The following is a 115,343-nucleotide window of genomic DNA, read 5'->3' as shown; positions in this document are numbered from 1 at the left end:
TGCTAAGCATTTTTTAAAACGCCATAACATTCCAACTGCTTTTTACGATGTATTTACTGAAGTTGATGCAGCGAAAGCTTACGTTGAAAAAAATGGTGCACCAATCGTTATTAAAGCTGACGGCCTTGCTGCTGGTAAAGGTGTAATCGTTGCAATGACCAACGAAGAAGCTTTTGCAGCGATTGATGACATGCTTGCAGGTAACAAATTTGGTGATGCTGGTTCACGCGTTGTAATTGAACAGTTCCTTGCTGGTGAAGAAGCTTCTTTCATTTGTATGATTGATGGTAAAAATATTTTACCGATGGCAACTTCACAAGATCACAAACGTATTTTTGAAGGTGATCAAGGTCCAAACACTGGTGGTATGGGTGCTTACTCTCCTGCTCCAGTTGTAACTCCAGATGTTTTTGAACGTGTAATGACTGAAATTATGCGTCCAACTGTTGAGGGTATGGCTGCTGACGGACATGTTTACACTGGATTCTTATATGCGGGTTTAATGATTGATGAACAAGGTCAACCACGCGTAATTGAATTTAACTGCCGTTTTGGTGACCCTGAAACTCAACCAATCATGATGCGCTTAAAGTCATCTCTTGTTGATTTGGTTGAAGCAGGTATTGCAGGTAATTTACCTAAAGAAGCTGAGTGGGATGAGCGTAAGTCAATCGGTGTTGTACTTGCAGCAGAAGGATACCCAGATAGCGTACGTAAAGGTGATGTGATTTCTGGTATCGGCCAATCACCTGAAGATACTAAAATCTTCCACGCAGGTACTGCAACTCGTGAAGATGGTCACATTGTGACTTCTGGTGGACGTGTGCTTTGCGTAACTGCTTTAGGTGACAGCGTTCTTGAAGCACAAATTAATGCTTTAGAAGTATGCGGCCAAGTAACTTTCACAGGTATGCAATACCGTAGTGACATCGGTTATCGCGCGATTGCTCGTGAAAAAGCTGAATAAAAGTTAGCAAAAAAAGCTTCCTATTTAGGGAGCTTTTTTTATTTTGTGCACCAATAGAAGAAAATGATAGAAATTTTTATAAGATTTATTAAGATATCAACAAATAGAAAAAAGCCCTCTATATCAACTACATTTTTATTGCTATCATTAGTACATAGTTGTAACTGTCATCAGACACTGCTGTTTTAATAATTTCCATAAAGACTTGCTCTACAAATTATGCCTGTAGAGAGTTTTTTAATATTCTAAATTTATGAATGCTCGTTTGGCTACTGTTGGGGATGAACTGTTTGGGGAAACAGTTTTTGTTTATTAAACAATTACCCTCTGTTATAGCCAAAATATGCAAGCAAATTATGGAACCCCAGAAAAAGATCACAGAGTTTAGACTAGTTGTAATTCCAACTCCTCTCTTTTCATATTGATATAGATCAATCGTTATTGTTCTATATCTTAATCAGGACTTTTTTAAATGAAAAAGCTGATCAGCCTTTTTTTAAGCATGTCAGTAGTATTATTGACAGCATGTAGCAAACAAGAAAATGCTCAACAAGCCGAACAAAACAATGATAGTTCCAAAGTACAAAAGGTAGTAATTGCCTCTACAGGTTCGGATGCTGACATTTGGCGTTATATTGCATCTTTACCTGAAACCCAAGCTGCTGGACTGAAGTTAGAAGTAAAAAACTTCTCAGACTCCGTTTCAATGAATACAGCAGTTGCAAATAAAGAAGTAGATTTGAACGCATTCCAAGCTTATTCTTATCTTACGGTATTTAATAATTCAAACCCGGATAAGATTGCAGCGGTTTCTACCACTTATATTGAGCCAATGGGGATTTATTCAAGTAAATACAAAAAAATTGAAGAACTTCCTGAAGGTGCAATTATTTCAATCCCGGATGATGCTGCCAGCGAATCTCGTGCGCTACTCTTGTTACAAACTGCTGGCTTAATCAAGCTTAAAGCTGACTATAATCCTATTCAGGGCAGTCCAATTGATGTTATCGAAAATCCTAAAAAGATCAACATCAAACCAATCAAAATGGAAACTGCATTACGTCTTAAAAATGAATTTGATGCAGTTGTATTAAATAATACCATAGCACTCGAGGGAGGTTTGAACGTACTCAAAGATTCTATGTTCTATGAACCTATTGATCAAATCTCAAAAATTAGTGTAAACGTTCTAGCAACTGCTGAATCACGTAAAAATGATCCTGTCTTGCAAAAAGTTGGTAAGCTTTACCACACTGCAGCTGTTAAAAAATACATTGAAGAACACTTTGGTGGAACAAAAGTTGACGTAGACAAACCAATCAGCTATCTCTCAGAAGCTAAATAGTAATATAATAGCCCAAACGTGAAACAGGCAAATTATCTTTGCCTGTTTTTTCTTTCAAGCATAGTTTCTGACGATATGATTCAATTTAAAAACATTTCAAAGCACTATCAGCTCAAAAGCCAAACCATACGCGCACTCGATCAAATCAATTTAGAGATTCCAGAGGGCAGTATTTTCGGCATTATTGGCTATAGTGGTGCAGGTAAAAGTACTTTAATTCGCCTGATTAATTTACTTGAACGACCAAATGAAGGTCAGGTTATCATTAATCAAAAGGACTTCACTGCTTTAGATGCACGTTCATTACGTCAGGAGCGTGCAAATATTGGTATGATTTTTCAGCATTTCAATTTGCTTCAAACCAAAACAGTTGCTGAAAATATCGAAATGCCAATGCGTCTGCTAAATTATAAAAAAGCAGAACGTGAAAAGCGTTTAAATGAATTATTAGAGTTTATTGATCTTAAGCATAAAAAAGATGCCTATCCAGATGAACTCTCTGGCGGTCAAAAGCAACGTGTTGGTATTGCTCGTGCTTTGGCAAATCATCCTAAAATTTTATTATGCGATGAAGCCACATCTGCACTAGATCCACAAACTACTCAATCAGTTCTAGAGCTTTTAAAGAAAATCAATCAAGAACAGAAAATTACTATCGTCATGGTTACTCATGAAATGGATGTCATTGAATCTATTTGTGACCATGTTGCAGTTATGGAAGCTGGTAAAGTGATTGAGCAAGGCTCAACTATTGATATTTTTAGTAATCCTCAGCATCCAACAACTAAAAACTTTATACAAACTGTTTTACATCAACAGTTGCCAGTTAACATTCTAAATCAATTAGAAAATCAACATCACCACAGCATTTATTGCCTACAATTCTTAGGACGTTCAGCTCAAGAACCTGTGATTCAGTCACTTATTAAACAATATGATATTAGTTTAAATATCTTATTTGCCAATATGACTGAAATTAATGGCACAGTGATTGGTCAAATGTTTGTACAGCTTTTAGGTGACCCGCAGTTGATCAGTCAAGCGATTGAGTTTTTAGAGAAAAATGAAGTGAGCGTAGTTCAATCAGGAGATCAAGTATGAGAGATTTCATCGTACAATGGTTAACTGAACTTACTCAGCCTTTCTGGCACAGTTCCCTTTCTATGGACCAGTTTGTAACTGCGTTACAAGAAACCTTTAATATGGTGTTCTTTGCGCTTATATTTGGTGGTATTTGGGGCTTCATCCAAGGCATTATTCTGCTTGTAACTCGCCCAGAAGGGATTTTGCCAAATAAATTCATTTACCATTTACTCAACCCAATTGTAAATGCTCTGCGTTCTCTCCCATTTATTATTTTGCTTATTGCAGTTATTCCTCTCACCAAGTTCTTGGTAGGCACTTCAATTGGTACATGGGCGGCAATCGTTCCTTTAACGATTTATGTTGGACCATATATGGGCCGACTTATTGAAACTTCCCTACTTGAAGTAAATGAAGGAATTATCGAATCTGCTCAAGCAATGGGTGCAACGCCTTGGCAGATTATTTCACGCTTTATTTTACCTGAAGCTCGTAGTTCTCTTATTTTGAACTTAACAACTGCCACGATTAGCCTTATTGGTGCGACCGCTATGGCTGGTGCAGTTGGTGCTGGTGGTATTGGTGACTTAGCCATTTCTTATGGCTATCAACGTTTTGATACAAGCGTTGTGATTTTAACAGTGATTATCCTGTTGCTTTTGGTACAGATTGTACAGACTTTAGGCAACTGGCTCTCTAAGATACGCTAAGTCATTTATATAGAAAGCTCCCTAAACGGGGGCTTTTTGTTTTTATAGTCTCCTGTTATTAAAAAGTTGAGTACATGGCTTAATGCCATTTTCTGTTATCATCAAAATTAGTGGTTACTCTTTGGATTTGGTTTCAGGATAAAACAATGCGTTATAGAATTCATTTTATTGATGTGCAAAATGCCCTACAAAACTATATCTGGATTTTAGAAGATACTGAAACTCATGAAGCCGTTGCAGTTGATCCAACAGAAGCTGAGTTAGTCACTCAATTTTGCAATGGCCATCATTTAACCTTAAAGCAAATTTGGCTTACGCATTGGCATAAAGATCATATCGGTGGCGTTGCAGATTTAACGGCTAACTCTACTCTGACTGTATATGGTCCAAGAGATGAATTAAGTAAAATTCCCGGTATTACTCATCCCCTTCAACATGATGACCATCTAAAATTTAATGATTTAAAGGCAGAGATTATTGCCACACCAGGTCATACCCTGGGACATATTGTGTATTTTATTGAAGAGTTGAATGCGCTCTTTTGTGGAGATACTTTGTTTGCAATGGGATGTGGTCGATTATTTGAAGGTACGGCAGAGCAAATGTATCACTCATTAAATCGTCTTGCAGCCCTTCCAACCACAACCAAAGTCTATTGCACGCATGAATATACACTTTCTAATGCTGAGTTTGCTTTAAGCGTAGAACCTGAAAATCATGCCTTACAAGAACGTGCAGAACAAGTTCGTAAGCTTCGCACGGAAGGTAAAATTACCCTACCAAGTAGTATTGAACTTGAATTGGCAACTAATCCATTTTTACGTGCTGAAAGTGTAGATGAGTTCGCTCATTTACGTAGTTTAAAAGATAATTTCTAAATTTATGGGCTTTATAGAAAGATACAGTTTCATTTTAAGAACTGTATCTTTTTGAATAAAGCATGTTTCATGAAATTATTTTTTACATTTATTGATTTTAAATTAACTTATTTTGATTAAATTTTACCCTAATCTTTTTATTTTAAAATAATCATAAAAATTAAATACTTACAATTTATTAGTACAAAAATTGATTACATAAAAACTGAATAAATTTATAAAATGAAGAAGATTACATTATCTATTTTACTTTTTTTACAAGTTGCAAAATAAAACAAAGTTTTCCCCCTTTAAAAAATCTAGGTAAATCCCTATTAATAAATAAGGTGTAAGACACGGATAGAAGAAGGAGTTCTCACGTGAAAAAGGTTGTTAAAGCTAAAAATTTAATTGCGTTCCGTATTTGGTTAGAAAAATTAGGGTATTCGGTTAAAAATCTTGCCGATGGAAAAGGTTTCACTTTCAGTTTTAAAAAAGAGTATGGCTTAGTCACGTGTGATTTGGCTGGTAACGCCTTAGCCATGCAATTAGGTGAAGAGTTTGAGGATCACTTAAAAGCGTAAGCTTGAGCTGTTTTGCATATACTATTTTCAGTATAGGCAACTTAAAAGTTCTGCTTTCAAAGTAGATCTATATGAGAGTTTGTGAAAATTTTATATTGGCCTCCCATAATTAAGCATTTACATACAAGATAGTTTTTTTAAATTAAATTTTCGACTAGATATAATAAAACCTGTAGCATGGCGCCTCTCCCAAATTGCCAATTGCTACAGGTTTTTTATTTCGAATTAAAATTTTAAATAATTAATTCGTTTTAGATTTACCTAATGCTTTATCTAGAACGTCCTTGTCCAGAGCTTTGTCCCAACGAGCAACAACAATTGTTGCGCATGCATTACCAATTAAGTTAGTTAATGCGCGACACTCAGACATAAAACGGTCGATACCTAAAATGAGCGCCATACCTGCCACAGGTACAGATGGGACAACCGATAGAGTAGCAGCGAGTGTAATAAAGCCTGCACCCGTTACCCCTGCCGCACCTTTAGAACTCACCATCGCAACTAACAACAATGCGAGCTGTTCACTAATTGATAAATCTACATTACAAGCCTGTGCAATAAATAAAGCAGCCATAGTCATATAAATGTTAGTACCATCAAGGTTAAATGAATAACCTGTAGGAATAACTAAGCCCACTACAGATTTTTCACATCCCGCTTTTTGCATTTTATCCATTAAAGACGGTAAAGCTGCTTCAGATGAACTTGTACCTAAAACCAACCAGAGTTCATCTTTGATATAGCGAATTAAAGCAATAATTGAAAAGCCATTGTAACGTGCCACTGCACCTAAAATGATTAGTACAAACAGTACAGCCGTGATATAGAAAGTCATAATCAATAGTAATAAATTACCGATTGATTCGATTCCATAAGCACCAATAGTAAATGCCATAGCTCCAAAAGCACCAATTGGCGCAAGTTTCATTAACATTCCAACCAAGTAGAAAACTGGTGCTGTTAAGTTATTTAGGAAATCAGTGATTGGACGTGCACGATCGCCTAAAGCAGCTAAAGAAATACCAAATAGTACTGCCACAAATAGAACCTGCAAAATTTCACCACCAGCAAGCGGACTTACCAGTGTTTGCGGGATAATATTCATAAAGAAGTCAGTAATATTGGTGGCATGAGCCTTCTCAACGTAAGTATTTACCTTATCGCTGACTAAGGTTGCTGGGTCAATGTTTAGACCTTTACCCGGTTGAATGATGTTTGCCACAATCATACCAACCACAAGTGCAAGACTTGAGAAAGTAATGAAATACAGCATTGCTTTACCAGTCACACGCCCGACACGACTCATGTTCGTCATGCTGGCAATACCAGTGACCACAGTCAAAAAGATTACGGGAGCAATAATCATTTTAACGATTTTGATGAATGCATCACCAAGCGGTTTTAAGCTCTGTCCAAGTTCAGGGTAAAAATGACCAATTAAAACGCCTAAAATAATTGCAAATATGACCTGTACATACAAAATTTGGTGAAATTTCTGTTTTTTCTGTACCGTTTCTTGGTCAAGGGTATTGAAATCCATTATCTAAATACCTGTTCGATGGGGATAAAAAAAATAAAATATAAAGCGGGCACCACAAGCTGCTTTAAAGGAAGTGAAGCCATTGTAAAGAATAAAAAACACCCTGTGTCATAAATTTAAAAAATGTTAAAACCAAAAATCATGTAATTTATTGTATATAAAGCTCATATTTTACTGCACTATTTAACAATTAAATTTGATAAAAATTATTGTTAAATCTCATAAGAATATGTTTATTATTAAATTTATTCTATTACTGATTTAGCTAAAGACTTTTAAATCTAATTTTGGAACTAACCGAATACACATTTCAATAATAAATGATTAAAGCAACTTCATGTTTATTTTAAATTATGAGAATTTAATTTTTAAATAATAAGAAAAATTGATATATGATTATTTAATAAAAACAAAAACCTATATATTCCGCTATTTAAATTAGCCATTTTCATCTAAAAAAACGAAGAGACTTATATGCTTAAACAAATAGGCGTTTTAAAAGACTATGTACGTAATCCAAATTTAGTTCCTGATTGGTAAATAGAATCCGAAATAACATGGGTGCAATTACAGTTTCGATAATTTCTTGGTTTGGTATAGTGAACTCATTTCTTAATTTTGCACGATTTTGAATAATATCGAGTTGTTGAATAATTAAACTTTCACACATACGGGCATTAGAATCAGAATTTGATGTATAGAGCACATCTCGCAATAAATCTTGACCGACTTCGGAAGAATACTCTTCAAAATATTGTTCAACCCAAGCTGTGATATCTCGTTTAAATGAACCTAAATCTTTAGGTTCCATGTCTGGTTTGAGTTCATTTAAAGCTACATCTGAAAACAGTTGGTTGATATCACCCCATCGACGGTAAATGGTTGAAGGAGTTACCCCTGCTTGTGCTGCAATCATTGGAATTGTAATTTGGCTTTGCTCGAAATCTTTTTGTAATTCTTTTACAGCATTATGTACCGCAGTTTGTATTCTCTCGCTGCGACCACCAGGGCGTAATCCACTAACAATTTTTGCCATTTATAAACTCTGTAAAGGGATAAAAATTTATAAATATTTATATCTATATACAAAATACACTAAAGCTAAGGATTTGCTTTAGTGTCAAAATAATGTATAAAAGCTAAATATTCGCTTTTATGTTATTCATGTTCTATGAACAATTCAAGTTCAAAACGGTCGAGAACTGTTTTTCAATTAGATGCTGCAAGCGCTTTGACACTCAATACAATTACGCTTATGACATTTATGGCTGCATCTAGTGCACCCACTCCACTTTATCGCCTATACCAACAGATATGGCAATTTTCACCTGTCACATTGACTCTAATTTTTGCAACTTATGCTTTTACCCTGCTGGGATCATTACTGATTATTGGTTCTCTGTCTGACTATATTGGGCGTCGACCAGTCATTATTACAGCCATTTCTCTGCAAATTATTTCAATGAGCTTCTTCTTATTTGCTTCAGATGTTTCAATGTTATTTATTGCACGAGGCTTACAAGGCATCGCAACTGGGCTTGCTGTTTCAGCTATAGGTGCAGCCATTTTAGATTTTGGTAAGCTTCATGGCTCACTGATTAATAGTATTGCACCAATGGTTGGTATGGCTGTCGGGATTTTTCTGACCTGTTCTATCTTGCAGCTCTCCACTCACCCGTTACAGCTTGTTTTTGAGTTTCTATGCTTTCTTCTTATTTGTGAACTTATTTTAAGTTTTCTTACTCCAGAGACAGTCCAAAAAAGAACTGGTGCACTTGCTTCTTTGAAACCCGCGATGGCTATTCCTCCACAAACGAAAAGTGCTTTATTAAGTATTAGCCCAATTAATATTGCACTTTGGATGGTCAGTGGTTTCTTCTTGTCACTTATGCCATCTTTACTGGCAAAAATTTTCCATACTTCATCGGCATGGCTAAACGGTATTATGTTTATGGCGCTCGCCCTTTCTGGTGCAGTAGGTATATTAACGCTTAGAAAATCGACAAATTTCCGTATTTTATTAACTGGTACTCTTTCAATTGCTATTGGTTCAATCATTTTATTTTTAGCAATTAATCTTACAAATGCAGTTGTGTTATTTCTAGGTTCAATTATTACTGGAATTGGTTTTGGTACGGCGTTTATGGGAGCCATTCGTAGTGTAATGCCGCTGGCTCTTCCAGAAGAACGTGCAGGCCTTATGGCTGCTTTTTTTGTGGAAAGTTATTTGGCTTTTAGTATTCCTGCAATTTTAGCTGGATATTTTGTAGGGAAAGTTGGGCTGATGCATACAGCAAATACTTATATTTGTTTTATTGTCTTACTTTCGCTTGTTGCCCTTTTCATGATTTTTAAAAATTTTAAAAATAAATAATGATGTGTTAAAAAGTCAGTCTCAAATGAAGCTGACTTAAATAATTTAAAACAAATGATACTTAAATAAATAATTTAGCTTCCGATTACTACATTGATGTCTATTGAAATTCGTTACACTATTTTTAATATCAAAATTCACTCGTAAACTGAACGTCGATACTAAATAAATAAAATGCTCAAAAGGATTTTTTAGTTATCATTATAAAATATAAGGAAATTTATTATGAATAATTTCATTTTGACAACTTTTGACTGGGTTCCAGAATTACCACGAGGTTTTGTAAGAGATATAAGGATAAGATGGGCCTTAGAAGAAGCAAAAATGCCCTATAAAATAAATAGCGTATCTTTTTATGAACGAGGAGATGATCATTTTTCTCACCAGCCTTTTGGGCAAGTTCCGTGGTTAATAGATGGTGATATTTCAATTTTTGAAAGTGGCGCTATTCTATTGTATTTGGGTGAACGTAGTAGTGTGCTTTTACCTACAAATCTGAAACAGCGTAATGAAGTTATAGAATGGTTATTTGCAGCACTTAATTCAGTAGAAATGGCGAGCCTCCCTTGGGCTTTATTAAAATTTTCTAATGCTCAGGCAGATACTCCCGTACATAAACAATTTGATGCATTTCTTCTCTCTCGACTCCAACATATGGAATCAATTCTTTCTAAGCGAGAATGGCTAACGGAGTCATTTTCTATTGCTGACATTGTTATGGCTGACGTATTACGTTTGGTGAATAGATTTGATGGGTTAACAGAGTTTCCCCATTGTCTCGCATATGTTCAGAGAGCGACTAGACGCCCTTCTTTTGAAAAAGCGTATACTGACCAAATAGCTCATTTTGCAGCGGCAGACACCAAGAAAAATGCTTAAAGATGTTATTTAAGCATTCTTTATTTATAAGCTAAAAATGAAGATTTACTGGTCACGCCAGCGTTTTAAAAAGCGTTTTACATACTTTTTAAATGGCCACGTAAACTGTTTTATAAAGCTATTTGGAATTTTATAGCCAACCGTACCATACACGCTCGCCAAGTGATTTGGCATATATACAGTTTTAAAAATAACATCATAAAGTGGAATAAAAGCAGCGTAATTTTTATCAATCGCAGGTTTTTCTGAAGAATGATGCCAATGATGAAATTCCGGTGTTGCGATAAACCAACGTAGATATGGAAAGCGAAAACGTACATTGGAATGAATAAAAATCGCGTGAAACGAAATAAAAATTAAATAGGCAAAAACAGCAGAAGTATGAAAACCTAAAAGGAAAATCGGTAAGGTCGCAATAAAACGAGTCATTAAAACCTCAACAACGTGTAAACGTGACGAGGCTAACCAGTCCATATACTCAGTCGAATGATGAATCGCATGAAAACGCCATAAAAAGTTAACTTCATGCATAGCACGATGTAACCAATACACCGTAAAATCGACCACAATAAGCAATTCAATAAACTGTAGCCAAATTGGCTGAGCTTGAACGTATGGCACAATTGGATTATCAGGTAAATGCGTAATCCAATACTGAATTGGCATAACCGTTAAGAAGCTAAATAGTTGAATACCAATATGGCTGACCATGAAATATTTCATATCGGTCACCCAGCCCACTCTTAAGATCTTTTGTTCAGGGTTTTTAGCAAAAAAACCTTCAAGAGGTATAAAAATAAAAGCCAAGATGACTAGGGTAAGTACAAAATAATCGATACCCGCATAAAATGGTACGCTTGGAATGACTGGAGCATGAATAACACCACAGCCTAATACTGCTGCGATGAGTGCAAAGCATAAACCATAAAAGCCATATCGATTTTGTCGGATGATTGCACTAAATGCTCCAAAACCTGCGCTAATAATAATGCCTGTGATCAGTCCATAATAAAAAAGACTATAGTGCTTTGCATAAAGTGGACGTAACTCAGGAGTTGTCAGCACACTGGGAAATAAAAAACATAAAGCTCCAAATAAGCAAAGTAAGCTTAATGCCATGGATATAAAGGCACTAATTTTTCCTAAACCCGCATTAAGCTCTAAATTTTCAAATCTTGCTCTTAATTGATCGGTCATAATTCATATCAACAATTCTTTTTATCTATACGGCGCATGCTAACAAAATTTAATTATTAATTGTAAAAAGAACCCTATTTAACTCAAACTAAAAGATAGGTAGATAAATAAAACTAACTAATCAATCTAAAATAAGGATAAATTAGTTAGTTATTTTAAAATATCAAAATAATGAAGTCATCAACCGAGTAAAAGCTATTTATTTTTATATGGGGTCTCATAGGTTGTTTCAGCAACTGGTGAAACACGCCAAATTGTATTGCCTACATCATCTGCAACTAACACGGCACCCGAAAAATCTATTGCCACCCCCACTGGACGTCCATAAGCCTTCCCTTTATCACTGAGAAATCCGGTCAAAATATCTTGCGGTGGACCAGAAGGTTGACCACTTCTAAATGGTACAAAAATGACTTTATACCCACTGTGAGGCTTGCGGTTCCAAGAACCATGCTGACCAATGATCGCCCCACCTCTAAATTGTGGCATCAATTCGGCTGCATAAAATGTAAGACCTAAAGAAGCCGTATGGTTGCCTAGTGCATAGTCAGGTTTAATTGCACGAGCGACCATTGCTGGATTTTGTGGTTTGACTCGCACATCTACGTGTTGACCATAGTAACTATAAGGCCAGCCATAAAAAGCGCCATCTTGTACCGACGTCATATAATCGGGTACTAAGTCACTACCGATTTCATCGCGCTCATTTACAACCGTCCATAATTTACCGCTTTGAGGTTGCCAAGCCATACCATTTGGATTACGCAGTCCTGTTGCAAATGGGCGTGACTGACCACTTGCGATGTCAAACTCCGTAATTTGCGCGCGGTCCTTTTCTTGATCTAAACCATTTTCGCCAACATTACTATTGGAACCGACGGTAATGAAGAGCTTGGTACCTTCACGGTTAGCAATGACATTTTTGGTCCAATGATGGTTTAAAGGACCGCCCGGTAAGTCTAATACTTTAGTTCCGCTCGCAGTAATCTGTGTTTCTCCTTCTTGATAAGGGAAACGTATGAGTGCATCTGTATTGGCTATATATAAGTTATTACCTACTAAAGCCATACCAAATGGTGAGTTTAAGTTTTGAAGAAATACCGTTTTTTTATCAGCAACTCCATCTCCATTGGTGTCACGAAGTAAAGTAATACGGTTAGCACTTGGATGAGATGAGCCTGCCCGTCTCATCACAAACGTCATGATTTTACCTTTAATGCCTTTGCTGTCTTCTGGTTTAGGCGGAGCATCCGTTTCAGCGACCAATACATCACCATTCGGTAATACATAGAGCCAACGTGGATGTTCAAGTCCTTTAGCAAATGCTTTTACCTTTAAGCCTTCTGCTGGTGTTGGCATAACACCACTCGGCCAACCCTGTGCAGGTGCTATATTTACGGTTGGAATTAAACTTGTTTTTGGTTCAGGTAATTTTGGATCTGTTCCATAACTCTCTGTAATTGGATATTGAGAGGATGAAGCACATCCTGCAACAAGAACGACAACTGTTGTACCTAAAAGTGGCATTAAAAAACGTATAAGCATCCTTTATCTCCATTTCTTATTTTTCGCAATAAGCATAGGGTAATGCTTTAGAAGAGAGACTTATAGTTTATTTATTTAACTATACTAAGGAATACCGTCCATATTTTTAAACTTTTAATACATAACTAGTGTTTTCTAGACACGCAGATCAATTTAACTATTAACTTCAAAAGCTTCAGACTAAAACTTGGCATACGGATTTTTACGTAAAGTATTTATGTTGGCTGATAATAACTTATTAGCTAATTTTGTCGATCTCGCCTATTTTTTAATTAAAAATTCCTTTACCCTGACCTACTTTAACTATTTTTAACTTTTACGTTAGCTCAGGCGTTTAATTAAGTTCATTTATTTTTATGTCAAAAAATTTAGCAACACTGATTGGTTTAAGTGCCATCCTGATGTGGGCCTCTATGGTGGGTTTTGTAAAACATATCACGACCGTCATCGGCCCAGATATTGGCATTACACTGATTTACTCCCTAAGTGCGTTGCTACTCCTGATTATTTTTAGAGTGCCAAATTTTAAGTTAATTTCTAAAAAATATTTAATTTTAGGTGCAATTTTATTTATCGCTTATGAGCTATGTTTTTCATTTGCACTTGCCTATTCAAAAACCGCTCAACAAGCGATTGAAGTAAGCATTGTGAACTACCTTTGGCCAAGCTTGACGGTTTTAGCTTTTGTCATTTTTAAAGAGCTAAAATTTAATGTATTTATTATTTTAGGCTTAATCATTTCAATTTTTGGCATTATTTTTATTCAGACCGGAAATGGAGATTTTAGTCTAAGTCGAGTTATCGACAACTTTTATAGTAATCCTCTAAGTTATATTTTGGCTTTTATAGGTGCCATTATTTGGGCTTTTTACTGCGTGTTGACTAAGAAAATAGGTAAAGGACAAAATCCTATTTCTATTTTCTTTATTGGCGTTGCTGCAACTTTATGGCTAAAGTTGTTCTTTAGTGGCCAAGCCGTTTTGCCATCACTCGATTTAAATACGACTTTATCTCTAGTCTTTGCGTCCACGGCAATTGGGCTCGGGTATGCAGCATGGAATATTGGCATTATTCATGGCAACACCACCATGCTAGTAGTTGCTTCTTACTTTACGCCCATCATCTCTTCTCTGCTTGCCATGTTGGTTTTACAAACCGAGTTATCAATCAGCTTTTGGCAAGGAACAGCTATGGTTACAGCAGGTTCACTCATCTGCTGGCTTTCAACAAATTGGACAGTTATCTGTTCTTATTTTAAAAATGATTAAAAGTAGTGATGAGTAACAGAACCAACATTAGTTTTTTGCTCTAAAGCAAAATTGACAGCTTCTTTTGCATGAATGGTGGTGGTGTCAAATAACGGTACAGAAAATTTAACATCACCAATCAACATACAAATTTCAGTACAGCCTAAAATAATACCTTCGGCGCCTTCCGCAATCAGCTCCTCTACCACGGTCATATACTTTTGTTGTGAATCTGGGTTAATCACGCCCAAGCATAATTCGTCATAAATAATGCGATGTACTGTTTTGCGACTGGTTTCATTTGGAATAATCACCTCAATTCCATGGTTTTGTAATCTGGCTTTATAAAAGTCTTGCTCCATAGTGAAAGCTGTTCCCAACAGTGCAACTTTTCGGATATTTTGAATTAAAATTTCTTTTGCTGTGGCATCAGCAATATGTATAAAGGGAACCGTAATCGCCTCTTCAATTTGAGGAGCTACTTTATGCATGGTATTGGTACATAACACTATACAATCTACCCCAGCTTTCTCTAAATTAATTGCTTGCTGAGCTAAGTATTCGCCTGCCTCTTGCCATAAACCTTTTGCTTGTAAAGCGGCTATTTCTTCAAAATCGACACTATTTAAAATGACTTTAGCCGAATGTAACTTGCCTAATTTGTTCTGAACTGTTCTATTTATTTGTTGATAATAAAGCGATGTAGACTCCCAGCTCATTCCGCCTATTAAACCAATCGTTTTCATTCGTTTCAGTCCTTGTATTTGATCTATTCTATTCTTTATAGCCATAAAAAGCTAAATGCGACTAGAAGGAAATTGCTCTCTTTATTAAATCTATAAACTGTTTTATAAAATATATTTTTTAAAACTAATTAATAAAAACTTTATGTTAGAAACAGACCGCTTAATCTTAAAACCATTTGTTCAAGAAGATTTATCTACAGTCATTGAGATGTTACAAGACAAAGATTTTATGGCTTTTTCACCTTATAGTCACTTAACACTTGAAGCTGCAACGACTCGTTTTTTTGAAATATTAGAGCATTATAAAAAGTATAATTTTGGAAAAATGGCTGTGGTCTTAAAAGATACTCATCAAATTATTGGTTATTGTGGGTTTGAAACTTGTGAAGTTGATGGCAAAACAGAAGCTGAACTAGGTTTTAGACTTATTAAAACTCAACGAAACAAAGGCTATATTGTTGAAGCTTCATTTAAGTTACTAGATGACATGAAAAATCGAAATTTTAAGCATGTGATCGCTTTTTCAGAAAATGATAATTTACCTGCTCACAACCTATTAAATAAGCTTGGTTTTGAAAAAACCAACTCATCTAGTTATATGGATATGGATGTTATCTTCTTCAAAAAAGATCTTTTATTTTCTTCATAAGTATTATTCCTATAAAAAACTTTAAGTTAATGAAGATCTATTTGCTTCAAAGAAGCCACCATTAAACTCAAATCAAAAAAATAAGAATTCACGTAAATTTCACGACAGCCTCTTTAATTTAATCTTATAAAGTTGGCTAGGATTCATTCATGAAAATTATAACTACTGCCTTAGGGCTGATTACCTTAGTAGGTCTAACAGCATGCAAAAGTGCGCCTAGTTATTCAGGTGATTATGGTAAAGCCGAACAACAAATTACTGGTGTTACATTAAATGATGAACAAGCACTAGAGATTGGTAATCACTTTGTTGCTGCGTTTAACACTTTGGGCACACCATCCTTCGTAAGTAATGCAAGTAATCTTTATGCAGATCAGCTCTATATCAACGATACACTCTCACAGTTCTCTCAGAAAAAAGATTTGATTAAACACTTTGAGGGTATGAACACACGCGTCAGTAACGTCACAGTCAAACTCATAAGTGCAACTCATCATCAAGATAGCGCTTACATCCATTGGTACATGACCTATGACTTTAAAATGCTTGGACGCTCGAAAACCATGGCTTCTTACGGAATTAGCCAAATCAAAATTAATGATCAACAGAAAATCATTTTCCAACAAGATTTCTGGGACCCAGCAAACGGTCTTTATCGTTCTTTACCTGTATTTGGAGGAGTTTATAAATGGATATTGCCATTCAAAAAAACCGAATCTTAATACTTCTGGGTATTTTAATTGCATCTCACGCAAATGCGGCTGAACTAAAGAAATGTAGTTCAGCACCTTTAGCGGTAACGAGTCAAAAAGTAGGAAATGTCAGTTACTTTGCTGAAGATTGCTTAAAAAGCTGGCAAAACCAAAGCATAAAAATGGATTTTAGCTATAACCGAGATATTCCCGAATGGGCATTTAAGCGGGCGGCAGCACACTATTTGAAGAAAAATATTAGTGGATTTGATGCAAAATCTCCACTTAATCATATTAATGAGCTTTATAGACCAATTAAGAGCGGAGATTTATATAGTCTTTATTACCAACATGAAAATCAAAAACTGGAGTTAAAATTAAATCAAAAACTACTAGGTTCTATAAATAATCCAAATGCAAATCAATATTTTAAAATCTGGTTTGGTAGCGAACCATTTAATGCTAAATTAAAACAACAACTATTAAATTAATGGCTTAATAAAATCTTATGGGTAATCACTTTATCCTCATGGTTGAGGACCATTTTGAACTGGCGGCAACAGTCTGTGAATTTCTTGAAGTGCATGGATATGTCATCGATCATGCACGTAATTTAGATGCAGCCCGTTCTTTTCTAAAATCACAGCACTATCATCTTTTACTTCTTGATATAAATTTACCCGATGGTTCTGGTTATGACCTCTGTAATTGGCTACGTACCGAACAAGGGGTTGATATTCCAGTGCTGATGCTGACAGCCAGAGATACGTTAGACGACAAACTTAAAGGATTTACTGCTGGCACAGATGATTATTTAGTTAAGCCTTTTGATTTTAATGAATTAGTGATGCGTATTCGTGCCTTAATTAAGAGAGCTGCGGGTGAAGTCGCGAATCATAAAATTCAGATTCATGATTTAATTCTTGATAGCGCAACACAAACTGTAGTTCGCGCTGGAAACAATATTGAATTACCACCTATTCAATTTAAACTATTAAAAATTTTGATGCGCCAGTCTCCGAAAGTGGTTACCAAGCAAGAGCTTATGATGGAGCTGTGGGGAGACGAAGAACCTGAAAGTGATGCTTTACGCAGTCATATTTATAACTTAAGAAAAATGGTAGATAAACCATTTGACCCTAAACTATTACACACAGTAGCAGGTGTCGGTTTAAAGATTGCTTTGGAAAATTCGGCCGATTAACTTAGATATACCACAACAATTAAACCTGTTGCTTGTTCTAAGTCTAATTCAGGATGTGTAGCTAAATAGTATTGCCGATCAAACAATTCGACTCGCCATCCTAATTGTTTGCAAAGCTTCTGTACCAGTTGCAACCCAATGCCATGACCTTTAACTTTTAAAGAAAGCTGTGAATCGCTAAGCTCTTGCACCTTTACATCATTAGGTAAAGAAATTCCGATACCATTATCAGCAATAATCAAACTGTTTTTTTGTTGGATAATATCGATTTGTGAGCCTTGAGAGTAATTGAGGGCATTACGCAAAATATTACCTAAAACCATTTTGGTCATAGAAGGATATAACCAGCGCGGTTGTTCTACTGAGTCTGGGTGAATATGAATATGTATACCCTTACTCTCACTCATGACTTGCAAGCTTTCGACTAAGTCTCGCACAATTTGTGATAGGAAATTTTTTTCCGATGGTAGGCTTTTTACTGTATTACGTGCAATTGCGAGTAAAGTGTCGACTAATAATTGCATATCTTCAATCGTATTATGAAGACGAACTAAGGCTTTATCATCACCGTATCTAGCCTGACAAAGCTGAACATTACCCTTTAAAATCGTAAGTGGAGTACGAAGTTCGTGACTTACATCTCCAGTGAACTCTCGCTCGCGTCGAATAAACTCACTTAAGACCTGATGATATTTTTCCAAGGCTTGTTTCAGATACTCTGCTTCCATATTGCCATTGGTATTTATATCTTTAAAAGGTGAAGCTTGTGTGTCTTGATGTGCCCAATCAATATTTTCTAATGCATTTGCCAAACGGGTAATTGGGGAAAAATAGCGTCTTGCTCTTCGGTTTGACCACCACAAAAAACTATATAAAACAGATAAACTGAACATCAGTGGAGCAAGTCCAAATAACCAAATCAGCTTATTGACGTTACTCTCGCCAAATACCAAAAGTACATGCTGTCCATTACGCTCACCGTATACGGTCATACGTTCTTTACCATCAATAAAGATTCGATGTACCCCACTCTCTAAATGCATATCTTTAAAAGGTTGAGGTGCTATCTGGGTATTCCATCGATATCCATATAAGTTTTTAGTATCTGGCAAATCTGCATTCGGGTTACGATCTATACGTAACCAGTAATGTTCCATTTCCTGTTCTAAAGCGGTTTTAAGCAAAGAACCCTTAATTACCCAAGCACTACAAGCCAACCCGACCACAATCGATAATGCGATTAGAGCAATCTGCAACCAATAATATCGATTGAACATTTTGGCTAATGGATGGCTAGATTTGCCATCGCGTCGAGTTCTTATCATATCGTTATCGCCGGGATAGGCTGTAGAAATTACAAAGGTCTCTTTTTAAATAAAAAGTGACCAATGACCCATTCTTGTCCTTGCTCAAACCCAAAAAGTTCAGCACAAGCCATGAAAAAAATACGCCAGCGTTGCCACCAAATATTGGCATCTTTTCCATAGATTTTTTTAAATAACGGTTTAAGTTCTTCCTCTTGATTGTCCATATTATCAAGCCAAGCATTCGCTGTTCTCATATAATGCTCACCTGACCACTGCCAGTGTTGAGCCAGTTCTAAATGCTCTTGAAAATGTAGAAAAGTGGAAGTTGAAGGCATTAAACCGCCAGTAAAGAAATACTTGGACATCCAATCATAGTCTGATTTTACTTCAAAAGGATAATGCAAAAAGCGATGACAAAAAATATGACACCAGAGTAACCCATCTGGCTTTAACCATCCCTGAATTTTTTCAAATAGACGTTGATAGTTCCGCACATGTTCAAACATTTCGACCGATACAACACGATCAAATTGGCCCTTGTCTAATTCGAGTACATTTACATCACAAGTGTGTACTTCAACATTGGTAAGCCCTCTCAACTTTGCTTGCCCGAGAATATGTTTTTTCTGAGTCGCGGAGTTTGAAACAGCCGTAATTTGTGAGCGTGGATAATTTTCCGCCATCCATAAGGTTAAAGAACCCCAACCGCAACCTAACTCTAAAATGTGTTGACCATTTTTAAGTTGTGCTCTTTCACAGTAAAGCTGAAGTGCCAACTCTTCTGCCTGATCTAAAGTTGTTGTTTTGGTTGGAAAGTAACATGCACTGTATTTAAGCCTTTTTCCAAGTACTGTCTGAAAAAACTCGGTCGGTAACTCATAGTGCTGTTCATTTGCTTTATCTGTTTCTACAGCAATTTCACTCTTTTTGAGTAAATTAAGAACGTCCATATAGCGCTGTGCCCCTTGCTCAGGGTCATAACGGCCTTCTTGAATTAAGCGCTTTTTACTTAAAGCACGAATTGCAGCTCTAATTGCATGATCTGGAATCACACCACTTTCAACAATTTTTAGAGACTGATGAACAATAAAATCCATATGAGCACCTATTTTTTTGGTCTTCGCGGAATAAACATTGAAGTTCTTTGTTGATAATCAAGATAATTTTGACCGCGGCTTTTGATTGCTTGTTTTTCACTAAATGGAATACCCGTGACGTAGTATAAAAATAGCCACATCAACACAGGATAAATCCACAATAAATATTCGTCTGCAGCTAAACCAATAATGGGATAGGCAAACCAATGTAACCATTCAAAAAAGTAATTTGGGTGTCGTGAATAACGCCATAATCCTTGATCCATGGTTTTGCCATGGTTTTCCGGATTTAACTTAAATCTGTATAACTGCTGATCGGCAAGCTGCTCACCTATGAAAGCAATCGCCATAACTACAGTTGCAATCAATAAAGCGATTTTATATTCACTACTCCATAGACCTGCCTCTACGTTAAGCAATGTCCACATTGGTAAAAAGAACAGAAACACTAAGAATGTTTGAAATATAAAGAATAATAAAAAGCCAAAATGCTGGAACTTACCCATGGCCTGACGCATATTTGCATATCGACCATCTTCTTTTTGTTCAGACTGATAACGTCTTAACAGGTGCCAAAACAGTCTTAAAAACCATAGACCGCTAAACACGCCGATAAATAGCCTTACTTCAACTGGAGCAACTGAAATGAGTAAAGAAGACACAATAATATTAATTGCCAGACAGAAGCTCCAAGCAGCATCTACTATTCCAGCACGACCATTTAGAGTTGCAAGTAACCAGCTTATCAACATGATAAGTAAGTCCAGAATGAGCAAATTCCATAACATGAGCTGTCTCCTTGCTAAAGGTGTTTGAACTAGTAACTGGTACTTTCAAACAACAAGTGAACATTGCTTATCACGCCTTCTTTAAAACCGCCCTCGCAATAACATAAATAGAAATCCCACATGCGAATGAAGTTTTCATCGAAACCTAGAGCCAATACCTCTTCCCTTGCAGCTAAAAAACGCTCTCGCCAATGATGAAGTGTTTGCCCATAACTTAGACCAATGTCATTTAAATACTTTAGCCTTAAACCACTCTCAGACGCGGTTTGAGTTAATACACTCACACTCGGAATGAAACTACCGGGAAAAATATAGCGTTTAATGTAGTCAACAGTATTGAGTGCTTTTTTATAGCGAAAATCTTCAATGGTGATGGCTTGAATAAGAGCCAAACCTTTAGGTTTTAAAAGTGCTCTACATTGATCAAAATATGTCGATAGATAATGTGCACCAACTGCTTCAACCATTTCAATTGAAACCAGCTTATCGAACTTACCTTCGAGCAAACGGTAGTCTTTTAATTGCACATCAATACGATGTGCTAAACCTGCTTCATTTACGCGGGTAATCGCTTCATCGTATTGGGCTTGCGAAATGGTAATGGTAGTCACTCGGCAGCCATAATGCTGAGCTGCGTAAATTGCAAAACCACCCCAACCACTTCCGATTTCCACCAAGTGATCTAATGGTTTTAAATCCAACTTTTTACAGATAATTTCTTTTTTTAAATCTGATGCTTCTTCGAGTGTCATATTTTCATTTTCAAAAACGGCGCTCGAATACATTAAAGATGGATCTAAAAATAATTTAAAAAAATCATTGCTTAAGTCGTAGTGCTCGGCAATATTTTTACGGCTACCACTTATAGAATTCTTTCTATTTTTATACCAAGCTTTAAGAAAAAACTGGCTCGCTTGGGCAAACATATTTTGATTAAGCTGGTCTAATACATCTCGATTACGCGCCAAGATCTGAATCAACTCTACAAGTTGCTGGCTGCTCCAATCTCCACGGATATAACCTTCTGCTGCACCTAAAACGCCATTTTTTAAAATGAGTTCCATCAATAAAGGATTATGTACTTCAACCACAGCATGCAAGTCTGATACTTCACCCACCGTACCATTCCATGCACCCTGAAAAGTAATCTGCCCATGACGTAATTTGAGAAGGCTTTTGAGTAGTAATGGTAGTGAGTCATCTTCACCATACAGAAATGTTTTTATCATGTCTTATCTACCTTGATCTTTTTAGGGTGACGATAAAATGGCACTTTTTTTCGCCACAACTTAAATGCCTCTAAATATATTGAAAACAGCATTTTAAAAGGCGCCAAGCTGTTATTAACAGCATATCGATATTGTTGTGAAGGAAATGTGATGGGTATAAGTTCAAAGCGCATAGTGGCGTCAAATACTTGATTTTGTTCTTCAAAGAGCTGCATATGAATGACATTTTGCTGATCTGAAAAACTAAACCGCCAACGGTAAGTCAACTGCATAGGCATAAACGGCGAAACATGAAATGATTTTTCAAATTTAAAATCAAAACTTTCATAATCCTTTATGTGACTGTATTGGTTTGTACAATCATGAACATAAACTTTTCGTTCATTCCAAGGGGTGTTGGTAATTTCACTAACAATAAATACAGGTTTTCCAGTTTTAGTTAGAACAAAATAAAATACGACCGAGTTAAAACGAAAACCTAAACATCGAGGTAAAGCCAATACTCTGATTTGCCAGTCTGGTCGGAAATGTGAGTTGTTATTTTGAAGTATTGCTTTCTCTACTCTATCCCTTATAGAGCCACGATACATATTTAAAAAATCATTTTCAGATAGTTTTAGTACATTCCAATGATCGGTAGACCAAAGTGAGCAATCTTTTGAAATTTCATTTAATTGATCTGGATCGAACCACAAATAATTTAAAGTCGAAGTGAATTGGTGCTCTTTAGGGCTATAACGTCTATGACGAATAAGTGCAGGAGCGATAGCAAGTTTATTTAATAACATTTGAGAAGCCTCCTGCTTTTAAAATTTATAACGCTAAGATTTGCTCTACAACACGAGCTGCACTACGGGCCCCATCTTCATGAAAACCCCATCCCCAATACGCTCCACAAAATGAAGTACGATTTTGTCCATTAATCTCTTGCCAGCGTGATTGGGCTTGAATTGCTTTTGCATCAAATACCGGATGACGATACTGACGTTCCAGCAAAATATCCTCGGGTTTAATTTTCATATTTGGATTTAAGGTAGAGAAAATTTGAGTTTTGCAGGATAAGTTCTGCAAATTATTCATCCAATATGTAAACCCGTAATGTATAGCGGACGTATCATTTTGAACTTGTGATGTTGGCGTTACATGTACATGCCAACTTGCCCACTGCAAACGGCTTTTAGGCATAATCGAAAGATCACGGTGAACTACCATTCGATTATCTTGATAACCAAATTGGCTTAATATTTCCCGTTCAAGTTCTGACGCATCTTTAATTAAACTTAGGCTATCGTCAGCATGGCTGGCAAAAATTACCCAGTCATATTGTGCTCGCCCTTCTGAAGTTTCGATCCACACTATTTCTGGTGAACGGCTCACAGCTTTTACTTCTGCAAATTTCCATTCAAGGGATGGGCAGTTCTTTTGAATAGCACGGATATAACTTGCCGAGCCATGTTTAACTGTTTGCCATTGCGGCCGCTCTTTTAGCTGTAACATGCGGTGATGTTGAAAAAAACTCACCACAAATCGATATGGAATTTGGCCTACCTGCTCAACGGGAGCCGACCATAATGCGCCGCACATCGGATAAAGATGCTCATAACGGAACTCATGACTATATTTATGGAGGTCTAAATATTCTTCAATCGATAAATTAGGATCAATATCTGCCACGTCTATATCTTTATTGTCATCATAAAAACGTAGCAAATCTGAGAGCATTTGTAGAAATTTACGGTTTAAAAAGTTCTGCGGACGAGCAAAGAGTGACCATTTTTTTGAAGGATTATATTGAAGTCCACTCACCAAATTATTTACCGAAAAACTCATATCGCTACTTTGAGTTTCGACGCCTAATTTTTTAAGCATGTCGGTAAATAACGGATAGTTGTAGTCATTAAATACGATAAAACCACTATCTACCGCGACTTTAGCACCTTCTATCTCTAGCTCATGAGTGTCAGTATGACCACCAAAATAGTTATTTTTTTCATATACCGTAACTTGATGCTGTTTTGACAATTTCCAAGCAGCATAAAGCCCCGATATACCCGAACCAATAATGGCAATCTTCATAACACTTCCCCATTTTCAATTTTTTCTATCGGTAGATCTTTAATTTTTTTATATTGGTAAACTTTATTCGGTACGGGTTTTAACCCCCATACCAAACCAAATAAAGACATGACTTTGAGAATATAAAAGGTGATATCAATCTGCCACCAATGAAAACCTTGTCGAACACTACCCGCATAAAAATGATGGTTGTTGTGCCATCCTTCACCCAAGGTAATTAAAGAGAGAAAGAAATTATTACGGCTATCATCTGGAGTATTAAACTCTCGTGAGCCATAACGATGAGCAAGTGAGTTAATACATAAGGTTGCATGTGTTAACAGAACAGTGGAAATTACAAATCCCCACACTAAAAGCTGTAAGCCATTGGTACCCAATTCAGGGAAATGTTGTTCAAGCCATGAACCTAGACCGTAAATTGCTAAGGCCGTCAAAATCACAATAGGTAAGCTAAATCGGTCAAGCCAAATCAGTTCTGGGTATTTCAACCAGTCTTTAATGACTTTTTTTCGAGTGGCAAAATTCTGCTCGTTTAAAAACCAGCCTACATGCGAATACCAAAAACCTGCTTTCGCTGAATGCGGGTCCTGATCGGTATCGGTAAAGTGATGGTGATAGCGGTGGTGTGCTGCCCACCATAACGGTCCGCGCTGTGCACTCATGGTTCCAATCAAGATAAAAATAAATTGGACAACACGGGAGGTTTGAAAAGTTTTATGCGAAAGATAACGATGGAAGAAAGCAGTAATTGCAAACATGCGAAGAAAATAAAAACCAAGCATGAAGACCACAGCGAACCAAGACACCCCCACCCAAAAAGCGGCTAAACAAGCGATGTGCAATAAAATAAAAGGTATGATTCTTAACCATTGAATTTTCTTTTCAATGATATATTCACCCGAACTAGTAAGCTGCGCATTTTCTGAATCTGACCAGCTATCGATCCAGCGTAGAAAAAATTTAGACATTGATTCTTCCTGATCTAAAGCATTTCTTTATTTATTAATTTAGAAAATGCGCAATGAATTTTATGTGAAGATCACAAGATTATGAGCTAAATCTAAAAACCAACATAATCAGCAACTTCATTAGTTCGTTTGTTTTGTTTTAATGAGTTTGGACACATCATAGCCATAATATTTTGCTGTTTGCAAATAAGAGTTATATGTCGCCTGATCAATTTGAGGACTACGAGAAAGAATCCATAAATAGTCTGTGCTTGGTCCGCCCACTAAAGCGACTTGATAATCTGGATCAACTCTTAACACCCAATAATCACCTTTGGTAAAAGGAATCCATCGGAGGCCAGAAGGTAAAAAGCTTACTTCTAATTTACTGTTACCTTCATTTTGCGGATAAGCTACACCTTCAGATGAAATCACTTCGCCTTTTTTAGTCGTACAACTATTTAAAACGCCCACTGTTTTATCTGCGTTAATGGAATAAGTTGCCGTGGTATTGGCTACACAATTACGCTGAAAAAACATAGGTAAATGGGCAATTTCATACCACTTACCTACGTATTGATTAATATCGATAGAATCAACAGCCACTGGGTTAGTCGTTAGACCTGCATAAGTACTCAAAGAGGCTGCTAGACTAACTACGGCCAGACCACTGCTCATCACAAGTGATTTAAATAATAATTTCATCATTACCCTCTTCTATTTATTTCATATGTTTAAACATACGCCAGAGGGTTGTGAACAAAGTGTGAATTTTAAAAATTAAGAAGTGCTATTAAATCGTTAATTTAGAGTCTTTGATGTATTTAAAACTGGAAAATTAAGCTCAAAACACACGCCCTTGAGCGTGTTATAAACACGGTATGAGCCATGATGTAAATCCATAATAGAAGCCACAATAGAAAGACCTAAACCACCAGTCTGACTCTCATCAGTTCGGCTTGAGTGGCATTGGTAGAATCTTTCAAAAAGATGCTCAAGTTGATGTTCAGCAATTGAAATACCACTGGTTATTACACTTAGACTCACCACTTTCTTGTGATCAAGTGTCTTATATTTACTTTTAATAAAAATAGTTCGCTTATTCCCACCATGAACCAGCGCATTTAAAATCAAGTTATAAACTGCTCTTTGAAATAGCTCAGAATCTGCAAATAACTTTTGGGCTTCTAAATTTAAACTAAAATGGCAGTCTTGTTCCTCGGCTTGATATTCAAAAATTTGGCATAGGTTATCTATAAAGTCTTGGACATTTATGTCTTGTTTATTTACAAGAACCATTCTCTGATCGGCTCTTGCCAAGAAAAGCATGCTATCAATCATGCGTTTTAATCTGTGGTAGTCGTCTAAATGAGACACCATCAAATCTTCATATTGCTCAATCGAACGTTCGCCAGTTAAAGCAATCTCGGTTTGCCCAATCAAATTATTTAAAGGCGTACGGAACTCATGAGCGATATCTTCAGAAAAACGGTTGAGCTGCGTATAGCCTTTTTCAATACGCTCAAGCATGTGGTTTATATCTTTTGAAAGCAGCTCAACTTCTAAAGGAGAATTTGAGAGGTTTAACCGTTTCTGTAGCTGGTTTACGTTAATAGAGTGAGTTTGCTTGCGAAGCTCTTGTAACGACCGTAAACCTAAATGGCACGCTAAAATGCAAAGCGCAAAGATTGCAAACACGCCCCCGATCACATACATCAAGAGACTTTCTTGAAAAGGTAAAAGAATATTGATGCGTTCCGACCACTGTTTACCTGCAATAAGCAAATAAGGCTCTTGATTAATCGTTATGGTTTTCCAAGCAATTCGGGTTGGGTATGGGTTATTGGCTAAATCTTGAAATTGAAGAGTGTTTTTTTCTGCAAACTCAGGTAACTGAATATGAAGCGGATTGATATTAATTAAAGCTTTGTCTTTATGGATGAGCAGAAACAAGTTGTCTTGATTGCCAAGCATGTTTTGATACAGCTTAGGCCGCGCAATAATTTGCTCTACATTTTCGCTGTCTTGTAGCAAAATTTCCAAACGGTTAATTCGCTCTGCTAAAGCTTTATCTTGCTGCTTTAATAAAATCTGGTTAATACCTAAATAGGTCATAAAGCCGACGGAACATAAAATTAAGGCAGAACAAAGCGTGACCAGTAATGTAATACGGACTTCAAGCGAACGTAGTAATTTAAAGTTCATAAGCTAACCGAAATTTTATAGCCCAAGCCACGTATGGTATGAATGAGTTTTAACTCATAGCCTTCATCAATTTTGCTTCGTAAACGGCGTACCGCGACGTCAATAAAGTTGGTATCGGTGTCAAAGTTAATATTCCAAACTTCGGAACCAATTTGTCTACGCGTCACGATTTGCTCTTTGTTGAGCAACAGGTAACGCAATAAATTAAATTCGGTTTTACTCAGCTCAACTAAGTTTCCGTTACGCCATACTTTATGAGCGACCACATCCATTTTTAAATCGCTAATAGACAGCTCATTTTCTTGCAGATATTGCTGTCGTCTTAACAGACTTTTAATGCGTGCCAACAGTTCAATATAGGAAAATGGTTTAGCCAAGTAATCATCTGCGCCCAACTCCAACCCTTTCACTCTATCCATCACCTGATCTTTTGCCGTTAAGAAAATCACCGGAATTTTTGAAAACTGGCGGAGTACTTGTAATACGCTCCAGCCGTCTATGTCCGGCAACATCACATCAAGAATAAGCAAATCATATTGATCTCTTTTTAGCATTTCCAAACCTTGAAGCCCTAAGTGAACACACTCTGCTTGATAGCCGGATTCTTTTAATCCTTTGACCAAATAAGTGGCGATCTTGATCTCGTCTTCAATAATAAGGATACGCATTTTGTAGAGACTCATTTGAAAGATGACAACTTTGTAATGTGATTGTCATGCTTGAAATTAAGCAATTTGTTTAAGATTTTCAAAGCGACATAGAGGCAATCAACATGAAAAAATTGAACTGGCTGATGTTAACAGCCGTGCTATTCGGTAATAGTACTTTTGCACAGCCCCCTGCTTTGAATCAAGTTTATTCGTTAGATCTAAAAACTGCCCATCTGTTAGCTGACAGTGCTAAAGAGGCATGCAAAAAATTAAATCAAAACATTGCGGTTGTTGTTGTAGATCGCGGCGGTAATCCTTTAACTGCCGAACGGCATGAACTGGTGGGGCCACATAATTTAATGGCTGCCGAGAAAAAAGCCTATACCGCGTTATCTACCAAAACATCGACCTTAGTTTTAAGCCAAAACAGTAACCAAAACCCCGATGCAAAAAATTTAACCACCGTAGCGAATTTACTTTTGTTAGGCGGTGGCGTACCTGTCCGTTTTGAGAACCAAGTAATCGGAGCAATTGGCGTTGCGGGTGCTGGCGGTGCACAAAATGACAATCAATGCGCAAGCAAAGCCATTGAAACCGTTTTTAATTCATAAGGAGTTAGTTCAACATGGCAAAATCATTTATTGCTTTATCTTCGTTATTTATAGCTTCGGCTACATTTGCACAAACTAATCCGCTGAGTGTGCATGTGTTAAATTTAGAAACGGGTTTACCCTCTTCTCAGGTTGAAGTCGTTTTAGAAAAAAACACCAATAACCAGTGGGTAAAACTCAACCAGCAAGTGACCGATTCAAATGGCCGTATTACTGCACTCTATCCAGAAAATAAAAAACTAGAGCAAGGCGTTTATAAAGTTACTTTTAAAACTGAAGACTGGTTCAAAAAGAACAAACAGCAAACGTTCTTTAGTGAAGTACCCGTAATTTTTAAAGTGGACGGCAGCGTAAACCACTACCATATTCCATTACTACTTAGCCCTTACGGTTACTCAACCTATAGAGGCAACTAAAATAAAAAAGCCTTTATCTATTTTTAGACAGATAAAGGCTTGTGTTAGAAAATTTTACTACGAACAAACACCATTCGTGATCACTACTTTTTTGTTTGAATCTAATGCCACAATTGAAGAAGAAACCGAATTAATAATCTGGCCCATCGCCTCACTTGAAGCACTTACAATTGCATCCATTTTCTTAGCTTTCTGATCAATTGGCTGTTTAAACGCAATTCGACAATTGAGCTGAGATCCTGCATTGGTAATGACTTTTGGATTAGATGACTCTAATTGAGTTGGGGGTATTTGACGCTTCACGACCCAAGACACCGCAATATTAATATAGCTTTTATCAACAATATCAAAATGAGAAAAGTCTGTAGAAACTCGATATAAAGGCTGATTATTTCCAGCAAGCCCACTGCTATAACTGTCAATTGCGCCTAATTTTTGCTGTAAACCTGCCGATAGAGTATCGCGTAATTGTGTACTCATAGTCGATGTCCAGCGCTCATTGTTTAACACCGTAGACTTGCCACTACTGTCTTGTAGCACCAAAGGTGCACGGTCTAAACGGTCTGGCAGTCCAACAGGTAGAACTTCAATGACTCGAATACTTGAACTAACTGCCGGAGTTATTTTAGGACTAATCGTATAGTAGTTCGGCGTTGGTGAACTCGAACAGGCCGTCATAGCAACTGCCGTTAAAAACAGGCCGCTCCCAAGCAGCCATTTGGCTGCTTTAGGATGTTGAAAAGATAGAGTGTTTTTATTTTTCATCATCGGCCTCTGGTGTCTTACCACGAATAATTGATTCAGGATGTTGCTCAATATAATCTGCCATGAGCTGTAATGAAGCTGCTGCACGTGTCATTTGCTGCAATGCTTTACGTACGTCTTGTTGTAACGGCGCATCGCTCGACAAAATAGACTCAGACGATCTTACAGTTTTACGAACATCATCCAAGGTTGCTTGTAAACCAGGTGCAACTTTACCATCTAACTGTTTAACCAGCTTGTCGGTAGACTCAATAGCTGTATTCATATTCTTAAGCGTTTTACGAACATCTTGCCCAATTTCAACTAATGGGAATTTAGTTAACTTATCGGCAATTTGAGAAACCTGTGCCTGTAAGCCACTCAACTCAGTTGGAGTAGTTGGAATCACCACGCGGTTATCACTCAAAATTTGTAAGCTAGCTGGTTTCGCTTTAGGGAACTTATCTAAGGCAATATAGTTTTGGCCTGTTAAGAGGTTGCCCGTTCTCATTTGCGCACGCCATCCATGCTCAACAAAATCTTTGAAAATGTTGCTATTTGGATTGAGTGCCTGTCCATTTTCAACACGTGACGGATAAATGACCGCCTCAACGCGCATACGAATTTGCTTATAGTTATTATAGAACTCCGCATTAATCGATTTAACATTACCAATTTCAATACCCATGAAATCAATTGGCGCACCAGCAGCTAAACCGCGAAGTGAATGATCGAAGTACATAATCACGCCACGTGGCTGACCATCTGGTTCTTTGAGCGCATCGGATTTTGAGTCCCAAAGATTAAAGCTGCTCTTATTGGCCGCTACAGTCGCATTTGAGTTTTCAGGGAAACCAAAAGCAATACCGCCAGCAACAATACTCGCAAGCGACTGAGTATCTAAATTAAAGCCTGAAGCATTCAAACTCACATCAATACCACTTGCTTGCCAAAAGCGTGCATCTGTAGTCACAAACTTATCGTATGGTGCACGAATAAAAGTCTGAAGCTGCACACTTTTACCGTCATCAGCTAGCTTATAAGCAGTAATTTGTCCGACATTAATTCGACGGTAATAAATCGGCGACCCGATATCTAAAGATCCCAAGTCATCGGCTTTCAAAAAGAATTCTTTACCCGGTACATCGGAAGTAATCACTGGCGGTATTTCTAAACCTGTAAATTCAAGTTTTTTCTCGGGTGACTTACCGCCATCTACTTCAATATATGAACCTGACAATAAGGTGTCTATGCCTGAAACGCCACCTGTCCCAATACGTGGTCGTACTACCCAAAAACGTGAATCTTGCGCGGCAAAGTTGCTAGCATTTTTACGTAAATCAATTCGCGCAATAATATGTGAGCGGTCATCGGCTAGATCAATTTGCCGTACAACACCAATATCAACCTGCTTATAGCGCACAGTTGTTTTACCTGCAACTAAGCCTTCTGCTGTACGAAAAGATACTTCAATTGTTGGCCCATTAGAGAGCAACGCTTTCACTGCGAGTGAAAGTGCAATTAAAAGTGCAACCAATGGAACTATCCAAATTAATAGAGGTTTCCACCGATTTTTCTTTTCTTGCGGTTCTGGTAAATCATTCATGTTTTCCAGTTCAACATCAGTCTCATGATGATCTGATGTACCGCCGTTTGTTTTGTTTTCAGACATACTCATTTTTCTTTTATTGACTGGGATTAATGGAATCATTATTCAAGGACGAATGCTCTGCCTGAATAACTGTGGTTTTTTCCGAAGAAAAATCATTGGGTTTATTGGTATTTTGGGATGCGTAAAAATTATCCCAAATAATACGTGGGTCAAAACTTAAAGATGCAAACATGGTTAAGACTACAACTGCACCAAAAGCAATTGAACCTGGCCCTGCCAAAATAGTCGCAAGCGATTGAATTTGAATAAGTGCAGTTAATAAAGCGACCACAAAGACGTCAATCATAGACCAACGTCCGACAAACTCTACAATTCGGTAAAGTTTGATACATTGCTCTGGTGAAAATTTCCAAGCTGCCGATGACTGTATATATACAACCAATAATAGGAAATACAAAATAAATAGCTTAAGCATCGGAATAAAAATACTGGCCATGAAAATGACCACCGACACTAAATAGTCTCCATTTTGCCAAAAATAAATCACACCACTCATGATGGTGTCTTTCTGGCTGCCTAAAAGTGAATCGGTTATTGTCATCGGCAGTACGTTAGCCGGTATATACAAAATAGTTGCAGCAACAACTAGAGCAAAGGTACGGTTTAAACTTCCCTGTTTGCGCTCATGCAGTACACTACGACATCTAACGCAGCGTAAAACTTTATTCTTTTTAGCAGCGACTACTTTATCTACTTTTGATGAGTTTAATAACCCACAGCAGTGACACAATATCAGCGATAGATCTTTGGCTCGTGGATATTGCTTTAGAACCATATCGGTATTTTCGGCCTTGAGTGCAGTCACTTTTTTTATCGTTTTCATAGTGGTGACCTATCAATTTCGTTCCATATATCGCTCACCTTTATGGACGTAATATAAACCATCAATAGGCTCAAGACCGCAAATGCCCACAAGGCAATTTCTGGAATAACAAGCACCATACCCATTAACTTTACAAGAGTGACCAAAATTCCAATCAGGAATACCTCAACCATTCCCCAGACTCTCATAAAATAAAGCGTTCGTAAGGCAAATACTAAAAACTTTGGTCGTCTTTTAAATATACTGACCGTACCCAGTACATAGGCCATTAATAACAAATATGAAAGTGGCACAATAAAGGTGGTAATTAAAATTAAGACACCGACAAAAGCTCGATCATAATGAAACATGACCCATACGGCACCCAATAAAGTGGTTTCAGATATATTCCCTTGCAGTTCAATCTTTACAATCGGAAAGCTATTGGCAATAACAAATACGATTAAGGCCGTTAAAATGAGGGCCAGTAAAGTCATAAATGGTTTAGTATGCCGATAAAGCTCCGCACCACAGCAAACACAATAAGCTCTTTTTCCATAAGCAAGCGGAACTCTACGATAGACGGTATCGCACTCCTCGCAACCTGCTAATTCTTTAAGCTTCATAGGCATACTCTAAGGGCTATTCTTTAACTGATTTACACAAACTCTTTTATTACTAAGTTAAATTAAAATATAAAGCAATTTAAAAACTATACTGGGCAATACAAATTTGACAATAAAAAATTACCGCAGATGCTGTTCAATATATTGTTGAAACTGCTGAATAATATGTACTGATTGTGTGGTGGAATTGAAATAAAGACCAAAGTTTAAAGTCTCCAGTTCAGGCAGTACATCAGTTTCTATGGTCTGAATATCTAGTGGAATTTGAAAACATGATCTTAGACTAATGCCAATCCCCGCCCGTATAGCAGGCCATAGCCCTTGGACTGAGTTACATTCATAAGCAATATGCCAATCAATACCCTTTTGCTCAAGTACCTCAATCGCCATTTGCCTTAAAATACAAGGTTGCTGTAATACCACAAGTGGTATGGAGGCTCTATTTTCAATGATTTGCAAGATATGGGGATGAGGACAGAATAACCATTTTGTCTCTACACTTTTAAGCTCATGAAAGTTTTCAATTACTGGTTTTTGCTGCCATATAAGTGCTAAATCAAGCTCTTGCTTTTGTACTTTATCAATCAAGTTAAGGTTGCGGTCAACCCGAATTTGAAACTGTACGTTTGGATGCTGCAACATAAACTGAGCGATGAGTTGCTGTAAGGTTCCTTCAGCAAAATCTTCTTGTAAACCAAAACGAATGACTCCACTCGCTTGAGTCTGATGCAGCTTTAAAAGCACAGTATCGTTCAAAGCCAACATGTTTTTTGCATGGCTCAACAATAATTCACCACTTGGGGTTAATTCTAATAGCCGCCCCTGTTTTCTAAGAAGCTGGCAACCTGTTTGTTGCTCTAGCTTTTTTAATTGCGCACTAATTGCGGCCGGTGAACGACATAAGTGTTGTGCTGCTAGCTGATAACTCCCAAGCTCGATTCCCTTAACGAATGCACGTAAGGCATCTAAATCAAGATTGGTTGCTGGTTTAGTATAATCATTCATAAAAACCGAATTATTAGTTAGAAAAGTTTTGATTTTTTTAACTATACCAAAATGCCATATTAGCAACAACAGCATCAATGTTGCGTTCTAAAATGTTCAGAAAAATTGATATTCATAATTTGGAAATGATTTCGCCCAAACTTTATGAGTTCGGCAAAGACTATTTATTTGCGGATATCTGGCAAAGACAGATGCTTGATACTCAAACACGTTGTTTTATTACGATCACTGCACTTGTTTTACAAGGGCGTTATTCACAGCTCGAATGGCATATAAAAAATGCCTTAACTGAAGGCATCACGCAAGAACAAATTATTGAAGCCATTACCCATATTGCTTTTTATGCAGGCTTACCTACGGCAATTTCAGCACTTGAACATATGCCAGAGGAGATATGGTCATGCCCATGATTCGCTTTACAACCAGTTATGCATATACAGATCATGAAAAAGCTCAGATATCGAAAATTGTGCAGACTTGTATGGAAAGTTATTTTGATACTCCCCCAAATGATTGCTTTCATTTCTTTGAGCACTTGGCTCAAGGCAATATATATGTTGATCCTGATTACTGGGTGGAGTCTTCCCGTACTGAAAAATTCATGCTGCTATACATCACTTCTGGTAAAGCCAGAACAGCTCAGCAAAAATCAGATTTAATGCAGCATGTAACAGCACAGCTCCATCAAAAATTTAAGATTCCAGAGCAAGATATTATGTTTGTGATTGTGCAAAATAGCCCAGAAGATTGGTGCTTTGGTCATGCGCAACGAGCAGATATTTACTTAAAAATGTTAGCTTCGAAATAGTAATTTCAAAGTTTTAAATCGCTATAAGCCACTATTTTTAAGGTAATAAATATTTTTAAATATCAAGCTTCCATAACACGAAGCTTTTTATTTAAAAATGAAAATCTCTCAAGTTGAGTTTATATTGTTTCTTTAAAATAAGTCTTATTATGAAGATTTATTTAAATATATTCTAAATATATTAAACTTTAAATTATGCTATCTAGTTAACAGAAACTCATTTTTAAGTAGATTATTTTTTAATTTGAATAAAAACCATTACTTAAACGACAATAAAAATATTAAATCACTATATATCAACAAATTACAAAAAACATATGCAAAAAAATTACTTCAAAGACAATTTTATTTCATAAAATATTCTTTATATTATTGTAAAAAATTTTTACCTTGCATTCAAAACCAAAGCTGATTTAATCACTCAGAATTAGTGACATACATACATCACAAGCACTTTAAACAACTTATTTTCTATAACTAAACTTAAGAAAATCATTAGACTTGAAGGTTTGCTTAAGTAATTTTCATATAGTATTTTAAAAATGAAAAATAAATAAATTTATATATTAAAGATAGATCTAATAATAAAAGTGAGATCAAAATGATTGAATGGTTACAAGGTGTTTTAAAACATAGCCCCGAAATATTATTGTTCTTATCACTCGCAATTGGCTTCTGGATTGGACAGTTCCAGTTTGGAAAATTTCAGTTTGGTGGAGTCGCAGGCTCCCTACTTGTAGCAGTCGTTCTAAGTCTTATCGGTGTACCTGTTGATAACGGCGTTAAAGCAATTTTATTTGCACTCTTCATTTACGCGGTAGGCTTTGAAAGTGGACCCCAGTTTTTTAAATCACTCGGGCCACAGTCTATAAAAGAAATTTTGTTAGCAGTATTTATGGCAGTGTGTGGTTTAGTCACCGTTTTAGTTATGGCTAAAATTTTCCATCTCGATAAAGGTTTGGCGGCCGGACTCGCGGCTGGTGGTATGACTCAATCTGCAATTATTGGTACTGCCGGAGATGCCATTTCCAGACTCGATCTGCCTCTGGCTGAGATTCAAAGACTTCAAGCAAATGTCGCGATTGGCTATGCGGTGACTTACATTTTCGGTTCTTTGGGCGCAATCATTGTATGTGTAAATATCTTGCCTAAATTTATGGGTAAAGAGATTCACGACGATGCTCTAAAAGCTCAAAGTGAACGACTTAAAGGTGCTTTTGAACTCGCACCGGGTCAGGAACTGGCAATGCCGGAAATTGTTGGGCGTATTTATAAAGTTAAACAAGCCAATGGACACACTATTGCGGAACTTGAAGCAAAAGAAGCAAGCATTACGATTGAACGGTTAAAACGTAAAGATCAGTTTATTGATGTTGCTCCTGAACTAACCTTACAAACAGACGATGTGGTATTGCTGGTCGGTCGCCGTGCCAGTGTAGTTTCCGTAGCCGAGCAAATCGGACCCGAATTGCAATCATCGCAGGGTATGGAAATGATTATGGATACCAGCGATGTCATCTTAAGAAATTCCAAATACATTAACCGTACCTTAGGTGATATTAAGGCCAATACTCCAGCCTATTTGAAGCACGGTATTTATGTACTTGCGATTAAACGTAACGATGAAACTCAACCTTTAAGTGACGACACCGTTCTAAAGCAAGGTGATGTCGTTACTGTCTATGGTACAAAAAGTGACCTCGATCGTTTAGTAAAAGAAGCTGGTAAAGCCTTACCTGAAAGCCTAAAAACAGACTGGATTTTTCATGGTGCAGGTCTTGTCGTTGGTTTAGTGATCGGTCTTTTTGTGATTCGTTTAGGCGATGTGCCATTAACGCTTGGTGCTGGCGGTGGAGCTTTACTGTCAGGTCTTCTGTTTGGTTGGATTCGAAGTCGAAATCAGGTACATGGCAATATGCCGTTAGCGGCTTCACAGCTTCTTAAAGACTTAGGTTTGGCAGGCTTTGTTGCAGCGGTTGGCTTACAATCAGGTTTACAGGCCATTCAAACCATTAAAGAAAGTGGTCTTTCACTCTTTATGATTGGAGTAGTTGTAACACTGGTTCCGTTGCTGCTTTCCATGCTGTTTGCTCGTTATGTTCTGCGTTATAGCAACGTTGCGGTAATGGCTGGAGCGCTCTCTGGTTCACGTAGTGCAAACCCTGCTTTTGGTGCCATCTTAGACAAAGCAGGCAACTCAATTCCGACTGTTCCTTTCGCAATCACCTATGCCCTCGCAAATGTGTTCTTGACCTTACTCGGACCACTAATCGTAGGCTTAGCCTGATTTTATACATTGAATTAGAAATTTTATTCATCCCACTATAATTAAGGAGACGTCCCATGGGGAAAGTCGATTATTCTAAATACGCAAAACTCAGTCCATTTGAACTGAAAGATAATTTAATAGAATTAGCTCAAAGCCGAACTGACCGCATGATGTTAAATGCTGGCCGAGGCAATCCGAACTTTCTTGCGACTATCCCACGTCGAGCATTCTTTCAACTAGGTCTGTTTTCGGCAACCGAATCCGAGTTTTCATTTTCATATATGCCAGAAGGTCTAGGTGGCTTCCCTCGCCCTGTTGGACTCCAGTCACGTTTTGACAGCTTCATTTTGGAAAACCGCGATAAACCGGGCGTTGTCTTTTTAGGTAAAGCCGTATCTTATGTACGCGACCAATTAGGCTTAGACCCAGATCTTTTTTTACTTGAAATGGTTGAAGGGATTTTAGGCTGTAACTATCCCGTACCAGACCGTATGCTTCGAGTAAGTGAAACGATTATTAAAGAGTACGTCTTACGAGAAATGGGCGTACAAGGCATGCAAAAAAGAGACTTAGATTTGTTTGCTGTTGAAGGCGGAACAGCCGCAATGGCCTATATTTTTAACTCATTAAAAGAAAATAAAATTATTAAAAATGGCGACCGCATTGCGATTGGTAGTCCTATTTTTACGCCATATCTGGAAATTCCGAAACTTAATGACTACCAACTTGAAGAAGTGCTCATTGAGGCAGACCCTAAACTCGGTTGGCAATATCCAGAGTCAGAGCTTAGAAAGTTAGAAGATCCGTCTATTAAAGCATTCTTCTTAGTCAACCCAAGTAACCCGCCATCGGTAAAAATGAGTGATGAAGGACTTGCGATTTTGGCGGATATTGTCAAAAAACGCCCCGATCTGATTATTTTGACCGATGACGTTTACGGTACTTTTGCGGATAACTTCAAATCACTATTTGCGATCTGTCCTGATAACACCATTTTGGTTTACTCGTTCTCTAAATACTTTGGTGCAACTGGTTGGCGACTTGGAGTGATTGCACTTTCAAATAACAATGTGCTTGATAAACAAATTGCGAATTTATCGAAAAAAGAGAAGAAAGAGCTTGAAGAGCGCTATTCATCTTTAACTACAGACCCATCAAGTATTAAGTTTATTGACCGTTTAGTTGCAGACAGCCGTAATGTTGCTCTAAACCATACCGCTGGTCTGTCTACTCCTCAACAAGTTCAAATGGTTTTATTTGCATTGTTTAATATGATGGACTCACGCCAAAGCTATAAAAAAGCGGTCAAATCTGTTGTACGTGAACGCGATGCAGCACTTTATAGACAGCTTGGTGTCGAGGTTCCAACAGATCCAAATGCTGTGGACTACTACACCCTTGTTAACCTTGAAAACACCTCACGCACTCTCTATGGTGATGAGTTTGCCGACTGGGTGATGAAAAATAAAAATCCGACCGAGTTATTATTTAGAGTAGCAGATGAAACAGGTGTGGTTTTATTGCCGGGTTCTGGTTTTGGTGTGCAGCACCCTTCTGCCCGTGCGTCATTGGCTAACCTTAATGAATACCAATATGCTGCTATTGGTGACTCTTTAAGACGCTTCGCAGATGAAGCTTATGCCGAATATTTAAAAACCAAAAAAGGAAAATAAGTACATATAAAAAGTGAGGCTCTAGCAGCCTCACTTTTTTACGACCTATCTATTCATTGTTTATTTAGGTTTTACAAATAGTCACTCCACCATCGGCGAGTACAGCACTGCCTGTAATAAAGCTTGCATCATCACTCACTAAAAAGAGCGCCACCTTTGCAATTTCATCGGGTTCTGCTAAACGTTTCATCGCATGTATGCTTTTTACAAACTCTAGAACTTCTGGAGAAGAAGCGGCCTCTTGACCCATTGAAGTATTTGTTCCACCGGGCAAAAGTGCATTTACTCGAATGCCTGACGTTGCATATTCTGCTGCCATCACTTTGGTTAAACCAATGAGTCCTGCTTTGCTTGCAGCATAAGCCGCCATTTGAGGAAACCCGATATGATGACCAACAAAAGATGATGTAAACAGTATTGAACCATAGCCTTGCTTTAACATGACTTTAAGCTGCTCTCTGGCAGACTGAAACGCACTGGTTAAATTGCTATGAATCACATGATTCCAATTGTCATCGGTTGTGTCGTGAGTCAGTTGATATTCTCCCAACAGACCAGCATTATTAAATGCAATATCTAACCTGCCATAATATTGCGTAGCCATATCAATTGCTTTTTGCATGGTTGTAGGGTCATTAAGATCCCCTGCAATAAAATGCGCAACGGCGCCGTCTCGATTCAAACTATCGCAAAGCTCTTTTAAAACACTCTCACGGCGTGCAACCAGAATAACTTTCGCACCTTCGGCTACAAATAGCGACGCCGCACTTAGGCCTATACCTGAACTTGCACCTGTAATAATAGCCACTTTGTCTTTTAATCTGCTCATACTCACAATTCCATCTTTATTAAATTGATGGATATATTTTGAGTAACCCGAAGAAAATAGACTCTCTGATTCTTGCTGTTTTGAAAAATTAACTCTATAAAAACAGACCACTAAAACAATTTTAGTTTTGTGCCAGTTCTGCTTCTTTCTCTAATAATGCACGTTTACGCTCCACGCCCCAACGATAACCCGAAATAAAACCGTCATTTCGAATAACACGATGACATGGAATAGCAACAGCTAACATGTTTGCTGCACACGCCCCTGCAACGGCCCGAACGGCTTTAGGTGAACCTATTTTTTGGGCTATATCAGAATAACTGGCTGTCTGCCCCGCAGGAATTTCTTTCAAGGCTTGCCATACTCTTTGTTGAAATGCAGTCCCTTGAATATCTAGTGGTAAATCTAATCCGATTTGTGGCGCTTCAATAAACCCGACAATATGCGCAATCAGTTGCTCAAACTCATCATCACAGCCAATTAAATCGGCTTCAGGAAATTTATCTTGCAAATCATTTAAAAGCTTTTCAGGGTCATCGCCTAGCAAAATTGCACAAATGCCTTTCTGGCTTTGGGCAACTAAAATGTCTCCTAAAGAGCACGCTCCTATGGCGAAAAAAATACGTACGCCCTTACCACCAGATTTCCATTCTTTCGCTGTCATACCTAATAGCGAATTTGAATTTTCATAGAACTGACTATTTGAATTAAAACCTGCATTAAATATTGCATCAGTCACACTGATATTTTCATCTAAGTTTTCTCTTAGCTTTTTACTTTTATGGGCATCGGCATAGCCTTTAGGTGTTAAGCCAGTAATTTGCTTAAAAACTCGGTGAAAATGATATGCGCTCATTCCTACATGATCGGCCACATCTGATAAAGACAAGTTTTCTTCATGTAGTTCGATGTATCTACACGCTTTCTCGATTTTCTCTACAAGCTTTGGATCGTGTGCATTTGAGAGTCTGTTTTGTATTTTTTGGCTTGCTCGATAACCATTTTTCTCGGCTTGCGCGGTATTCTCAAAGAAAACTACATTTTCTTTTTTAGGCAGCCTTTTTGTACTCGATGGTAAGCAGTACATACCTGAGGTTTTCACGCCATAGACAAAATATGCATCAGCTTCTGCATTACGATCAACAATTGCTTGCCATCTATCTTCGTCTGTTATCCACTGATTTTTCATTTTGCTCACCTCAATTGCAATTTAATATTTAATGACTTATTTTCGCAACTTTGTTGATAAGCAAAACTCTTGGTATTGCTATTTTAATCTTTTCAACGCAAAAACATTCCAATGCAACTTTACTCCAAGCACACCCAATAAAATTAAAGCTGCACCTAAAATTTGAGTATGGGTCAGCACATGATCAAAAAAGAAATAATCAATTACTATCGTCGATATAGGATAGATAAAAGATAAGATCGCAATGTTATTTAAAGGTATTTTCTTAATTGCCGAGTACATTAAATAGTAAAGAAATGCTGTGTGTAAAACCCCTAACCCAAGTACAAACAGCGATTGTTGGCCTATCGGTGGATTTGCAAAAACCGAAATAAACGGAGTCATAACAATGGCTCCACTTAAGGTTTGTATAAGCACAATTAATAAAGGCGGCGTGTTAGTTAGTTTTTTAGTCATTAGAACCGATATTGAATACAGTGTAGTAGCTATAAGAACCAAGCCTAAACCTGCTAACTCACTGGAGTTGACCGAGGCACTACCTAAACCAATAATTACAATTAGCCCAGCAAAAGCAACTAGGGTCCATAGCACATCATTTTTATTTAACTTTTCATGAAAGACCAAAGCCCCTAAAAATAAAATCACAAACGGGTTTACGTGATAAACAATCGTGGCTAAAGAGATAGAGGTTTTAGGGAAAGCAGCAAACAGCAGAACCCAGTTAAAAATAATAAGTAAGCCCGAAGTCACCATTAAAAATAGTTCTTTTTTGCCAAAATATACTTTTTTAAAATGACCGTAAAACAAACAGATGGGTATTAAGCATAAGGCTGATATAAGGCAGCGGAAAAATACGATGTTAATTGGTGATTGACCTGATTTAATCACAAATAGACCAATACTCCCTGAAAGCAGCATGGCTACGACCATTTCAAGTGTGCCGACTTTTGTTTTTAACTTGTGTTCATCCACAGCTTTCTCCAATAGTTTTATATCGTTAATTATTCGGCTCATTTATGTTTATCTAATTGAGTAGATTTTTTTAAGGTAAATCTTTTTAGTTTCAGATATATAAAACTTAAATTATTCAGTTATTTAATATAAAAAAATAATATATCTTGCTCATTTAAACTTTAAGAAAAAATAACTATTTAAGAATTTATGTGGAAAATAGAGACATACCGAACGATGTGCCAAATGAAGCAAAAATCTCTAAAATTTGATAAATCTTATTAAATTAAACATTAGATTTTTATAGATTAGATCATAATCCATGATATGCGATTAAATACATACAGTTCTGTCTTCCTTTTGTCTAAATTTCAACCATATCGACTAGTCTAACAGTCCCTCTATCAACTAAAATACCAAGCTTAACTCTTCAACAAAATGCAATAAGCCCTTATGAATGCACAAATAAAATTAAAAAAACCATCAAAACGAGAAATTATTCTAAGAACAGCAACTCAGCTCTTTATTCAGGAAAGTTATATTGCTGTCGGTATAGACCGAATTATTGCTGAATCTGATATTGCCAAAGCGACCTTTTATAAACATTTTCCATCTAAAGAAGAACTGGTGGCCGCTTGCCTACAGGAACTAAAACTTGATATCCAGATTGCGGTAGAAGAGCAAATATCAGCACGATCAGTTCCTTTGGAAAAATTAGAACAACTCTATATGTGGTATATCAATTGGGTAAATCAAAATGGTGCCAGAGGATGTCCATTTCATAAAGCACGAATGGATGTAGGAAGCTTATATCCAACTATTCATGTCGTGCTGGATGAATATCGAAATTGGTTATTTGACACTACCAGTTCTATTTTTAAAGAATTAGAAATAAAGGATCCTATAACGCTCACTCATCTATTCCTCTCTCTCCTCGATGGCTTGATTAATGCGTCTGTTTGCGAAGAAAATCCAATTGAACCAGAGAAAACGTGGAACTATATCAATACATTAATTGAGCTAGAGACAACCTAACCGGAAATCCAACCCTACCCTGTATTTTCTAACGAATTGAATTTAAGTGAAAATTTAATCTCAGAAATATAAAATTTAATTTATTCAGCTATTTAATATGAAAATTAATTTTGACGTTAAATTTGTTTCTGGTTTAGTAGGTTCATTAAATATTCAAGTGATACCTATGGACCTCGATAGAAATGAAAATTGTATCGACTCTATAGTTGTTGATGAAATTGCTTTTTCACTCGTTGAAAATTTATTTAACCGAGATAAAGAAAAGTTTTTTCATTGGGGAAATACTTTTATAGACTCTGAAAATATCAAAGAAATTATAAAAGATTTGTATAAGCTTCATTCATTTATAAATCAGTTAGATAAATACGATAAGACGTTAAAGCTCATTTTCGAAAAAGAAACAAAATGGTTTGCAAATCACTTCAATTTTTTTAAACCACAAGCTCTCAACATGATCATAGAAATTACCAAATTTCTTGAGAGAGTCGAAAACAAATATGATGGCATTACCGTAATAGGTATTTAGCAACCCAAGCTCAATAGCTTGGGCAGCAATGAGTTGTTAGATTACCCTCATCAAATAGTAATCTAACAACTTAGTTTGTTCTTCAATTTTATCTGAAATTAAAAGCCTCAAAATTGCTCCGTCTATCATAAATACCAACAACTCAGCTTCTGTATATGAAGCCATTTTTTTAGTTTCTGCTATAAGGCAGAAAATCTCATTTTTTAACCAACGTCTATAACGCACAGCACTTTGGTAAGCATGAGGATAAAGTAATTTAGTTTCAAAAACCGCTTTAAACAGTAGGTAATAAGCGCTATTTAAGTCGGCATGTAAAAGATAAATTTGCCTGAGTTTATTAGTCAAAGTGGAATATTGGGTTGTTTCTAGTACCTCTCTTACTTTTTCCATGAGCGTTTCTTTTTGCAGTAACAGGCATATTTCAATAAGGCCTGCTTTTGAGTGAAAATAGTTGTAAAGCGTACCTTTTGCAATTTTGGTTTCTTTAGCAATCAGGTCTACGCCTACATTATGGAACCCATGTATCGTCATAAGTTGAATGGTAGTTTGAATTACATGTAGTTTTTTGGAAGATGTTTCTAAATTTCGCATAGTTGTACCGCTTAAAATAATTTTTTGTTGTATATAAAAGAGATATAAATACCTTCACTCTTAAAATGAGTGCTAAATACAGGTATAAGAAAGCCGCACAATAATGGTGTGCTCGCCTATCTCGGTTTTATTGTGGCTATGATTTTTGGTCGTAACGATTCTTAAGGTGTAGAAAACCTAGAGTCGATTAAACCGTTTTATAGACTTTTTAAGTGGTATGGGCAGAGAGAATTTGGCAAAGGCCAATAAAGAAGAATTAGTACGCATAGAGGACTCCTCATGTCTAAAGAAGTTCTACCGAATCACTGTCAAACGATTATGGTGGCAGAACGAGAGAAGGTTGACAGACTGGTTAGACGCCAGCACACCCGAAGGTGTCCCTCTCCCGTCCTACCGCTACGGGAGGAGACGAGGAGCTTACACACAAGACTATTCCTCAGAAGGAATAATTCTGATGTGGTCTAAATCAGCCTGTCAAAGCCGGCTGGCAATGTAGGCCAGCAGGCAAAGGATAGTGCTCTACCCTATTACAGTCAAGCATACAAAATGACATTTGTTTTAAAATAGATCATTAAAAAGTAAAGATAAATAATTAAAATTTATTGTTAAATTGGGGTTTATAAAGTAATGATCTGTACGGGAATCTAAAAACTACCAGCAAGGAGATACTCAGTCTAAAATTTAAACAATATAAAATAGATCATTTAAAGCCAGATTAGATAACGCCTTATTGTTATCTTTGAAAGTTAGTGTATTAACAAATATGATTTCTTTATTAATTACCGAATATAGATGGGATCTTCTTCAACAAAAAAGATCTCACCCGAAGAAGGTAAAATCCATTGATAAGTTCCTTCTATTTTCTTCATTTTTTCTTTAAAAATATCATATATCGCTATAAGGTTATGTTTTTCATCATATTCTCCTATATAACCACGATCCTTTTCTTCATGAAACTCTCTAAACATTTTATGGACTTTAACAGCTCTACGTTCCATAACCGTTCTCCTTTTTTATTATCAATAAAATTATTATGATCTCTTTTTATTTTAAATTCAAAAAAAGCTCTAAGATACATTACAGAAATACCACTTAAATATTTATTATAAATCTAATATTTATCAAACCTAAATTTTTTCATGTCATATGGTATATCTAGCCTCACACTCCACAGGCTTAAGTTTTCACTAATTATAACCGCATCAACTTCAAAAGCATCCCTTTTATTAAAACCTTTTATTTTCAAAAAATCAGAAAAACTATGAGCATTTATTTTATTAAGATATCCTACTCTTAAAGTATCAATATATACTGCTATTTTATTTGTTTCTTTTTCTAGACATATTACAGCATTTTTAAAAACAGTAACTCTATCGCCATCTTGCTCACCCACCAAAGTTATTAACTCTTCCTGATACAAAGTTACAACTATTTCATGCTCAAAAAAATTTTTATTTTCAGTAAATATTTTTCCAGCTATTTTTATAGTTTTCTCAGGCAACTCTAAATAAACTTTTGAAAAAAACTTAATTAAAAAATAAGCACCAATAACTAAAAAAACAATTACTATAATAAAAAACATTTCAAAATATTCCTCTTAATCTTAGAAATTGGCAAAAAGAATAGAAACTCTTTCTACCAATTAATATTTTAAGAAAAAATAAATTTTATAATAATATTATTTTTTCTGATTTTCATCATTTTGATTTAATTTTTCTAAATCATTCTGATCAGGACTTTTAGGAACAAACTCTTTACCATCTTGCTGCTGCTGTTGTTGCTGTTTTGATTTTTCTTGATCATTTTTAACTTGGTCATGTTGAGACATTAGAGTCTCTCCTATTTAATGATGTGCAGATGATTATCTAGCACTTACTGACAATATTCCCTTTATGCAAACTTAGATACTATACAAATGTATCTAAATGTCATCACCTTGTTTATTATTAAGATAATTAATAATTATATTTTTTCATTTTAATTTTCAACAATCTACAAAATTAATAAAATTTTAGATAAAAACTCTAAATTAAAATTCTCATGGCTATATATTTTATTTTCTTTCGGCAGAAATACTTTTTATAAAACTCGCCAACCACATAATATATTCATGTTTGCTATCTAAACTAGGCAGCAGACTTAAATCTATTTTGATAACACGTTCTTTCATTGGTCTATTTAAGCAGTTTTCGAAATCAATATTACTATACATTAACCTTAATTGATGGATAGCAGCTTCTTTTTTTATCTCTACTAGTAGCTTATTAAGATAATCGACTCTCCCCTTATTAGTCTGATTTTTAAAACTAATATTCCTATAAACACATTCAGCAACATCAAAATATTTTTTTACTTCAGTATCCATATTATTTCTCTTTTTAAATTTAATCTAACTAAGTATGCATTATTTATCTAAAAATGTATCTTTAAGTTGTTCAAATATATTTACAAGTAAGTAGTTAAAGACTTTTACACTTCAAAACTTTTAACCTTATAATTTATATCATTAAAGAAATTAAAAACCTACACATTTAAATACATTTTCAAAAGCAATTTATGTTCAGGGTTTCTAAAAATGAAAATATTAATTTATATGTTACATCCTGTATTTAACTAAATGGTTTTTTTACATATATATCAACACTCAAATCAATTTATAGAAATATTATGTCGATAACTAGCCTATTTTTAGAACATATCACTACATAGTGCTCTCACAACTACCGTAATGTAACTAAATTAAAGGTCTAGTATAAAGCTTCCTTACTACTATTATTAAAGAAGTCTAAAATGTCTGATTTTAAAGATTTTTCCAAAAAAGCAACTCAAGAGCAAAATAATTTCAACCCTAAATCAACTGAGGAAAAAATTGAGAAACCCGTTCAATCTCCTGAAGTTGAAAATCCTTCACCAGAAAATAACGAGAAGGAAAATAAACATTAAAATTAATTAAATACACTCTTTAATTAATATAAAAGCCCTATTTAATATAGGGCTTTTATATTAAACATTTAAAAATTCATTGATTCATTGATTCATTGATTCATTGATTCATTGATTCATTGATTCATTGATTCATTATCATTTTTCACAATTTCTTTTCACTCATCTAAAATCTATCAACTATTTTTTACAAAGATATAATATTATAATTTAATTGAATATTTTATTTCTTTTAAATCCATTTCAAAATAAATGATTATTTTTAGCAATATTTATTACTCATTTAATTTGGAAACTGAGTTAAATCCTTTAAATTAAACTCTGGCTCTATATGTGTTTGGATTAGTAAAATCAGCTCTTCATTGACTTGTCTAATCAGCAGAGCCTGTAATCGACTATCTTCAATTTCATCAAGCAACCGAATAATAATATTTCTAAGCCATTCACACTCTAATTCCTTCTCAGCATTTTTTTGAGTTAGATATTTTAAAAGTTTATCTCTTTCAATTAATTGATCACTCATACCCATACCTGCAACCTACTTTATTTTTTATATTACAATCCCAAAAAGACAAATTCATTAAATTTCATGTATAGATAAATTTAAAAAATATTTTTATATTAATCAATTTAGTTTCTATCATGCATGTTTAATTTTAATATTTTCAATATTTATCAAATATAATTCAATTTTCTTTTGAGCTTCAAAAAAGTCTATTTCTTTACTAATTCAAAATGAAAAAATTTGACCATTTAAATGAAAATACTCTTTAGTATATTCAGAGAAACTATCACAATAGTGATTCTCTACTTTAAAAAAGCTTTGATTATCATGTTTTTTCTGACCATTTAGTAGGCCACCAATACAAATATCCATTTTATACCAAAAATTATTTAAAATTGACTATAACACACATACGCTTATTGTTTTAAAAGAGTTGTTATTTTTGATAATTAAACGTTAACCAAAATATTTAAAAATTTGTTATATCTAGTTAAATTTAAAAGGAATAAAAATTTATAGCATATGATTTTTAATAAATTAACTATGAATAATATTAATTTTTTAAAATATTTCTTCTTAGATAGTGTAAATCTCTATATGCTGTAATGAACCACTTATAGAAAATTATTCCAATGGCCCAGCAGACCCTGCTACAAGAGCTAAACGCCCGAATTGAATATTACTCTACAAGAACAGACTATCCCTTACGTAGAATTTTGATTGGTTACCGGGCCTATGCAAAACTCATGCTATGCTCATCTTTCTCAGATGAAGTTATGAACTCCGCAATTGATCCAAACAAACGAAAATATAAAAAGTTAAAAATCAAAGTCACAAAAGATGATAACCAACTCGATCTTGAATAATGAAAGCAAAATCTATCAATAGAACTTTACCTCACCGACAGGACGAATTTTAAATTGTCTGTGCAACCACATTTATTGTGTTGGGGCGATTCGAATTTGATTTTCAATAATTTTATTGACGCGTTCAGCATCGTTTACTTCGCATTCACTTGGAAAGTTTTCAAGTTTAGGTGTGACTAGTCCATTGTATTGAGGATCTCGAATATCCCCAATAGAACAAATAATCAAAAATTAACTCAATCTTAGTAACTAGAATTAATTTAAATAGTATTTAAACTAATTGACTGCTTTTGAACGTTTTTTTAAATTCGGTGATATATCATTAATTTGATTACATGCTGTTACTGCATGCACTAATGGAGCTAGCTTGTTTAAAAGCTCAATCAAGCTCGGCATATTATATGCAACAAAATAATCGACATTTGCTCCTACTGGGCAATATTCAATTAAATATTTGGGCAGTCTTGAACCATTTTGTAATTCATATACTTCAATTGGATTTCCCAGTATTGAATCATCTATTTGATAAACTCCATATTTTCCAAAATATCCAAGTGCAATTATAGCTTTAGATATATCATGCTCATTAAATAAAGTGAGATAAGCGGCAAGAAAATTATGCTGTTGAATCCAACCCTTTTTAAAATGATATCCCCATATTTCGTTCATTACACACCTCACCAACTTAAAAAGTAATAGTGACCTATGCTGTAAAAATTAACATACCTCACTGTAATATTCAGTTGTGAGAAAGTAATATCAGATTCCCTTCTTGATCAGGTCATAGCACATTAACTGTGAGAAAATCCTAAGTTTTGTTATTAGAATAAATAAAACTTTAAAAAGTCTTTTCTCTTTCAATCATATGTAAAACAAAAAAGCCAATTCTTTCGAATTAGCTTAATTACAACAGACCAGCTTTACTTGAAAATTGCTTTTTGATTTTGTTGTTCGCAACAATCTTCATCTTTTCTTTTTATAAGCTTAAATTAGCTGTTCATTATGACAAGATGATTAAAAAAAAATCGCCCGAAGGCGATTAATGAAAAATTGTACCTATTAAAACAATTTTACTTTCCCATCTTTTTTGTAAAAGCTTGAGAGTTAAAGTATTCGGTTATTTCTTCACCCTGATTTTCAGTTTTTTCATCTGGCAAAGCCACTGAATCAAACTCTAGTCTTAAACTAATAAACTCAGGAATAAACTTCTTAATTGGAGGTGGAGTTTTAGGTCCGCCTTCAGTAATTTTTTCAATAAATCCCGACAACCATAAAATATACTCATTTTCATGATTGAAATGCGGAATTAGGCTTACATCTATTTTTACATTACACTCGTTAAGTGGTTTGCTAAATAGTTCATTAAAATCAATATAGTTGTACTTAAGTTTAAATACTGTTCCAACGATTTCTTTGCGGATAAATGTCATTAGATGATTAAGATTTTCAATGGTATCTTCTGTGAAGAGATCATTGTCTTTAACTTTCCTATACACACTTTCTGCAATCATCAGATATTGAGGCATTAAAGTATCCTTATTTACTAAGTGGTATTTGGAGCGCTTTTTAGGTAAGTATGATTTATGTTATGTAACAACTTGTAAATATATGAAACACCATGTAAGTATTGTTTATTTTAAGTTAATATATATTTCCAATAATTTTCTATTTCTTGCACCATCTTTATTTAAATTATTTTTTGTTAATAAAATCAATTAGATAAATTTTATTTTTTTAATTTAATCATTTAAATGTAAATCTAAATGATTCAAAAAAAAATCTAACTTTTTATAGTTTTTTGGTCTTAGTAAAGCAAAACTAAGACTCAAACATTCTATCTAAAAATGAAAAAATTCATATATTTAATTAAAAGTGAAAACCATATCACACTTCAAGCAAATTAATATTTTGAGTACATATTCCACTAAGCCTGTAAGTCTATTATGCTTGAATTAACGAATTGTTAAATATGTATGATGGAACAGCAAACTTTATTACAAGAACTGAATTCTCTCATTGAATACTATTCAAAAAGAACCGATTGCCCACCTACGCGAATACGCATCGGCTATAGAGCATATGCAAAACTCATGCAGTGCCCACCCTTTGCGGATGAAGTAATGAACTCGGCACTAGATCCAAATAAACGTAAATATAAAAAGATAAAGATTAAAATTACCAAAGATGATGATCAATTAGAGCTTGAGTAGTTATATCTTGCAAATATCTCAAATTAGTTTGTACCTACCTTAAAAATTTCGTTTTAAGATTTCTATTTCTTCGGCTGTAATATGAGTTAGTAGTATTGATGATAGCTCTTTATTAGAGTTCAAACCAAAATACAATTCTTCATTTTTAAAGTAAGATATTGATTTTTCATAATTTAAAAAATTTAATACTAAGTAATCTAAGCCTATAACTAATTGTAGTTCACAATTAAAATCATCTTTAAATATGCTTGAATAATCCTCAGACATTATATTCCAATCTGAGACATCAAATTTAGGTAAAAAATTTTCCACAGGAAATGTAAATTCAAAATTATTGCTATTTTTCAATATATTACTATTGTTTATTGATACAAGAGTAATATTAATTACTTCGCCAGTGTTACTTAAACCTAGTTCAAATAAACAAGTTTTTCCATTTCCACATCGCCAGTATAGATCAGCTAATCTACTGTCAGTGAATTCAATAGAAAAAGGAATGTATGAATCGATGCTAGTCAAAATATGCTTAGGCAGTTGCTTATCAGACATAACTAACATACATCATCCCTATCGTTCTAAAGTTAAATCCTAAAATAATTATTTGATTGTAGACTAATTTTCAAGAAAAAAAGCCCATGAACTGAGCTTTTATCTTTTATACAAAACAGCTTTTAAAACTCGACTTGTACTGTAACCGTATCTTGATACGTTCCCGCTGGTGTGGTGTCTGCATTTTCATCTATAATTTTTGTGGTAAACACATAGCTCTGCTGCGTCACACCGTTATGTACACCGGGATTAAGAGTCGCATTTAAACTCGACCAACGCTCGTTACCACTTCCCCATCGGTCATTCGATGAGTTTTTGAAAATATCGTATTTTAAATACGTATTTCCCGTTTGTGACTTCATAGCACGCTGATTACCGTTTTGCGGGGAAAGCCCATTATTTAAACTCACATAATATGGTGTATTTACAGAGCAACGTATTCCCATAGATGACTGCACAGGCTCAAGCTTAGAAGCAAAAGCTGCCGTTCCAAAGTTTACGTCTTGCGTTAAAATTCGGCAGTCTGGAAGCACGGTAATGGAGAGTGAACCAAGCGAGTCGGCTCCACTTCCCCAGTTAAAGCCAATTCCTAATGCACCACGTCTAAACCCAGGGCTTTCAAAGAAGACTCCGATTCCAATAATTGCAACTGCCGGTACAGAATAGAACCATTTTACTTTCAATGGTGAGTCAGCCTGATACACACCCGGAGACACACTTTGCCCAGCCGGAAGCCGTATGTAGAAGGGCAAATTGCCATCTGGCCCACTAAAAAGATTGACCAGCGTAAAGCTACTCATGTCTTTTTCTTGGCCTAAGCTAATGATTTCATTATTACTATCTAAAATAACAGCATTGAGTTTTTCTCCAGTTTGAGCATTGGTAAATGAATTCGACATTTGCTCAACCCGATATTTTAAATAAGTCATGTTCGCCAAAGCCAAGCTAAAACCCGTACATGACAAACCTGAATTAAACTGTGAAGAGTTTTCACCGTTTTCTGTTAAATAGATTGACGGAACCGAAATAGAGGATGAACCCGAAGCACTCACGCTACAAGCAGCATGAGTCAAATTTCCAGCCAGCATCAGTCCAGAAAACATGCCTAAATGGCGAAGTAATTTTTTTGTTTTTATATTCATGGTAAAGATACCTCATGACACGTAACAGGCTTAACCACCACAATCTGTTGCTTGGCTTGTTCTACATCTACAGAAAAGTCTGCTTTACAAATGCTTTGATCCGAACGTTGAACCGTCACGGTGTTGTTCGGTTTTAAATTTTCTAAATAGACAATGCCATCCATTCCCACATAAGAAGACTCTTGGTCAGCTCTATGTACCACAGAACCAACAGGCATAGGTTTGCCATCTGCTTGAGTTAAATAAACGTTGGCAGCAATAGACTGATGAACTGGGAACTTAATCACAACACCCGAGCCGCGTTTAGCAGCAATGCGTTGTTCAACTTGTGTGATGGTGAAGTTTGAAGGTAAGTCGATTGGGTCGACGCTGTATTTACCCGAATAATAAGGCGTCACCGATGGCACAAAAATATGGCCTTTTTTATTACTACGACCAATTAAACTGTTTTCGTATCTGACCAACACATCTGGTACTTGGTTGGTATCAATCAAGGCAAATGAATCACCTAAACGGTTTGAAGCGAATACTTCACCCGCCATATAAATAAGTGAACCTGATAGACCAAACCAGTAGTTATAGTCATGGTTCCCAGACATACCAAAGTCGGTATTAATATAACCGTTACGGTAATTGACGCGTGCCTGATTTAAATCTTCACTATTTTCATTATAGCGTCGGGTTAAATCGACACCGAAACCACCTTCAGACGGTACAGAACGGTTGAAATTAACATAGCCCGTATCGCCCTGTTTATTAAATACATAACCCGAGTTTACAGTCGCGTTTCGTTGGAACAGTGGTATCGAAAGCTGAAATGCAGCACTCCACTCTTTTTCGATAAAATCACGGTTGGCACTTAGTGAAACGGTTACGCCATTCATATAAGTCGGTAAAACAGGTGCCCATGACAAGTTTAAAAAGCGGTTTTTAAAGTCATTTGCTTTGGTGTTGATATAACCCACACCGAAGGTGCCTGAGTTTTTGGTGGCAAAGTACGTATTGGCCGTTAAGCTTTTATTACTATTGACCGAAATTAAATTGCTATATTGCAGCCGTGAAAGATCGGTATATTCATCATCACGCTGGTTATGGTTAATGCTAAAACCAAAGCGATTACGGTTATAGCTGTACCCGACTGTATATTGCTTACCCTCTAAGTCTTTGGCTCGATCTTCAGACATAGACTTATCGGCTTTACTTTGGCTAAAAGAAGCACTCAGCACACCTAGGTTTGCAAGCTTGAGTACAGACCCAGCACCAAATAACTGTAGGTCTGAAGAAAGCTCAGTACGCCCTTCTAAGGTAAACCAGTCATTTACGCCATAACGGGCATCGGCTGCACTTGCAAACTTTCCATAGGAAAAATTCTTCAGTCCGTAGTCTTCACGAATTTTCCCTAAAGACAATGAGTAGTCAAATAAGCCGGGTTTTAACAATGTATTGGAAATATAAAAAGGAACGGCTGTTGCGACCTGTCGCCCGACTGCATCGGTTGTGACGACAACGGCTTCACCTTTACCATTAATAAAGGGAACGTTGTTTAATATGAATGGGCCAGACTGTACTTCAGTTGAGCTGGTCTTTTGTCCATTAATAATTAAATCGACTGTGCTTGGTAAAGCAGCTTGTCCAATAAACTGCGGTAAAGGATAGGTAATTAAATCTGGTCGAGTTGAATAGTTTCTTTGTACCTGAAAACCGCCCAGACGAACTGAACTTCCCCAAGTCGTTTTACTACCCGTAATAATGTCACCTAACACAAAAGACGTGGCGTTATTCTGGTTATCAAATTGCCAAGACGTGTCATAACGACGGTAACCGTCATTGTCTAGAGACTCGGCATTACCTTCATTTTCATATTGGTTTTTGACATACACACCAGAGTTTTTAATCACTCCTAACGGAGAGAAAAAGCGCTGTTCTGTAAATAAACTGCTAGTTGAGCCCCCCTGATGCGGCCTATAAGTATAAAAATCATAGTTATTGAGCAGCCCTATACCCGACTGAGCAACGACAGGTTTATACCATGAGTCTTTACCCAAAACTTGAGTCGGCATCCAAGCAGGTGGAAAGTTAAGCTTAAAATATTGGTTTGATGATTGATATTCATAGCTTACATCTTTCAACTTATCTAAAGATATCCAGTCACTCGCATCACCACTAAACCCCAAAGTTAAAACATCTTGATTAGTTAAAGTAGTCTCGTTGTTACTTAATAGCTCTTGAGGAATTTGAATTTCCAAATCATTTATTAGCTTGTTTTTTTGTATAAAGTATTCATCATTTTTAACAATAACGGGCACAACTTGCTGAACTGGATATTGGTTTACCACCAAATCTAGATACAGCTTAAACAGTTGATTAATTTCGTTAATATCTTTTGGTGGTGGAGGTAAATCGCCAGCCAAAGCAATATTTGGAATATTTAAGCATCCACCCGACAACAAAATTAGTAAAATACTTTTGCATAAATTATTATGCCGAAGGATCATGTTGGATCCTCCATTTTAGTGATTTCGATCAACTCTTGTTTTATGCCTGAGCTATCAACACCATAAATTTTAGATGTTTTTAATAACTCATTTGCAGTCGACTTATCGATAGCAAACTTTACGGTACTATTCGATAAAACATAGCCAAAAGCAGCTTTCCCTAAAGAAATATCATTGCCAGTTTTTGAAGTTTTAAGCGCCGAAAGACGTGCAAATTTTTGGCCATTGTTTTTCAGATATAGCTCAGACTGGCCTTGGTCATTATTGCGGACTGACCACTGTAAAACGGGTTTGGCCAAAGGATTTTTTGCATTGGCTTTTTGGCTTTCTTCAGTTAAACCACTACCAATACCCTTTCCATAAGCAAATAATGGAATTGAGTAACGCATTTGGAAACTCACTTTAGAAGCGTCTTGCTCGTTTCCATCAGAAAGACGAATCGGCAATTCATCTACAATCAAACGATATGACTGTTCTTTGCCATCTGGCAAATTAGTGCTTTTAGTTAAACGAAGCATATGCTTCTCGCCTGCTTTAATTTTAGCTACAGGCGGGCTGGGTATAATGTCTGATTGCTCACTATAATTATCTTTTAAGCCATCTTGATTCCATTTGAATACCCGAATTTGCACCATCGCATCGGTCTTGCCTGTGTTTTGAAGCCAAACTGCGGTCGCTTTTTCATTGGCTTCTATTTTTGGATAAATGGGCCAAATTAAAAAAGTCGCTTGCGCCATCACAGGTGTCACAAGTGATAATGTACTTGCAAATAAAAAAGATTTTAAAATGCTATTTTTAATAAATGCAGAGTTGTTCATACAAATCACCATGTAATCATTATTGAAACAGTATCTTTATAAATTCCGGCGGTATGTGATTCATTATTATTTCCCAAATCAACCACACCATATATTTCAAAATTTACAAGACGGTTTGTTGGAGTAGTTGTAGGTAATAAATATTTATTACCCACAATATATTCAGTTGTTAAATTACTTGAGTTATATAACTTATAAGATAAATAATTAGATGATGAGTTTTTCATACGTCTAATATTATTATTAAGATTTTCACCACCATCAATAGAAATACTCACAGGTAAATTTTCAGTACAACGTATATTCCATGAGTCTTTACTATTTATAATATTTGAAACTACTTTATCTTTTGATAAAGCTGAGTATTGACCAAAATTAATACTTTGCTCAATATTATCTATTGAACATCCATTTTCAATTTTAGCTTGAACTTTGAAGCTTGAACTTAATTGAGGATCTGCTGCGTAGATACACTGACTAACTGACAGCAATAATATTGCTTTCAAACAAAAGTATTTCATTTTCTTAAAACTCAATCGTAATCGGCACTATATCTGTATATTCACCCTTAGATATACGACTACCATCATGGGTGGCTTGGCCATAAATATCGATATTTTTCTTAGTATTCAAATCATTAAGAATAAAAACATCGTTTGCTCTAACAACTTGTTTGTTTAAACCATAGAGCAAGTTATAAGCAATAAAATCTCTACCATTACTTAGAGCATGATAATAATTTTGTGAAAAATTAGTGGGAACTTGACTGTCATTATTTCCAGCTCCAAAAGTTATTTTTAAAGTTGAAATACCAGAGCATTCAATCTGTAGACCTGAGTTTCCATTATTAATTAAGCTTGATTCTAATATTCCATTAAAACCTGTCGTAGCATCTCCAAAATCAATAGTTCCTAAATCTAAGTTTGTAGAATTATTTTCAACAATTTTATTATTAATAGAACAAGAAGGTAAAAGTTCAATTTGCGTTGTTAGTTTTGCTCCAATTTGTCCAGCATTTACTGAAGTAAATAATGAGTATAAAATTATAAATACTGAACTACGATTAAATATCATTTCCCCTCCATCTTAAACAGGTTTACTTATATTGAAGTAAACCTGCCACTCAATTAATTATTTCTTTTTTATTTTTAGAAATTTACTGTGACTAATAGAGTATCTTTATAATCACCTTGCGCCTTTGCTGTGCCAGTATTTGGAGCAATTGCACCGAAAATTGGAACGGCTGTTGCTTGACCGCTCACAGTGCTAAATTGTTGTGGTTGATTCACAACATAAAGGTTAGTACGTGCAGCATCACGGTAAACGTTATATGCAACTACATCAGCAGAAGCTGTATTTTTCAAAGTACGATCAGTACGCTCACCACCATCAATTGCAACTGTAAAATCAACAGGATCTGTGCCATCACAAGTCACAGAAATGTTGCCACCTGTTGCTGCTGAAGCAACCTCAGCTGTTAATACGTTGTTCCAAGTGCCAGAAGTTTTACCAAAATCTAAAGTACCAAACTTGTTCATATTCCCTTCAGTTTGACTACCACCTACAGTACAGCCTGTTGAGATATTTAATTTAACATCAACTTGTCCAGTAACAGCCGCTTGAGTATTTACTGCATAACCAGCAACTATTAATGCTGCCAGAAGTGATTTCTGAATGTTTTTCATATTCATAACCTACATATATAATGATTAGTTTTGTAGAACAAAATGAATCAAACTCGATAAATAAAATGCGAACAATTTGTTTTATATATAAAACAAACTACTCTTTACTGTTGTGTGATTCTTTTCACAATTTAATAACAATTATTTAACTTGTATACACATATTACAAAAAGACTATGTTGATTTATTTAAACCACATTTTTTATTGTCTGTAAAAATAGCCAATTAAATACCCACCCCTACTTTATAAAATCAAGGAAAATATATAAAAAATTAATATCAAAAATCATATAAAAATTAGTCAATATGCATTCAAATACAATTATTTATAATTCATCTAAATTCCACATTTAGCCCCAACCATTTAAATAGGTCAGTTGACCTATTTAAACCAGAACTAAACAAAATAAAATAAGTCACCTGACCTATTTTTTTGGTTTTAATTAAGTCAATTGACCTATATTAAAAAAACAATAGGTCATATGACCTAATTTTAGTTTAATAGAATTTAAATATTTTATTTATATTTTTCTAATTTCATGGTTTAGAATGCCTTTTTTTAAATAGTACTTACAGGCTGGATAATGATCAAAATTGATACCTTTGATACTATACAAATTAAGAAGTCCTTTACCACACTAAAAGGACAAGAAAGAATAAAGCAAATCTTAAAAAATGCTGAAATAGTTTTTCTAACCAAAGGTTATTCTGGCTTTAGTATGAGAGGAGTTGCTACACAATCAAATATTAGTTTAAGTACCTTGCAACATTATTTTCCCAATAAAGATATTTTATTACAGGCTTTACTTAATAAACTCACTTGTGACTACATACAAAGAATTGAAATTTTAATCAACTTAAATGCGAATGAACCACCTTTACATCGGTTTATGAATATTATTACCAATATAATATATGAAATAGAACAACCGATTATTACCAATACATTTAAGGAGTTTTTTTCAATTTCAGATCATTTACCTTATGTATATGAATCATTGTCAACTATACAAAAGTATAATCTTGAACTTATATATAAGATTATTTTACCTATTCATAATGAAATATCATCAGAAGAATATAAAGAAAGAGCCATTATTATAATTACACAGCTCAATGGATATTTAGTTCAGCATTCGAACAAGAATACAGATGAATGTTATAAAGAATTTCTAAGAAATATAGTTTTAAAAAATATATCAAGATTAGTGAGTGAACCATAAAATTAAAAACATAGGAGTCATTTCTCCTATGTTTTTAATATAAAATCAGAATATAACATTTCGATCACTTGCTACGTTACTTAAAAAAACAATAAAAATGATTAAAAAACAGACTAGAATTATTTTTAGTTGAACAATAAATTAAATAGAAAGATAATAACTTTAGTAATGAAAATTTAACTTTTTAAAATTTTAGAGAACTTTAATGAATAATGCTAAAGCATTAAAACTTATAAACTTTGTGTTAGCCTTCCTGTGGATATATCAGGGACTTGTCCCTAAAATAATTTTTATTAATGCTGATGAAATTTTTGTGTGGCAATCAATAGGTCTTTCTTTTGAATATGCAAAACTTGCAGGCCGTGCAAGTGGTTTAGGCGAAATTATTTTTGGTTTATTGTTTGTATTTATAAACCAAAAATATATTCACTATTTAAGTATTTTGGGGTTGTTGAGTCTATTGCTTTTAATTGGTTTTCTCATACCTTCAACGCTGATCTCACCTTACAACCCTATCGTCATGAATATTTCGATGATAAGTTTATCAGTCATCTATCTGCTTTTATTAAAAGAGCAAACGACTTATTTGCATAAAACTGCTCAATAACGGCCTAAATTTTTTTAAAATTATATAGAGATTTCAATGAGTTTATCAAACCGTGAAGTTGGATGTGTGGTGATTACTGGAGGCACTAAGGGTATTGGTTTAGCACTCGCCCACGCGTTTTTAGAGCTTGGATGTTCGGTTGTGATCGCTGGCCGTAACTTAGAGTCTCTTAACCATGCATTTAGTTATTTAGAAACTCATTTCGATAAAGAAAAGTTCACTGGCCTATGCTGTGATGTCACACAAATATCAGACCTACAGAACCTATGGGATGTTGCCATACAGCATTTTGCTCAGGTAAATGTATGGATTAATAATGCAGGAAGCTGCCACCCTACCAAGGACTTTGTTGACCTTCAATCCGATGAATTAAACGCAGCCATTTCTACCAATATTTTAGGCACAATGCTTGGTTCTCAACTCGCTTTAAAAGGCATGCTCAAACAAGGTCATGGTCAAATCTTCAATATGGAAGGTTGGGGAAGCAACGGCGAATGGAGTGCTGGTATGACTGCCTACGCTACAACTAAAAGAGCGGTAAGTTATTTTAGTAAAGCACTTTATAAAGAGACTAAGTCGACCTCTATTTTAACTGGTACTCTCAGCCCAGGCATGGTGGCAACCGACTTGTTAGTTTCGTCTTGGACAAATGGCAACGTACAAAACTGGAAAAAGATGAAACGCTTATTTTTCTTTGTGATTGACCCACCTGAGGTGGTTTGTGCGTATTTAGCAAAACAAATTCTTCAAAACAAAAAAACAAACCAACGCATCGCATGGATGACGCCTTGGAAGCTTTTCCTTAGATTTTTACAGCCGTATTACTGGCGCAGAAACCCGGTTAAAGGCACGGCGTTAGAGCACCTATAGGTGGGTTTAATATGATTAACCAACTCACTTCATTAAATGACGGTTTGATTGGTAAATCCAGAGAATTTAGCAATTAGCTACTCTTTCCTGTAGAAAAGCCTCAGTAAAAGTACTTCTAAGAAGACTTATTACTGAGGCTTATAATTAATCAATACTCTCATTCTCTGAGACATTATCTTTATTTAAAATCTGTCCTTCTCGTTTTGGTCGAATCAATGGTGCAGTTGGTCTAGGGTGATGAGTATGGGTGTATTGCATGCCCACCCCCGCATTTACATCATCTGCTGCAATTTCAGTTTCAAAACGCTCATTATCCAAATCTCGAATTTCTTCGGTAATTCTTTCTACTTCGTCTTCATCTACACCAAGCTCTTGCAAAATAACGCCACCAAACTTAATTGCAGACTCGAACGTTTCACGGATCATAAAGTCCACTTTTTGTTTGACTAAATGCAATGAATGCTCACGGTCATATGAGCGTACTAATAATTTTGCCAAAGGAAATTCGTGAGTCACGAGTTCTACGATTCTATTGGTTGTGTCCTTACTATCTACACAAACCACTATCGCTTGTGCAGTTGCAGCGCCAGAAGCATGTAAAATATCGAGGCGGCAACCATCGCCATAATAAATTTTAAAACCAAACTTTTCGGCGTTTCGAATCATGTCAGTATTATTATCAATAATGGTGACATCTACGCCTCTTGCCAACAGTAATTGACTAGTTACCTGCCCAAAGCGCCCGAAACCAATCATTAAAACACTACCGCTTAGTCCATCCGCAATATTAATGTTTTCCAATGAAACTTTTTCTTTCGCTTGAGTAAACCGTTTAAAAATAATACCCACTATTGGAGTCAATACCATTGAAAGTACAACAATAGCAGTAAGGTTAGATTTAACGGTACTATCAATAACTTGAGCACTTAATGCAGCAGAGAAAAGTACAAAAGCAAACTCGCCACCTTGTGCCATAAGTAAAGCGCGATCTAAGGCTTCAGTATGAGGGCTTTTCGTTAATCGAGCGACTATATAAATCATGAGTGCTTTGGCAAACATTAGGGCAATTACACCACTCACAATGAGCTGCCAGTTTTGAGCAACTACAGATAAGTCCAGTGACATACCAACCCCAAGGAAAAACAGACCCAGTAAAATTCCTCGGAATGGTTCAATATCGGCTTCAATTTGATGTCTAAATGTAGATTCAGATAGAAGCACACCTGCTAAGAAAGCGCCCATCGCCATTGTCAAACCACTGACTTGCATGAGCAATGCGGCACCCAACACAACCAATAATGCAGCGGCTGTCATGACTTCTCGGGCTTTTGCAGCAGCCAAGAGTCTAAATAATGGATTAAGTAACCAATAGCCTGCCGCAATAAGTCCCGCAATTGCTAACAAACCAATTCCAATGTTTTCTAAACGTGCCGATGTACTTTCGACAACATGATTTGGTGCCATAAAAGCAACAATAGCCAGCAATGGCACAATCAATAAATCTTCAAATAATAATATGGCTACAATTTTTTGACCGCGGGGTTGCGTCAAATCACCTCGATCGCCCAATAACTGCATGACTATGGCGGTCGACGTTAATACAAACCCTGCTGCACCAATAAATGCCACTTGCCATGTAAAACCAAATAATAGTCCTACCCCAGTCAAAGCCAGTGCACAAATGATGATCTGTAGCGTACCAAGACCAAAAATTTCACGTCTTAAGCTCCACAAATGTGATGGCTGCATTTCCAAGCCAATCACAAAGAGGTACATCACAATTCCTAACTCGGCAATATGAAGAATTGCAGTGGAATCTTGAAAAAAAGCAAAACCAAATGGACCAATAATTAAGCCCGCAATTAAATAACCTAATACAGAACCCAAGCCAATACGTTTGAAAATAGGAACTGCGATTACAGCCGCTGCCAATAAAACCACTGGGGCAACCAGACTCATTGAATGTGCTTCTTCGCTCATACATTTCTCATTTTATTTATTTGCAATTCATTCTATGTGAAAAAGAGGTTTAGGGGCGATGCTTAGTGATGAGAAAAAGTATCCTAAAAATAAAATGACTTAAATGATCCTAAATCAAAAATTAAGCCTATATGATTGTCTCAAGTAAATGAAAAAGATCTGGTATATTAGCCCCTGATTGTTAGCTACCAATAAAACATAATTATGATTATCAAACCTAAAATTCGTGGTTTTATCTGCACTACCGCTCACCCGTCTGGCTGTGAAGCCCATGTTCGTGAGCAAATCGCCTATGTAAAATCCCGTGGCGAACTGAAAAACGGACCTAAAAAGGTTCTGGTGATTGGTGCATCTACTGGCTACGGTCTGGCTTCCCGTATCAATACCGCATTCGGCAGCGGTGCGGCAACTATCGGTGTTTTTTTCGAAAAACCGGGTAGTGAAAGCAAAACCGGCTCTGCGGGCTGGTATAACGCCGCCGCTTTTGATAAAGCCGCCAAAGAAGAAGGCCTGTATGCAAAAAGCATTAATGGTGATGCCTTCTCTAATGAATGCCGTCAGACTGTGATTGATTTGATTAAACAGGATTTGGGTCAGATTGATCTGGTTGTTTACTCACTGGCATCTCCGGTCCGCAAAATGCCGGAAACCGGTGAAATCGTTCGTTCTGCTTTAAAACCTATTGGCGAACCGTATAAATCTGTCGCGCTGAATACCGACAAAGACGTGCTGATCGAAGCCGTTGTTGAACCGGCCAATGAACAGGAAATCGCCGATACCATCAAAGTGATGGGCGGTCAGGACTGGGAACTGTGGATGAATGCATTAGATGAAGCCGGTGTTCTGACGGATAATGCACAGTCGGTTGCCTACACCTATATCGGTAGCGATTTAACATGGCCGATTTATTGGCATGGAACTTTGGGTAAGGCAAAAGAAGATTTGGATCGCGCTGCATCGGCGATTAATCAAAAATTACAGGCCAAAGGCGGTGCTGCCTATGTCGCTGTACTGAAATCCGTCGTCACTCAGTCATCTTCTGCAATTCCGGTTATGCCGTTATATATCTCTATCGTGTTTAAGACCATGAAAGAGAAAGGTATTCACGAAGGCTGTATTGAACAGACTCAGCGTTTATTTGCCACTAAGCTATTTAACGGCACCGCACTGGAAACCGATGAAAAACATCGTCTACGTCTGGATGACTGGGAGTTACGCGATGATGTGCAGAATACCTGCCGTGACATCTGGAAACAGCTGAATGATGATAATATTAATGAATTAACCGACTATCAGGGCTATAAAGCAGAGTTCCTGCGTTTATTTGGCTTTGGTCTGGACGGCGTTGATTATGATGCTGATTTAAGCGGTGAAGTTAACTTCGATGTAAAACAATTAGTCTAATCATTACTGAAAAACCCGCCGCCATCCTAATGATTCAGCGGTGGCGGGTTTATTTTGATTAAGCAATAAATTTCAACATAAGCTGAATCACTGTTGCATTAATTAAGTCGACAAAGAAAGCACCACATAGTGGAACAATCAAAAATGCCTTATGCGAAGGACCATACATATTAGTAATAGCTTGCATGTTTGCAACAGCAGTTGGAGTTGCACCCATACCAAAACCACAATGGCCTGCTGCTAAAACTGCCGCATCATAGTTTTTACCCATTACTCGGAAAGTCACGAAAGCTGCATATAAAGCCATGGTCAGTGTTTGTGCACCTAAAATAACCACAAGCGGACCAGCTAAGTCAGCAAGTTGCCAAAGCTTTAATGAAAGCAATGCCATTGCTAAATAAAGAGATAAAGAAGCATTACCAAACACATCAATCGCACGGTCGAAAATATCAATTTTCAAAACGCTTTCTAAAATGTTTCTTAAAATTACGCCGCCACCAAGTGCCCAAACGAAGGTTGGCAACTCAAACCATGTTCCCTTACTAAAGCCTGTCATAAATTCAGCAAACGCTAAACAGGCTGCAAACATACCCAATGTAGTAATTGCATTATCGGCTGTAATTAAACGAACTTGATGCGGATTTTCAAACGGCGCGAGATCATACGAATTTTGTTCAACATGCGTATCACGGTTTTGAATTTCCGCATTGGTTTTTGCTTGAGCTAAGCCATAACGATTAATCAGCAATTTAGCTAGTGGACCACCAATCACGCCACCAATGATCAAACCAAAAGTAGCGCTCGCCATACCTAGCGCTAATGCACCTTGTATACCATGCTGAGTTTCTAAAATTTCACCCCATGCACCTGCTGTACCATGACCACCCGTTAAAGTAATTGAACCTGCAATCAAACCAATAAGTGGGTCTAAACCCAACAAGGTGGCGAGGCTCATACCAACCGCATCTTGCACAACAATAAATGAAGCGACACATATTAAGAAGATAACTAAAGCAGTACCGCCCTCTTTAAGCTTCATGAAATTGGCACTTAAACCAATTGAAGCAAAGAACACGAGCATAAAGCTGGTTTGCAACTCACTGCTAAAAACAACGCTATATCCCCACAATGTGTGGACAAGTAAAGACACTACAGCAGCAACCAAACCACCAGCTACAGGTTCGGGGATATTGTAACGTTTTAAAAAATCAATCCGATTGACAAGAAAGCGGCCCAACAGTAGAACGATGACCGCCGAAATTAGTGTATAAAAACCATTAAAAACAAATTCCATATATACTACTTTCTAATTACATTTCTAATTGATTGTAAAATAATTATATTTTATTTTTTCATATGTAAAAAAAACACAAATAAACTTTACAAAATTACCCTAGCAATGTGTTTTTCACTATTCTTAAAAATAGCTTAAAATTTTTAATAATTTATAAAAATTTATCTAAAAATTATTATTAATTTATTAATATCAAAAACTTATATTAAAAAATTCATATTTTTATAGTATTTGTGACTTGATATCTTAAGCAAAAAATACTGTCTTTTAAGTCACTGAACTCCCCTATTTTTATCGTTAATATGCCTCAAAACCAGCTCGTTATTGCTCTGGGCAACATCTTTACAGGTTTTATATTCAATGAGTTTATTGCTTAAAGTTCGTCAAAATGTGCCGCAGGTGCAATCGCTTAAAACATCTCTTAAAAAACATGCTGGTCAGAAACTACCGCACATGCTAGCCAATGCATCAGATCTGTTTTTTAGAGGCCAGCAAATTGCCTTGTCAGGAAAAACGCCTTTTGATGTGATTTATAAGCATGAAATTATGAGCTTACGTCACTATAGAAATGAGGCTGAAGTTCCTACGCATAAACACCGCGTACCGTTGGTGATTGTTCCGCCATTGGCAGTCAACATGCTCATTTACGATTTATTCCCTACACGCAGCCTTATTCGTTACTTTTTGGCTCAAGGTTTTGATGTTTATTTAATAGACTGGGGCGTACCAACACTACATCAGGCAAAATATAATTTTGGTACTTATGTAAAAGTTTTTATGCCTGAATTGTTGAAGCAAGTTCGTGCACATAGTGGACAACAGCAGCTTTCATTACATGGCTGGAGTTTGGGCGGTGCACTTTCACTCTGCTATACCGCGTTATTTAAAGATAAAGATATTAAAAATCTGATTATTCTTGCTTCACCGATCGACACTCACAAAGCAGGCTATATGGGCAAACTCTATGGAAGCCTAACCAAACCTGCCGAATGGGTTCGCAAACACACACCTTTTCGTATTCGCCAACATGTACCAAGTAAAGTGTTCCATATACATGGCTGGCAAAACACTCTAGGTTTTAAATTAACTGACCCGATTGGCAACTTAAAAACTTATTGGCAACTTTTTAAAAATTTAGATAACCGAGAATTTATAGTAGACCACGCCACCTCTAGTTCATTTATAGATAACATGCTGGCTTATCCCGGCGGCGTGATGCGAGACATTATTCTTCGTTTCTGGATAGATAATGAACTTTCAACGGGCGTAGTTAAATTTGGTGAACTCACTGCCAATCTTAAAGATATTGAATGCTCTGTGTTAGCTGTAGGAGGTAGTACCGATATTATTGTGACCAGTGATGCTGTCAAGCCACTTATGGATTTAATTAGCAGCCAAGATAAAACGTTTAAAGTTGTCTCAGGTGGTCATATGGGTATAGTTTCCGGCAGCCAAGCACCTATTTCTGTTTGGCCAGAAATAAATAGCTGGTTAGCTACCCGTTCAAGTTAATTTACCCGTACATCAACACCAGTGTAGTCAATCAAATCTACACTGGTGAATATCAAATTTTGCAAAATTATTCTTTTTAATCACATTTATATTTCAATATATTTTATTCCAAAATTTTAAACCACCTTTATATTTTAAATATATAAATCTACAATAAGATAATATTACTTAGTGTCAAAAAATTATCACAAACACAAAAATTATAAAATTTATTTATAAAAAGTTTATTTTAAAAATAAAATATTTTATCAAACGTTAAAAAATAATTAATCAAAAAACCACACAGCAAGTTAATGCTTTTCTTTCAGAATGATTACCTTCTTAAAGGGGATGTTACTTTTTGTTATTTTTGTAAAGCTTACATCAATAAAATTTTGTAATAAATATTTGAAAAAAAAGTATTTTAAAAAATTAAGCTTTGTAAAATTTGATCATTATTTAAACAAATGTAGGTAATGTCTCACAAACATGTAGGCTAAAGCTTACAACACAAGCGATTGTTTTTCCTATAATTAATTTCAGTACATATAAGCACTCTTTACTATTAAATAGAAAGCTGAATATTAATAAAGAGATCTGGAGAAAATGATAAAGTCATCTTTATTAATATAAAAACTCTCAACAATAGAAAAAGAATCTCAAAAATTAATATGTACTATCTTTCCTCTGGAAACAGAGGAAAGATACCTTTTAATTCTTTAGATAGGATATAGAAAATGTTTATCGCAAAAAATATATTTGTATATTTACTATCAATGTTGGCTTTATGCTTAATGATTATTCTTTTTAACTATCTAGGAATGAATGAAACCTTAAACCTACTCATTTCTTCGGCTCTGTTTGGAATATTTATTACGTGGTATTACAAAGGTAGCGGTCTATGTATTGCTCTATTTAGTTTTTTCTATTGGGCAATGTTTGTGATTAGTCAAAGTTTAGAAGTGATATGGATGCTCGCGACTTCGGTTATTGTTTATCTCGTAATGACGAAACTAGTACCTAAGCTCAAGAACATTCATATCGGTATCGCATCTAATAGTTAAAATGGGTTTACTCCCCGATTGACCATTCCAACTTTCTTATCTGTATTAACCTTAGTTTGCTCTGCAACTAACAATTCATTTAAAAAGTTTTTGAGATTTTGTTGGTCTAGCGAAATTGGGTTAAAGGTATTTTCTCCCATCTTAAGAAAGAAAGCCTCAATATTTGTATTACGTTGTACATATTTCATTGACCACCGTTGAAAAGCGTTTTGGTCGATGGAATATGTGCATAACCATTTAACATTGTAGTGTCTTTCATCTTTTTGGATCTTTTCAAATAATTGCTCTACCACCTCTTGTTCGCCTTCTAAACATTGAAAAAATGCATTATCGGCATAATAAAGTACCCCACAAATCTCGTTTAAATCATTGAAATCACGAGCTTCAGTCAGGATATCACGCAAATCTTGTAGCAAATCTTCATTTTTTTCGTTTCGTTGGCTGGCATAACACAGTCGAACGTTCATAAGACTTCCGTGAAATATAAAATTTCATTACTAATTGAATTTTCAAATTAACACACCTTTCTTAGAATTACTTTATATTTCTTTCTTATAAAAATCATAACCTTAGGTATTTTCATAAAAGCCCAAATTTCGCTCAAACTCCCAAGGCTAAAAAATGTATTAAATCCCTAGTACTAGATTTTTTGTTTTATCGTGCTAAATATAGAGTACGGTTGTTGAGTTGTTTGAACATTACAAGTCGCAGTTTAGTTATTTTTTAATAAAAAAAACCACATCGGGTGATGTGGCAAAAGATGTAACGCAATAAACACTAAAAGAATCGGTGTAACAGAGAATATATATTAAGAATAAATAGAAATTATTAAAATAAACTTAATAAAATTATCACAATTAAAGATTATCTAAAAAAATTGATAAACCTTGAGGTGCTCTGCCTTCCAAGCGACTGCTGGTCGTTACACGCACTAAATTACTCCAAGTAATATTGCAGCAATGTCTGGTCAGTTTCTCAATCAGTAAAACATCCTCATGACATGGGATGGACTCAAAACCACCCACTTGCATAGAAGCAGCAGCACTAAAACTTAAATTTGCACCATGAATATGATGATGATCCATACAATCTTGATAATGTGACAAATACTTTTTTTGTTTTTGAGCCGATAAATGACTCAAATCATCTAAAGTGACAATACCGCAAATTGCATCGGTAGGTTGATGCCGAATTTGACAACTTAACCAGTCTGAACTAACTATAGTGTCGGCATCTGTACAGGCAATCCAGCTTGCTCCATTTTGAATAAGTTGGCGAATACCCAAATCCCGAGCCTTGCCAACGCATTTATAATCACATTCAATCCAATTTACTGCGTAACGCTGTACAACTAAACGCGACATATCTGTACAGCTATCTAGTACAACCATGACCTCGATTTGTTCATGTGGAACTCTTTCGATTGCAACCTGAATCGAATGTAAACAGGCAGACAAATATTGCTCTTCGTTATGCGCTGGAACTACCACACCTATTTTCATCGTAATTGTTCTCGCTGAGCTATGGATGATGTGCTAACCGTCCAAACATCAACCATAAAATCTGGATCGTTTAGGCTTAAATAGTGATGAAATGGAAAATATTGCTGAAAGCTTTGGTGAACTTGCTGCGCATTCAATTCAAAATCTTGAATATTGTGTCGCCAATGGCAACAAAGAATTTCCCCTTCTGGCTTTAATGCATGCTTTAATTTTTTAATAAACTCATCTAACTCATCACATGTGAGGTAATACGCCACTTCACTAATCACGATCAGGTCAAATTTTTGTTCGTACAACTCTTCAGGGATTTTTCTATTTTCTATAGTTACATGTTCAAATGATTGTAAACGCTGAGTCGCTAAATGAACGGCGTGTTCAGATACATCAATACATAAAAGATGAGCCGCACGTTTTGCCAAATGAACACTTAAATGCCCATTTGAACAGCCAATTTCCAAAACATTTTGATAATGTGGTCGTGTTAATAATGCAAGACAGATTTGTCTTTTACGGGCTTCATACCAGTGATAATCATAGCCCCACGGATCATTATTAGTACGATACAACTCCTCAAAATACATACGAGAATGAGTCACTCAGATATACCTCATAAGGCATTAAAAGACGGCTAATTGCACTTGAAGACAAAACAGCGGAATTACCAGTGCTTTCATCGGCTTCAAGTTGTGTTTTAAACTGCATAAGCGCTTGATGTTTTTTAATTAACTGATTTTCCGTTAGGGCATAAGCTTTTGCTTTAGACCAATCAATCCGTGAGTCTAAAGGCTCTGCCCAATGCCATGCCCAAATCAATACATGTAGACAGAGTAACTGATGAGCTTTTGCAAAGGCCTGTACCGTTTTTCCGACGGCTTCGTGGTCGGGATGACCATCAAATTCATAGCTACAAACTAAAATATCTTCGGGCTGAACGATTCTGCTGAGCGCTTGATTCAACTGACGAGTCTGCAAATGAATCTGACCATCCATAAGATTTAAAGCTATTCGTTCAGAATGATCTGACACACCTAGACTATCCAAAGCAGCTAAAGTTTCTTGTGGCCGTAAATCGTTTAATTGGTCGGGGCTGTATTTTGTTGAGTGCGGATGGCTTTGCGTTCCATTACTGACCGCCAAAATAATAATGTGGCAGTTTTCTTTGACTAGCTGTTGCATTAAACCACCACAACCCAGCACTTCGTCATCAGGATGCGGCGCAACAATCACAACTCTTTTAGATTGAAATAACTGTAAATTCAGCCCATCTAAAGGCTGCTTTTTAAATGCCTCTAGCCATCTGAACTTCGATGTACCCTCGCCTGAAATCACGCGGTCCTCGACCAAGGGATGCTTTACAGTTCCCATAAGCTTTTCTCCGACAAACAGAGTTCTGCAATAGACTCATAGTCAAAAGCTGCATGGCTCTGTCGAATAAAGACGGGCAAATCAGCAATGAGCTGAGAAAATATAGCTTCTTCACAATAAGGCCTTGCGCCTAAAGCTTTACCAACGATTTGAATAACACTCTGGCAGCATTGTTCTGTTTGGGCACGTAATATACGGATTTCACGCTCATGGCTGAGCATAGGCTCATCATCTATAAGCTTGGCAATATATTGAAAATACTGTTTGGTTACAGAAAGCTGTTGAGCTAGCTCTCCTAAATACATTTTTTTAAATGCGTTTGGATTAAGTTTGCAGCTTTCATGTAGAAAGCCAACTAAGCGTACCGCCGCACCATACCAACACGCAGCGACACCAGCGGCACCATGCCAAAATCCGGGACGCTCCAAATAGCGATTTGGCTGACCTATAACAGTAACGGGAGTATTGTCAAAATGTACTTGGGCTGTTTGAGTTCCCCACATGCCGACTGCTTGCCAGTGGCTGAGGTCAACCTGAACCGAAGGATGAGCCAATTCAACAATACAAAGCTGTGCTTGACCTTGTTTGTCCCTATAGCTCATTAAGGCTTTTTGAATAAACTCAGCACCTGAACACCAAGTTTTGATACCGCTACAGTGATTGTTCTCTACTTGTATGGGTACAGGCCCACCCTCTGCTGCCCATATTGCCCAAGTCTGGTTGTCTATTTCAGCTTGATAACCCAGTTCATTTAAAATACTTAAAGCATCACAATGCGACTCAAATAATTTAGCAAGACTTAAGTCGTACCCTGCAATTTGAGCAAACATTTGCCACCGCTGATAGGTTTGACCTGATGCGGGATAGGGTAAATTTTTAGCCAAATCTACCAATTTGTAGAGTAAATCTTGGCGTAGCTGACTTTTGTTTTCAGCATGAGTATCTTCAAACTCATTCAACATACTCAAGATTTTCATATTTATAGATATTTTAATATTCATTACAAATAATTATTCAAAAGTATTCACTTAAACATATCGAAATAATTCTGTTTATTTAAAGATAAAAAATGTAATAAAAAGATATTTTATACAATCTTTATTAAATGAATATTTCTTTTTATTTCATTGTTATTTAACTATATTGCTTAAGTGAAATTATAAAATAATCATGTAAGGTTTATTAAAAAACAAAGATTTCTCTGATTTTATCCAGTAATTTAGTTTCTACGGTTTTCTATTTCCAAAGAAGAGGTCAAAAAATGAATACTTTAAATATTAATGATATTAAAAAACATGCCGACGTTATTGCTTCTTGTGGCACAAAAGTAGGAACTGTCGATCACCTTGAAGGTGAAAACCAGTTAAAACTTACTCGTGATGAAAACGATCAACACCACCTTATTCCAACGTCTTGGATTGGTGAGGTAAAAGATGATCAAGTGATTTTAAATAAAAATTCACAAGAAGTTAAAGAAAACTGGCAAGCGATTTAAGTCTTTGGCAGAGTTATTTTATAACTCTGCCGCCTATTTAAAATATAAATAACAACTAAAATAAAAATATCAGACTTAAAAAATAAAAAGCTCCTTTTTCATTAAGGAGCTTTTTATTTATATCATTAAAATTTTATTTAATATTTTTATAAATTACTCTGATTTATAGCAACCGAACGGGTTTCTTTACGCTTTCGGGTCACAACCAATCCGCAAACCACCACAGCCAAAGTCACACCTAAAGATAAAGTTGTTTCATAACTATATGCAGGTGATAAGAACATATAAGCGAGCACACTTAAAATAATGATAATCACAAACCAAGTCAGCCATGGAAATAACCACATTTTAAATGGAACTTCCGCTCCAACTGCCTCTAGCTTATGTCTTAAACGTAACTGTGAGAACGCAATAACTAAGTACACCAGCAACGCAATTGACCCTGTACTTGAGAGCAATAAGCTAAATACTTTTCCTGGAAATACATAGTTAATAACACAGCACACTAAACCAATAAATGTTGAGGAAAACACCGCAATTGCTGGTACACCCGCATAATTCACTTTAGTGACTGCCTGCGGTGCTTCATTGCGTGTTCCTAAGCGGAATAACATACGAGAAGACGTATAAATTGCAGCATTCATACAGCTTGCCACGGCGATAAACACAACCGTATCAATAATAAGTTTAGTACCCGGTACGTTTAAGCTCATTAAAACGTATTGGAATGTCCCGTACTTCTGTAAGTCCGGTGAACGCCAATCGACAAGTGAAACGGCAATAAACATTGAGACCACAAAGAAAAGAATAATACGGTACAGCACCAAATTGGTGGCACGTCTAATTTTCTGTTTAGGGTTGGATGACTCTGCCGCGGCAATCGAGACAATTTCTACCCCAAAAAATGAAAATGCCGTAATTAAAATGGCAGATAAAATACCTCCCATACCGTGCGGCATAAAACCAGCGTTGTTATATAAATTGGCAACACCGCTAACATTTTTAGCTAAAGGCCAAACACCTGAAATTGCCAAAATACCAATAATAATGAAGCCAATAATGGCAACGACTTTGACTAATGAAAACCAGAACTCAAACTCGCCAAAACTTTTGGTACTAAAAAAGTTGGCTAAGCTTAAGAACACAATAAAGCAAAATGCATAAATAGAAACTGAAACACCCGGAAACCACGAATGTAAAATTTCAGCCCCTGCGATGGCTTCTACCGGAATCGCAAGCACCCAAAACCACCAATATAACCAACCAATCGTAAACCCTGCCCACGGGCCAATTGCTTTACGGGCATAGGTAGAAAATGAACCAGTGTCTGGCTCTAAAACGGCCATTTCACCTAACATGCGCATCACCAGAAATACCATAATGCTGGTAATCAGGTATGCAAGAATCACTGCGGGGCCTGCTTTGGCAATTGCAGAAGATGAACCGACAAATAAACCTGCGCCAATAACACCGCCAATACTAATCATTGTGATATGGCGATTTGAAAGTCCTTCGCCTAATTTTTTTGTTCTATCATTATTCATATTTCATTCCTTAAAAATATATCCATAAAAACAATCTATTACATGTTCAAAATCCTATGTTATGAAAAAGGGAAAACCTAATGTTTTCCCCTTGTTGCAATAATTAATTTAAAGTTGGCATTGAGAACTGTTTTGCTTCACGGACTTGAGTCGAAGGCCAGCGCTGTGTAATGGTTTTACGGCGTGTGTAGAAACGGACGCCATCTGGACCATACGCATGTAAATCACCAAACAACGAACGTTTCCAACCACCAAAGCTATGGTAAGCAACAGGTACTGGTAAAGGCACATTAATACCGACCATACCCACTTGAATGTGGCTGCTAAAATAGCGTGCTGCTTCCCCATCACGGGTATAGATACAAGTACCGTTGCCATATTCATGGTCATTAATCAGTTGCATCGCTTCTTGCATACTATTCACACGCATAACTTGCAACACAGGACCAAAAATTTCTTGCTGGTAGCTGGTCATGTTTGGAGTGACTTGATCAATTAAAGTTGGTCCAACAAAGAAACCTTTTTCGTAGCCTGTTGGTTTTGCATCACGGCCATCTACCACAATTTTTGCGCCTTGCTGTTCTGCACTTTGAATATAAGCCTGTACTTTGTCTTTGTGCGCTTGGGTAATAAGCGGACCAAAGTCGTTACTTGCATCGGCATAGTTACCGAACTTCAATTTTTTCATTTCTTGAGTCAGCTTATCAATCACAACATCGGCAACTTCATCGCCAATAGCAACCGCAACCGAAAGTGCCATACAACGTTCGCCAGAAGAGCCAAAAGCAGCACCTAGCAATGAAGTGACTACGTTATCAATATCGGCATCAGGCATGATAATCGCGTGGTTTTTTGCACCGCCTAATGCTTGGCAACGTTTACCTGTTGAAGTCGCTGTACGGTAAATATATTCAGCAATTGGCGTCGAACCTACAAAGCTGACTGCCTGAATACGCGGATGATGCAATAAGGCATCTACCGCCTCTTTGTCACCATTCACCACATTAAACACGCCGTCAGGTAAACCCGCTTGTTTTAATAATTCTGCGAGGTATAAAACCACAGAAGGCGCTTTTTCAGAAGGTTTTAAAATAAAGCAGTTACCGCAGACTAGTGCCATTGGGAACATCCATAAAGCGACCATGGCTGGGAAGTTAAAAGGCGTAATACCAGCGACAACACCTAACGGTTGGAACTCGCTCCATGAGTCGATATCTGGACCGACATTTTTTGAAAACTCCCCTTTTAAAAGCTCTGGTGCACCGCAAGCATATTCAACATTTTCTATACCACGTTGTAATTCACCTTGAGCATCATGAGAAATTTTACCGTGCTCTTGCCCAATCAAAGCGCAAATCTTTTCTGCATTTTGTTCTAATAATTGTTTGAACTTGAACATGACACGCGCACGTTTAATAACCGGTGTATCACGCCATGCAGGAAATGCTTGTTCGGCTACTTGAACTGCTTCATTTACCGTTTGGGCATCTGCAATTTCGACTTCTTTACTAATTTCACCCGTCGCAGGATTGTAAACTGGCTGTTTTCTTGCCGTTTTAGATACAATTCTTCCTTGAATGAAATGCCCTAGCACTTTTTTGGCTTGTTCACTATGCGTACCATTTTCAGTTGAAACTTCTTCATAGCTAAAATCTTCTAGGCCATTTGTCATTGTTGTTACTCCTTACTACAATTAATTTCAGATCAAACTGTATTTTCATTTAGTTCTTAAAAAGCATCTATTACCGTTATAGATACCCATGAAATGTCTCTAAGCCTTATTTCACTTGATAAAGCGCATCGCCCACGGCATTCATTAAGCGGTCAATATCAGCCTCAGTGCTGTTAAACATTGGACCGAACTGAAGCGTGTCACCCCCAAAGCGAACATAGAATCCTTCTTTCCAGAGTTTCATACCGAGTTCAAAGCCTCGAATGGTGGCATCGCCATCACGCGGAGCTAACTGCAACGCACCAATCAAGCCACAGTTGCGAATATCTAAAATGTGCGGTGCGCCTTTTAAACCATGCAACATTTTTTCAAAACTTGGAGCCAACGCCGCCGATTGAGCTAATAAGTTTTTCTTTTCTAAAACTTCAAGCGCAGCTAAAGCAGCCGCACAAGCAACCGGATGTGCTGAATAGGTATAGCCGTGAGTAAATTCAATAGCATGCTCTGGTAGATCTTGCTGCATAAAGGCTGAGTAAATTTCATGGCTTGCCACCACACCACCTAAAGGAATAGCACCATTGGTCACCTGTTTCGCAAAGTTCAAAATATCTGGTGTTACCCCAAAGTACTCTGCCCCTGTCCACGTTCCTAAACGGCCAAAACCTGTAATCACCTCATCAAAAATTAACAAGATGTCATGCTGGTCGCAGATCTCTCTTAAACGTTGTAAATAACCCGTTGGCGGCACAATACAACCCGCCGAACCAGAAATAGGCTCTACAATGACGGCTGCAATATTTGAAGCATCGTGTAGCTCAATTAACTTAAGCATTTCATTGGCAAGTTCTACCCCGCCTGTTTCTGCACAGCCTTTGGTAAAAGTTAAATTTGGCTGCAAGGTATGCGGTAAATGGTCTACATCCATAAGCTGACCAAACATTTTGCGGTTGCCGCCAATCCCACCTAGGCTTGTCCCCGCAACATTTACCCCATGATAGCCACGGGCGCGACCAATCAATTTGGTTTTGCTTGGCTTACCTTTAATGCGCCAATAGGCACGTGCCATTTTGATAGACGTATCTGCCGACTCTGAACCTGAGTTGGTAAAGAAAACGTGTTGTAGTTTTTCAGGCATGTGCTGAACAATTTTATCTGCCAGCTTAAAAGACAACGGATGACCGAACTGAAAAGCTGGCGAGTAGTCTAGCTGACCTAACTGAGCACTTACCGCTTGTTGAATTTCGGGTAAGGTATGACCAGCACCACACGTCCATAAGCCCGAAAGTGAGTCATAAATTTCACGGCCTGAATCATCAATCAAGTATGACCCTTTTGCACCGACGATCATGCGCGGGTCTTTAGCAAAGTTTCGATTTGCAGAGAAAGGCATCCAGTGTGCCTGATAATTTATATGCATATTATTATTAGGTTGAACCGCATCTAAAGTATGCTCAGAGTCGCTAAATTTATCCGTATCAAACATAACCATTCCTGTTTATTTTCAAATTATGGTTTGAGTGTACATAGCGACATAAGTTTGATAAATTCAAATTATCTTGAGTTTAGATTTAAAAAAACAAAACTAAATGAAACCTAAAAAATTAAATCAAGTTACTGATTTTGATATAAAACTTCTCAAAATTTTTAAAACGGTTTGCGACTGTCACAGCTTTACATCTGCCGAAAGTATTTTAGGTATTAGCCGCTCTGCAATTAGTTTGCATATGAGTGATTTAGAAAATCGTTTGGGCATTCGGCTGTGCCAGCGAGGCCGTGCCGGATTTGCCCTCACCGATGAAGGACGGGAAATTTTAGAATATATTGAAGTGCTCACAGCAGCGATTGAAGACTTCCGCTCTAAAGTCAACCAAATGCATAACCGCCTTAAGGGTGAGTTTAATATCGGGATTATTAACAACCTTGTGACTATGCCTAGAGGCTATATCACCAACACCTTGACTCAACTTGCCGAAGAGCATGTCGAAGTTATTATTAATATTAGTATGAGCACCCTTTCAGATATTGAGTGCCGTGTGCTCGATAACCGTTTGCATGCGGGTGTTATTCCCCTTGTAACGCCTTTGTCTGGTTTAGACTATTTTGATTTATATAGTGAAAGTTCATTTTTATATTGTGGCAAAAACCATCCTTTATTTAACCAATGTAGCAATATTAATTTAAATGAATTAAAAAAATGGCAAGCCATTCTTCCTAATTATGCCATTACCTCAGAAGCCGCAAAGCTACATCAGCTTTTAGACTGTAAAGCGACCGCAAGTGACCGCGAAGGTATTGCCTTTCTTATTTTAACTGGCAAATTTTTAGGTTTTTTACCCGACCACTATGCAAAAAAATGGGTTGAAGATGGTGTGATGCAACCTGTTTTAAAAGATAAAATGCACTACAGTACCCCTATATGTTTAATTACTCATAAGGGTAAGAACCACAATAATATTTTAAAAACATTTGTAGATATGCTTGAGAAAAGAATCAGCAGTGATTAAAAATATTTAGGCATGACAATTTTACTTAACAATTTGATAAAATCACATAAATAGTTAGAAAAGTAAGTAAATATGCATTTAAATAAAAATTTATTTTACGTTCATCGCTGTGTAACAGGCTTTTATATTTTAATGTTGATCATAGCAATTTTCCTACTGGCAAATTATGGAGTAAAAAAAGAAAACTTAATTTTTTCTGTTTTTGTTCTTGCCATTTATGCAGGCTTAGGTGCTTTACACTTTAGAGCTTCAAATGAAGTATCTAAAGGGACTGAATCGGGCAAAAATTTATCACAGGGTGTTGGAGTATTACTATTGCTTGGATTCCCGATCGGTACAATTTTGGGTATTACCATTTTAGTTCTAACGACTAAAAAACGTTGGCAGTGGGGAGAACTACCAGAATATGAAAATATTGAATAAAGTTTTATTTACAATATTGTTTTTTAGAAGCCTCTAGTAATTTTTTGATGACCTAAATTTATAATTTATTAGCTTTAGTTTCATAAGAGACTAAAGCTAAATTAATATCAGCTTAAGCCTCACTTTATGCATATAGTTACATTTATAATCTCAAGAATAAACCAAACCAAGCTTTAGTAAAAAGTAATCCAGTACCTTCTCTGTTTCAGCCACATTGCAGTTATCTAACAATTGAATAATCGTGCCTTCAATCATATATAAAAAGAGTCTGGCCTCATTAAATGTTGCATCGGTTTTTAACTGTCTGAGATGGCTATAAATTTCATTGATAAGCCACATTCTATATCTCGCTGCGGTCTGAAAAGCGTTTGGATAGCTAATTTTTGTTTCAAAAATGGCCTTAAATAATATGTAATATGGCCCTTCTATATCGCTATGTAAAAAGTACAGCTTCTTAAGTTTATCTAGTGTACTTGTAGCGTGGTCATATTCGACCATTTCAATCACTTGTTCTTGAAGACGTTCTTTTTGCACGATTAAACAGATTTCAATGAAGCGCTCTTTAGAGTGAAAATAATTATAAAACGTCATTTTTGTAACTTCTGTTTCCCTCACAATCTTGTCGACGCCAACTGTGTGAAATCCACCGTGATGGAAAAGATGAATCCCTTTTTTTACAACTTCAAAAGCACGTGGTGGGAATGTTAAATTTGGCATAGTTTTACCGTTATAAAATAAATTTTTGTTGTATATAAATGAGTTAAAAAATCTGTGCCCTTTCTGGGAGAAAAAAAGGCACAGCAAAACCCATAAAGACTGTGCTTGGCACATCTCGAGTTTTATAGTTGCTAAATTTTTGGTCGTGACGATTTAAAGCTTGATAAACCTAATGGCGATCAAACTCGTTAATAAACTAAGTTGTGTTGTTATAGCTTTTGACAAAGGCTGCCAAGAAATAGTGAATGTGCAAAGCCAACTCCTTTTTATTGGGAGTTCTGCCAGACATTAAAATTATGGTGGCAGAACGAAGGGGGTTCGCAGACTGGTCAAACGAGGCCAGCACACCCAAAGGTGTCCCCCTCCGTTCCACCATAGAGGGGGCACGAGGGTGTACACACTAAAAGAAGAATCTTTTAATGCTCGTTTGATTCGGTCTGCGACAACCGACTGGCGATGTAGGCCAGCACGCAAAGAATAATAGTCACTCTATTTATCGTCAAGCACAAAAAGTGACAACTGTTTTAAAATAAAACAGACAAAGTATTTGATAAATCAGTGGGTTTTAAGATGAACTACAAAATCTATGGGTAAAATCAGATGTTGTTATTTTTATGCGTTTTTTAAAATAATTGCGTTCAGCAATAAAAGATTGGGCTATTTATGTAGTACCTAATTAGAATGGATATGAAAAATAAGCCTCGTACTCTCAGTTGGCTTGAGGCTTGGTAAATTCATTTCAATAGCACCCGTTTAAAGATGCCAAATAAAATAATTAATGGTTCTTTTTAGAGAATTTATGACCTTTAGGAAGTGGAGCATCACATGGTTGATCCGTCTTTACATCAACCATTTTCACTGGCCCATCATTGTAGACCGTTACTTTACAGCCTTTTACAACATATTTCTGTTCAATACCACCGTACCTTTCATCCTCAGAAACAGGAGCTACAGAAGTTACACCATAACAAGCTCCATCAGCACCACATTCAACCTCTACTCCACTAACATCAGCTCCACCCGCTTCTGCCACTTCTGCTCCAGCAGCTTCCATAGCATCAACCTCTTCAACCTGTGTCTTTGCTGCATATGTATTTGAAAGACTCATCATCAGAAAAACTGCAAAAAAGAACTTACTACTGCGATTTATTGAATTCATGTTTTATCCATAGCTTTAATATTCATCAGGATCCGGATGGATCCCACAAATTAGGATTTGGTTCCGCATATATAGAGTTTTCAATAACTGTACACTAACCAGTACCATTTAAAAACATACTTAAATCTAAAATCTTGAAATGATCTTTATGAATTTTTTCTTCGACTAAAATAAAAAAAAGCTCCCGTAATAGGAGCTTTTTGAATCTTGGCAGAGGATCAAGGACTCGAACCTTGACGAACGGTTTTGGAGACCGTCATGCTACCATTACACCAATCCTCTATATATACAATTAAACCCTTTAGATTTAATCATAAAAAAAGCAAGATCGTCGTCTTGCTTTTTTCAATGGTGGGGGCGAAGAGACTCGAACTCTTACACCTTGCGGCGCTGGAACCTAAATCCAGTGCGTCTACCAATTTCGCCACGCCCCCATCTGGGACATTTATTTAAAATAAATGTGGCAGAGGATCAAGGATTCGAACCTTGACGAACGGTTTTGGAGACCGTCATGCTACCATTACACCAATCCTCTTCCAAGATTTAAATGACTTAACATTCAAATCAACTTTAAGTTTTAACTTAAAGTGGTGGGGGCGAAGAGACTCGAACTCTTACACCTTGCGGCGCTGGAACCTAAATCCAGTGCGTCTACCAATTTCGCCACGCCCCCGATGGCTGTGTATATTAGCGATAAGATCTAACAGTGACAAGTGTTTTTTTTCTAAAAAAAACTGACCGTGTAAATTGTATACAGATACTAGATCAATGATTTTTATAAGTTTGAATGTACTTTTAAACAATTTATCGCTTCAAATGCATTTGAAAACCGATTTTTCTGTTGTTTTTGCAATAATCCCGCCAGTAAAGGGTAAAAAATTTGAACTGAATCAGGTAGCTGAATGTCTAAATTTTGACAATGCAATACAGCCCAATCATGATAACTATTTGCTTGTAAACGCATTTGGCTTAACCATTCATACAAAACAATTCCAAAGGCATATAAATCGCTTTGTATACTCTTACTTGCTCCATGGAACAGTTCAGGAGCCATATATCTTGGGGTAGCATCAACGATTGAGTCAGGACTCGATATACGCCGTGTTTTTTCAAAATCAATTAAATAGAGCTGCTGTTCAAACTTTCGAAAGTGTTCCCTTTTTATATCTCCATGAATCCATCCCAACTCATGAAGCGCTGTTAAAGCCTTAAGTGCGGTAAAGACAGTCTCATAAATATCTTTTAAGTTTTGCTTTGGGATGGAACGATCAAACCAGTCTTCTGTATCCGGCAAAATTAATATTTTCCCTTCATGTTGTTGTAGTTGGGAAACAGTGTCGGCATCAACTATTTTAAATGGTAAAAGCCAATTTGCGTTTTTATGCTGAATATCTTCATAAAATTGCAATTCATGCAAAAAATCTTGCTCATTTTGAGCATATACGTGTGGCACTTGATATTTTAGCCAGTAGTGATGGGCATCTATAGTACATGTCCATAGATGCCGCCCTAAATCTGCACTTTTAGGTTTTGTCACACTTTTTAGATTTTCTATATGAGAAGCAAAATCATGCTTCAGCATAATAAGACTCTGGTTGTTGTCTCTTTTCTTCAAAACGTAGCACTTCTAAACAATGCTGAATAGTTTTACCAATACGTGCATGAGTTTCTATAGAAGAAATTTTCGGCCAAGTCGCCCGCTCACCTTCTCGTTGTAAACGCTTAAACAAATGCGGACGAGGGTTTTGCAATGTATAGGCATAATGTTTTAAGCCATATTTAGCAATAATATTGACATCACCATAGTAGCGCTGCCCTATTACCCCATATCCATGATCAAGCAGTCTTCTTACTGGAGAAATAGCACCGAGTCTTTGACGGGTAAAGTCCATTACTCCCATAGACAGGACTTTACCTTGGCGTCTTAAAATTCGTTCTGGCCAACTTAAAAGATCTTTACGGAAACGGTGTGCATCATCTTGCATAAATGGTACAACATGCGGATTCACTTGACTGGCAATGGTGTAGTTTAAATTATAAAGCCTTGCCATTCTTTCTTGTGGAAAGTCACTGCGCACACTGCCATCGACCCATTTTGTATTTGCCATATAAGGTGTATGTTCACCATCATAACGCTTACTGGTTAAACGCACAGGTGGAAATAAAACTGGCACAGCACAAGAAGCCAATACAGCACTCCAAACCAAAACGTTGGGTGTCATAATTGCATTCATAATTCGCGGATTTTCTGTTGCATCATACGGTGCAACTGCGACATTAATATTTAAACCCGATTTTTTAAATGCTTCTTCAAAAGTCAAATCGCCTAAGTTTTCGATAAGGAATTTTTTCAAATAGTGGACATCCGCAATGCCCCCATTCCCTTTTATAAGTTCACGAAGCTTTCTAAAATGAAACGCATCACTAAAAAATTGCTCGCCATTTAACAAGTTTTGAACGTCTTCACTGGCAGAAGTTCCTAGCATGCCTGTCATAATCGCGCCAGCACTTGAGCCGGATAGCACTTTTGGCATTAAGTCTTGTTCAATTAATGCCTTACATACGCCTGTGTGAAAAAGACCTAAAGTTGCACCACCCGAAAACATAAGCGCGGGTTGTCCATATGCTTTTTCACAATTTTCAAAAAACTCTATTTTTTCTTTTCTTTGAAAGGTAATACATTCACTAGAAGCAATGTAAGCCAAGCTTTGGCTGACTTCTTCGATATAATCTTCAATTAATTTTTTTGTACCTACATGCGTTGCAGCAAACAACATAGGGTGACCAATATTTGCAATATCGTAAGTTAGCCCTTCTTTTAAAAGATAAATCAAATCTAAAGTACGATGTTGCTGACGATATCTTTTCAGTAAGGTGTAACGATAAGAAATGAGCTCAGCATCAAAATAAGGTGAACTATTATCGAACTTCCACTCTTGTGCACCTGTTTCTTCATCCAGTTTTAATGCAAAAGACTTCCACTCTTCATAAGATTCAGCCATGTCTAATTGACGTTGTAATTTTTTGATACGGTAAGCCTGATGCGGATTCATATCACTTCGTATTTTTTCAAACATATTTCGTCCTCATCTTCACAGATGATTTTACTGAATAGACATGACAACACTATGCGCGGTCTGAACATTTCAATCAATTGCAAAACAGATAAACTAGATTGGCAGTATCTTTTTTGTCAGCTTGCAAATTTCGGTGTTAGTATCCTAGTAAATTACTGTTTAACATGATTGATCAACCATGGCTACCATTGATTTACCCGACAATTTAGTTCAAACCTTATCACTTGTATTAAATCAGTTACAGCAGGTTTTACCTGAACCGAAACAAGAAACTGATTTCACTGCACCAGCTTTTAGATGGGAAAACCAGCAACTTAAAGCCATTTATACGCCTAAGAATATTTATCTTGATGACTTAAAAGGCATCGAACGTCAAAAAGAAAAAATCATTCAGAATACTTTGCAGTTTTTAAATGGCCTACCTGCAAATGATGTACTGTTAACGGGTTCACGTGGTACAGGTAAATCCTCTATAGTGCGTGCTTTACTCACTGAATATGCGCCTCAAGGATTACGTTTAATTGAAATTGAGCGTGATGATTTAGCAGACCTACCTAAAATTCAAAAAATCATTCAAAACCGCTCTGAAAAGTATATCGTCTACTGTGATGACTTAGCTTTTAATGCTGAAGATGAAAATTATCGTAGTCTAAAAAGTGTATTAGATGGTTCATTACAATCTGGTTCAACAAATTTTATTATTTATGCGACCAGTAACCGCCGTCACTTGTTACCTGAGTTCATGCACGAAAACACACCTGTAACTAAGGTGGATGTACCTCAATATACCGAACTACATCCGCAAGAAGCGATTGAAGAAAAGATCTCTCTATCAGACCGTTTTGGCTTATGGTTATCTTTTTATCCAATGGATCAAAATTTATATTTAGAAATCGTAGAACATTATCTTGATAAAGCAAACATGCCTTTTAATGATGAAGTTCGTGCTGAGAGTTTACGTTGGTGCCAAATGCGTGGTCAGCGTTCTGGTCGTGCAGCTTATCAGTTTTCTAAGCATTGGATTGGTTTAAATGCTTTAAAAGAGTTGTCTAACAGTTAAATAAAATGTCCCACAAAGCCTTAGCTTTGGCCTGTAAACCGCTTAGCTTTGGCAGTTGTTTTTCATAACCTAAAACCAAGATCACCCTCTTTTAGGTTTATATATGAAAAAACAATTGCCAAAATTTTCTATCGCAAGCAAAACTATTGCTAAAAGTTTGTTATTCGCACAAGGCTTTTTAGACCAAGCAAAAAAATATTCAACGCTTCCTTTTACTCAATCTCATATCATTCGCCCACGTGTTGACGAAAAATATTATAGCTGGACTCATTACGGCATCTTTTTTCCCCTTTTGCCAGAACCGCATCGCTATTTAAATATTATGATTTTATTAGGCACACCTGGTGCACTTGCTTTTGATCACGATGACATTATTGTTGGCAATCCCAGAAAAACAGCGACTTTCTTTTCAAGTACAGCGGCTTTAGAGAAAGCTTTGCTTAAGGCTTATATCATTCCTAAAAATACAAAAATTAATGAAAATGGAAGCTTAATCGAACTTGGTCAGGAAATTTCAATTCAAGGAAAATTCCCTAAAATTCATATTAATGGACATTATGAAGGTCTAGATTTTGACTTTGATATTGATGTGACCTCACATATTTCATGGTTTGTAAAAACGCCTGTTTATGATCATTTGAGTTTATTAGCCAAATTTAAAGGTTTTTTAAACTATCAAGATAAATACATTGAAAGCGAAGGACTTTGCACTTACGAATATGCCCGAGCAGTTGGCCCCCACTCATTCACAAATCAACTTATCCCTGAAAACCATAAATTACCGCTTGATTTTTTCACTTATCAAATCATTAATTTGAATGAAAATACTCAACTTCTGCTAACCAAAGCAGATATTGCGGGTCAAACAGTAACTTATACATTGCATATTAGACATCTTGATCGGCCACCTGAAATTTATACAGATGTCAGCTTTGATATTATTTCATATCAAATTGATGACTTCATTTCTCCAACGGGCAAGAACATGCGACTTCCCAAATACTTTTCTTGGATTGCTAGAAATGAAGCAAAGCAAATTATTTTAAATATTCAGGCAGAAATTGACTGCCCATTCCGCTATGGTCATGGGCAAGGTTATGCAAGTAGTTATATATTTACTGGTCATTATTTTGGCAATGAAGTGCAAGGCCGTGGTTATATCGAATATATAGATATTGAAAACCAACAAGCCTTTGCAGATAAATAATTTTATTCAGGAATAGTAAGTTCAGTCATTGGCCAACGTGGTGTAGTCGTAACAGCCAAGCCATCATGTTGGCCTGCTTTTAAGCGCTGATATCCTGCAAATGCAATCATTGCACCATTATCTGTACATAAAGCAGGTTCTGCATAGTAAACCTGCGCTTTAATTTTCGCTAAGGAAGTTTCTAACTGTTCGCGTAATCGTAAATTTGCACTTACCCCACCAGCAATCACTAAACGCTTAAGCCCAGTTTGCTTTAAAGCTTTTACCGATTTTTTCACCAAGGTATCTACAATTGCTTCTTGGAATGAAGCTGCAATGTCAGCATCACGGTTTTCGCCGTTCAATTTTTTCAATTGAACAGAAACTGCAGTTTTTAAGCCACTAAAAGAAAAATCTAGGCCTTGATGAAGCATTGGTCGTGGAAATTCAAATGCTAGCGGATCACCAGATAATGCAAGTTTTGCGATATTTGGCCCACCCGGATATGGCAAGCTCATCATTTTTGCGACTTTATCGAAAGCTTCACCAGCAGCATCATCAATAGACTCACCTAAGAGTTCATATTGACCAATCGCATGAGCCGCCATCAATTGTGTATGTCCACCTGAAACAAGTAATGCTACAAATGGAAATTCGGGTGGCTGACTTGAAAGTAATGGAGCCAACATGTGTCCTTCCATATGGTGCACACCGATGGCAGGCTTATTTAAAGAAAAAGCTAGAGTTCTTCCAAATAATGTGCCTGTCATTAATGCCCCCATCAAACCTGGGCCACGCGTATAAGCAACTGCATCAATCTCTTGTTTCGTTACACCACTTTGTTCAAGCAATTGATTCATTAAAGGAATAAGCTTACGGACATGATCACGAGAAGCCAGCTCTGGAACCACCCCACCATATTCAGCATGAAGTTTTATCTGGCTATAAAGAACCTGTCCCCGCAAGCCGAGTTCGCTATCATAAAGTGCCAACCCTGTTTCATCACAAGAAGTTTCTAAGCCTAAAACAATCATCAAAACTGCCTTTTATATGAGTCAAAATATTGCAATCGCTATTATAGACTTGTGATATGAGTTGTAAATGAGTAAAATACTGACCTTCACTTGTGATCCGGCGCAATGGTGTGCCTGATCTTATCCATAATCTAGAGGATTTTACATGCCACAAGTTAAGTTGAAAGAAGGCGAACCAGTTGACGTAGCTATCCGTCGTTTCAAACGTTCATGCGAAAAAGCTGGTGTTTTAGCTGACGTTCGTAAGCGCGAATTCTACGAAAAACCAACTCAAGAACGTAAGCGCAAAAAAGCTGCTGCAGTTAAACGCTACCAAAAGAAATTGGCTCGCGAATCTGTACGTACTACTCGCCTTTACTAATTAATTTGTGATTGACTGCTGAAATTATGACTACTTTAAAAGACCAAATTACTGATGCATTAAAAACTTCTATGCGTGCCAAAGATATGGCAACAGTGACGGTTTTGCGTAGTCTACAAGCAGCAATTAAGCAAATCGAAGTTGATGAGCGCATAGAGCTTGGCGACGCTCAGGTTCTTGCGGTCATTGAAAAGCAAATTAAACAACGTAAAGAATCGATCAAAGCCTTTGAAGGTGCTGGTCGTGATGATTTAGCTAGTAAAGAACAAGCCGAAGCTGAGATTATTTCCCAGTTTCTACCAGAAGCTATGACTGAGGAAGAGCTTGATTCTATCATTGAGCAAACGATTGCTGCTCAAGAAGCAACTAGCATGAAAGATATGGGTAAGGTGATGAATTCTCTACGTCCGATCATAGCCGGGCGTGCCGATCCTGCTCAAGTTTCAGCAAAAATTAAAGCCAAGTTAGCTTAATTCCCTCCTCTTTCCTTATACATTCTTAGACCAAGCTTCCAGTTACTTGTCAGTTTAAGTAAATTCGTGTCTGCGAAAATCACAAGATTACTCTACACGTCCTAAATTTTCATTCGTCGTTCATCTTGCATTTGCTTTAAGCGGCTATCTATTTTAGCAGACATTGCATGATTGTCTTTTGCAAGTCGCTGTGCATGTAACATCGATTTAATTGCATTTTCTTCACTACCAGACCAAAATTGTGCTTCTGCTCGATAGCGCAACACATTCACCGCCCTTAAAGGCGACTCTTTATCTAAATTAGCGGCTTGCTGTAATAGTTGCCAGCCTTGAATATCTCGGGCATTTTTATTAATAAAACGCTGAACAAGTGTCTGTACTTGCGCATATTTCCCCTGACGTAACAAAACCTCAGCCAACTTATAGCTAAACGCTTTATTTTCAGGCATGGTCATTTGCAATGGCGCAATAGAATTATAGGCCTGATCAAGTTTATTTTGCCCCAAATAAATATCTGTTTGAATTAAAGAAACAAGCGGCTTACCACTAGATTTTACTTGATCTAAGGTTGTTTGAGCTTGCGTATAATCACCTTGTTTTAAATAAAATGCAGACAACGCCAATAACCCTGCCAGATTTTTTTGCGAGGCTAAACTTTGAAGCTGATTTTCTGTAGCTTCTCCAGCAACCACCATGGTGTACCATTTTAAAATTTCAAAATCAACATCATATATTCGACTTTTAACACGGGGCATTTGATTAGCTCTTAGGCGAGCCTCACTCATACGCTCAGTCGTTAAAGGATGGGTAAGCCAAAAATCCGGCAGGAAACTTACATGGCTAGTTGCCCTATGCATTGTTTCAAAATAATCTGCCATACTTTGCGGGTTATAACCCGCGGCATACATATATTGCATTCCGATCCGATCAGCTTCACGCTCTTGATTACGGCTATAGGTAAGCTGCTTATCCAAAAGCGCAGCTTGCGTACCCAACATGACTGCCGCCCCTGCATCTCCACCTGCTTGAGCAGCCAAAGCTACGCCTGCCAGCAAACCAGCCAAACTTAAGAGTGCTTGCCCTTTAAAGGCTTCTTCTGAACGACTAAAGTGCCTTTGAGAAACGTGAGCAATTTCGTGTGCCATCACACCAGCAATCTCATCAATATTGCGAGCAGATGAAATAAGGCCAGTATTTAATGCAAATAACCCACCTGGCACAGCAAATGCGTTAATTTGAGGGTCTTTAATTACAACTAAACCAATAGGTTGCCCCAGCTGGGTTTGACCCAAAATATTAGAGAAGACTTGAAAAAATTGATCTTCCAGCCATACATCCTGTATGACTGGCATTTGCTTATGAACTTCACGAAAAACTTTTTCACCAATAAATTTTTCTTTTTGCTGGTCAAGCAATCCTATTCCACTACCAATATTCGGAATTTCAACTTGCCCAGAAGCTGGTTTGGAGTCAAAAGGATCGGCATAAGAGGCATTTGTTATAAAAGCCAAACTTAAAATAACTGGCAAAAATTTCAAAAGTTCTTCTCTATTAAAAATTAGACCAACAAAAAAGCCCACTCACACAATGCTTGAATTATCTTGCATCATATCAATAGGCTTTCACTATAACATTGAAAATAGACTATATTTGCAATGAAGTGTTATTCAATTTTTATTCAAAATTAGGGTTCACCAGATATCTTGGAGTTTTATCTTCCAATGCTTCTACCAAGTTCTTATAAGCTAAGTTTGCCATTTTTTTGCGAGTTTCAGCTGTAGCAGAACCTACATGAGGCAAGGTAACAACATTTGGTAATTTGAAGAGTGCCGAATCTTGCAAAGGCTCTTTTTCATATACATCAAGACCAGCAGCAAAAATAACTTCATTCTGCAAAGCCTCAATAAGCGCCTGCTCATCGACCACTGAACCACGCGCAATATTGACAAAAATTGCGTGCTTTTGCATAAGTTCAAATTGAGCTTTACCCATTAAAGCTTTAGATTCAGTATTTAAATCAACTGCTGTCACCACAAAATCAGACTGTTGTAACAACTCATCCAAACCTAAATATTGAGCATTCAATGGCTCGGCCAATTCAGGCTTTTCACGTCGATTATGATAAACAATATTCATGTTAAAACCATAAAAACCACGACGTGCAATTGCAGCACCAATATTACCGAGCCCAATAATTCCTAGCGTCTTTCCAAAAACATCTAGTCCAAACTGCTGTGGCCCAACTGTTCTTTTCCATTCACCTTGTTTAGTCCAATGGTCTAGAAATGGTACTTTTCTAGCTGCACTTAATAATAGTGTAAAAGCAAGATCTGCCGTAGTTTCAGTCAAAACATGCGGTGTATTTGATAACCAAATTTTCTTTTGGTTCAAATAAGCAACATCATAATTATCATAACCAACTGTCACAGATGAAATAATTTTTAGTTTTTGTGCTGGAGCAAGATTGCTTTCATTGAGCAAGCGCCCCGCGCCAATCATTCCATCAGCATCTACGACTTCTTTTCTTATCTGTTCATTAATATCACCCAGTTTAGGGTTTAATACGACAACATGATAATCCCGCTGTAACCGTGACAAAATTTCTTCATCAATTTGGCTAAAAACCACAACCTTTTTCATGTATATCCCTACTACTCATTGTTATCTTGCATAAGTTGCCATAGCCTTTTTTTAAGGAGAGGCTTATCTAACATTTCTTTTAAACTAGCTAAATGAATAATATTTGCATGTTGAATATAGGCACATTTACCTAAACACAAAATCTTTTTTTCTGCCGCTACAGCATCTAAAAAACCTTGAATATATGAACCGACACCGCGTTGATCTTGATAAGCTGCTAACGGAAAAGGCCACCTTAATTCAGCATAATGCCCCACTTTGGCCTTTTGTATATTTGCCCAAAGTTGCTTTTCCTCTTTCTCTAATGAAGTTACATCAACAAAGATTACACACTTTTCAAGACAATAAGCCTGCAATTCAAATGGAGCAATTGCCTCTCGCTCAACAACTATAGGTTTTTCTACAACCACTTCAGGCTGTGGAACATCTACAATGGCTATTGAAGCCTCCTCAACCACTTTAGCAACTTCAAGCAGTTCAGGATTAGATGGTGCCTGTTCAAATGCAGGAATATCTACAGCAACAGGTATATTAATTGGAAGATGAGGCTCAGCAACCTGATCACGCCATAAAGTATGAGCATTATTTTTTTGGCACACTTGTGTTCTAGGAATCCACACATCGATTCCTAAAGTTGCCAGTATATTTCTTTGCTGCCCAATCATGTTTAAATCAGTACCTCTAATCTACACACATTCTAACGGGCTTCTGATTTTTTTTCAGCGTTTTCTTTAAATGATCTCTTTTCAAAACCACATATGTTTCTTAAATAATCATAACGCTATTTTTCTTCTGCATTTGCTCTACAATTTCATCTGACTCAAAACCAAATCGCCAATAGAGCAACTCAAGCACATCAAGTTCATCTTGAGTAATAATTCGGTCACTCCATAAGCACATTTCAGCAATTGCCAAAATGCTTAAACGATCACGAAGTAAAAGCCCAGCAATGTCATTTAAAATTTCAGCCAAATCCAAAGGCTCATCCGAAATTTCATCATAAATATTCATTTCATCTGGGTTTAGCAATGAACGCAAAATACGTTCACGAACTTCCAACTGGTTTGGGCTATTAATTTGCTGCACATGAAGTAGTGCATCAATTAAACGAACTATTTGAGGTTTTACTTCTTCAAATGCCGTAGGTAAGTGAAGTGGCATAAGATTCAATTCATACTTGACCCGCTCTAATAACAAGGCATCAAGTAGTCCTATTTCACCATCTTCCTGAATAATAAGTGCCAGTTTGGTCAGAAATTGACGAGCAATACTTGCAGGCATATGGCCAATATTTTTACATGCATCGTGAAATATCTGAATATGAATACGACCATCTAAATTAAGCAAAGCATCGACAATCGAATGACTTACAGGAGCTTCTTGCGGAATAAATTCTCGATATTGACGAATCATTAAAATTGCAACCATCACCTCACGTGAACCAGTAGCGGTTTGCAATGCGCGCTGAATGAGCTCCGGCCGTTTTTTATTACGCCGAATATCATTACTTAAAGGTTTAATCGCATCATTTAATGCAAAACTGATTGGAGAAAGGCGCAACAAAGGCAAAGGCTGTGGTGATGACCACGGAATATAAATTTCTGTTTCAGATTCTTCTAATGAACGAAAAAGACTAAATAACGGTCTATTGCGAAGTTTCTTTAAATTTTCTAATTGTAAATCTTGCAATAGAGTTGGATTAAGTTCGTAAATACGCTCACGAATACTTGGGTGAATGTTCATCCAACTTTGAGGACTAAGTGAGTTTGCAAAACACATATGTGCAATAGATTCAGAATAAGCACTATGAATTTGCGAACCTGAATGGTGAACATAAATACGCAATAAAGTTTGGGTGTTCGTACTATTTTTTAGCAACCGCATGGTTTTTTGGTCGTTGCGGAACGTACGACCACTTAATGTTAAATATTTAATAAAACGTGTGATTAATACACCCAAGCTTCCTGCTAGCCAGATTACACCACCGACAGCTACAAAGACTGTTTCAAATTTATGCTTATAACCAGGACTGTAACGTTTAAAACCCTGCTTAGCGAGCTTACTACCCCATTGACTAAAGGTTGTTAAACCACTGTATAAAATTTTTAATTTAGTATTTTCTACAGCTTCACCGGATAAAATCTGGTTAAACTCGTGACCCAATAGACCATACAGTTCTAGTTCATCTAGATTCTGTAAAGCTCCCCAAGTCAAAATAATGACAATATCGTTTGAGTGAAAACCTGCAGTTAATGCATTCACTCCTACTTCGTCAGGCAAAACATAAAGTGTTGGAATGTTCAGAGAAAATGTTTGCGCCAAATGTTCTGTAATTTTTAATGCAGCATGTTCTTCCGGTGTACTCTCACCTTTTACCAAACGACGCGCTTTAAGTTGTTTAGCAAGAGAATGTCCTCCCTTACGCAAAATATAAAGCTCGGTCACTACAGACCAAACCATAATAAAAAGCAAAAGAGCAACAAAATATGGACTTAAGGCATGCCACCAAATTGGCTGGCTATAATCAAAGAAATGAACAAGTAAACCCAAAATGAGATTTAAAATAAAAATAGTTAAAAGCACAGCGACCAAACACATAGTGATGGACCATGCCATATTTTTATTTTCGATTAAATAGTGGCTTACTTCTTTCAATGTAAATAATCCCAATTACATTGTTAAGTTTCATCATAAAAGAAAAAAGCGGGAAACACCCGCTTTTTTCGGCTATTTCTATTCTTCTTTAATGCCCGTCAAATCTACTGACGCAGCATCAATATTGACATCAATATAACCATCTTTTTTCTTTTTCGCAGAGTCATTACGCTTCTGCTCCAAATTATTCAGATAGTCTGCATCGATACCGCCAGTTACATAAATTCCATCAAAAACAGAGCAATCAAACTCAGTCAATGTAGGAACCTTACTTGTACGTACGGCGTTCTTCAAGTCTTCCAAATCTTGGAATACTAAACGGTCAGCACCAATAATTTCTTGGATTTCTTCTACACTGCGTTCCGAAGCAATAAGCTCAGTCTTAGCAGGCATGTCAATACCATATACGTTTGGATACATCACCTTTGGTGCTGCTGAAGCAAAGTATACTTTTTTCGCACCTGAGTCACGCGCCATTTGAATAATCTCATTACACGTAGTACCACGTACAATAGAGTCATCTACCAATAAGACGTTCTTACCTTTAAACTCTAACTCAACAGGGTTTAATTTTTGACGTACAGATTTTTTACGCTGTTGTTGACCCGGCATAATGAAGGTACGACCGATATAACGGTTTTTCATAAAGCCTTCGCGGAACTTCACACCAAGAATATTTGCAAGTTCTAGTGCAGAAGTACGGCTGGTATCTGGAATTGGGATAACAACATCAATATCATGGTCTTCACCCCAGTCACGCAAAATTTTATGCGCTAATTTTTCACCCATTTTTAAACGGGCTTTATAAACTGAAATACCATCAATAATTGCATCTGGACGAGCAAAATAAACATATTCAAAAATACATGGACGGTATTTTGGTTCTGCCGCACATTGTTTAGTGAATAATTGACCTTCTGAATCAATGAAAATTGCTTCACCTGGTGCAATATCACGCTCGATTTTAAAACCAAGTGCAGTAATCGCTACAGACTCTGATGCAATGATATATTCCATCTCACCTTGTTCAGTCTCACGCGAACCATAAATAAGTGGACGAATACCATTTGGATCACGGAAACCAACCAAACCATGACCAGTGATCATAGCTACTACGCCATAAGCACCTTGACAGCGCTCATGCACACGAGAAACTGTATGGAAAATATCTTCAGCGGTAGGGTTTAACGTTCCTTTCTTTTGCAACTCATGTGCGAAAACGTTTAAAAGAACTTCTGAGTCAGAATCAGTGTTCATGTGACGTAAATCTGTTTTAAACAGGTCATCATGAATTTCTTCTGCATTGGTTAAGTTACCATTATGTGCAAGTGTAATCCCATAAGGTGAGTTCACATAAAATGGTTGAGCTTCAGCACTGCTAGCAGATCCAGCAGTTGGATAGCGTACATGGCCAATACCATAATTACCAAGTAATGCTCTCATATGACGAGTATGAAAGACATCACGCACCATACCGTTATCCTTACGAAGGAAAAGACGGCCTTCATGGCAGGTTACTATTCCAGCTGCATCTTGCCCACGATGCTGCAACATCGTTAATGCATCAAACAACATTTGGTTCACTGGCGATTTACCGGCTATACCAACAACTCCACACATAGCAACCTCGCAGACAAGCTAGGAATTAATAAAAAGGATTCTTTGTTGAATGGTCGGATCGGGTTTCTGATTCGTCCGATTCGTCCATTGTTTTTGAAGGGGTGCTTGATGCACCGCCTCCAGATGTTATCTGATGATACGCCTCACTTGCTGCATCTTTAGACAATTCTGTTGCTAAAGGCGCATAAGGCAATAAAAACTGTATAAGTATGGACTGTTTCCAGTTTGCTGAACTTTCAACCCAAGGCCCTACGCCTTGCATGGTCACAAGAACAACTAGTAAACCTTTTAAGGAACCAAAAGCACCACCTGCTAAACGATTTAATGGCCCCAATTTCAAACTTTTCAAGAGGCCATTTAAAATTGCAGTGACGATCCAAGTTAAAACAATAATAATGAGTGCAATAAATGCAAAAGCCGCAATCTTTTGAACCACCGGATCCTGACTTAAACCCGACATTGACGGAGCTAGAAGAACAGCATATTTTGCACCCATAATTAATGCAAAAATCCATCCTACCAAGTTCGCAAAGGCTTTTATAAATCCTTGTCGCAAACCGTTTAGCCCCCCAATGAGCAAAAGTATTAGAATGATGATATCAATAGTGTTCATGTTCAATTAGGTCATAGCTTCAACACATTGCTTTACAAGTGTTGGTCCCGTATAGATTAGACCACTATAAATTTGAACAAGTGTTGCTCCAGCTTGTTGTTTCGCTAAAGCCTGCTCACCAGACAAAATACCACCCACACCGATTAAAGGAATTTGTCCTTTTAATGATTGAGCAAATAAACGCAAACATTCTGTACTTTTCTCAAATACAGGAGCGCCTGACAAGCCACCTGACTCATTACCGTAAGGCAGGTTTTCAACCCCTTCTCTCGATAAAGTCGTATTAGTCACAATAAGACCATCAATTTTAAAATCAAGTAATTGTGCAGAGATAAATTCAACATCTTCAGCCGTAAGGTCAGGAGCGACTTTTAAAACCAAAGGAACATAATGATTATATTGCTCAGCCAACTCAAGTTGACGTGCTTTTAGTGTTTGCAACAATTCAGTTAACGCATCACCACTTTGTAAACTACGCAAGTTTTTAGTATTTGGAGATGAAATATTAACTGTAATATATGACGCGTAGTTATAAACTTTCTCAAGACAAATTAAGTAATCATCAACCGCCTTTTCAACAGGCGTATCGGCATTTTTACCAATATTGATTCCTAAAATGCCTCTAAATTTTGAAGCTTTAACATTTTCAATAAGCTTATCAACACCATCATTATTAAAACCCATACGGTTAATAATGGCTTTAGCTTCAGGAATACGGAATAAACGTGGTTTTGGATTGCCTGATTGTGGGCGAGGTGTAATTGTGCCAATTTCAATGAAACCGAAACCTAATCCGGCTAAGGCATCAATATGAGCACCATTTTTATCTAGCCCCGCAGCCAAACCTACAGGATTAGGAAACTCGATTCCCATACATTTGGTCGGCTTTGCTTGTACAGCCTGACGCATCATGCCTAGCTTATGTGCTTTATCAAGCATGGATAATGTTAATTCATGGGCACGCTCTGGTGCTAAACTAAACAACATCGGGCGAGCAAGTGAATATAACATACCAATCACAATCTACTGATTTTAGGTACGCATATTATAGGCACAGGTAGCACAAAACACCATGCTTGACATAAGCATATTTTGATATGTTATTGAACTGTCGCTGTTAATTTAATCTGACCTTCACTGGAAACCATTTCCATCTTCTGAATACTAAGACCCATCTGTGCAAGTTGTGTTAAAAAGTTAGCTAAAATTGCATAATTTTGATGTGTTACAACAATTTGTAACTGCTCTCCATTTTGCTGAGAAGTCACAGTTAAACCTTGCTGTTGAGCGACTCTTTGAATTTTTCCAGACTTATCAAGTTCAAGCTCATTTGCAGGCTTCATAGTAACAGCATTACTTTGCATCCACACCATCAGATCTTTTAAATCATTTAAGCGCTTTTGCTGTTGTTCTGCCAAAGAATGCATTTTCCAAAGCGAAGAGCCAATGATAGCCACCACCACAAAAATTGTAGTAAAGATAACCATAATACGTTCACGGACCGTTAAACGATCCAAATATTGAACAACTTGTTCAATCCACTGATCAAAACGATTTTGCAATTGAGCTAACATTTTCATTATTGTATTTTCACCACCCCAATTGCACCACTACCATTTGCTTGGACGTTACCTAGCTCAGCCTTAAATCCTTGCTGATTCAATTGTTGTGTCAAAGCTTGTAAATCATCTGCCGATTTTGCTTTTAATGCCATTGTTAGGATTGAAGCATCATAATTAAGTTGCTGAGCCAAAATCTGTCTTTGCATTAAAATAGGCCCAACACGACTTAACAAAGAAAGTGCTTGAGTATCACCCTGCTGGCTCATTCTTAAATGGCTTTCAAATTGACCTTTAATATTTTGTTCGGTTACGCGACTAGATGACCCAAACCAGTATTTATATTGTTCAATTGTTTGGTCAGAGGTTTGGTTCGCCACTTTTTTCAATTTAACCCAACGCAATAAATCATAGCTAAATTGCACCACAATAATTGCTAAAACAATAGCAGCACAAGCTTTCCAATAGTTAGAAAAAGTACGCTCTTGGCCTTTTGACTTTGGTAAAACATTAAAAGGATGTTGCTTAGTTTTATCTAAAGGCTGGAATTGATAAATAAACTCAGAACGTTCATCAGCACTTGAAGCCGCCACTAAACTTTCGAGCTGCTCTACGGTTAAACCGCTATATTGATAATGCGTTTCGGCTGCCTGAAATTCTAAAAAAAGCCCCAAATCATCAACTGAACTGCCCAACCACTTATTTTCACGTACCAAGAGCTGATGATCAATATTACACAGAATAACTTGCTGAGCTTGTGGTTCAGGTAAAATCAGAAAATCTGGTAGTAAGGCCGCAAGTTTAGTTGGTAACAATGCTAAAGAATGTTGCCATGTCTCGACCATCCCCTGAGCAACACCCAAGATAGTTAACTGATCGCCATGAAAATGATGAACCACTTTCATATGATCAATCGGCAAAGTCACAAACTCTTCAAGTAGATATTTAACCCCATCAGCCCCAAGCTGTTTATAGTGGGACTTTGCCATAGTTTGCTGAAGCATTTGAGCATGACGACTCGGAAAAAAGACTGTAGCTTCTTTTCCTTGGTGTATTTGCAAGTCTTGTATTAATTGATCGAGACTTGTAGCCTGCAACCAGTTCTCTCCGTTAGACCAATGCCATGTTCCATTGGTTTCAGGCATCCTTATATACAGCATGTCGGCTAAATAACCTTTTTAATTATATTGTGGGTATAAAACTATTCTTTTGTGTTGATAAACCATTTGCAATAACAGCTTGATCATAAATTCTAGCTTCAGCAAGGGCAAATGGATTGAAGTTCTCATGAGTAAGTAACTCTGCAATATGACCGACAACATTCATATGGCAAACCACCACAATCGACTCATAAGGAATTTGAGACAACCACTCAACCGCTTCTCTTGCATCATCATCTGGCTTAATTTTATCGCATAACAATACAGGCACATCTTTAAAATATGTCTGGATATGCGCTAATGTTTCTTGAGCACGCAGTAAAGGGCTTACAACAAAAATATCTGGCTTAACAATATCTTTTAAAAATGTTGCTGTTTGCTCAGCCTGTGCATGTCCACGCGCAGTAAGTGGACGTTTAATATCATTACCATTTACTGGCGGAGCAGCTTCCCCATGACGAACTAATGTCAGTTGCATAAAATTTCCTTGTTAATAATTCCTGCATTATAACCACAATTTATGACATTTATTCGTCAGACTTCATGATGAGGTAAAACAAACTCAACATCACTACGGTGCCCATTTTTCATAAGTGAAAGCGCAATATTTAATGGTGGAGCACCCTCAAAAATTACTTCATATAAGGCATTGGTGATTGGCATATACACATCCAGTTCTTCTGCTTTACCACGCACTTGAACAATTGTATTAATACCTTCTGCAGTTTGACCCAACTCTTTACTTGCCTGATCAAGTGTCTTACCAGAACCTAATGCATAACCGATTTGATAATTACGACTCAATGGACTATTACAAGTCGCAAATAAGTCACCAACACCAGATAAACCTAAGAACGTAAGTGGATTTGCACCCTGCTTTACCGCAAAACGGCTCATTTCAGCCAAAGCACGCGTTAAGATCATACTCTTGGTATTTTCACCAATTTTATATGCTGCCCCAATCCCCATTGCCACTGCATAAATATTCTTAAGCGCACCGCCTAATTCAACGCCATGAACATCATCACTACCAAAAACACGGAATAACGCACTATGCAGTGCATGTTGTACAGCATAACGAACAAGTTCCGAATCACTTGCAATCACCGTACCAGATGGCATACCTGCCATAATTTCTTTGGCAAGGTTTGGACCCGACAATACACCGTATGGAACTTCAGGTAATTCTTCACGAATAATATCACTCATGAAACTAAACGTTTTAGCTTCAACACCTTTGGTTAAAGAAACAACCGCTTGTGCAGTAATATAAGGCGCGATTTGTTTTAAAACATCGCGGAAAGAATGACTAGGAATTGCGACCAAAATAATATCTCGATCACATACAGCTTGTTCCAAATCCGAAACAGCGCGCAATGAAGATTCTAAAGTGAAGTCTGGCAAATAACGCTTATTAATATGGGTTTTATTAATTTCTTCTGCTGTTTCGGCATCACGAATCCAGATCATGGTATCGCAGCCATTACGAGCAGCCAAATTAGCCATGGCCGTACCAAAGCTACCACCGCCTAAAACAGTAATGCGTAATGCCGTTTTTTTATCGACCGCAACAGGTTCCACCAAATCTGTAAACTTAAATTCAGCCATGCTTTATTATCCTATTTCTTACTTTTACAGACGTTTAAGCCTGCCAAACTTTTACGAATTCTTTACTTTCAATATCTGCACGTGGTGCAATTGCTTTAGCTGCTGTGCCAACGTAAATAATACCTGATATTAAATCATGGGGTTGCAAACCTAAATGCTGTTTTAACCAATTTGATTCGACAACAGCACCACTACGCCACATGGTTGAAAACCCTTGAGCTTGCAAAGATAACAAAAGATTTTGTACTGCCGCACCTGTACTTAAGATTTGCTCAAAATGTGGCACTTTGGGATGATCTTGCAACTGAGTAAGCGCTAAAATAAGTAGCGGAGCGCGAAAAGGATGTTGCTTAACGCGTTCAAGTTGAGCAGGATCAGTTTCACCTAAATCCGCCAAAGCTTTTGCTAGAACCTCACCAAAAGCTCCACGTTGTTCGCCAGAAACAATTACAAAACGTGTTGGCTTAAGTCTATGATGATCCGGAGCTGTTAAAGCAGCCTGAAAAGCCAACTCTAATTGATCTGAGTTTGGAGCGGGTTCAATTAATTGGCCAATAGACTGACGCTGATGAATATTTTGGTGAATTATTTGTATTGCTGAATCCGTCATTAATATTGATCTAACTCAAAAATTCGAAATAGATTAGCATAATCTACCGTTAATCCACCATTGAATCTAGCTTATAAACTTAGCGAACTCATAGTTTGACATTTTTTAATACAAAACTTCAAAACTCATACAACGTCTTCAAAATCAATTAGAAAACTTATGTTCAAATAACCCTATCTTTTGGCGGTTAACTTAGGTGAATCATGAAAAAAATAATTTTAGCGAGTGCAATGAGTAGCGTTATTTTATTACTAGGTGCTTGTGCAACTACTCCTAAAAACACTTTAGCAATTCAAAAAGAAAATAATCAGTTTGAAGTAACTGGTATTGGTAAAACCAATTTAATTGCAAAAAACAATGCAGTGACTGCCGCACAAAAAACCTGCTCTAAGAGCACAACCCCAGTTATTGTTGATGAAAAAACTACTTATCACGGTGTATTAAAAGATGTAGTCAGTGAAAAAACTGGTCAAATGGTAGAAGCTGCTGCAGGTGTCATTGGTAGTTTAACTGGTAAAAATGCGTCTTTAGCAAAAGATGATGATTACCAAACCACTCTTACTTTTTACTGTAAAATTAATTAAGTGAAAAAAATCCCAATCAACTGATTGGGATTTTTTTTATTAGCAATACCCATCTAATCGTGTGAGCGGTAGTTTTTTACCAATTGCTTTTTCAATTTCTGGTAAATAGAAAGCATCATCTTCAGACAAGAAACTAATACTTACACCTTGTGCCCCTGCACGACCAGTACGACCAATACGGTGTACATAATCATCAGACTGTTCAGGCAAAGTAAAGTTGATTACATGCGATACGCCATCTACATGAATACCACGACCAGCAACATCGGTTGCAATCATGATGTTATGTTTACCTTGCTTAAACTGCTCTAACATTTTCATACGTTTGTCTTGAGCAATTTCACCCGAGAGCATTCCCACTTTATATCCATCTTTTTTCAAATGGTCATATAGGCGGCGCACTTGATCACGGCGATTTGCAAAGATCATGACCTTATCAATCGGTTCTTCACGCAAAATATCTTGTAAAAGACGATATTTATCTTGTTTAGCTACAACATAAACACGTTGTTCGACATCGTTATTGGTCTTTTGTTCAGGTTCAATTTCAACTGTTACAGGTTCAAATAACCACTGTCTTGCCAAATTTAATACGTCGTAGCTAAATGTCGCTGAAAACATGAGGGTTTGTCGTTGTTCCTTACGCGGTGAATAACGAACAATACGTTTTACCGAAGGAATAAAGCCCATATCTAATAAACGGTCAGCTTCATCAATCACTAAAAATTCAATTTGATCGAGCCAAACTTCTTTTTGTTCTACGAAATCAATTAAACGGCCAGGTGTAGCAACAATGATATCAACAAAATTAGCATCAAGTTGCTTCTTCTGCTTATCAAAATCGACACCACCCAATAGGGTCACGACATGTAAATTAGAGAATTTTGTGAGAAATTTCGCATCACTTTCAATTTGTAATGCCAACTCGCGAGTAGGTGCCAAGATTAAAGCACGAGGCTCACCACGGAAACGTTGCTCTTTAATTGGATTATTGAGTAAATCATTGATTACACTAATCAGAAAGGCAGCTGTCTTACCTGTTCCTGTTTGTGCTCGCCCAATTGCATCATGCCCGGCTAATGTATATTTTAAAACCTTTTGCTGAATTGGGGTCATTTGAGTAAACCCTAAAGCATCAATCGCCTTTTTAAGTTGCGGATGTAAATTCAAGGTTTCAAAACCAGATGTCATAAATACGTGCTCTAACAAACAATCTCTCGAATGAGAAGATCATTATAAACAAAAACGCTCCAATTCAAAAATTGGAGCGTCCATGATTCATCAAAAAGATGAATTTAGTCTTAGTCTAAAGGCTGAACGTTTTCAGCTTGAAAACCTTTTTGACCTTGTACAACGCTAAACTCTACGCGTTGACCGTCACGTAGAGAACGGTGACCGTCACCTACGATTGCACGGAAGTGAACGAATACATCGTCGCCGCCGTTACGTTGAATAAAACCAAAGCCTTTAGTGTCATTAAACCACTTTACTACGCCTTGTTCACGAGCTGTCATAAGTCAATCCTCAGATGATGAAAAAAGGACCTTCCGGTGTTGCAAACAGCAGAGTAAACAAGGATTTAAAATTTTTATAATCTTAAAGCTTGTAATCATTCTGTAAAACTATCAACAATTTCCGGTTACATCCATTTGTTATAGGTTATTAAAACAATTTAACTGTGTGGTAATCCCTAAAACGGTTCGAGCTTAACACGGGTTTATGACAATTAATAGAATTTTTTTCAAATATTTCCCCTATTTTTAGCTCTTTTTTTAAACACCTTATGACTAGAATTTTTATAAGAATCCGTGACCTCATAATTTTATAAAACAGCTAGAGTTCATAAGAAAATTTGTTAGAATATTTTTTTTAGTTGTTTTTATGATGAATGAGCACTACCTCTTCTGCTATTACCCCCATTGAAATTAATGCGCTTGGTCAACCATGTCCAATGCCTTTATTAATGTTAAAACGTGAGCTTAAAAAAGTATCTGGAAAGCAACTGTTTTTATTAAAGTCATCTGACCCACATAGTGAAATTGATGTAACCCGTTACTGCAATTTACATCATTTTATGTGTCAAACCATGCAGATTTCGGAAAGAGAATTTCACTATTTAATTGAAACTCAATGATTCTTTGATAAAATAAAAGATTAGAAACTGCATAAAATTTTACATTTTTCTACCCAATTTCCCTTAATTATGAAGACAATTCAAATTAAGATGAATTTATTGGTTAATCCATCCTATCCTATAAGGAGAACTCATGAGTGACAGCAGCAATCAATTGATGCCCCTGTCATTGTCTGCGCCCGGTGTAAACCTTGGTGCATATATCAGTACTGTCAATCAGATTCCTATTTTAACGGCCGAGCAAGAAAAAGAACTTGCTGAACGTTATTATTATGACCAAGATCTTGATGCCGCAAAAATGCTGGTAATGTCGCATTTACGTTTTGTCGTTCATATTGCGCGCAGCTATGCAGGTTATGGCCTACCACAAGGCGACCTTATTCAAGAAGGTAACTTAGGCTTAATGAAAGCCGTAAAGCGTTTCGACCCAAATATGGGCGTACGTCTTGTCTCTTTTGCCGTCCACTGGATTAAGGCAGAAATTCACGAATACGTTATTCGCAACTGGCGTATTGTCAAAATTGCAACGACAAAAGCTCAACGTAAATTATTTTTCAATTTACGTAGCCTAAAAAAATCGAGTAAAAAATTAACGCTCGAAGAAGCTCAATCGATTGCTAATGACTTAAATGTAACTCCAGAACAAGTTCTGGAAATGGAAGGTCGTTTAACTGCTTATGATGCTGCCTTTGAGGCACAAGGCGATGACGACGATGACACACCACACACAGCGCCTGCGTTGTATCTTGAAGATAACCGCTACGACCCTGCTCGTTTAGTTGAAAATGAAGACTGGGAAGAACAAAGCACATCTGCTTTACATGATGCCATGGATCAGTTAGATGATCGTTCGCGTAATATTTTGCAGCGTCGTTGGTTAGATGATGATAAATCTACCCTACACGAGCTTGCTGCTGAATATAATGTTTCTGCGGAACGTATTCGTCAGCTTGAAAAAAATGCGATGGAAAAAATTAAAGTCGCAATGTCAGCAAGCTAAATTAAATGAAAAAAATAAAAGGGCGATCAGCCCTTTTGTTTTATCTGGCTATGTTTAGCCAACCTATTCTATGGTAACGTTGCCTTTCATTATTCAGTAGCGTTTTTTGTTATGTGGATTGCCATTTCAGCCCTTAATCTTGCTTTTGCAGTCATGTTGGGTGCTTTTGGAGCACATGGTCTTAAAGCTCACGCGGGTCCTGAGCAACTTGCTTGGTGGCAGACTGCAACCGATTACTTTTTTTATCATGCTTTAGGCCTACTAGCACTTGGTATTTTAAGTAAGGTTCTTCCTCTCTTTCCAATCAAGTTATCTTTCTTGCTTATCCAAATTGGTATTCTATTTTTCTGTGGTTCGCTTTATATCATGGCACTAGGTTTACCACGAATATTAGGCGCAATTACACCAATCGGTGGAGCCTTAATGATTTCTGGATGGCTGATCTTGGCTTGGAATGCTTTCAAATACGCTAAATAGTCGGAATGTGATCATGCAAATTTATTTAAATGGCGAATTAACGGACACGCCTAGCCAAAACCTGTTGCAGCTCGTTCAGGAACTGGCACTTGAAGGAAAACGTTTTGCTGTTGAACACAATCAGCAAATCGTTTCTAAAAGCAAATTAGAGCAAATTACGATTGCTCAACATGACCGTATCGAAATTATTCACGCTGTTGGCGGCGGCTAAGTCGGAGTTATCCATGCAAGACACCCCTCTCATTATTGGTTCACGTTCTTTTCAATCTCGTTTATTGGTAGGAACTGGCAAATATAAAGACTTAAATGAAACGGATTTAGCTATTCAAGCCAGTGGTGCAGAAATTGTAACTGTCGCAATTCGTCGTGTGAATATTGGACAAAATCCAGATCAACCGAATTTACTTTCAGTCATCCCACCAGAAAAATATACAATTTTGCCAAATACCGCAGGTTGTTTTGATGCTGATAGCGCAGTACGCACATGTATGTTAGCGCGTGAACTTCTAGATGGTCACAACTTGGTAAAACTCGAAGTTTTAGGTGATGAAAAAACCTTATATCCAAATGTAACCGAGACTTTAAAAGCCGCTCGTACTTTGATTGATGACGGTTTTGAGATTATGGTCTACACGTCTGATGACCCAATCATTGCTCAAGAACTTGAAAGTATGGGCTGTGTCGCAATTATGCCTTTAGGTAGCTTGATTGGTTCAGGTTTAGGTATCTTAAATCCGCACACTATTTCAATTATTAAAGAAAATGCGAAAGTACCTGTCCTAGTCGATGCAGGCGTTGGTACAGCAAGTGATGCCGCTATTGCAATGGAACTCGGTTGTGACGGCGTGCTCATGAATACAGCGATTGCAGCTGCGCAAAACCCTATTTTAATGGCTTCTGCCATGAAAAAAGCTGTTGAAGCAGGACGTGAAGCATTTTTAGCTGGTCGTATGTCACGTAAACGCATGGCAAATGCAAGCTCACCAGAGACTGGTTATTTCTTTAAATAATCTATTTCTTGTGAGAATACAGCCTTAATTGCCGTTGTAACTTTAATGCAACTTGTATAGGCATGTTACTTTTCAAAGATGAAAAGTAACAAAAATCTTTTGTTTCGCTGATATTACATCCATGTAATACAGCGAAACGGTGGCATCCATGCCACCTCACGATAGTTACCGCTTACGAAAGTTTAACTTAAGTAAGGCTAAGCCACTTGTTCATCACGTTTAAATACCAACTCTTTTGCAGATGAGTTATCAGCATCAAAGTAGTAACCCTCTGTATTAAATGCTTTGATGTCTTCAGCTTTATTTAATTGGTTTTCAACAATAAAACGAGCCATTAAACCGCGTGCTTTTTTCGCATAGAAACTAATGACTTTATATTTGCCATTTTTCTGATCAAGGAAAACGGGCTTCACAATTTCAGCCTTAATTTTCTTTTCATTCACAGACTTGTAATATTCATCCGAAGCTAGATTTACCAGCAGCTCAGATTTAATTTCAGCCAAGTCTTCATTAATCTGGTTGGTGATAATATCACCCCAAAATTCATACAAATTATGGCCACGCGTATTTTTTAATTTAGTACCCATCTCTAAACGATAAGGCATCATTAAATCTAAAGGACGCAATAAACCATATAGACCAGAGAGCATACGCAAATGCTGCTGTGCAAAATTAATATCTTTGTCTTTTAAATGATAAGCATCTAAACCAGTATAAACATCACCTTTAAATGCATAGATTGCTTGGCGAGCATTTGAGAAATTAAATTCGGGATTCCAATCTCTAAAACGATCTGCATTGAGTGTGGCAATTTTTTCACTAACACTCATTAAAGTCGCAATTTCCGAAGCGGAAAGTTTGCGGCAAACATCAATTAATTGTGCTGAGTTTTCTAATAAGCGCGGCTGAGTAAACTCATCTGTAGGTAACGCTGTTTCATAATCTAAAGTTTTTGCAGGAGAAATTAAAGCAAGCATAGACAACCTGAAAAAATTATTCTTAATACCAACTATAACAGTAGATATTTTTTAATGCTAACTCGTGTTTTCAATGACGACTATCGGTAAAATAGGAATACGTATTGTTATTTATCGATTCTTATATGTCTGAGCAAATTTTCATTCAGGGTCCAGTTGGTAAAATTGAACTTTTTGTAGACCGCCCTGAAGGTGAAATCAAAGGCTTTGCGGTCGTTTGCCATCCGCATCCATTGCAAGGTGGAACTCCTCAACATAAAGTCCCTGCTCTTTTAACCCAAATCTTTAATGAATATGGTTGTATTGTTTACCGCCCAAGTTTCCGTGGTTTAGGCGGTAGTGAAGGCATTCATGATGAAGGTCATGGTGAAACCGAAGATATTTTAGCTGTCATTGAACACGTTCGTAAGCTTCATGAAGGCTTGCCGTTCTATGCAGGCGGTTTTAGCTTCGGTTCACACGTTTTGGCAAAATGTCATGCGCAGCTTAGCCCAGAATTACAACCAGTACAGTTAATTTTGTGTGGCTTGCCAACAGCGACTGTAGTTGGCTTGCGCCACTATAAAACTCCTGAAATTCAAGGGGATATTCTACTCATTCATGGTGAGCAAGATGACATTACCTTACTTTCAGATGCAATTGCATGGGCAAAACCACAGAAGCATCCAATTACGATTTTACCGGGCGCTAATCACTTCTTTACAGGTTATTTAAAACAGCTTCGTCAAATCATTACACGCTTTATTATCATGAAATAAAGTGTATTTGATGGGCATAGATTGAGTCTATGTCCATCATTTCATAAGCACAGTAACTGCTAAAAATTATTCCAACTTAACCCAAAACGTGCCAAATATTTTTTTACTCGGTCGCTATCATTTGTTGTATTACGTTGTTGGCGAGATACCGAAAAGAGTTGTCTTCCCGCCTCTGCCATTGATTTTGAATTTTCACAAACTTTCAGTACACCTCGTAATTGAATCTGATCAAATTCATCTATTTGTTGTAATTGCTCAGGGCTTAAATAGCTCAAAAGAATATCTGCATCTTTATCTTTGTATGATTCACCCTGAATAAGCCAAAGTTGCTTTAGGCGCTGAATTTCTTTTTCTACAGCCTCACGACGAATTAACTCACCTTGAGATAAAGTTGCCAAACGAGTTACGCTCGCTGCTAAATCTCTAAAATTTCCTTGCCATGATGCACCTGCCGATTTAGCAAACTTTAAATATGTTTCTAAGGCATCACGTTGAAAACGTAATTGTCTTTGATGAATTGCAGCAAAACGCTGTAACTCAAAATCAATATTGGGTGCAATATCCTCTACACGATCTTTTAAATTAGGTAAAAAGAATGTCCACGTATTCAAACGAGCCCATAAATCTTCACGAAATCGGCCAGCTTGAACTTCATTACGCAAATCACGGTTAGTACCCGCTATTAGCTGAAAATCGGCCTGAATTTCCTTATCACTTCCAACAGGAAAAAAGCTTTTGTCTTCTAGCGCTTTTAGCAGCATAGCTTGTTCATCAAGTCCCAATTCACCAATTTCATCTAAAAATAAAATGCCTTGGTCAGCACTTTTTAATAAACCAGCACGAGATGCAGCTGCGCCTGTAAATGCACCTTTTATATGACCAAATAAGGTCGACATGGCACTATCACCACGTAAGGTTGCACAGTTAACATCGATAAAACGGCCGCTTAATTGAAATTTATCTTTCTTTAACTGAAAAATTTGTTTTGCCAAATGAGACTTACCAACCCCTGTTGCCCCCATAATTAAAATAGGTGCACTAGAGCGGGTTGCAACTAATTCAACTTCCTGAATAAGTTGATTAAACGCTTTATTATAAGTAGAAATATTGGCTTTAAGTTGTTGCCAATTTTGTTTTTGCTCATCATCGAAGCGCTGTTTTAAAACATCGTATCGAGATAAGTCCAGATCAATAATTCTATATTCACCTTCTGATGTCTTGTGTTGATTAGGTGAACTTTGAATGAGTTGAGCTGGCAAATAATGTGCATCTATCAATAAATACCAACAAATTTGAGCAACATGCGTTCCTGTCGTGATATGCAGTAAATAGTTATTTTTTTCGATATCAAACGGATACGTTTTTACAAAGTCATAGAGTGCACCATAAACTTCAGCAAAATCCCAAGGATCTTTAATACTGACCTTATGTCCAGAAACCTCAGTTTGTGGAGAAATCTCTTTAGCATCTGCTGCTATAGATTTAACTAAATTATGATGCTGTCGATCATGTAAAAGTACCAATTCATCTACAAGCAAATCTTCATGCATTAACAGGCTAAGTGTAGGACGCCAACGCTGCCAGCGATCTGGCCTTCTCCCCTGATCAAGTGTAGAACCGACAAAGCCAATAACGACTGTTTTCTTTGCATCCGCCATAATTTCTATAAAATTTTATAAGTGTCTATAATATACAATACGCATTTGACCAAAAAATTCCAAGAATATGCTTCATTTTACTTTTTTAGGCACATCTTCAGGTGTACCGACCCTGACACGTAATGTTTCAGGATTAGCAGTTCGTAACAGCAAAAATAAGGACTGGATTTTAATTGATGCTGGCGAAGGGACACAGCACCGTATTCAACAAGCTAAACTTTCACTACAAAACCTAGTTGCCATTTGTATTACACATGTTCACGGCGACCATTGTTATGGTTTAGTTGGTTTATTGGCAAGTGCAGGCATGAATGCCCGTAGCAAACCCTTAATCGTGATTGCACCGAAAGAAATTCGGCAATGGTTTGAAATCACTGCCCAACTTACAGATTTACATTTACCCTATTCCCTTCAATTTATTGATGTGAATGAAGCAACGCAGCCACAACAAATCACTGACGAATTCATTGTTCAAGCACATCCACTAAGCCATCGTGTTCCAAGTTTTGCTTTTAGCATTTATATCAAATCTATTCAGAAGAAGTTAGATACCCAAGCTCTAACTCAGCTTGGCGTACCTCAAGGCGATATGTGGGGCCATTTGAAACGAGGCTACAATATTGAATTTGAAGGACAAACATTAAAAGCTCAAGACTTTATCAAAATTCAAAATCAACAAGTTCATGCAATTATAGGTGGTGATAATGACCAACCAGAACTATTAGCTGACGCTTGCAAAGATGCTCAACTCCTTATTCATGAGTCCACATACTTACAAACGGTTTTAGATAAAGTCGGCAAAGGTCCAATGCATAGCTCAGCAAAAATGGTGGCTGAATTTGCAGAAGAGCAATCTTTAAGCAATTTAATTCTAACGCATTTTAGCCCCCGACATCAGGATAAAGCTGGGCAACAAGCTATTACTGAAGAAGTTCGCCAGTTTTATAAAGGTCATTTTTATTTAGCAAATGATTTTGATGAATTTACTTTAAATGAAGCTGGACAGCTTTTAAAAGTCGATAAAAATGGGAAGGCCCATTAAATACACATATCCAAAAAGATATTTAAATATATTTTTGGATATCTTTTAAATATTAAAATTTCCAACAGAAATTAGTTACGCAGAAAGAATAATTATTTTTATATATTATTTTCAATAACTTATATTTTTAATTAAGTATGTTTTTAAAAGTTGGCACACTCAGTGCAATAGTACAAAGCACACAACATCATTCGGATATTGTGAATAACACCTGCCTGCAAACGCTTGGCAGGCAGGCTTTGAAAGGAAAAGAAAATGTCTGTCATTGAAGAAATTAAACAACAAGCTCAGTTTGAACAAAAGCAGCAACAACGTTCTTATGAAGTTCTGCAAAATGAAAAAAGTATGCCAGTCAAAATGTGGACTAAAGGCGTGCTTGTTGATGACAACTCAAAACAACAATTATTACAAACAGCACAAATGCCTTTTATTTATAAATGGATGGCTGTAATGCCAGATGTACACTTCGGTTTAGGAGCAACTATTGGTAGCGTGATTCCAACCAAAGGGGCAATTATTCCTGCTGCTGTGGGTGTAGATATTGGGTGTGGAATGATGGCAACCCGTACAAGCTTAACTGCTTCAGATTTACCAGATAACTTACATGCATTACGTACTGAACTTGAACGATTAATTCCCCATGGAATGACTAAGCGCGGACGTGATCGTGGTTCATGGGAAACTCCACCAGAAATGGTAGATCAAGCTTGGACTGAGCTGGTTGCAGATTTTGAATACATTTGTGCAAAACATCCACGCTTAAAAAACACCAATAACCGCAAACATTTGGGGACTTTAGGTACTGGAAACCACTTTGTCGAAATCTGTTTAGATGAGCATGATCATGTTTGGATTATGTTGCACTCAGGTTCTCGTGGTGTAGGAAATGCTATCGGTAATCATTTTATCGAACTTGCCCGTAAAGACATGCAGAAGCATTTCATTAATTTGCCAAATAAAGATTTAGCATACCTAGTAGAAGGAACTGAACACTTTGATGATTACTGGTTTGCGGTAGGTTGGGCTCAACGCTTTGCGATGAAGAACCGAGAAATCATGATGCAATCTGCGATTAAAGCCTTGGCTACAATTGTACCAAAGCCTTTTCAGGCACGTTTGGAAGCAGTGAACTGTCACCATAACTATGTGGAAAAGGAAGAACATTACGGCGAAGAAGTAATGGTCACTCGTAAAGGTGCAGTCCGTGCGCGTCTAGGTGAATACGGAATTATTCCAGGTTCAATGGGTGCGAAGTCGTTTATTGTCCGTGGACTTGGAAATCAGGAATCTTTCTGTTCATGTTCGCATGGTGCTGGACGTGTTATGAGCCGTACTGAAGCGAAACGACGCTTTACCGTAGAAGATCAGATTGCACAAACTGAAGGTGTGGAATGCCGTAAAGATGCTGCTGTTATTGATGAAATTCCATCGGCATATAAACCAATTGAAGATGTAATGAAAGCACAAAGTGATTTGGTTGAAGTGGTTTATACATTAAGACAAGTGGTGTGTGTTAAGGGTTAATCATGGAAAAAGATTGTTTAGATATTCGAAGTTATAGAATCAAAGCAAATGAAGAAAAGCATCTGATTCTACCTGAGCAACCCTATTACATAATTTTGGTGGTGAAAACCGATCAAATTCTACCTGAATGGCGTAATTGGATTTGTAAGCAGATTGTCTATTCCAAACATTGTATTCAAGCGATGGTTACAGGATATGAGTGTTCTATTTGGGATGATGTCCTAGATGAAACATATCTAGTTTTTTATAACTATCAACCACCAGCCGATCATTGTTTTATGACAACTTGGCATGAAGATGAAACGTTAGAAGACATTACTGAATGTGCAAAAACCACTATGCAATTAGAAGATATTTCGAACTTAGTGATTGTACATATTGAATAAAAGGTAAATAAAATGAAACTCGCAGAAGCACTTTTACTTCGAAGCGATCAACAAAAAAAGCTTGCTTCGTTAAAACAACGAATTAATGCCAATGTATTGGTACAAGAAGGCGATGAACCTAGTGAAGATCCAAATGAACTCATCAAACAAGTATTTGCTTTAACTCAGGAAAGCAATCAATTGATTTATCGTATTCATTTGACCAATGCACAAGCAAAACTGGAAGATGGCAAAGTATTGTTGTCTCTATTAAGTTTGCGCGATAGTTATGCTGAACAGCATAAGATTTTAATAGATGCGATTGCCAATACACATCGAGAACCTGATCGGTATAGCTCACGTGAAATTAAGTGGAAGAAAGTCATTCCTGTTTCTAGCTTACAAAAGCAGGCGGATGATATCAGTGCGAAACTCCGTGACTTAAACGTTAAAATTCAGGCTACTAATTGGCAAATTGATCTAATCAATTAAACAATAAATTTTGTGAAATCATTTTCACAATCAAAGTTTGGACATACTGGGCGAGTACAAGATCCTGCGTTACTCCGATCTGAGGGATTGAAAATAATTCAGGCGGCTATGGCAGCATGTGAGTCGTGCATCGATATTCACTTATCAGGCTCAGTACTATGCACCTAGCAAACCTTTGTCAAAAGCAAAGTCACGCGTTACTTCGCATTACCATGTACTGACAGTATGTTCATTAAATTAGAAAATAAGGAAAATAGAAGTGAATACAATTTTGGCAAATATGCCAAAAGCCATTCAAATTGATGGATCACAAGGTGAAGGTGGTGGACAGATTTTAAGAACTGCCCTTGCGCTTTCAATGATTACAGGCCAACCGTTTGAATTAATTAATATACGTGCAGGACGTAAAAAACCAGGGCTAATGCGTCAACATTTAGTTTGTGTACAGGCATCTCAACAAATTAGCCAAGCTTATGTGGAAGGCGCTGAATTACATAGCCAGCGTTTATATTTCGCACCTCAGCATGTTCAAAGTGGTAAATATCAATTTCAAATTGGTTCAGCGGGTAGTACAACACTGGTTTTACAAACGCTTCTACCTGTTTTGTTATTACAAAATGAAGCTAGCGAACTCACCATTTCAGGTGGTACACATAATCCACTTGCACCAACAGCAGATTTTATTGAACATTGCTTTTTACCTGCTCTAGCGAAGATTGGAATTAACGTAAATTTTAAATTAAATAAAGCTGGCTTCTTTCCAATTGGTGCGGGTGAAATTCAAGTTACCATTCAGCCATGGCAAAATCGAAACAAGCTAAATTTATTAGATCGTGGTGTTTTACAAAGCAATGAGGCTTTTGCAGCAGTATTAAATCTTTCAGAAGAAGCACAAATTGCACAACGCGAATTAACCACATTAAGTAAAAAGCTAAACTTAAGCTCTCAGCAGCAATTTCATTTAAATGGAATTAGCCAAGGTAATACCTTGTATGTGAAAGTTACTCATCAATATCACAGCCAACTATTTATAGCTTTAGGTGAGAAGAGCAAAAGTGCAGAGCAAATAGCCGATCATTTAGCAAAAGAGGTAAAATTATATTTATCGTCACAGGCTGTGGTAGATGAATATTTGGCAGATCAATTGCTTCTACCTTTAGCTTTAGGTCAAGGGGGTGAATTTACTGCACAATGCATTAGCGAACACACTCGTACTCAAGCAGCCATGATTGAAAAATTTATTGATTGTGAAATTGAATTTATCGAGTTAAATCCAGATCATTTTCATGTAAAGGTTAAAATTTAAGAAGCTCATAACTGAGCTTCTTATTTCTTAAAAATTACTCTACAGATGCCAAAGCGGTTACCAGTAGCTTCCAGCATTTCTCTACAGTATCTACTTTTACTCGTTCGCCCGGCGCATGCGCCCCTTGAATATCTGGTCCAAACGAAACCATCTGTAAATGTGGGTAATGTTCAGCAATAATCCCACATTCTAAACCCGCATGAATCACTTTAAGATTTGGCTCAATATTAAATGCATTTTGATAGGCTTGTTGTAAGCACTTTAGAGCAGCCGAGTCAGGGTTTGGTGTCCAACCTGAAACTAACGGTGTGAGTATAGAGGCGATATTAAATTGACTAAAATGTGCCTGAATTTTTTCTGCAAAATCTTGAGCTTCTTGGTTCACCATTGAGCGAACCATTAAAACAGCTTTTCCGCCTTCTCTATTTAGTCTCACCACTCCAATATTATTTGAAGTCTCAACCACATCTGGGAGAGCTTGACTCATACTTGCAACGCCATAAGGACTTGTTGCTAAAGCTTGTAACCACTCGTTTTGCTGTTGTTGAGTAATTACTTCCTTCACTTCAGCACTATTAGGCTGAATAATTAATTGCAGATTGTCATCAATACCTTGTAGCTGTTTTTTCCATGCTGTTTGATATTCATCGAGTAATTTTTCTAGGTTTGATAACTGATTAGGCGAAATTGCAATAGTGGCACGTGCTTCTCGCGGCAAAGCATTACGGGCTGTACCACCTGTAAACTCAATAAGATGCCCACTAAGTGAGGTTAAATGTTGATTTAAAAAGCGGGCCAAAATAACGTTGCCATTGCCACGTCCTAAATGAATATCTATGCCAGAGTGACCACCTTTAAGACCAGCTACTTGAATATTCACAATATTCAAATTGTCAGGGATTGGTTCATAACTAAGCGGCTGCTCTACTTCAACATCAATACTGCCAGCACATCCGAGATATAACTCGCCCCACTCTTCTGTATCAATATTAAATAACCATTTTCCTTTTAGTACACCTGCCTGTAAAAGCCGTGCACCACTCATGCCTGCTTCTTCATCGACTGTTAAGAGAACTTCAATTGGCCCATGAGCAATGTCATTTGAATCTAATACAGCTAAAGCTAAGGCTACACCAATGCCATTATCGGCACCTAAAGTAGTATCTTTAGCAATTAACCAGCCATCTTCAAGGACTGGACAAATCGGGTCTTTAAAGAAATCATGTACTGTGCCAGTGTTAGCTTGTGTGACCATATCTAAGTGGCCTTGAAGAATAACGCCAGACACATGTTCTTTACCCGCAGCCGCATTCTTACGGATAATTAAATTACCAACTTCATCTACGTAAGTTTCTAAATTTCGACTTTCAGCCCAGTTTCTTAAAAACTCACGAAGCTGCTGTTCGTGCTTTGAGGGACGTGGAATAGTGCAAAGTGTTTGAAAATGCTGCCAAACCACTTGAGGAGATAAGTTCGAAAAATCAAATGGCACCATATATTTATACTCTCACAAATATTTTTAATAAACGTAGGTTTATTGAAAGATAAGAATTTATCAGCGCAGTTTTAGCTTTTTATTAAAATCGACGCTGATAAATTAAAAAAATGACTTTAAATGTAGAATATATTAGGTATAAAAATCAAAGCTAAATTTCGCGAACCAAACGGAATCCCCACATAATTGAACGAGCTTGTGAAGTTACATACGCATTACGATAAGCAGTTCGCACGTTATAAGTGTTATATATCCATGCCCCTCCACGTAAAACTGGGAAATTACACTGTCCATTATTTTCTTCACCCCAGCGACGATTCACACTAGGAGCATTTTCATAATTTGAATGCCAGCAGTCATCCACCCATTCTCGTGCGTTGGCACTCATATCATATAAACCAAAATTGTTTGGTAAAAACTTCCCGACTGGTGACGTAAATGCATAACCATCCGTGCATTTAAATAGACTCCAACCACTGGTTTGGGGTAATGCTGCCGCTGTAGATGGATCTAATACATTTGCATATTTACAAGCTTGGTCAAGATTAAGATCATCTCCCCAATAGTACGCTGTTGTCGTTCCAGCACGCGCCGCATATTCCCACTCAACTTCTGTTGGTAAACGGTAGGTCTGACCTGTTTTTTTAGATAACCATTTCGCAAATTCTCTTCCATCTTCACGGCGTACACATACAACAGGATCCTGAGGTGTTTGATTCATACCCGAATTATTCGGATTTAAATCATCTCGATACCACATATTGAAGACCCCATTGCGTGTTTCCCAATTACGACACCCCTCGACTTCCCAGCCAGTTTCTTTTTGGAAAGCCTGAAACTCAGCAATTGTTGTTTCATAAGTTGACATTGCAAATGGTTTTTCGACTTGTACTAAGTGCTGAGGTAATTCGTATGGTCGAGATTGAGCCGGTACATTTTGTTGCTCTTGCTCATTTATATTTCCACCCATTAAAAAGCTACCAGCTGGAATAACCGTCATTTCTGGACAAAAACTATCTGAACAATCTTTGAATTTAGACTTTGCTAGAGTTGATTGATTAATATTGGTATTGGTTAATGAGGCTAATTTAATTTCAGGATTCATATTTGGCGGGTTATTGATTTGACGAATTAATAAATTAATCGTTCCTTGCCATTCACTTAACATTTCCCTTAGCATGGCAGGTCGTTCAATACTTACGCCTGTTCCATCATAGTCTGGAGCATTACACCTCGCTCTTAATACAGTTGACTCATCAGTAAGCTGAGCTAGTTTCGGAATAATTTGATTATCAAGAAAAACTCCTAAATTATTTGAACTAGCGATATTGGCTCTTAGTTCTGCCGCTGATTTTTGAGCAATTGCTGCCTCACTGATCACTTTAGAATAGACACTATCACACTGATTTTCTTGCCATACTAGATTTTGCTTAAGATTCTCTAAAGAAGTAATTGTTCCTTCTAGCAACTTCTGGTTTGTTGAGTTTATGGTCGTATCTTTATCATCACTATTACACGCTGATAATAAGGAGATAATCAATATACCAAAGCCTTTTGAATAATTACTGGAAATTATGTTCATGTTAATTCTCTGTAAAATAATATAAATAAGAAGAGGAAATTGAGTAGTTCTTTGTTAAAAAGCATTTTTAAATTAATAGAAAATTAGTTCA

General features: G+C 36.8%; 120 protein-coding genes, 4 tRNA genes and 1 pseudogene (1 of these 125 only partly in view). 49 read left to right on the top strand and 76 right to left on the bottom strand.

Annotation, left to right across the window (positions count from 1 at the left end; all coding sequences use genetic code 11):
• The 6 genes from purD to NE363_RS06545 all read left to right on the top strand — a co-directional run.
• Positions 1-967: the 3' portion of a phosphoribosylamine--glycine ligase gene (gene purD / locus NE363_RS06570; protein WP_445536071.1), read on the top strand. The gene continues 320 nt to the left of window position 1, outside the view; only the last 967 of its 1,287 coding nucleotides appear in the window; its start codon lies beyond the left edge, outside the window; its stop codon occupies positions 965-967.
• 472 nt (positions 968-1,439) lie between these two features.
• Positions 1,440-2,312 carry a MetQ/NlpA family ABC transporter substrate-binding protein gene (locus NE363_RS06565; protein ID WP_445536070.1) on the top strand — a complete coding sequence of 291 codons (873 nt, stop codon included), beginning with the start codon at positions 1,440-1,442 and terminating at the stop codon, positions 2,310-2,312.
• A 75-nt stretch (positions 2,313-2,387) separates the two neighbouring features.
• Positions 2,388-3,413: a methionine ABC transporter ATP-binding protein gene (locus tag NE363_RS06560; protein WP_263614061.1), complete on the top strand. Its 1,026-nt coding sequence runs from the start codon at positions 2,388-2,390 to the stop codon at positions 3,411-3,413.
• On the top strand, positions 3,410-4,105 hold the full coding sequence (locus NE363_RS06555) for a methionine ABC transporter permease (RefSeq protein ID WP_445536069.1): 696 nt from the start codon (positions 3,410-3,412) through the stop codon (positions 4,103-4,105). The genes NE363_RS06560 and NE363_RS06555 overlap by 4 nt, the downstream gene beginning before the upstream one ends.
• Positions 4,106-4,251: 146 nt before the next feature.
• Positions 4,252-4,983, top strand: a complete 732-nt coding sequence (gloB, locus tag NE363_RS06550; RefSeq protein WP_445536068.1) for a hydroxyacylglutathione hydrolase — start codon at positions 4,252-4,254, stop codon at positions 4,981-4,983.
• A 359-nt stretch (positions 4,984-5,342) separates the two neighbouring features.
• Entirely contained in the window at positions 5,343-5,546 is a 204-nt protein-coding gene (locus tag NE363_RS06545) for a hypothetical protein (protein WP_000758190.1), read from the top strand.
• 241 nt (positions 5,547-5,787) lie between these two features.
• Here NE363_RS06545 and NE363_RS06540 read toward each other — a convergent pair whose 3' ends face one another.
• Both NE363_RS06540 and NE363_RS06535 read right to left on the bottom strand, forming a co-directional pair.
• Positions 5,788-7,086 carry a dicarboxylate/amino acid:cation symporter gene (locus NE363_RS06540; RefSeq protein WP_019458359.1) on the bottom strand — a complete coding sequence of 433 codons (1,299 nt, stop codon included), beginning with the start codon at positions 7,084-7,086 and terminating at the stop codon, positions 5,788-5,790.
• 478 nt (positions 7,087-7,564) lie between these two features.
• The gene (locus NE363_RS06535) at positions 7,565-8,122 is read right to left on the bottom strand and encodes a TetR/AcrR family transcriptional regulator (RefSeq protein ID WP_134261825.1); all 558 of its coding nucleotides are present in this window, start codon (positions 8,120-8,122) and stop codon (positions 7,565-7,567) included.
• Between the two features lie 135 nt (positions 8,123-8,257).
• On the opposite strand from NE363_RS06535, the gene NE363_RS06530 reads away from it, so the two are divergent.
• Both NE363_RS06530 and NE363_RS06525 read left to right on the top strand, forming a co-directional pair.
• Positions 8,258-9,460: an MFS transporter gene (locus tag NE363_RS06530; RefSeq protein WP_445536067.1), complete on the top strand. Its 1,203-nt coding sequence runs from the start codon at positions 8,258-8,260 to the stop codon at positions 9,458-9,460.
• A gap of 225 nt (positions 9,461-9,685) precedes the next feature.
• On the top strand, positions 9,686-10,339 hold the full coding sequence (locus NE363_RS06525; RefSeq protein WP_240061507.1) for a glutathione S-transferase family protein: 654 nt from the start codon (positions 9,686-9,688) through the stop codon (positions 10,337-10,339).
• 45 nt (positions 10,340-10,384) lie between these two features.
• Here the strand turns inward: NE363_RS06525 and NE363_RS06520 are convergent, their stop codons facing one another.
• On the bottom strand, positions 10,385-11,536 hold the full coding sequence (locus NE363_RS06520; RefSeq protein ID WP_022575474.1) for a sterol desaturase family protein: 1,152 nt from the start codon (positions 11,534-11,536) through the stop codon (positions 10,385-10,387).
• Positions 11,537-11,731: 195 nt separating this feature from the next.
• Positions 11,732-13,081, bottom strand: coding sequence for a PQQ-dependent sugar dehydrogenase (locus NE363_RS06515; protein WP_445536066.1), 1,350 nt, complete (start codon positions 13,079-13,081; stop codon positions 11,732-11,734).
• Between the two features lie 356 nt (positions 13,082-13,437).
• Between NE363_RS06515 and yddG the strand changes: the two genes are divergently transcribed.
• Positions 13,438-14,349, top strand: a complete 912-nt coding sequence (gene yddG / locus NE363_RS06510) for an aromatic amino acid DMT transporter YddG (protein ID WP_348885506.1) — start codon at positions 13,438-13,440, stop codon at positions 14,347-14,349.
• Here yddG and NE363_RS06505 read toward each other — a convergent pair.
• The gene (locus NE363_RS06505; RefSeq protein ID WP_445536065.1) at positions 14,346-15,074 is read right to left on the bottom strand and encodes an aspartate/glutamate racemase family protein; all 729 of its coding nucleotides are present in this window, start codon (positions 15,072-15,074) and stop codon (positions 14,346-14,348) included. The two genes, yddG and NE363_RS06505, sit on opposite strands and share 4 nt — an antisense overlap.
• A gap of 142 nt (positions 15,075-15,216) precedes the next feature.
• Between NE363_RS06505 and NE363_RS06500 the strand changes: the two genes are divergently transcribed.
• From NE363_RS06500 to NE363_RS06485, 4 genes are all read left to right on the top strand, one after another.
• Complete coding sequence (locus NE363_RS06500; protein WP_445536064.1) at positions 15,217-15,723, top strand: GNAT family N-acetyltransferase; 507 nt, start codon at positions 15,217-15,219, stop codon at positions 15,721-15,723.
• Between the two features lie 149 nt (positions 15,724-15,872).
• Positions 15,873-16,445, top strand: coding sequence for a nuclear transport factor 2 family protein (locus NE363_RS06495; protein ID WP_445536063.1), 573 nt, complete (start codon positions 15,873-15,875; stop codon positions 16,443-16,445).
• Positions 16,412-16,906 carry a chalcone isomerase family protein gene (locus NE363_RS06490; protein WP_445536062.1) on the top strand — a complete coding sequence of 165 codons (495 nt, stop codon included), beginning with the start codon at positions 16,412-16,414 and terminating at the stop codon, positions 16,904-16,906. The genes NE363_RS06495 and NE363_RS06490 overlap by 34 nt, the downstream gene beginning before the upstream one ends.
• Positions 16,907-16,923: 17 nt before the next feature.
• Positions 16,924-17,619, top strand: coding sequence for a response regulator transcription factor (locus tag NE363_RS06485; RefSeq protein ID WP_019458379.1), 696 nt, complete (start codon positions 16,924-16,926; stop codon positions 17,617-17,619).
• Here the strand turns inward: NE363_RS06485 and NE363_RS06480 are convergent.
• From NE363_RS06480 to NE363_RS06435, 10 genes are all read right to left on the bottom strand, one after another.
• Positions 17,616-18,944 carry a sensor histidine kinase gene (locus tag NE363_RS06480; RefSeq protein ID WP_445536061.1) on the bottom strand — a complete coding sequence of 443 codons (1,329 nt, stop codon included), beginning with the start codon at positions 18,942-18,944 and terminating at the stop codon, positions 17,616-17,618. The genes NE363_RS06485 and NE363_RS06480 overlap by 4 nt on opposite strands.
• 29 nt (positions 18,945-18,973) lie before the next feature.
• Complete coding sequence (locus NE363_RS06475) at positions 18,974-20,023, bottom strand: SAM-dependent methyltransferase (RefSeq protein ID WP_445536060.1); 1,050 nt, start codon at positions 20,021-20,023, stop codon at positions 18,974-18,976.
• An 8-nt stretch (positions 20,024-20,031) separates the two neighbouring features.
• Positions 20,032-20,811 carry a DUF1295 domain-containing protein gene (locus NE363_RS06470; RefSeq protein WP_348887799.1) on the bottom strand — a complete coding sequence of 260 codons (780 nt, stop codon included), beginning with the start codon at positions 20,809-20,811 and terminating at the stop codon, positions 20,032-20,034.
• A 29-nt stretch (positions 20,812-20,840) separates the two neighbouring features.
• Positions 20,841-22,040 carry a class I SAM-dependent methyltransferase gene (locus tag NE363_RS06465; protein WP_445536059.1) on the bottom strand — a complete coding sequence of 400 codons (1,200 nt, stop codon included), beginning with the start codon at positions 22,038-22,040 and terminating at the stop codon, positions 20,841-20,843.
• A complete protein-coding gene (locus NE363_RS06460; RefSeq protein ID WP_019458383.1) occupies positions 22,037-22,828 on the bottom strand; it encodes a DUF1365 domain-containing protein in 792 nt (263 codons plus the stop codon). Before NE363_RS06460 ends, NE363_RS06465 begins: the two co-directional genes overlap by 4 nt.
• Positions 22,829-22,853: 25 nt before the next feature.
• Positions 22,854-24,116 (bottom strand): NAD(P)/FAD-dependent oxidoreductase, encoded by a 1,263-nt coding sequence (locus NE363_RS06455; protein ID WP_445536058.1) that lies wholly within the window; start codon positions 24,114-24,116, stop codon positions 22,854-22,856.
• Positions 24,113-25,084 carry an acyl-CoA desaturase gene (locus NE363_RS06450; RefSeq protein ID WP_343568251.1) on the bottom strand — a complete coding sequence of 324 codons (972 nt, stop codon included), beginning with the start codon at positions 25,082-25,084 and terminating at the stop codon, positions 24,113-24,115. The genes NE363_RS06455 and NE363_RS06450 overlap by 4 nt, the downstream gene beginning before the upstream one ends.
• 120 nt (positions 25,085-25,204) lie before the next feature.
• Positions 25,205-25,768 (bottom strand): lipocalin family protein, encoded by a 564-nt coding sequence (locus NE363_RS06445; protein WP_311069723.1) that lies wholly within the window; start codon positions 25,766-25,768, stop codon positions 25,205-25,207.
• Between the two features lie 96 nt (positions 25,769-25,864).
• A complete protein-coding gene (locus NE363_RS06440; RefSeq protein ID WP_445536057.1) occupies positions 25,865-27,268 on the bottom strand; it encodes a heavy metal sensor histidine kinase in 1,404 nt (467 codons plus the stop codon).
• Positions 27,265-27,936 (bottom strand): heavy metal response regulator transcription factor, encoded by a 672-nt coding sequence (locus NE363_RS06435; RefSeq protein ID WP_069035852.1) that lies wholly within the window; start codon positions 27,934-27,936, stop codon positions 27,265-27,267. Before NE363_RS06435 ends, NE363_RS06440 begins: the two co-directional genes overlap by 4 nt.
• Positions 27,937-28,061: 125 nt before the next feature.
• On the opposite strand from NE363_RS06435, the gene NE363_RS06430 reads away from it, so the two are divergent.
• The gene (locus tag NE363_RS06430) at positions 28,062-28,529 is read left to right on the top strand and encodes a GlcG/HbpS family heme-binding protein (RefSeq protein ID WP_081407934.1); all 468 of its coding nucleotides are present in this window, start codon (positions 28,062-28,064) and stop codon (positions 28,527-28,529) included.
• Positions 28,530-28,543: 14 nt separating this feature from the next.
• Positions 28,544-28,945: a hydroxyisourate hydrolase gene (gene uraH / locus NE363_RS06425; RefSeq protein ID WP_004700731.1), complete on the top strand. Its 402-nt coding sequence runs from the start codon at positions 28,544-28,546 to the stop codon at positions 28,943-28,945.
• 57 nt (positions 28,946-29,002) lie between these two features.
• On the opposite strand, the gene NE363_RS06420 is transcribed toward uraH, so the two are convergent.
• From NE363_RS06420 to NE363_RS06400, 5 genes are all read right to left on the bottom strand, one after another.
• Positions 29,003-29,710, bottom strand: a complete 708-nt coding sequence (locus NE363_RS06420; protein WP_191001390.1) for a PqiC family protein — start codon at positions 29,708-29,710, stop codon at positions 29,003-29,005.
• Positions 29,700-31,367, bottom strand: coding sequence for a PqiB family protein (locus NE363_RS06415; RefSeq protein ID WP_029767837.1), 1,668 nt, complete (start codon positions 31,365-31,367; stop codon positions 29,700-29,702). Before NE363_RS06415 ends, NE363_RS06420 begins: the two co-directional genes overlap by 11 nt.
• Before the next feature lie 7 nt (positions 31,368-31,374).
• On the bottom strand, positions 31,375-32,184 hold the full coding sequence (locus NE363_RS06410) for a paraquat-inducible protein A (protein ID WP_086495799.1): 810 nt from the start codon (positions 32,182-32,184) through the stop codon (positions 31,375-31,377).
• Complete coding sequence (locus NE363_RS06405; protein WP_445536056.1) at positions 32,181-32,789, bottom strand: paraquat-inducible protein A; 609 nt, start codon at positions 32,787-32,789, stop codon at positions 32,181-32,183. Before NE363_RS06405 ends, NE363_RS06410 begins: the two co-directional genes overlap by 4 nt.
• 120 nt (positions 32,790-32,909) lie before the next feature.
• Positions 32,910-33,794: a LysR substrate-binding domain-containing protein gene (locus tag NE363_RS06400; protein WP_445536055.1), complete on the bottom strand. Its 885-nt coding sequence runs from the start codon at positions 33,792-33,794 to the stop codon at positions 32,910-32,912.
• A 92-nt stretch (positions 33,795-33,886) separates the two neighbouring features.
• Between NE363_RS06400 and NE363_RS06395 the strand changes: the two genes are divergently transcribed.
• The 4 genes from NE363_RS06395 to NE363_RS06380 all read left to right on the top strand — a co-directional run bounded on the left by NE363_RS06395 (position 33,887) and on the right by NE363_RS06380 (position 38,544).
• On the top strand, positions 33,887-34,204 hold the full coding sequence (locus NE363_RS06395; protein ID WP_445536054.1) for a carboxymuconolactone decarboxylase family protein: 318 nt from the start codon (positions 33,887-33,889) through the stop codon (positions 34,202-34,204).
• Positions 34,195-34,602, top strand: coding sequence for a tautomerase family protein (locus NE363_RS06390; RefSeq protein ID WP_445536053.1), 408 nt, complete (start codon positions 34,195-34,197; stop codon positions 34,600-34,602). Before NE363_RS06395 ends, NE363_RS06390 begins: the two co-directional genes overlap by 10 nt.
• A 601-nt stretch (positions 34,603-35,203) precedes the next feature.
• A complete protein-coding gene (gene aspT / locus NE363_RS06385) occupies positions 35,204-36,889 on the top strand; it encodes an aspartate-alanine antiporter (RefSeq protein WP_004700714.1) in 1,686 nt (561 codons plus the stop codon).
• A 56-nt stretch (positions 36,890-36,945) separates the two neighbouring features.
• The gene (locus NE363_RS06380; protein WP_019458396.1) at positions 36,946-38,544 is read left to right on the top strand and encodes a bifunctional aspartate transaminase/aspartate 4-decarboxylase; all 1,599 of its coding nucleotides are present in this window, start codon (positions 36,946-36,948) and stop codon (positions 38,542-38,544) included.
• Positions 38,545-38,608: 64 nt separating this feature from the next.
• On the opposite strand, the gene NE363_RS06375 is transcribed toward NE363_RS06380, so the two are convergent.
• The 3 genes from NE363_RS06375 to NE363_RS06365 form a co-directional block, all read right to left on the bottom strand.
• The gene (locus NE363_RS06375) at positions 38,609-39,373 is read right to left on the bottom strand and encodes an SDR family oxidoreductase (RefSeq protein WP_445536052.1); all 765 of its coding nucleotides are present in this window, start codon (positions 39,371-39,373) and stop codon (positions 38,609-38,611) included.
• Positions 39,374-39,494: 121 nt separating this feature from the next.
• Positions 39,495-40,562 (bottom strand): bifunctional DNA-binding transcriptional regulator/O6-methylguanine-DNA methyltransferase Ada, encoded by a 1,068-nt coding sequence (ada, locus tag NE363_RS06370; protein WP_445536051.1) that lies wholly within the window; start codon positions 40,560-40,562, stop codon positions 39,495-39,497.
• A gap of 78 nt (positions 40,563-40,640) precedes the next feature.
• A complete protein-coding gene (locus tag NE363_RS06365) occupies positions 40,641-41,534 on the bottom strand; it encodes a DMT family transporter (protein ID WP_445536050.1) in 894 nt (297 codons plus the stop codon).
• A 432-nt stretch (positions 41,535-41,966) separates the two neighbouring features.
• Here NE363_RS06365 and NE363_RS06360 point away from each other — a divergent pair, with 432 nt between their 5' ends.
• Together NE363_RS06360 and NE363_RS06355 are read left to right on the top strand one after the other, a co-directional pair.
• On the top strand, positions 41,967-42,548 hold the full coding sequence (locus tag NE363_RS06360; protein ID WP_004700706.1) for a TetR/AcrR family transcriptional regulator: 582 nt from the start codon (positions 41,967-41,969) through the stop codon (positions 42,546-42,548).
• A 97-nt stretch (positions 42,549-42,645) separates the two neighbouring features.
• Positions 42,646-43,074 (top strand): hypothetical protein, encoded by a 429-nt coding sequence (locus NE363_RS06355; protein ID WP_077169368.1) that lies wholly within the window; start codon positions 42,646-42,648, stop codon positions 43,072-43,074.
• A 36-nt stretch (positions 43,075-43,110) separates the two neighbouring features.
• On the opposite strand, the gene NE363_RS06350 is transcribed toward NE363_RS06355, so the two are convergent.
• From NE363_RS06350 to NE363_RS06330, 5 genes are all read right to left on the bottom strand, one after another.
• Complete coding sequence (locus NE363_RS06350; protein WP_019458401.1) at positions 43,111-43,665, bottom strand: TetR/AcrR family transcriptional regulator; 555 nt, start codon at positions 43,663-43,665, stop codon at positions 43,111-43,113.
• A gap of 779 nt (positions 43,666-44,444) precedes the next feature.
• The gene (locus NE363_RS06345; protein ID WP_200002496.1) at positions 44,445-44,633 is read right to left on the bottom strand and encodes a hypothetical protein; all 189 of its coding nucleotides are present in this window, start codon (positions 44,631-44,633) and stop codon (positions 44,445-44,447) included.
• Positions 44,634-44,776: 143 nt separating this feature from the next.
• Positions 44,777-45,247, bottom strand: coding sequence for a hypothetical protein (locus NE363_RS06340; protein WP_068936264.1), 471 nt, complete (start codon positions 45,245-45,247; stop codon positions 44,777-44,779).
• Positions 45,248-45,343: 96 nt separating this feature from the next.
• The gene (locus NE363_RS06335) at positions 45,344-45,493 is read right to left on the bottom strand and encodes a hypothetical protein (RefSeq protein WP_200002508.1); all 150 of its coding nucleotides are present in this window, start codon (positions 45,491-45,493) and stop codon (positions 45,344-45,346) included.
• A 225-nt stretch (positions 45,494-45,718) separates the two neighbouring features.
• Complete coding sequence (locus tag NE363_RS06330; RefSeq protein WP_022575440.1) at positions 45,719-46,030, bottom strand: hypothetical protein; 312 nt, start codon at positions 46,028-46,030, stop codon at positions 45,719-45,721.
• A gap of 425 nt (positions 46,031-46,455) precedes the next feature.
• On the opposite strand from NE363_RS06330, the gene NE363_RS06325 reads away from it, so the two are divergent.
• A complete protein-coding gene (locus NE363_RS06325) occupies positions 46,456-46,608 on the top strand; it encodes a hypothetical protein (protein WP_171493767.1) in 153 nt (50 codons plus the stop codon).
• 283 nt (positions 46,609-46,891) lie between these two features.
• Here NE363_RS06325 and NE363_RS06320 read toward each other — a convergent pair whose 3' ends face one another.
• Positions 46,892-47,131 (bottom strand): hypothetical protein, encoded by a 240-nt coding sequence (locus tag NE363_RS06320; RefSeq protein WP_025469103.1) that lies wholly within the window; start codon positions 47,129-47,131, stop codon positions 46,892-46,894.
• Between the two features lie 614 nt (positions 47,132-47,745).
• Here NE363_RS06320 and NE363_RS06315 point away from each other — a divergent pair.
• Entirely contained in the window at positions 47,746-47,979 is a 234-nt protein-coding gene (locus tag NE363_RS06315; protein ID WP_191001384.1) for a hypothetical protein, read from the top strand.
• 72 nt (positions 47,980-48,051) lie between these two features.
• On the opposite strand, the pseudogene NE363_RS06310 reads toward NE363_RS06315, so the two are convergent.
• From NE363_RS06310 to NE363_RS06300, 3 genes and pseudogenes are all read right to left on the bottom strand, one after another.
• Positions 48,052-48,189 (bottom strand): annotated as a pseudogene (locus NE363_RS06310) (lauroyl acyltransferase); the annotation flags it as partial.
• Positions 48,190-48,255: 66 nt separating this feature from the next.
• Positions 48,256-48,648, bottom strand: coding sequence for a hypothetical protein (locus tag NE363_RS06305; protein WP_049064551.1), 393 nt, complete (start codon positions 48,646-48,648; stop codon positions 48,256-48,258).
• Positions 48,649-49,049: 401 nt separating this feature from the next.
• On the bottom strand, positions 49,050-49,505 hold the full coding sequence (locus tag NE363_RS06300) for a hypothetical protein (protein WP_049064545.1): 456 nt from the start codon (positions 49,503-49,505) through the stop codon (positions 49,050-49,052).
• A gap of 450 nt (positions 49,506-49,955) precedes the next feature.
• On the opposite strand from NE363_RS06300, the gene NE363_RS06295 reads away from it, so the two are divergent.
• Complete coding sequence (locus NE363_RS06295; protein WP_025469101.1) at positions 49,956-50,189, top strand: hypothetical protein; 234 nt, start codon at positions 49,956-49,958, stop codon at positions 50,187-50,189.
• Between the two features lie 39 nt (positions 50,190-50,228).
• On the opposite strand, the gene NE363_RS06290 is transcribed toward NE363_RS06295, so the two are convergent.
• The 7 genes from NE363_RS06290 to csuAB form a co-directional block, all read right to left on the bottom strand.
• The gene (locus NE363_RS06290) at positions 50,229-50,738 is read right to left on the bottom strand and encodes an acetyltransferase (protein ID WP_445536049.1); all 510 of its coding nucleotides are present in this window, start codon (positions 50,736-50,738) and stop codon (positions 50,229-50,231) included.
• Positions 50,739-50,860: 122 nt separating this feature from the next.
• On the bottom strand, positions 50,861-51,880 hold the full coding sequence (gene csuE / locus NE363_RS06285; RefSeq protein ID WP_004700670.1) for a Csu fimbrial tip adhesin CsuE: 1,020 nt from the start codon (positions 51,878-51,880) through the stop codon (positions 50,861-50,863).
• A complete protein-coding gene (csuD, locus tag NE363_RS06280) occupies positions 51,877-54,375 on the bottom strand; it encodes a Csu fimbrial usher CsuD (RefSeq protein WP_445536048.1) in 2,499 nt (832 codons plus the stop codon). Before csuD ends, csuE begins: the two co-directional genes overlap by 4 nt.
• Positions 54,372-55,205: a Csu fimbrial biogenesis chaperone CsuC gene (gene csuC, locus NE363_RS06275; protein WP_152682051.1), complete on the bottom strand. Its 834-nt coding sequence runs from the start codon at positions 55,203-55,205 to the stop codon at positions 54,372-54,374. The genes csuD and csuC overlap by 4 nt, the downstream gene beginning before the upstream one ends.
• Positions 55,199-55,714 (bottom strand): Csu type fimbrial protein, encoded by a 516-nt coding sequence (locus NE363_RS06270; protein ID WP_019458410.1) that lies wholly within the window; start codon positions 55,712-55,714, stop codon positions 55,199-55,201. Before NE363_RS06270 ends, csuC begins: the two co-directional genes overlap by 7 nt.
• A 4-nt stretch (positions 55,715-55,718) precedes the next feature.
• Positions 55,719-56,267 (bottom strand): spore coat protein U domain-containing protein, encoded by a 549-nt coding sequence (locus NE363_RS06265; RefSeq protein ID WP_004700663.1) that lies wholly within the window; start codon positions 56,265-56,267, stop codon positions 55,719-55,721.
• 74 nt (positions 56,268-56,341) lie between these two features.
• Positions 56,342-56,878, bottom strand: coding sequence for a Csu fimbrial major subunit CsuAB (csuAB, locus tag NE363_RS06260; RefSeq protein ID WP_004700661.1), 537 nt, complete (start codon positions 56,876-56,878; stop codon positions 56,342-56,344).
• A gap of 584 nt (positions 56,879-57,462) precedes the next feature.
• Between csuAB and NE363_RS06255 the strand changes: the two genes are divergently transcribed.
• From NE363_RS06255 to NE363_RS06245, 3 genes are all read left to right on the top strand, one after another.
• Positions 57,463-58,101: a TetR/AcrR family transcriptional regulator gene (locus tag NE363_RS06255; RefSeq protein WP_004700660.1), complete on the top strand. Its 639-nt coding sequence runs from the start codon at positions 57,463-57,465 to the stop codon at positions 58,099-58,101.
• Positions 58,102-58,306: 205 nt separating this feature from the next.
• Positions 58,307-58,708 carry a DoxX-like family protein gene (locus tag NE363_RS06250; protein ID WP_445536047.1) on the top strand — a complete coding sequence of 134 codons (402 nt, stop codon included), beginning with the start codon at positions 58,307-58,309 and terminating at the stop codon, positions 58,706-58,708.
• Between the two features lie 36 nt (positions 58,709-58,744).
• The gene (locus tag NE363_RS06245) at positions 58,745-59,578 is read left to right on the top strand and encodes an SDR family NAD(P)-dependent oxidoreductase (protein WP_445536046.1); all 834 of its coding nucleotides are present in this window, start codon (positions 58,745-58,747) and stop codon (positions 59,576-59,578) included.
• Between the two features lie 144 nt (positions 59,579-59,722).
• Here NE363_RS06245 and NE363_RS06240 read toward each other — a convergent pair whose 3' ends face one another.
• Complete coding sequence (locus NE363_RS06240; RefSeq protein ID WP_049065650.1) at positions 59,723-61,558, bottom strand: monovalent cation:proton antiporter-2 (CPA2) family protein; 1,836 nt, start codon at positions 61,556-61,558, stop codon at positions 59,723-59,725.
• A 204-nt stretch (positions 61,559-61,762) separates the two neighbouring features.
• Here NE363_RS06240 and fabV point away from each other — a divergent pair, with 204 nt between their 5' ends.
• Positions 61,763-62,962 (top strand): enoyl-ACP reductase FabV, encoded by a 1,200-nt coding sequence (fabV, locus tag NE363_RS06235; RefSeq protein ID WP_445536045.1) that lies wholly within the window; start codon positions 61,763-61,765, stop codon positions 62,960-62,962.
• 58 nt (positions 62,963-63,020) lie between these two features.
• Here fabV and gltS read toward each other — a convergent pair whose 3' ends face one another.
• A complete protein-coding gene (gltS, locus tag NE363_RS06230) occupies positions 63,021-64,256 on the bottom strand; it encodes a sodium/glutamate symporter (protein ID WP_049065649.1) in 1,236 nt (411 codons plus the stop codon).
• 360 nt (positions 64,257-64,616) lie between these two features.
• Between gltS and NE363_RS06225 the strand changes: the two genes are divergently transcribed.
• Complete coding sequence (locus NE363_RS06225) at positions 64,617-65,768, top strand: alpha/beta fold hydrolase (RefSeq protein ID WP_004700651.1); 1,152 nt, start codon at positions 64,617-64,619, stop codon at positions 65,766-65,768.
• Between the two features lie 716 nt (positions 65,769-66,484).
• Positions 66,485-66,811 carry a hypothetical protein gene (locus NE363_RS06220; RefSeq protein ID WP_004700649.1) on the top strand — a complete coding sequence of 109 codons (327 nt, stop codon included), beginning with the start codon at positions 66,485-66,487 and terminating at the stop codon, positions 66,809-66,811.
• On the opposite strand, the gene NE363_RS06215 is transcribed toward NE363_RS06220, so the two are convergent.
• From NE363_RS06215 to NE363_RS06195, 5 genes are all read right to left on the bottom strand, one after another.
• Positions 66,808-67,278, bottom strand: coding sequence for an AnBLUF65 family BLUF photoreceptors (locus NE363_RS06215; RefSeq protein ID WP_004700647.1), 471 nt, complete (start codon positions 67,276-67,278; stop codon positions 66,808-66,810). The genes NE363_RS06220 and NE363_RS06215 overlap by 4 nt on opposite strands.
• A 390-nt stretch (positions 67,279-67,668) precedes the next feature.
• Entirely contained in the window at positions 67,669-68,313 is a 645-nt protein-coding gene (locus NE363_RS06210) for a glycosyltransferase (RefSeq protein WP_445536044.1), read from the bottom strand.
• Complete coding sequence (locus NE363_RS06205) at positions 68,310-68,909, bottom strand: class I SAM-dependent methyltransferase (RefSeq protein WP_445536043.1); 600 nt, start codon at positions 68,907-68,909, stop codon at positions 68,310-68,312. The genes NE363_RS06210 and NE363_RS06205 overlap by 4 nt, the downstream gene beginning before the upstream one ends.
• Entirely contained in the window at positions 68,884-69,678 is a 795-nt protein-coding gene (locus tag NE363_RS06200) for a PIG-L deacetylase family protein (RefSeq protein WP_445536042.1), read from the bottom strand. Before NE363_RS06200 ends, NE363_RS06205 begins: the two co-directional genes overlap by 26 nt.
• Positions 69,666-70,640 carry an acyl-CoA dehydrogenase gene (locus NE363_RS06195; protein WP_445536041.1) on the bottom strand — a complete coding sequence of 325 codons (975 nt, stop codon included), beginning with the start codon at positions 70,638-70,640 and terminating at the stop codon, positions 69,666-69,668. The genes NE363_RS06200 and NE363_RS06195 overlap by 13 nt, the downstream gene beginning before the upstream one ends.
• Before the next feature lie 299 nt (positions 70,641-70,939).
• Between NE363_RS06195 and NE363_RS06190 the strand changes: the two genes are divergently transcribed.
• On the top strand, positions 70,940-71,173 hold the full coding sequence (locus NE363_RS06190; protein WP_049066400.1) for a DUF2171 domain-containing protein: 234 nt from the start codon (positions 70,940-70,942) through the stop codon (positions 71,171-71,173).
• 146 nt (positions 71,174-71,319) lie between these two features.
• Here NE363_RS06190 and NE363_RS06185 read toward each other — a convergent pair whose 3' ends face one another.
• From NE363_RS06185 to NE363_RS06175, 3 genes are all read right to left on the bottom strand, one after another.
• Positions 71,320-72,717, bottom strand: coding sequence for an amino acid permease (locus tag NE363_RS06185; RefSeq protein WP_445536040.1), 1,398 nt, complete (start codon positions 72,715-72,717; stop codon positions 71,320-71,322).
• A 103-nt stretch (positions 72,718-72,820) separates the two neighbouring features.
• On the bottom strand, positions 72,821-74,389 hold the full coding sequence (locus NE363_RS06180) for a CoA-acylating methylmalonate-semialdehyde dehydrogenase (RefSeq protein ID WP_174745743.1): 1,569 nt from the start codon (positions 74,387-74,389) through the stop codon (positions 72,821-72,823).
• 106 nt (positions 74,390-74,495) lie between these two features.
• Positions 74,496-75,878 carry an aspartate aminotransferase family protein gene (locus NE363_RS06175; protein ID WP_081401262.1) on the bottom strand — a complete coding sequence of 461 codons (1,383 nt, stop codon included), beginning with the start codon at positions 75,876-75,878 and terminating at the stop codon, positions 74,496-74,498.
• A 97-nt stretch (positions 75,879-75,975) separates the two neighbouring features.
• On the opposite strand from NE363_RS06175, the gene NE363_RS06170 reads away from it, so the two are divergent.
• Entirely contained in the window at positions 75,976-76,893 is a 918-nt protein-coding gene (locus tag NE363_RS06170; RefSeq protein ID WP_445536039.1) for a LysR family transcriptional regulator, read from the top strand.
• Between the two features lie 72 nt (positions 76,894-76,965).
• Entirely contained in the window at positions 76,966-77,316 is a 351-nt protein-coding gene (locus NE363_RS06165; protein WP_019458425.1) for a hypothetical protein, read from the top strand.
• Positions 77,317-77,466: 150 nt separating this feature from the next.
• On the opposite strand, the gene NE363_RS06160 is transcribed toward NE363_RS06165, so the two are convergent.
• The 8 genes from NE363_RS06160 to NE363_RS06125 form a co-directional block, all read right to left on the bottom strand.
• Complete coding sequence (locus NE363_RS06160; protein WP_445536038.1) at positions 77,467-78,033, bottom strand: TetR/AcrR family transcriptional regulator; 567 nt, start codon at positions 78,031-78,033, stop codon at positions 77,467-77,469.
• A gap of 775 nt (positions 78,034-78,808) precedes the next feature.
• Positions 78,809-79,192, bottom strand: coding sequence for a hypothetical protein (locus tag NE363_RS06155; RefSeq protein ID WP_445536037.1), 384 nt, complete (start codon positions 79,190-79,192; stop codon positions 78,809-78,811).
• Between the two features lie 208 nt (positions 79,193-79,400).
• Positions 79,401-79,474 (bottom strand) — tRNA-Trp (locus NE363_RS06150).
• Positions 79,475-79,541: 67 nt separating this feature from the next.
• Positions 79,542-79,626 (bottom strand) — tRNA-Leu (locus NE363_RS06145).
• A 27-nt stretch (positions 79,627-79,653) separates the two neighbouring features.
• Positions 79,654-79,727: transfer RNA gene (locus NE363_RS06140), tRNA-Trp, on the bottom strand.
• Between the two features lie 53 nt (positions 79,728-79,780).
• A tRNA-Leu gene (locus NE363_RS06135) sits at positions 79,781-79,865 on the bottom strand.
• Positions 79,866-79,967: 102 nt separating this feature from the next.
• On the bottom strand, positions 79,968-80,774 hold the full coding sequence (locus tag NE363_RS06130; RefSeq protein WP_445536036.1) for a protein kinase domain-containing protein: 807 nt from the start codon (positions 80,772-80,774) through the stop codon (positions 79,968-79,970).
• Positions 80,761-82,269, bottom strand: coding sequence for a DUF3336 domain-containing protein (locus tag NE363_RS06125; RefSeq protein WP_004700599.1), 1,509 nt, complete (start codon positions 82,267-82,269; stop codon positions 80,761-80,763). The genes NE363_RS06130 and NE363_RS06125 overlap by 14 nt, the downstream gene beginning before the upstream one ends.
• 178 nt (positions 82,270-82,447) lie before the next feature.
• On the opposite strand from NE363_RS06125, the gene NE363_RS06120 reads away from it, so the two are divergent.
• Positions 82,448-83,329 (top strand): ATP-binding protein, encoded by an 882-nt coding sequence (locus tag NE363_RS06120; RefSeq protein WP_004700597.1) that lies wholly within the window; start codon positions 82,448-82,450, stop codon positions 83,327-83,329.
• 103 nt (positions 83,330-83,432) lie between these two features.
• Complete coding sequence (locus NE363_RS06115; protein ID WP_445536035.1) at positions 83,433-84,536, top strand: DUF6670 family protein; 1,104 nt, start codon at positions 83,433-83,435, stop codon at positions 84,534-84,536.
• Between the two features lie 2 nt (positions 84,537-84,538).
• Here the strand turns inward: NE363_RS06115 and tsaD are convergent, their stop codons facing one another.
• Complete coding sequence (gene tsaD / locus NE363_RS06110; RefSeq protein ID WP_445536034.1) at positions 84,539-85,549, bottom strand: tRNA (adenosine(37)-N6)-threonylcarbamoyltransferase complex transferase subunit TsaD; 1,011 nt, start codon at positions 85,547-85,549, stop codon at positions 84,539-84,541.
• 145 nt (positions 85,550-85,694) lie between these two features.
• Between tsaD and rpsU the strand changes: the two genes are divergently transcribed.
• The gene (rpsU, locus tag NE363_RS06105) at positions 85,695-85,910 is read left to right on the top strand and encodes a 30S ribosomal protein S21 (RefSeq protein ID WP_001136722.1); all 216 of its coding nucleotides are present in this window, start codon (positions 85,695-85,697) and stop codon (positions 85,908-85,910) included.
• Between the two features lie 26 nt (positions 85,911-85,936).
• On the top strand, positions 85,937-86,383 hold the full coding sequence (locus NE363_RS06100) for a GatB/YqeY domain-containing protein (RefSeq protein ID WP_004700591.1): 447 nt from the start codon (positions 85,937-85,939) through the stop codon (positions 86,381-86,383).
• 101 nt (positions 86,384-86,484) lie between these two features.
• On the opposite strand, the gene NE363_RS06095 is transcribed toward NE363_RS06100, so the two are convergent.
• The 12 genes from NE363_RS06095 to NE363_RS06040 all read right to left on the bottom strand — a co-directional run bounded on the left by NE363_RS06095 (position 86,485) and on the right by NE363_RS06040 (position 98,848).
• Complete coding sequence (locus tag NE363_RS06095) at positions 86,485-87,912, bottom strand: M48 family metalloprotease (RefSeq protein ID WP_077163076.1); 1,428 nt, start codon at positions 87,910-87,912, stop codon at positions 86,485-86,487.
• 145 nt (positions 87,913-88,057) lie between these two features.
• On the bottom strand, positions 88,058-89,023 hold the full coding sequence (locus NE363_RS06090; RefSeq protein ID WP_445536033.1) for a 2-hydroxyacid dehydrogenase: 966 nt from the start codon (positions 89,021-89,023) through the stop codon (positions 88,058-88,060).
• 11 nt (positions 89,024-89,034) lie between these two features.
• Complete coding sequence (locus NE363_RS06085; protein ID WP_348884642.1) at positions 89,035-89,688, bottom strand: hypothetical protein; 654 nt, start codon at positions 89,686-89,688, stop codon at positions 89,035-89,037.
• 100 nt (positions 89,689-89,788) lie between these two features.
• Positions 89,789-91,678 carry a M48 family metalloprotease gene (locus tag NE363_RS06080; protein WP_039254776.1) on the bottom strand — a complete coding sequence of 630 codons (1,890 nt, stop codon included), beginning with the start codon at positions 91,676-91,678 and terminating at the stop codon, positions 89,789-89,791.
• Positions 91,679-91,756: 78 nt separating this feature from the next.
• Complete coding sequence (purF, locus tag NE363_RS06075; RefSeq protein WP_019457102.1) at positions 91,757-93,298, bottom strand: amidophosphoribosyltransferase; 1,542 nt, start codon at positions 93,296-93,298, stop codon at positions 91,757-91,759.
• A gap of 25 nt (positions 93,299-93,323) precedes the next feature.
• Positions 93,324-93,911, bottom strand: a complete 588-nt coding sequence (locus NE363_RS06070; protein WP_174739988.1) for a CvpA family protein — start codon at positions 93,909-93,911, stop codon at positions 93,324-93,326.
• 6 nt (positions 93,912-93,917) lie between these two features.
• Positions 93,918-94,922 carry a quinone-dependent dihydroorotate dehydrogenase gene (locus NE363_RS06065; RefSeq protein ID WP_019457103.1) on the bottom strand — a complete coding sequence of 335 codons (1,005 nt, stop codon included), beginning with the start codon at positions 94,920-94,922 and terminating at the stop codon, positions 93,918-93,920.
• 89 nt (positions 94,923-95,011) lie between these two features.
• Positions 95,012-95,491, bottom strand: coding sequence for a type II secretion system protein GspM (gene gspM, locus NE363_RS06060; protein WP_004700580.1), 480 nt, complete (start codon positions 95,489-95,491; stop codon positions 95,012-95,014).
• Positions 95,491-96,630, bottom strand: coding sequence for a type II secretion system protein GspL (gene gspL / locus NE363_RS06055; protein WP_445536032.1), 1,140 nt, complete (start codon positions 96,628-96,630; stop codon positions 95,491-95,493). Before gspL ends, gspM begins: the two co-directional genes overlap by 1 nt.
• A 22-nt stretch (positions 96,631-96,652) precedes the next feature.
• Entirely contained in the window at positions 96,653-97,108 is a 456-nt protein-coding gene (locus tag NE363_RS06050; protein ID WP_039254772.1) for a SixA phosphatase family protein, read from the bottom strand.
• A 56-nt stretch (positions 97,109-97,164) separates the two neighbouring features.
• Positions 97,165-98,238 (bottom strand): NAD(P)H-dependent glycerol-3-phosphate dehydrogenase, encoded by a 1,074-nt coding sequence (locus NE363_RS06045; RefSeq protein WP_019457106.1) that lies wholly within the window; start codon positions 98,236-98,238, stop codon positions 97,165-97,167.
• A gap of 34 nt (positions 98,239-98,272) precedes the next feature.
• Positions 98,273-98,848, bottom strand: a complete 576-nt coding sequence (locus NE363_RS06040) for a nitroreductase family protein (RefSeq protein WP_019457107.1) — start codon at positions 98,846-98,848, stop codon at positions 98,273-98,275.
• 203 nt (positions 98,849-99,051) lie between these two features.
• Between NE363_RS06040 and NE363_RS06035 the strand changes: the two genes are divergently transcribed.
• Positions 99,052-99,432, top strand: a complete 381-nt coding sequence (locus NE363_RS06035) for a hypothetical protein (RefSeq protein WP_019457108.1) — start codon at positions 99,052-99,054, stop codon at positions 99,430-99,432.
• A gap of 39 nt (positions 99,433-99,471) precedes the next feature.
• On the opposite strand, the gene rhlB is transcribed toward NE363_RS06035, so the two are convergent.
• Both rhlB and NE363_RS06025 read right to left on the bottom strand, forming a co-directional pair.
• Positions 99,472-100,623 carry an ATP-dependent RNA helicase RhlB gene (gene rhlB, locus NE363_RS06030; protein ID WP_004700570.1) on the bottom strand — a complete coding sequence of 384 codons (1,152 nt, stop codon included), beginning with the start codon at positions 100,621-100,623 and terminating at the stop codon, positions 99,472-99,474.
• Between the two features lie 110 nt (positions 100,624-100,733).
• Positions 100,734-100,946: a cold-shock protein gene (locus NE363_RS06025; RefSeq protein WP_000126912.1), complete on the bottom strand. Its 213-nt coding sequence runs from the start codon at positions 100,944-100,946 to the stop codon at positions 100,734-100,736.
• 374 nt (positions 100,947-101,320) lie between these two features.
• Between NE363_RS06025 and NE363_RS06020 the strand changes: the two genes are divergently transcribed.
• The 5 genes from NE363_RS06020 (at position 101,321) to NE363_RS06000 (ending at position 104,053) form a co-directional block, all read left to right on the top strand.
• Positions 101,321-101,566, top strand: a complete 246-nt coding sequence (locus NE363_RS06020; RefSeq protein ID WP_039254768.1) for a sulfurtransferase TusA family protein — start codon at positions 101,321-101,323, stop codon at positions 101,564-101,566.
• A 133-nt stretch (positions 101,567-101,699) separates the two neighbouring features.
• Entirely contained in the window at positions 101,700-102,566 is an 867-nt protein-coding gene (gene rpoH / locus NE363_RS06015) for an RNA polymerase sigma factor RpoH (RefSeq protein ID WP_002049311.1), read from the top strand.
• Positions 102,567-102,677: 111 nt separating this feature from the next.
• On the top strand, positions 102,678-103,043 hold the full coding sequence (locus NE363_RS06010; protein WP_191103600.1) for a DUF423 domain-containing protein: 366 nt from the start codon (positions 102,678-102,680) through the stop codon (positions 103,041-103,043).
• A 13-nt stretch (positions 103,044-103,056) separates the two neighbouring features.
• A complete protein-coding gene (gene thiS / locus NE363_RS06005; protein ID WP_347913500.1) occupies positions 103,057-103,254 on the top strand; it encodes a sulfur carrier protein ThiS in 198 nt (65 codons plus the stop codon).
• 13 nt (positions 103,255-103,267) lie between these two features.
• Positions 103,268-104,053 carry a thiazole synthase gene (locus NE363_RS06000; protein ID WP_001154367.1) on the top strand — a complete coding sequence of 262 codons (786 nt, stop codon included), beginning with the start codon at positions 103,268-103,270 and terminating at the stop codon, positions 104,051-104,053.
• 197 nt (positions 104,054-104,250) lie between these two features.
• On the opposite strand, the gene yaaA is transcribed toward NE363_RS06000, so the two are convergent.
• On the bottom strand, positions 104,251-105,030 hold the full coding sequence (yaaA, locus tag NE363_RS05995) for a peroxide stress protein YaaA (RefSeq protein ID WP_445536031.1): 780 nt from the start codon (positions 105,028-105,030) through the stop codon (positions 104,251-104,253).
• A gap of 125 nt (positions 105,031-105,155) precedes the next feature.
• Here yaaA and NE363_RS05990 point away from each other — a divergent pair, with 125 nt between their 5' ends.
• Positions 105,156-105,788, top strand: a complete 633-nt coding sequence (locus NE363_RS05990) for an alpha/beta hydrolase (protein ID WP_025469095.1) — start codon at positions 105,156-105,158, stop codon at positions 105,786-105,788.
• A gap of 59 nt (positions 105,789-105,847) precedes the next feature.
• Here the strand turns inward: NE363_RS05990 and rtcR are convergent, their stop codons facing one another.
• Positions 105,848-107,446, bottom strand: a complete 1,599-nt coding sequence (gene rtcR / locus NE363_RS05985; protein ID WP_445536030.1) for an RNA repair transcriptional activator RtcR — start codon at positions 107,444-107,446, stop codon at positions 105,848-105,850.
• 67 nt (positions 107,447-107,513) lie between these two features.
• Between rtcR and NE363_RS05980 the strand changes: the two genes are divergently transcribed.
• The 5 genes from NE363_RS05980 (at position 107,514) to rtcA (ending at position 112,175) form a co-directional block, all read left to right on the top strand.
• Positions 107,514-108,488: a ribonuclease Z gene (locus tag NE363_RS05980; protein WP_445536029.1), complete on the top strand. Its 975-nt coding sequence runs from the start codon at positions 107,514-107,516 to the stop codon at positions 108,486-108,488.
• Positions 108,489-108,743: 255 nt separating this feature from the next.
• Complete coding sequence (locus tag NE363_RS05975) at positions 108,744-110,012, top strand: RtcB family protein (protein WP_288420692.1); 1,269 nt, start codon at positions 108,744-108,746, stop codon at positions 110,010-110,012.
• 2 nt (positions 110,013-110,014) lie between these two features.
• A complete protein-coding gene (locus NE363_RS05970) occupies positions 110,015-110,398 on the top strand; it encodes a DUF7684 family protein (RefSeq protein ID WP_240061451.1) in 384 nt (127 codons plus the stop codon).
• A 12-nt stretch (positions 110,399-110,410) separates the two neighbouring features.
• Positions 110,411-110,869 carry a DIP1984 family protein gene (locus tag NE363_RS05965; RefSeq protein WP_445536028.1) on the top strand — a complete coding sequence of 153 codons (459 nt, stop codon included), beginning with the start codon at positions 110,411-110,413 and terminating at the stop codon, positions 110,867-110,869.
• A gap of 259 nt (positions 110,870-111,128) precedes the next feature.
• Positions 111,129-112,175: an RNA 3'-terminal phosphate cyclase gene (gene rtcA, locus NE363_RS05960; protein ID WP_445536027.1), complete on the top strand. Its 1,047-nt coding sequence runs from the start codon at positions 111,129-111,131 to the stop codon at positions 112,173-112,175.
• A gap of 34 nt (positions 112,176-112,209) precedes the next feature.
• On the opposite strand, the gene NE363_RS05955 is transcribed toward rtcA, so the two are convergent.
• Both NE363_RS05955 and NE363_RS05950 read right to left on the bottom strand, forming a co-directional pair.
• On the bottom strand, positions 112,210-113,670 hold the full coding sequence (locus NE363_RS05955; protein ID WP_445536026.1) for an aminoacyl-histidine dipeptidase: 1,461 nt from the start codon (positions 113,668-113,670) through the stop codon (positions 112,210-112,212).
• A 151-nt stretch (positions 113,671-113,821) separates the two neighbouring features.
• Positions 113,822-115,252, bottom strand: a complete 1,431-nt coding sequence (locus NE363_RS05950; RefSeq protein WP_171250710.1) for a formylglycine-generating enzyme family protein — start codon at positions 115,250-115,252, stop codon at positions 113,822-113,824.
• Positions 115,253-115,343: the final 91 nt, after the last annotated feature.

The organism is Acinetobacter sp. G18, from assembly GCF_052660225.1.
The sequence above is the reverse complement of the archived record's forward strand: the minus strand, read 5'-3'. Positions and strand labels throughout refer to the sequence as shown.

Excerpts from the sequence above, each read along its gene's own strand:
- NE363_RS05955 (WP_445536026.1), bottom strand. The coding sequence starts at position 113,670 with ATGGTGCCATTTGATTTTTCGAACTTATCTCCTCAAGTGGTTTGGCAG.
- NE363_RS06240 (WP_049065650.1), bottom strand. The coding sequence starts at position 61,558 with ATGAGCGAAGAAGCACATTCAATGAGTCTGGTTGCCCCAGTGGTTTTA.
- rpsU (WP_001136722.1), top strand. The coding sequence starts at position 85,695 with ATGCCACAAGTTAAGTTGAAAGAAGGCGAACCAGTTGACGTAGCTATC.
- NE363_RS06295 (WP_025469101.1), top strand. The coding sequence starts at position 49,956 with ATGGAACAGCAAACTTTATTACAAGAACTGAATTCTCTCATTGAATAC.
- NE363_RS06440 (WP_445536057.1), bottom strand. The coding sequence starts at position 27,268 with ATGAACTTTAAATTACTACGTTCGCTTGAAGTCCGTATTACATTACTG.
- NE363_RS06345 (WP_200002496.1), bottom strand. The coding sequence starts at position 44,633 with ATGTTTAGAGAGTTTCATGAAGAAAAGGATCGTGGTTATATAGGAGAA.
- NE363_RS05990 (WP_025469095.1), top strand. The coding sequence starts at position 105,156 with ATGTCTGAGCAAATTTTCATTCAGGGTCCAGTTGGTAAAATTGAACTT.
- NE363_RS06465 (WP_445536059.1), bottom strand. The coding sequence starts at position 22,040 with ATGATAAAAACATTTCTGTATGGTGAAGATGACTCACTACCATTACTA.
- NE363_RS06475 (WP_445536060.1), bottom strand. The coding sequence starts at position 20,023 with ATGGATTTTATTGTTCATCAGTCTCTAAAAATTGTTGAAAGTGGTGTG.
- NE363_RS06420 (WP_191001390.1), bottom strand. The coding sequence starts at position 29,710 with ATGAAAAATAAAAACACTCTATCTTTTCAACATCCTAAAGCAGCCAAA.
- thiS (WP_347913500.1), top strand. The coding sequence starts at position 103,057 with ATGCAAATTTATTTAAATGGCGAATTAACGGACACGCCTAGCCAAAAC.
- NE363_RS05970 (WP_240061451.1), top strand. The coding sequence starts at position 110,015 with ATGGAAAAAGATTGTTTAGATATTCGAAGTTATAGAATCAAAGCAAAT.
- NE363_RS05980 (WP_445536029.1), top strand. The coding sequence starts at position 107,514 with ATGCTTCATTTTACTTTTTTAGGCACATCTTCAGGTGTACCGACCCTG.
- NE363_RS06330 (WP_022575440.1), bottom strand. The coding sequence starts at position 46,030 with ATGGATACTGAAGTAAAAAAATATTTTGATGTTGCTGAATGTGTTTAT.
- NE363_RS06485 (WP_019458379.1), top strand. The coding sequence starts at position 16,924 with ATGGGTAATCACTTTATCCTCATGGTTGAGGACCATTTTGAACTGGCG.
- NE363_RS06170 (WP_445536039.1), top strand. The coding sequence starts at position 75,976 with ATGAAACCTAAAAAATTAAATCAAGTTACTGATTTTGATATAAAACTT.
- NE363_RS06305 (WP_049064551.1), bottom strand. The coding sequence starts at position 48,648 with ATGAACGAAATATGGGGATATCATTTTAAAAAGGGTTGGATTCAACAG.
- gloB (WP_445536068.1), top strand. The coding sequence starts at position 4,252 with ATGCGTTATAGAATTCATTTTATTGATGTGCAAAATGCCCTACAAAAC.
- gltS (WP_049065649.1), bottom strand. The coding sequence starts at position 64,256 with ATGGAATTTGTTTTTAATGGTTTTTATACACTAATTTCGGCGGTCATC.
- purF (WP_019457102.1), bottom strand. The coding sequence starts at position 93,298 with ATGTGTGGAGTTGTTGGTATAGCCGGTAAATCGCCAGTGAACCAAATG.
- NE363_RS06100 (WP_004700591.1), top strand. The coding sequence starts at position 85,937 with ATGACTACTTTAAAAGACCAAATTACTGATGCATTAAAAACTTCTATG.
- NE363_RS06435 (WP_069035852.1), bottom strand. The coding sequence starts at position 27,936 with ATGCGTATCCTTATTATTGAAGACGAGATCAAGATCGCCACTTATTTG.
- NE363_RS06455 (WP_445536058.1), bottom strand. The coding sequence starts at position 24,116 with ATGAAGATTGCCATTATTGGTTCGGGTATATCGGGGCTTTATGCTGCT.
- NE363_RS06195 (WP_445536041.1), bottom strand. The coding sequence starts at position 70,640 with ATGTTGAATGAGTTTGAAGATACTCATGCTGAAAACAAAAGTCAGCTA.
- NE363_RS06025 (WP_000126912.1), bottom strand. The coding sequence starts at position 100,946 with ATGACAGCTCGTGAACAAGGCGTAGTAAAGTGGTTTAATGACACTAAA.
- NE363_RS06500 (WP_445536064.1), top strand. The coding sequence starts at position 15,217 with ATGTTAGAAACAGACCGCTTAATCTTAAAACCATTTGTTCAAGAAGAT.
- NE363_RS06340 (WP_068936264.1), bottom strand. The coding sequence starts at position 45,247 with ATGTTTTTTATTATAGTAATTGTTTTTTTAGTTATTGGTGCTTATTTT.
- NE363_RS06460 (WP_019458383.1), bottom strand. The coding sequence starts at position 22,828 with ATGTTATTAAATAAACTTGCTATCGCTCCTGCACTTATTCGTCATAGA.
- NE363_RS06380 (WP_019458396.1), top strand. The coding sequence starts at position 36,946 with ATGGGGAAAGTCGATTATTCTAAATACGCAAAACTCAGTCCATTTGAA.
- NE363_RS06115 (WP_445536035.1), top strand. The coding sequence starts at position 83,433 with ATGAAAAAACAATTGCCAAAATTTTCTATCGCAAGCAAAACTATTGCT.
- NE363_RS06445 (WP_311069723.1), bottom strand. The coding sequence starts at position 25,768 with ATGAAATTATTATTTAAATCACTTGTGATGAGCAGTGGTCTGGCCGTA.
- NE363_RS06290 (WP_445536049.1), bottom strand. The coding sequence starts at position 50,738 with ATGTCTGATAAGCAACTGCCTAAGCATATTTTGACTAGCATCGATTCA.
- NE363_RS06255 (WP_004700660.1), top strand. The coding sequence starts at position 57,463 with ATGATCAAAATTGATACCTTTGATACTATACAAATTAAGAAGTCCTTT.
- NE363_RS06125 (WP_004700599.1), bottom strand. The coding sequence starts at position 82,269 with ATGTTTGAAAAAATACGAAGTGATATGAATCCGCATCAGGCTTACCGT.
- NE363_RS06155 (WP_445536037.1), bottom strand. The coding sequence starts at position 79,192 with ATGAATTCAATAAATCGCAGTAGTAAGTTCTTTTTTGCAGTTTTTCTG.
- NE363_RS06185 (WP_445536040.1), bottom strand. The coding sequence starts at position 72,717 with ATGAATAATGATAGAACAAAAAAATTAGGCGAAGGACTTTCAAATCGC.
- NE363_RS06130 (WP_445536036.1), bottom strand. The coding sequence starts at position 80,774 with ATGCTGAAGCATGATTTTGCTTCTCATATAGAAAATCTAAAAAGTGTG.
- NE363_RS06495 (WP_445536063.1), top strand. The coding sequence starts at position 15,873 with ATGAAAATTATAACTACTGCCTTAGGGCTGATTACCTTAGTAGGTCTA.
- NE363_RS06525 (WP_240061507.1), top strand. The coding sequence starts at position 9,686 with ATGAATAATTTCATTTTGACAACTTTTGACTGGGTTCCAGAATTACCA.
- NE363_RS06090 (WP_445536033.1), bottom strand. The coding sequence starts at position 89,023 with ATGAAAAAGGTTGTGGTTTTTAGCCAAATTGATGAAGAAATTTTGTCA.
- NE363_RS06400 (WP_445536055.1), bottom strand. The coding sequence starts at position 33,794 with ATGAATGATTATACTAAACCAGCAACCAATCTTGATTTAGATGCCTTA.
- NE363_RS06245 (WP_445536046.1), top strand. The coding sequence starts at position 58,745 with ATGAGTTTATCAAACCGTGAAGTTGGATGTGTGGTGATTACTGGAGGC.
- ada (WP_445536051.1), bottom strand. The coding sequence starts at position 40,562 with ATGAAAAATCAGTGGATAACAGACGAAGATAGATGGCAAGCAATTGTT.
- NE363_RS06190 (WP_049066400.1), top strand. The coding sequence starts at position 70,940 with ATGAATACTTTAAATATTAATGATATTAAAAAACATGCCGACGTTATT.
- NE363_RS06415 (WP_029767837.1), bottom strand. The coding sequence starts at position 31,367 with ATGAGTATGTCTGAAAACAAAACAAACGGCGGTACATCAGATCATCAT.
- NE363_RS06315 (WP_191001384.1), top strand. The coding sequence starts at position 47,746 with ATGGCCCAGCAGACCCTGCTACAAGAGCTAAACGCCCGAATTGAATAT.
- NE363_RS06355 (WP_077169368.1), top strand. The coding sequence starts at position 42,646 with ATGAAAATTAATTTTGACGTTAAATTTGTTTCTGGTTTAGTAGGTTCA.
- NE363_RS06300 (WP_049064545.1), bottom strand. The coding sequence starts at position 49,505 with ATGCCTCAATATCTGATGATTGCAGAAAGTGTGTATAGGAAAGTTAAA.
- NE363_RS06360 (WP_004700706.1), top strand. The coding sequence starts at position 41,967 with ATGAATGCACAAATAAAATTAAAAAAACCATCAAAACGAGAAATTATT.
- rtcR (WP_445536030.1), bottom strand. The coding sequence starts at position 107,446 with ATGGCGGATGCAAAGAAAACAGTCGTTATTGGCTTTGTCGGTTCTACA.
- NE363_RS06220 (WP_004700649.1), top strand. The coding sequence starts at position 66,485 with ATGTTTATCGCAAAAAATATATTTGTATATTTACTATCAATGTTGGCT.
- gspM (WP_004700580.1), bottom strand. The coding sequence starts at position 95,491 with ATGAAAATGTTAGCTCAATTGCAAAATCGTTTTGATCAGTGGATTGAA.
- NE363_RS06560 (WP_263614061.1), top strand. The coding sequence starts at position 2,388 with ATGATTCAATTTAAAAACATTTCAAAGCACTATCAGCTCAAAAGCCAA.
- csuC (WP_152682051.1), bottom strand. The coding sequence starts at position 55,205 with ATGGTGATTTGTATGAACAACTCTGCATTTATTAAAAATAGCATTTTA.
- tsaD (WP_445536034.1), bottom strand. The coding sequence starts at position 85,549 with ATGATTGTTTTAGGCTTAGAAACTTCTTGTGATGAAACAGGGTTGGCA.
- csuE (WP_004700670.1), bottom strand. The coding sequence starts at position 51,880 with ATGAATATAAAAACAAAAAAATTACTTCGCCATTTAGGCATGTTTTCT.
- NE363_RS06045 (WP_019457106.1), bottom strand. The coding sequence starts at position 98,238 with ATGGCTGAATTTAAGTTTACAGATTTGGTGGAACCTGTTGCGGTCGAT.
- NE363_RS06565 (WP_445536070.1), top strand. The coding sequence starts at position 1,440 with ATGAAAAAGCTGATCAGCCTTTTTTTAAGCATGTCAGTAGTATTATTG.
- gspL (WP_445536032.1), bottom strand. The coding sequence starts at position 96,630 with ATGCTGTATATAAGGATGCCTGAAACCAATGGAACATGGCATTGGTCT.
- NE363_RS06335 (WP_200002508.1), bottom strand. The coding sequence starts at position 45,493 with ATGTCTCAACATGACCAAGTTAAAAATGATCAAGAAAAATCAAAACAG.
- NE363_RS06410 (WP_086495799.1), bottom strand. The coding sequence starts at position 32,184 with ATGAAAACGATAAAAAAAGTGACTGCACTCAAGGCCGAAAATACCGAT.
- NE363_RS06250 (WP_445536047.1), top strand. The coding sequence starts at position 58,307 with ATGAATAATGCTAAAGCATTAAAACTTATAAACTTTGTGTTAGCCTTC.
- NE363_RS06050 (WP_039254772.1), bottom strand. The coding sequence starts at position 97,108 with ATGCAACTGACATTAGTTCGTCATGGGGAAGCTGCTCCGCCAGTAAAT.
- NE363_RS06430 (WP_081407934.1), top strand. The coding sequence starts at position 28,062 with ATGTTAACAGCCGTGCTATTCGGTAATAGTACTTTTGCACAGCCCCCT.
- NE363_RS06210 (WP_445536044.1), bottom strand. The coding sequence starts at position 68,313 with ATGAAAATAGGTGTGGTAGTTCCAGCGCATAACGAAGAGCAATATTTG.
- NE363_RS06470 (WP_348887799.1), bottom strand. The coding sequence starts at position 20,811 with ATGTTATGGAATTTGCTCATTCTGGACTTACTTATCATGTTGATAAGC.
- NE363_RS06405 (WP_445536056.1), bottom strand. The coding sequence starts at position 32,789 with ATGAAGCTTAAAGAATTAGCAGGTTGCGAGGAGTGCGATACCGTCTAT.
- NE363_RS06450 (WP_343568251.1), bottom strand. The coding sequence starts at position 25,084 with ATGTCTAAATTTTTTCTACGCTGGATCGATAGCTGGTCAGATTCAGAA.
- NE363_RS06200 (WP_445536042.1), bottom strand. The coding sequence starts at position 69,678 with ATGGGAACTGTAAAGCATCCCTTGGTCGAGGACCGCGTGATTTCAGGC.
- NE363_RS06165 (WP_019458425.1), top strand. The coding sequence starts at position 76,966 with ATGCATTTAAATAAAAATTTATTTTACGTTCATCGCTGTGTAACAGGC.
- NE363_RS06520 (WP_022575474.1), bottom strand. The coding sequence starts at position 11,536 with ATGACCGATCAATTAAGAGCAAGATTTGAAAATTTAGAGCTTAATGCG.
- rpoH (WP_002049311.1), top strand. The coding sequence starts at position 101,700 with ATGAGTGACAGCAGCAATCAATTGATGCCCCTGTCATTGTCTGCGCCC.
- NE363_RS06020 (WP_039254768.1), top strand. The coding sequence starts at position 101,321 with ATGAGCACTACCTCTTCTGCTATTACCCCCATTGAAATTAATGCGCTT.
- yddG (WP_348885506.1), top strand. The coding sequence starts at position 13,438 with ATGTCAAAAAATTTAGCAACACTGATTGGTTTAAGTGCCATCCTGATG.
- NE363_RS06325 (WP_171493767.1), top strand. The coding sequence starts at position 46,456 with ATGTCTGATTTTAAAGATTTTTCCAAAAAAGCAACTCAAGAGCAAAAT.
- NE363_RS06540 (WP_019458359.1), bottom strand. The coding sequence starts at position 7,086 with ATGGATTTCAATACCCTTGACCAAGAAACGGTACAGAAAAAACAGAAA.
- csuD (WP_445536048.1), bottom strand. The coding sequence starts at position 54,375 with ATGATCCTTCGGCATAATAATTTATGCAAAAGTATTTTACTAATTTTG.
- uraH (WP_004700731.1), top strand. The coding sequence starts at position 28,544 with ATGGCAAAATCATTTATTGCTTTATCTTCGTTATTTATAGCTTCGGCT.
- NE363_RS06375 (WP_445536052.1), bottom strand. The coding sequence starts at position 39,373 with ATGAGCAGATTAAAAGACAAAGTGGCTATTATTACAGGTGCAAGTTCA.
- csuAB (WP_004700661.1), bottom strand. The coding sequence starts at position 56,878 with ATGAAAAACATTCAGAAATCACTTCTGGCAGCATTAATAGTTGCTGGT.
- fabV (WP_445536045.1), top strand. The coding sequence starts at position 61,763 with ATGATTATCAAACCTAAAATTCGTGGTTTTATCTGCACTACCGCTCAC.
- NE363_RS06270 (WP_019458410.1), bottom strand. The coding sequence starts at position 55,714 with ATGAAATACTTTTGTTTGAAAGCAATATTATTGCTGTCAGTTAGTCAG.
- NE363_RS06350 (WP_019458401.1), bottom strand. The coding sequence starts at position 43,665 with ATGCGAAATTTAGAAACATCTTCCAAAAAACTACATGTAATTCAAACT.
- NE363_RS06320 (WP_025469103.1), bottom strand. The coding sequence starts at position 47,131 with ATGAGTGATCAATTAATTGAAAGAGATAAACTTTTAAAATATCTAACT.
- NE363_RS06160 (WP_445536038.1), bottom strand. The coding sequence starts at position 78,033 with ATGCCAAATTTAACATTCCCACCACGTGCTTTTGAAGTTGTAAAAAAA.
- NE363_RS06555 (WP_445536069.1), top strand. The coding sequence starts at position 3,410 with ATGAGAGATTTCATCGTACAATGGTTAACTGAACTTACTCAGCCTTTC.
- NE363_RS06505 (WP_445536065.1), bottom strand. The coding sequence starts at position 15,074 with ATGAAAACGATTGGTTTAATAGGCGGAATGAGCTGGGAGTCTACATCG.
- NE363_RS06000 (WP_001154367.1), top strand. The coding sequence starts at position 103,268 with ATGCAAGACACCCCTCTCATTATTGGTTCACGTTCTTTTCAATCTCGT.
- NE363_RS06040 (WP_019457107.1), bottom strand. The coding sequence starts at position 98,848 with ATGACGGATTCAGCAATACAAATAATTCACCAAAATATTCATCAGCGT.
- rhlB (WP_004700570.1), bottom strand. The coding sequence starts at position 100,623 with ATGACATCTGGTTTTGAAACCTTGAATTTACATCCGCAACTTAAAAAG.
- NE363_RS06085 (WP_348884642.1), bottom strand. The coding sequence starts at position 89,688 with ATGATTGGGCAGCAAAGAAATATACTGGCAACTTTAGGAATCGATGTG.
- NE363_RS06395 (WP_445536054.1), top strand. The coding sequence starts at position 33,887 with ATGTTCAGAAAAATTGATATTCATAATTTGGAAATGATTTCGCCCAAA.
- NE363_RS06535 (WP_134261825.1), bottom strand. The coding sequence starts at position 8,122 with ATGGCAAAAATTGTTAGTGGATTACGCCCTGGTGGTCGCAGCGAGAGA.
- NE363_RS06530 (WP_445536067.1), top strand. The coding sequence starts at position 8,258 with ATGAACAATTCAAGTTCAAAACGGTCGAGAACTGTTTTTCAATTAGAT.
- NE363_RS06010 (WP_191103600.1), top strand. The coding sequence starts at position 102,678 with ATGTGGATTGCCATTTCAGCCCTTAATCTTGCTTTTGCAGTCATGTTG.
- NE363_RS05950 (WP_171250710.1), bottom strand. The coding sequence starts at position 115,252 with ATGAACATAATTTCCAGTAATTATTCAAAAGGCTTTGGTATATTGATT.
- NE363_RS06120 (WP_004700597.1), top strand. The coding sequence starts at position 82,448 with ATGGCTACCATTGATTTACCCGACAATTTAGTTCAAACCTTATCACTT.
- NE363_RS06035 (WP_019457108.1), top strand. The coding sequence starts at position 99,052 with ATGAAAAAAATAATTTTAGCGAGTGCAATGAGTAGCGTTATTTTATTA.
- NE363_RS06265 (WP_004700663.1), bottom strand. The coding sequence starts at position 56,267 with ATGATATTTAATCGTAGTTCAGTATTTATAATTTTATACTCATTATTT.
- NE363_RS06390 (WP_445536053.1), top strand. The coding sequence starts at position 34,195 with ATGCCCATGATTCGCTTTACAACCAGTTATGCATATACAGATCATGAA.
- NE363_RS06490 (WP_445536062.1), top strand. The coding sequence starts at position 16,412 with ATGGATATTGCCATTCAAAAAAACCGAATCTTAATACTTCTGGGTATT.
- NE363_RS05975 (WP_288420692.1), top strand. The coding sequence starts at position 108,744 with ATGTCTGTCATTGAAGAAATTAAACAACAAGCTCAGTTTGAACAAAAG.
- NE363_RS06065 (WP_019457103.1), bottom strand. The coding sequence starts at position 94,922 with ATGTTATATTCACTTGCTCGCCCGATGTTGTTTAGTTTAGCACCAGAG.
- NE363_RS06180 (WP_174745743.1), bottom strand. The coding sequence starts at position 74,389 with ATGACAAATGGCCTAGAAGATTTTAGCTATGAAGAAGTTTCAACTGAA.
- NE363_RS06070 (WP_174739988.1), bottom strand. The coding sequence starts at position 93,911 with ATGAACACTATTGATATCATCATTCTAATACTTTTGCTCATTGGGGGG.
- yaaA (WP_445536031.1), bottom strand. The coding sequence starts at position 105,030 with ATGCTTGCTTTAATTTCTCCTGCAAAAACTTTAGATTATGAAACAGCG.
- NE363_RS06215 (WP_004700647.1), bottom strand. The coding sequence starts at position 67,278 with ATGAACGTTCGACTGTGTTATGCCAGCCAACGAAACGAAAAAAATGAA.
- NE363_RS05965 (WP_445536028.1), top strand. The coding sequence starts at position 110,411 with ATGAAACTCGCAGAAGCACTTTTACTTCGAAGCGATCAACAAAAAAAG.
- NE363_RS06515 (WP_445536066.1), bottom strand. The coding sequence starts at position 13,081 with ATGCTTATACGTTTTTTAATGCCACTTTTAGGTACAACAGTTGTCGTT.
- aspT (WP_004700714.1), top strand. The coding sequence starts at position 35,204 with ATGATTGAATGGTTACAAGGTGTTTTAAAACATAGCCCCGAAATATTA.
- NE363_RS06175 (WP_081401262.1), bottom strand. The coding sequence starts at position 75,878 with ATGGTTATGTTTGATACGGATAAATTTAGCGACTCTGAGCATACTTTA.
- NE363_RS06225 (WP_004700651.1), top strand. The coding sequence starts at position 64,617 with ATGAGTTTATTGCTTAAAGTTCGTCAAAATGTGCCGCAGGTGCAATCG.
- NE363_RS06480 (WP_445536061.1), bottom strand. The coding sequence starts at position 18,944 with ATGATAAGAACTCGACGCGATGGCAAATCTAGCCATCCATTAGCCAAA.